Raw genomic sequence first — 111,291 nt, 5'->3', positions numbered from 1 at the left:
AACATCCGATGCTACAAACCATGGCTGACCATCAATGGACACCGCGCGGATGCTATTGCCTCGGAAATCAAACGGGATGACATTGGAGACCGCTGTGCTAATATTCGACATGACGATTTCTTCCTCGAAGTTGATCTCGTTTTCCGAAGCCTCAGTGTTCCCGCACTGGGGCTTCTTCATTTTCAAGCTACTGCTTGCTCTTTCTGCCTCTTCGCCGCCGTCAGCCAATAAACAATCTCGGCTGTCTGGGATCGGCAATTCTCCTTCGCGCTTTGCTCTACCCACTCCTTGACCTCCCTGGCAACCTCAGATTGAATTGCGGATCTTTCCTGCTCATCAGCTTTCTCCCTCTATAGCACTTTGCTTGGTTTTCATTAAAGCACTTTGCTTTATTGCCGTCTATAGCAAAGTGCTTCATCCTTTTACTCGTTTTACTTTCAGTGAAAGGCGCCAACCAAATGAGCCGTGTAGACCTTCAGGTCAATTTTCGTATGCCCGCATCCCTAAAGGATGAGCTTGAGGCGCTCGCCAAGCGAAACCGGCGCTCTCTGACTGCTGAAATCGTTGCGCGACTAGAACGCAGCGTTGGCGAGCCTGACGAAATGGGAATCAGTGACAGAGATCGGATGAACCCAGAGCACGCGTTCTTTCAACAAGACTCCGAGCCAATGCCGGTCACGCCCCGCATCTCTAGGGAGCGTTTGTTGGCATCGCTCGATCAAGACAGCCCCGTCACCAAGAAGGACCTTAACTCGGCGGTAATGGATGCCATGCTGAAGGTTCTTGATGCATGGCAGGAGGGAGCGGCATCGCCGAAAGGCCCCAAGCCTCGCAAGAAATTTCCGAAGGAGTAGGCCCAACTTTAAGCTAGGGCGTCACTCCTCATCCCCAGCCAGGCACACCGCATCCAGCGCAAAATTTTCGTCGGTTTGACGCAGCCCCCACCAGCTTCATCCATGGCAAACGGAGTATGCACATGACGCTACTGAAGAAGATGACCAGCGCTTTCCGTAATCGTAAAAAATACACCTATGCCGAACTGAGCGATTGGAAGCTCTCGCTAATCGGGATCCCCAGCTTCGCCGTAGGCGCCTACTACCTGTGGGTGTCGGGCAGTGTAACGGTGGAGCTACTCCACTGGTCACGAGACCATGCGCTGACGCTCGATGCAGTCCTAGCCCTTGGCTTTTTGGGGTTGCTCGGCCTGAGCGGTCTTTACTTCGCGACAGTTGCGCGCCGTTGCTACGATCTGATTCGCGAGCGGAATTTTAGGTAATCCAAATCCCTTCCCGCAGGGCCCTTGAAAAGGAATTAAAACGATGAGCGAAACAATGACTGCCGATGATCTCAATCTTCTCCTAGACAATATTCGTATAGAGATCGGCTACCAAGGCGACGTTACGACCGTCACTTTGAAGCCGCACGAAGCAGAGGAATTTGAAGCTATCAAGAACGGACTCGATGTTGAGGGGCGCACCGTTCATTTAGACCCGAAGACCAACAAGCTCACGATTGATTCCTCGAATTGCCCAACCTACGAGTAATGAGATTCAAGACCCGCCGAGAGCTGAGCCAATTTCCCATATCAGCACTCCCTCAAGGTGGCGAATCCCTAAAAGCCGACTGATCGTCAGTCTTGAGTCAACCTTATGGAGCTACCCCTATGAATCCTTTCGAGGAACCGTTACAGCCCAATGCGCTTGACCCGCAACAAGCGAACGAGTTTTTCATGAAGCTGCAGAGCTATATTGCTCTAGCAGAATCCGACCAAGACGTACAAAACCGCTTCCATCTTGCTCGGGCCTACTTAGTAGGGTGGATCCACGGCGGCGGCGATCTTGACTTGGCAAAGACCTTTGAGACGTTAATCCATTCGACTCAGCACGCTCGCTCTCATGAACTACGCGAGCATTGAAATTACAGTTGGATAGACACATAAAAGCCCGGCGCGCCCGGGCTTTCTTCCGCCTGTACGAATCCCCAGTAACGCCGATGCTGGCTCCGATAGTAGCCTCTCGCCTTCACGCAACGGATAACCCCAGTCCCTTGCCTGCAAGCCCAAGGACTGGGATAGCGCCAATCTCGGCGCGCTTGACCTGGAGGTCGCATGAAAGACGGCAAGATAGATCCGCTAGATGGGATGAGCTCCCCTATAACGCTAGGAACTTTATCCGCGCTTCTGGCAATGACACGTGTCATCCAAATCCTAGCGGGCAAAGAAAGCAAGATCATCGACAAGGTGATGGAGTCTATAGAGGCCCCTGCTGGCATAAGCGATCCGGACGCCAGAAGAGTTTTCGAAGGCCCTGCGAAACAGATTATCGAAGTTGCAAAAGAGACTAGAAAGGCGATGCAAGAATTGCGCTGATCACATAGCTCATTCTGGTTTCAAAAGTGTTCATTTGGCGCTCACGGTGCAGCTTTTTTCGCACATTATTGAGCGCCTTTTTTCTACGTCTTAGGCTCATAGATTGTTTCTCCTTTCCGCATCCAGGTCACGAATCATTCTTCACTACTCGCCAAACACACCGCATCAAGCGCAAATATCACGTCATCAATCTCATCGCGCGGTAGCGGTGATGGATGCGACTCCAGCCAGTCGGAGATCTCCCGCGCCGATAGCGGCAGCGGGAACGCACCGGCCATGCCGGCGATGTACCGGCGCCCGCGAGACACGTTCCGGTACAAGTTGAGCAGGTAGGCGGTCAGCGGGTCATTCTCTGGCTCGCCCGGGATGGCCATCTTCAGGTGCGAGTAGACCGCCCGGCGCTTCTCGCTTTCCCCGCCCCACTCTTGCTCCCACTCGAAGCGGGCAAGGGCTTTCCCACCGACTCAGCCCGCTCCTCGGCAGCATCGTTTGCGGCCAGCGCGCCTTCGCGCAGGACGAAGAGGAAGAACTCGATGTTGTTCTCCAGCAGTTCCGCAGCTACTGGCGGGCTGTACTTGATCGGATTGCCGTCGGCATCCAGCACGCCTTCCCAGTCCTTCACGATGAAGTGACTGAGCAGCATCGCGTGGTTCTGGTGCTCGGTCATTTCGCCGGCGACTACGCCCACCTGGCCCTCTTCGAAGCGCGCGTCGTTGCGCTGAATCCGGCGGCGCATGCGCTCAAGGGCGACTTGATATTCAGGGTTGTCGATGCTGGCCAGCAGGATCTTGGTGTCTTCGTCGAACTTCGCCCAGCGCTCACCGGCGATCGCCGGCTTCTTCTTGCCCAGTTGCAGAGCCATTTCAATTCCTCAACGCCACGCCAATAAAAGGGCTCCCCCGGCCGGCGTTTGAACCGAGGGAGCCAAAGGGTTTACGGGGTTGGATCAGCCGCTTCGCGGGTGATGGTCGGGCTGAGCTTGGCGACGGTGTAGTTCAGCGTGACCTCGATCAGGTCGCGCTTACCTCCGTTCGGAAGCTCACCGTCCACTTCCACGGCTGGGAAGTTGAAGGTGTACTTATTGCCCAGCGAGTCGGTGATCGGGAAGACAACTGCGATCGGCGCACGGGTGAAGGTGTTCTTCCAGATTTCCCACGCGCGCTTCGACCAGGCCAGCGTGATACTGCCGGTGACCGCCGCCTCGGTGGCGATGTGCGCGCCCGGGCCGAGACGATCGGAGCCAAGGCAGCGCTGAGTCTGCAGGCTGTTGTCGAGGTTCACGGTCATGGCCGAGACACAGGCCACGCCTTCCAGCGACTGGCCGTTCACCAGGATCGTGCCGACGTTGTTGTTCGACAGGAACGGCGTGGTAGTCGGTGCGTTCGGCGAGACGACGATCGAAGTCTCGCTGTCGGTGTAGTCCAGGCACGCCATGTTGAAGGTGGCGGTGATCTTGCCGTCGGACGGGATATCGAGCGCGAAGGTCGAGACGTGCGCACCTTTGAAAACCCCGTAAACGCCGACGTCGTCGTAGCCCTTGGCGATGCTGAATGTGTGGCGGGTGTCGCCTACGCTCAACACGTTGCCGGCCCAGTTGCCGTAAAACGCGGCCTCCAGCAACTGGTCAAACGAGCCGAACGAGAATTCCGCCGTCAGGTCGCCGCCGATATCGATGCTGGTGGCCACCGAGCCTTGGCTCAGCCGGGTGTCGGTGATCTCGTCGCTGACTTGGGTGTTGACCGTCGGGGTCAGCGCGTTGCCGGTCAGGCGCAGTGTGTCCCAGTTGCCGGTCGGGGTAACGCCCGGCGTCACCTCGGGGATGATGTGTGAAACGACTTTTGCGCCAGAGCTCATTGGAGCCTCCTATTCGCGGGCGTAAAAAACCCGCTCAAGGCGGGGTAGATAGAGCTGGTAATACTTTTCGTCGGCGACATAATCGACCGTTTTTTAAGAGGAGCTAAAAGCGCGATGGAATGGACTTTCGTTTTAAACGCGATCACTACGCACTTACCAAGCGCCAATACCGTCGCAGCATTTGCAGGCGCAGGATCGGCATTTGCAGCCGTATGGACAATTAAGAAATCCGCGAGCGCTAGAGAAAATGAGCGCCTATTGGGTAACGCGGTTACAACGCTTGAAAGGGCTTATCGCGCATTGTGTGGGCAGTCCGACAGCTCTTCACTTCCTCCGTCCGACCGGGTCGCTTGGCTTACAGCTGCCCGCCTGATCGAGGATTACAAAGACGCGAAGAAAAGGCTGAAAGATCCATTGATTATCCAAGAGTGTGAGGCACACGAAGAGCACTGGAGGCATCAGTTCTATCTGAAGCTCACCCCTCTCTCGATGGGACATCTCGATTACTACCAAGGTCTTTATGAGATTTCGGCAATTATCGTTCATGCATTTGCAAGCTGGCCCACTGGAAAGGCGGATCCAGTAGATAGGTACGCATCTATCAATGAGGCAAGAAGTGAGCTAAAGATCGATAAAACATGGACCAGTCTATTGGCTTTCCTTAAGCAACAAGGCTAACCCGCTCGAAACCGGATGCTGACGTTGATTTGGTAGAAGGCTTCAAACTCGCCAGCCACCACTTGGCTGGCCTCCATGCATTCAAGGTCACCGGACTGCCAATAGGCGAAGTGAGCTTCGAGCGCGTCGGCCAGTTCGTTGATGGCTTTGGTTCCGGTTCGCTCGCGGGCGAAGCACTGAATGCTGATCTGCCCGGGCTTGCGGGTGTGTGGTCGGTCGGCCATGCCAGCCATGAAGGCCGAGGCGTATTGGATATTCAGCCGGCACCAGAGGCCGGAGGCCGGCGGCGTGAACAGTGCCGGCTGGTTCGGGTAATCGATCCGCTCCTGGTCAATGCCGGTGAAGGCCACCATGCGCGCGGTGATGAGCGCTCTGATCTGCTCGAAGGTCATTTGTAGGCCTCGGATACGCCGATGAACGCGAGGTCATAGACCCCGCCGGGCGCCTGCGTGGAATGCCCCAGTTCCAGCATCTCGCCGTAGGGGCTGTTCGTTTGGATGTAGATGACGGGAAACTGGCCTGATGCCTTGATGAGCATGCTCCCCTTGCTGATCGTTTCGCGGCCGGACGGGTCGACGTTGTCGGTCACGGTCATGTCGGGCGCACCGATCGATACCAGGTGACTGCCTCGGAACGTGCCGCCGATGTACCCCTTCCCCGCCGCCTGCGCTTTGACGAAATAGTTCTCTTCGCGCTCGCGCTTGGTCAGCTTCTTGAAGGCCCGGCCACCGGTGCGCGCCGCGTTGCGGGCGTCGACGTTCGCGTCGTAGGCATCTGCCAGCGCCACGTTCTTCGTGCGTAGCGCCACGTTTGCCTGCCACAGATCAGGGTTGCCGACCGGCGAGCGGTTCACCACTTCCGTGAGCATGGCGGTCGCGATGACGCGCGCCATCTGGGTGATGTCCTCGCCAGCCTGATCGGCGAAGTCCGTGAGGCTATGGCTCCAGCCCGCCTTGTTCGTCATTACACCTTCCTCAGCTGGATCTCGTAATGGGCGCCAGCCGGATCCGTCTGGACGTTTACCACGTCGAAATCGTTGATCTTGTGGCCGATGTCCGGAACCCCTCCGATGGTTTCGTTGGTCAACGCGATCAGCAGTTGGTCGGTGGCGCGGATGTTCACACCGTCGACCTGAGCAATCTTGAAGGCGTCGAACACGCCCCGGCCGGTGTAAGCGATGACAACAGGGTCGCCCGCCACCTCGGTGACCGGATCCCACGTTCCCGGCAGTGTCACGCCGCCACTGAATGGCTTCACGGCGTCCGCCAGATCAGTGTCGAAGGCCTCAGCCAGATCCGCCCTGGATCTCTTCACGTAGGCCCATGGTTCACCTGTACACATTGAAGCTGAAGCCGCTGACACGCCATGGCGCGAGCAGTCCCAGCGCGAACTGGACGCCATCGGGCAGCGCAGTTGATTTGCTGGTGTCGATCGAGGCGAACGTCTTGCTGGTAGTCACCGAACCGGCCTTCACCGTCTTGGCTTCCAGCGAGCCCTCGGTCTGCTGCTGGTACAGCTTGCCCTCAGAAGCAACGACCGCCAGCTCGGCGCCGGCCTGCTTCACCTCTTCGGGAATGGCGTCCATATCGACACCGACCAGGTTGAGCGAGGTCAGATAGGCATTCGCCTGCAACACCGCCCGGGCTTTCTTGTCATCTGGAGCCCACGAAGCCCCGAGGATGGCGTCAACGTCCGCCACGGTGATGTAGGTAGCCATCAGGCCTCCGCTTGAATGAGTGGGGCCGAAGCCCCGGGTATTACTGGTTGGCCTTCAGCAGAGCGAGCAGCTCAGGCTTCGAGTCGTTGACCTTGTAGCCAACACCCTTGGCGTCGAGCTGTTCCTTGATCTGCACGACGGTCAGTTCATCGAGAGATGAGCCATTGTTCTGCGATGCAGGAGCCAGCCGAGCGACGTCTTCGCGGAGCGATTCAACTTCACCCAGCAATTCATCACGCTTGCTCTTCAGCGAGGCGATGCCTTCGTGAATGGAGGTCAAGGCATCAAACAGGCGAATCGGCAGTTCGCCGGCGCCGGGATGTTCCAGCGGAGCAAGACCTTCGGCCGCTTCGATCAGCAGCACGATGCCGTCGCGCTCGACATTCAACTTGTCGATCAGCTCCTGCAGCGCTGCGCCATCAACACCGCCTTGGCCGCCGATCACCAGTACCGGAGCTGCCTGTCGCAGTGTCACTTCAGGCACATCAACAGCTTCACCCTCGCGGTCTTCGGTGACGTTGGCATCAACGATTCGCAAGCCGCGCTCTTTCGCCAGCGCCTTTACGTTTTCCCGGTACTGGTGGAACGGGCCGGGCAGATACCAGATTTTGTTGTTCATGATCATGTCCTCGCGGAACCGGGCACGAAGCCCGGCTCAGCAGTCAGGGTTACTTGGAGGCATCACCGATCAGAGCAACACCGGCGGTGTGCTTGATGCTGGTGGCGGTCTTGTCCCAGTTGGTGCCGGTCGCCAGCTCGGCGTCGGTCGGCGACTTGCCGCCGGCGGTGGTATCCCGGTGTAACCCTTAAGGCCCAGGCCGAAGGTGTAGTCGGTCTGCAGAGTGGTCTCGATGCGCTCCTTTCCGTTGGTGGTCTGGACGTTGCTGATGATGTCCCGACCGTCGTGCACCATCGCCGCGCCCTGCACCAGGGACAGAACGATTTCCTTGTTCGGCGTACCGGTCTGCATCAGTGCCGGGGCGTCGGTGACAACCGAGATCTTGCCGAGGATATCCACCACGCGGACGTTGCCCGCCTGGAACAATTGTTCGCTGTTGGTGAGCGCTTGGCCGACCAGCTTGTGGTAAGTGGTGCCCTGCATGATCTGGGTGACCAGCGACTGACTCGCATCGCCGAACTTCGCGTGAGCGTTGTTCAGCGCGGCCTGGCTGATACCAGCGGTTGCAGATACGTCGTTCACCGCCGCCGCTTGGGCAGTGATAGCAGCCACCAGAGCAGCGATCGCGGTGTTCAGCTGATCCTTCAGCAGGATCTCGGCGAACGCGCGCGAAGCGACTTCGATGCCCTGAGCGGTTGGTCGCTCCAGCCAGGTCATCTGCGATGGCTCGTAGCGGATCGGGCCGAAGCCGCCGGCCACTTTCACCGAGGAGTTTTTCAGCTCGGTCAGGTCAGTGATCGGTGCGGCACCGTTGGCGGCGTAGCGATCGACGCGGCGCTGGGCGGCGGCCAGGGTCTGGAAGAACGACTCCTGAAGGAAGTCGCCAGTGAAACCGTCAGGCGACAGTAGGATGGCACCACGACTGGCAGCGTTGAACGCCACCAGCATCTGGTCCAGCGTCTCGATGGTCGCCGGCATTACGTATTCGTTGAAGACCTGCATTTGCGACAGGGACATGAGAGATTTTCCTTATTTCTGAGGGAGGTCTGGGAACCGGCTCGCGATTGCGGCCTGTCGTTCCTCTTTGGTGCCGCCGATGTTTCCTTTTGCGGCCCCGCCGCCTTTCCCAGCACCGCCGGCCCCGCCGCCCGATGCCTTGCTGCCAGCGATCAGCGGACCAAAGGCCGGATCGTTGGTAAATTCTGCTTTCAGCTCGTCCAGCGTTGCCGCCGAGAGCTTGCCGGCCGCGTCCAGCACGACGACGGTTGGTTTGCCGTCGCGCTGCTCAACGCTGAGCCGGCGTTCGATGTGGGGTAGCAATGCCTTGGAGCTGCCCGGAATGGCGAGAGTGGTCGCGATCTCGGTAGCAGTACGGCCCACGGTCAGATCCCGGATCTGGCCTTGCAGTGTGCTATTCGTGCTTTCGAGTTGGCCGGTCAGCTCAGCTTCGCGGCGCGCGTACTTCTCCGACCAAGACTTTTCGAGCTCTTCGACGTTGCCGGACTTGCGCAGCGCCTCTTCACGATCCAGGCGTGCCCGGTCTTCGGCGGCTTTACGTTTTTCGGCCTCTGCCTTCTTCTCGTCCAGGAGCTCTTGGACTTTGGATTTGAGACCGGAAACATCTTCCGGCTGTGGCAGCCCTTCAATGCCGAGGACGAACTTGCCGTCCTTCTCGACGTACAGGGCCTGAATGGATTCGTCGACGCCTTCGAGGCTGTCCAGTTGGAATTTCAAGGTCATTGCTGTCTCCCAGAGACGTAGTGCAGGCCCTGCCTGCGGGCATAAAAAAACCCGCCGAAAGGCGGGTTCTATTTGGTGGTGTTTTTTTACTCGGCGTACTTCAAGTAGAAGCTCACGCAGTCTTTATCAGCCCAAAGCTCATTGGATCTACTTTCCACGACAAAGAAATTGGACTGCGCCGAATCTTGTCCCCATTGAATCAAGACCCTTTCACCAACATCTGGCAGGAATGCTTCTGAGCGAGAAGCGTACTCGCGAGTCATGAGCGTCCTTGGAGTCAGGCCATTGTGCTGGATAGTCGGCCCTACGAAGTCAAAAGTAACAACTGTTTTCATGAGTGTTTTCAATCCATGATTGGAGTTCGGTCGGAGATAGTAACTCGGTCGCGAGCTCGCTCCAATCAATCCAAGCCAGCCTTCTCAAATGCTATCGCCTCACGGTCGCGCAACTGCTGAAGGGTCAGTGTTTTGCCGTTGTCATCCACGAACTTCTCCAGCGTCAGCTCGCCCTTGGTGAAGAGCGCGTAGCGGTTCGGCCCGAGAATGTCGCGCTGAAACGCCGCAGGTTGCCGAGCCAGCCATTCCTGATAACTGGTTTTGCTCGGCACCAGCGTCACTCCGTCAGGGCCGATTGAGGGCCGCGTCGAGCCTTTGATCTCGCGTGCAAACTCGTCCTTCAGCACCGGAATCAGCGTGGTGCGGCAGCCCCAGTGATACGGCGGCTTTGGCCCGTCCAGCGGGATCACCGTCTGGTCCACGCTCATGCAGAACAACGTGGTCTTCGAGTCCGGGGTCGCCACCCTGCGCATGCCTGCGAGGATGTCGTCGTTCGCCTTCAGCGTCTCCACCCTCGCAGTGCTGGCGATGTGGTTGGTCATGGTGCGAACCAGTGCGCCGGCCTGATCTTGCTGCAACTGATGAATGCCGGTCAGACGCCGGCTGATCTGCTGGCTGGTTTCGCCCAGGCTGGAACCGATCTGAATCTCGCCGATGATCTCGGCCGCCTTCTTCGTACCAAACTGGTCGAGCGCCCCGCTGATGCTGATGCGCTGAATGCCCTTGCGCGCTTCGAGCTGCAGCGGATCAGCCAGAGCTGCGGCGGAGATCATCTCGGCCGATGGCACATTGAGCTGAACCACCGCACGGACAACCTTGCCCAGCATCGTCGCGTTGAACTGGGCCTCGTAGGTGGCGAACTCGCCAAGATCCAGCTGAGCGCGCCCTTTGAGGTCGTCGTAGATGCCCCGCAAGTCACCCTGAAGGGTTTCGATCTGAGAGTTGTACCGACGCGTACCGTAAGCGCTCAAGCCGTCCGACACGCGCTGCTTGGCGGTCTTGATGGCTTTGCTGATGAACGACGCCACACGCTTCAGGTTTCCGCCGGCATACCGCTGGACGTAAATCTGGTGCCGCGTGGCGGCGTCCTCAAGAAAGCCTTCATTACTCATCGTTCCCGCCTACCGGTGGCGCACTGGCCAACTCTTCGTCAATCTTCTCGTCGGTGCGATCAGCTTCAAGCACACCGCCCTGACGCAGGTTTACCCGAACATCCGACTTCGCAATGAAGCCCTGCTGCCACAGTTGCACCTGGGCGAGGATGTCTTGCGCGGTCATGGTTTCGTCGAAGAACGACTGATTGAGCCAGAACACCGTGCCCTTCTCGTCCGGCGCATCCATCATGAAGCGCTCGGCGTCGAGAATGGCGCGCTTTAGGGCCTCTGAGACGTTGCCGGCGATCGTGCCCAGCACACTGTTGTCCGAGCTGTACCGGATTCGAACAGCCTCTGCCGTCTCGGCGCCGCTGCCCTTCTGGACGACACGGGCGCCGATCATCAGCATCTGCTCTTCCTTGTCCTTCATCAGGGTGCGGGCGAGTTGGGTTTCAGTGGCCTGCAACATGACCGCAGACCCGGACTTGCCAAGGTTGTGCCCGCGACGAGAGCCGATGTGCATCCCGTTCGGATTGAGTCTCGCGAACTCGTCGGCGTCGATACTTGTTGTGATGAACAGCGTCGGCTGACTACTGATAAAACCGCTCTCCTCCACCGTGGCGCTGTTGCCGTAGTGCAGGATGTTGACGTCGGCCAGGTCTTCCAGAGGCGACTTGTCGATACTGGCGTCGTTGTTCTGGGCGCCGTAGAAGCTGAACGGGATGTGATCGAATGGCTGACCAGATTTGTCGGTAGGCTGCGTCTCCTCGACGCTTTCTTGGCCTTCCTTGTAGACGCGCTGTATGTATTTCCCATCGACCAGCAGCAGGACTCGGTTCTGCGTATTCGTCTCGCGGGACAGATCGGTAGCGTTGAACTCAGACACGCATTCCCGCAGGTTCACGTACACCAGGCGCTTTACGCCGTCGATCACCTGCTCATCCCAGTCGATGATCGACAGAGCGTCGTAGTGATGGATCAGGGCGCGCTTGGTGGCAAGGTCAGCCATCGAGCTGACGCCGCTTTCAGTGGCCACGGTCGGGAAGTCGACCAGAAAGCCGCCTCGCCCGCTGTCCGAGGCACTCGCCAACCGACTCCTTCGACAACTGCTCAAGGCTGGTGCCGTCGCCGCTGGCGTTCTCCTTCAGATAATCAACCGCGGTCGGCAGGGATAGTTCGGCAGTCTTGCGAAACACCGCACCCATCAAGCCGGTGCGAGTGCGACCGGTGATGTTGAGGAACATCGCCCGCTTCTTGTACTGCTTGTACCGAGCCAGATTCTCCGGTGATTTGTTTTCCGGATCTGGCATCGGCAGGTATTCGTCGTGCTTGCGCACCTCTCGCGCACCGGCTACGCAGCGTTTCACCAACTGCCAGCCAGGCAGGGCTTGTGCGTACTCTGCCCGGGGAGTGCTGAAATTTGCCATGGAGGCCTCAGAAGCTGAATGTGACAGGGATGTGCGTGACTGCTACGCGCTTGCTCTTCGCGACAGCGAAGTAGCGCCATGCATCCGCCGGGTGAGACGCCCAGTCATGAAGCGGCCGGTCTTTCCAGCAACCCTTCTTGTCGTCCCACTCTTTGCGGTAGTTCTCCAGCGCGGTAATGCCCTCTTCGCACTTCGCCTCGTCAAAGGCGCAATGGGCGAGGATCTCCCGCGCTTGGTCGATGCCGTCATCCACGCCGATCTTCGGCACGACCTGGAACGTCATGCGGTAGTGCTGGCCGTCGATCTCGTAGCCTTCGCGCGCCATTTCACGGCGGGTCTTGGCATCGCTACCGAACTCACGGTTGTCGATGTCATGCGGCCCCCAGTGCTCGGAGTAGGTGTAGTCCTTGTCCTTGAGCACCTTCATGTAGTGCCGCAGGCCTTCCCCGCTGTTCTGGTAGAAGTCGATGACGTGATACTCGTTGCCGACCTGACGCACGAACCAGATGGCCGTGGAGTCGCCGACGCCGATGTCCCAGAAGGTCATCACCGGCAGGTGGCTGTTGTCTGGCAGCGTGCCGATGCGCTGAGCGGCGTAGAGCTTGGTGAACTGCTGGGCGTAGTAGGCGCCCTCGATCGACTGCTGGAAAGCTTCGGCAGGGATCGACGGGTATTCCCGCTTCATGTCGTCGCCGAGGGTCTTCTCCTTGGCCGCGTACCAGGCGCGCTGGCCCGGGTTCGTGTCGATGCCGTGTTTGGCGAACAGCTCGTTGAAGTAGTCGGTCAGGCGCTGCGGGATGATCGCTTCGGTAGGATCGAGCCAGTAGGCCTTGTTCTTCCACCAGCTGAAGAAGAAGAACTTCCAGTCCAGCTTGCCGAGCGGCGTGCCGGACAGCAGTTGCTTCTCTGCGCTCTGCGAGTAGTCGAAGAAGTAGCCCGCCCGCCCCTCCGCCGTCGATTCAATCGTGACGAAGCAGTCGGTGGCGACAGCCTCGAAGGCGCCGGTGACGATCTCTCTGGCCTTGTGGGGAAACTTGGCGCAGATCTTCCCGAACTCGGATACGTGCAGATACCGTAGAGTCCCGCCCCGGAAGGACGTGGACACGTAGAGCGATCCGCCTTTGCTGAACACAAGCTCACCAGCAGCATCGTTAGAAGCAGGATTGGCGGAGCGTATCTCTTTAGGCAGGTTGTCGTAGGCATATTTGACCTTCTCCCGGAACAGGCGCTTGGCGTCGTTCAGGGTGTGGGCGATCAGCGCGCACTTCGCCGACTCGAATAGAGCCGCGTCCAGCTGGATGATGCAGCACTCAGTGGTAAAGCCGAGCTGACGAGCCTTCAGTATGATGTTGCGGGTATGCATCCCATCGAAGTATTCAATCTGCTCATCCGTCATCCGGAAGCGGACTTTCTTGCCCTGCTTGTCGGTGATGAAGTAGAGATTGTTCAACCGCCAACGCTTATCCCGGAGCAGCTTCATGTGCTCGGGCTTCATGTCAGGCGTCCTTCGATAGTTCGTCCATCATCTTCGAGAGTTCGTCGGCTTCGTCCGTCTTCTCCTTCTCGTCCAGGCTGTATGCCTGACGCTCCAGAACCTGCAGGTTCTTCATTGCAGAGGAAAGCTGGAACAGTGTTTTGGAATTGCTGGGCAGCGAGACGGCGGCGAGCATTGATGCGCGGCGCATACCGTTGTTGTCTTCGGAGGTCTCGGCCTCGATATCTTCTTCGATCTCTTCGCGGCGCTGGATGGTCGACAGCAGATCGTCCATCAGCAGGTTCGCAAGATTCGTCGCTTTGCGAATGTCTCGCCGGTGGCTGCGAACCACCCGGGCGCCTTCCTCGGCGGCCTCTTCGATGATTTCGGCATCCAGTTCGCAGTTCGCGCCTTGATCGTTGCGAACCTCTCCGCGAACCAGCTTGCTGCGAACCTCTTTCCGCACCTGGTCAGAAAGGTCTCTCACCCATCCAAGGGCTTTGGCTCTCTTCCTGATTGCGGTGTCGCTTACGCCTTGGCGCTCAGCGATTGTTCGGATGGAAAGCGAACCGGCCCGGTAGGCTCGTTCGATCGCCTCCCAGTCGGGTTGCTTGGTTGTCATCGTAATTCTCGCGGGGGCTTGTAATAGTGGCTTGTTGCCGGTATTGGTGTGGATCCAAAACAACCGAAGGAGCACGACCATGGAAGAGCTTCAAGAAAGCATCAAAGTTGCTGGCGATGCCGACTACCCAGATCAGGTGCGCAGAACTGAAGCGGTAGCTGCGGCGCTGATTCTGATCGCTCATAAAGCTTCCGGAGCTGACGCTACAAACCTAAGCGTTGAAATGTCGCGACTGTCCACTTATGCCGACCAGATTCAAGCCGCACTAAACATACAGTGAGTCACCCGTGCCGCACTCACCTGCGGCACGCTTCCATTGTCGCGACACAATTTGCACTCTCGCGAAACGTGTCGCGACCTACTTGCTCTGACTGCGCTTGATCTGCGCGTCGACCTGATCTGCGCAGGTATCGAGCAAATTGATGGCTTGATTCTTCAGCTCCCACAGCTGGCCGTTGTCGGCGAGGTCTTCATCAGCTACCCGCTCACATGGCACCAGCTCAGGGGGCTCGACTCTTACCGCGGTTGTCTTTGTTACCACCGGCGGCTTTCCCGCGCAGGCCGTCAGGCAGAGGCTGAGCAGCCCAATCACGAACAGGCTTGCTGTTGCGCTTGAGTTCTTCAAAGTTCTTCTCCGCCTTTCTGGCTTTGGCTTGGCTGGCCTGTAAACGCTTGTTCAGGTCTTTCTGGTAGTCGGCGTTGCGCTGGGCTTCGGCGCGCAGCGTGGTGATCGTGGCCTGGCTTTCGAGGTTGGCGTCGACCGCCTTCTTCTTCTCGCTGGCTTCGAATGCCACCTCCCCGCGAAGGGCTACGACGCGCGACTGCTGAATCCCAATGAGGAGCAGGCCGACCAGGGCGATGATGATTGCAGCGGCGAAGGTCTTCATGCGGCATCCGCCTTGCGACCGAGGAATCGGGTCACCAGCTCTCGAATGGCTGTCACGCCGAGGAAGCCGATCGTACCACCGGCAGCGATCGATAGGCTTGAAGGCCAGGCCATCCACTCAATAACGCTGGACGCGACCAGGCTCAGCGATCCGCAAATCAGCGCCTCGAAAATGATCCGGCGCACGCTGGTTTCTTTTCCGTCGTAGATGACGCGAAGCAAGCAAACGGTGATGGCCATGATGACGCCCGCCATTAGCGGATTGCTCAACGCCAGCCAGAGCTTGGCCCATGTGTCTGGCTTGTCAGGCATGTTTGGCATCCGGGTTGCCTCCCCCTTGGGGAGATTGATAAATCCGGCGTCCGCTGCACTCCCAGCTCGGGGCTATGGGTGTGGGGAGCCGAAAATGAAAAAGCTCCCGCGATTGCAGAAGCCTCGAATAGATGCGCGGGCGAACCCGCGCGGTTTAGCAAATGAAGGATCTCTCGACGCCCTTTAGTTCCGGCGTCGTGCCAACATCAGAACGTCCAGATGAAATCCTTGAAGGTCGGCAGTGGCCCAGTCGTGTGATCTGGGTAGAACACATTTTTCGGTACCAGCGTAGGGGTGTAGCCGAAGCGTGCCCAGACCGGCTTTTCTTGCACGATGGACAAGTTACCATTCGCTTGAACGCGCAGAATTGCCCCTGGATTACCGCCAGTACCACTGTGCCAAAGCACTGAGTAATTTGCTCCGTAAATAACCAGGTTGCCATCGGTTTGCATAACCGCCCTTTCGGCACCCTTGTTCTGAGTCCAACTGGCCCACAACACACCCAGCGGACCATTAGAGATCACTAGATTCCCATCGGTTTGGAAGATGAAAGTCGTGCCACCGGACACATACTTTTTGTCGCGCTCCAGAGTAGTGCCAGGAGCAATGATGATCGAGTCTTCGGCGCCAGGTGACTGAGGAATCGCCGGATTACTGCTCCAGATCGAGATGGAGTCTGTAATGACGATATTGCCGTCATTTTGCACGCGCAGATAAGTGCGCTCGGAAGCAGCAGTTTCATCGCGATTCGGCGGAGTACTATTGAAGGTCGACCAAGTGCGAACGTGCTCGCGATCTTTCAAGATTGCGTAGTACAGAATATAGAAGGAGGTCGGGGTATTTTCGTAGACCTTGTTACCGTACGTGATGTAGGGCTGTCCGTCTTGCGCAGACCAAACTGCAGTCTGACCATCGTAGAGGACCAGGTTCGAGTCAGCCTGGAGAATCAATCGGAAGCGCTTGTTGGGCGAATCCAAATACTGATTCCAAGTCATCTCATGTTTCGGCAGCAAAGTAGAGGTACCGTTCTGTGCGAACGGAATGCGTGCTGGAATAGCCATATGAGTACCTATTGAGTCGAATGAATGTTCGCGGAGGATTCCGCTTTCATGTCGCTCAAAGGCGATCGCTCGAGGCTCGTGGCCTTCTCGTGATTCAACGTCCCGCATCGAGAACATTTGATCTGGAGCTCGGTAAACTCACCCACGCGGGCGAGAAGTCTGTTGCACTTTCCACATCTGCAATCTTTAAGCATCTGCAAAGCCTTGTCGTTTTCTGCTAGGCTCCGCCCCGCTCGCGCGAGCAGTGAGGGCCTTGGCTGGCTTGCAGGCTGGTTCTGCGATCTGGCGTCTCCCTTGGGTGTTACCGCACCCTCTGGGGTCGCCCTCTCTTTTTCCCGCGCTAGAACGAAAAGCCCCGAATCTGTCGGGGCTTTTTTGTTTCTGTCGGGTATAAAAAAGCCCCTGCGAATGCAGAGGCCCTGAATAGGTGCGCTCGTCTTTCCGAGCTGTCGGCCTAAGACTCTCCCAGCGTCGACGCCCCTTTGCATCGATCTCGCTGTTCCTGTCTCGCGCCACCCTGAAAGCATTGTGAGGTCAGCGTGCGCGGGCTGCCGGCGTTGATCCGTGCGTCGCACTATCCGGCTATCGACGTCCAGGCCTTCCCGAGGGCTGTCCTGGCTACAGGTAAATTGGGGCAAAAAAAAGCCCGCCTTGAGGCGAGCTCTTGTACTAGATTTGGATTTCAGCCATTCAAATGGCAACACCAGCGAGGGAAGAATGCCGAAGTTACGAACCTTTGAAATCAGCTACACCAAGAACGGCGAGAGAAACACGTTCAGCGTACAAACTGAGAATTTTTACGATCACGAAGAGTGGCGTCTCGTGGCTTCACGCTTCTACCTCTCTCATTCAAATGATCGGGCGGAGGATGAAACACCGCAGACGTGGAAGTCTCTTTGCCAAGATGCCGGGTATACCGACGTCACGTTTGTTGAGATTTCATAAAAAAACCCGGCGCGGTGGCCGGGTTTCGTTCGTCAGTCCTACACACGCAGGAATGACAGGATGGGTGAATAATGCGACATGGCGACATGACATTGCAAGCTCTTTTGAGGGACTATTTTATTTATGCCGCCTCTCCTTCCAGTACTCCGACTGCTTCAAGCATATGTTGCGCCTCGACCAGAGCCTCGTTCACAAGTGACTCCAAGCCGTCCTTGATGGCTTTGTTCCAGCGCTGGTAAGTGCGCTCTGTAAGTCCTTGGGAATCCCAGTTCGTCATGTCGTAGTTCGAGTCGGCCAGGACGATCATCTCGCCGGGCTTGTCCTCTGCTACCGCGCGCGCATGCTTGTTGGCCCGTGCAACATCAGCGTCTGCTGCCGCGTTGCGCCAATCCCACTGCCCCTCCTCCTTGTTCTCCCGGTGCTTCGGCGCCTTGATCTGGGTTACTGCTCGCTGAATGCCCTTCACCTGCTGCGGTACCGCCCAAACAAGAACGGCCTGCTGAGTGAAGCGCTGCGGCGCCGGGCTCTTCACCACGGCGACTAGCCGGCCGATGGAATCGATCTTGCGGCCACGGTGCGTGCTGTACTTCGCCACCAAAGCGTTCCAGTGCCTCGGGGAAAGCTGGGCGTGCAGGAGCTTGTGCACGATGCAGTCAGCCAACAGCGCGGCATCCTTCCCGGATATCTCGCCCTTGAGCTTGCTGGCCTGCACCCGGGGCTCGACGTTGCATCCGCCGGAACTGTTGATCGTCTCGGCTGCCAAGGCCCGGACCACGGCGGAAATCACGTTGTGGTAGTTCATGCTGCAGCCCTCTTCAGTTCTCGGGTCTTGGCCCGGTATTCGGCCTTGATGGTTTTGATTTCTTCGACGTTGTACTTGCGGGGCTCATGAGGCCCTTCAAGCCATGCCACGGTTTCGGCGCCGATGCGCTGCACCAACCGGATGCGGTACTCGACCGCGTTACCGGACAGGTTGCGGTTGCACTTCACGCACTGGCGGTGGATGTTCAGCGGCTCGAAACGCAGCTCCGGACAAGCGCCGACGGATCGGTAATGCCCAGCGTCCCAGCGACTGCCCGTCATCAGATCGTTGTCGTTCGGCATCGAGTCGCAGCTGATGCACGGCAGGTGAGCGTCACGCAGGCGGACATACTCGTTCACGGCGGCCTGGGCTTCACGCAAATGATCCGCTCTGCTCTTCAGCCTTTCCTTACGCACCTGGATCTCGCGGCGGTCGCGCTGAGCGATGGCCTTGCGAGCTTTTTCCATGTGGCGCGGCGCATCAATCGCCGCGCAGGCCGGGCTGCAAACCGCTTGCCCCATCCGCGATGGGACGAATGAGGCCCGGCAGGTAGCGACTCGGCATTTCTTCGGCTTGGGCTGCTTCCTTTCAATCGTCATGCAGCCTCCTGGCTCAACAGATCATCGAAGTACACGCCCTGCGGAGCGAAGCGCGCGACAATGCGATCGGTGTAGGCAATGCCCTGGGAACGATTGAACAGACTGGTGACCGGGAAGCCGTCCGGCCCGAACAGGTGGCACTCGCCCATCATGTCGAGCTTGGTTTCGTACGGCAGATGACGCATCACCCGGTACCACTCAGCCTGAAACCCGGCATCCTCGTTCAGCAGGATCTGCACGCCGATGTGCAGCTTGCAGTAGCGACGGGCTTCAGCCTCATCGCCGATCTGGGTCATTTCCGCGATGCGCTTGTACATCGCAAACCACAGCCGGTTTTGGTCGAGCGTGCGGTCTTTGCCCGGTCGCAGCGACACGACGACGAATCTCTTGTCGCGGAACATGGTGCTGAGCGCGGTAATGGCCTCGGAGAGTTTGGCCTGGCAGTTCACGGAGATTATGTCAGCCATGCGCGGCCACCTTGTTCGGCAGTGCGCTGATCAGCTCGCCGAGTTGCTGTGTCAGCCGTTCGTTCTCTGCCAGCAGCTCAAGCGCCACCTCCTCCACGGTCTTCTCCCCAAGAAATTCCTGCAGCGCCTCGGTGTTGCGCTGCCAGTCTGCGCAGTCGGCACGGTAGGACGCGGCTTCGGCCCACAGCAGCTTCTGGAGTTTTTGTTTGTCGATGGTCATGTCAAAACCCTTCCTTGCCGCGTTGAGATTCCCAATCGAACGGGACCACGATCATTCCGCCCTCGCGCAGACGGTCGACACAGCGATCGCCCATTGCGGCCGGCAACTGGCTGGCTTCGAGGTTGGAGATCACCACCGTCGGGCGCTCCTGCTCGTACCGGCCGTTGATGATTGCGAACAGGGTCGTCAGCTCGAAGTCGCTCGGCTGCTCCTTGCTCACGCCTACCTCATCCAGCACCAGCAGATCGGGATCGATCAGGCTCGACAGAATCTCGGCTTCGCTGCGTTCGCTGTGCTTGTCGTACGTGGAGCGGATTGCCTGAAGGATTGCGCCGACAGTGCGGTACACGGCCGTGCGTGACGAGTTGTGCAGCAGCTCGTTGGCCATGCCGGCGCCGAGGTGCGTTTTCCCGGTACCGGGCTTGCCGATCAGCACCATGCAGCGACCGGTTTTCAGGATCTCGTCGAAGATCTGCACGTAGTGCTGGCAGAACCGAAGGGCCTTGCGCTGGCCGTCGTTCTCGGCTTGGTAGTTGCCCAAGGTGCGAGTAGCGAACCGTTTCGGGATCAGCGCATCGCCCAGCTTGCGAGCGAGGGACATGCGCAGTTCCATCGCCTTGTTCGCTTGCTCAGCGGCTTCGGACTTCTCCCGGGCGATGCGGGTGCACTCAGGGCAGTTGCTTTTCAGCTCCCGACCCAGCACAGGGAAGACCCGCTGCTCGTAGGCACCGTGGGTTTCGCACTCGGCTGGCTGGATGCGCGTTCCCGGCGGCAGTTCCGGCGTGGCTTGGACTGGCTCAGAGCGCATAGCTGCCGTCCTCCCGCATTTTCAGGCCGGAGGTGTAATCGCGATCGGCGAAGCCGGTGTGACGGGATTGCGGAAACGGGTGCACATTGCTGGCGAGCTCAGGGATCTCGTCCTGCCAGCGCTTGCCGTTGAGCCACGTCGCAGGGTGCGGGATGAACTGGCCCCGCTCTTTGGTCCAGTCAGGTGTCAGAACCTGCTTGGCGAGAGCTGCGACCATCAGGTCGTACAGCGCCTGACTGACCTTGAGCTTCGCCCAAGCCTTCTCGGCTTTGTCCTTCCCGACCTTGCGCGGATAGAGCTTCCAGAACTTCGGGAACAGGTCCTCGGTCACTACCGGAGCAGGCGACGGAGAGAGGGAATCAGGAATCAGGAATCCGGAATCAAGAGAGAGGGAATCAGCCGGGAAAGAACTGTTCTTGTCTGGCGCTTGCACCGGGCTTGCACCATGCTCCCCCTCCGAAGCCTCTACGCCGGGCATTTCAGGGATGACGCTCTTCGCCTCTTTGACGTGAGGGTTCTGGTGCTTCGACCAGTTCACGATCTGGATGGCCTTGAATGATCCAACGGTGTACCGCGCGATGAACCCCAAATGATCCAAGTCGGCGAGCATCTTTTCGATGTCAACGTTGTCAGCCGGGAACAGAGCCATTTTCAGGCGGCGCGGGCGATCTTCCAAGCGCCCTTCCCGATCAGCCTCGGTCCACATACCAATGAAAAGAAGGCGCGTTGCAAAATCTACTTCAGCCAGGTGTTCGTTCGAGAAGAACCCCGGTTTGATATTTCTGGATCTGGCCATCATGGGCGTCCTTTGCCGATAAGCACGGCAAGCTCAAGGAAGCGATCGACGTACCAGTGAGGTTGCGTCTCGCGCGGGCATTGAGGGCTGGTGAGGTTCTTGCCGTACTTGAGGCCTTTTTCAGTCACGGACCAGAAGTCGACCATCTCGTGTTTGGAGTTCTTGCGCTGGAGTTGCTTGAGGAAGCCGTGGTCGGCCAGCGCACGATTGAAAGCGGCCGGCGCGCAGCGGATGCCGCTGTCCTTCAGCAGCGCTGTGGCAGACTTGGTAGGCATCGAGGAGCCGCCGGTGGCATCGGGCGCGGCGTCGATTGCGTATCCTGGGAGGAAGCTCGACTCCAAGCCGTTGTTCTTTGCGATCTGGGCAAGCATCAGCACCTGGCTGGACGGCGCGGGCTTCAGCAGGCGCGTGAAGCATTCGAGAATTGCCAGTTCCCCCACTACCTTCGTGCCGTTGGCGAGAACAGCTTGGCGGGCGCCATCCTGCTGCTCCAGTTCACGCCAGCGGCGAATCACCTTCATCCGCATTGGCGCGCTGTAGCCGGTAAGCAGGCAATCGGTGTGTTCGCGGTCCAGCAGATACTCGATTTGTTCGCGGTTTTGGCCGTCCAAGTAGATGTGCTCAAAACTGAGTGCATCTGCCTTGAGCTCTTTGAGCATTGCGAGAATGTCGCGCTTGACGTTCGCATGGCGCTTGCCGGTTACGTTGGCGATCTCGCGAGAAGACATAGTGTGTCGCGACACGTTTTCGGAATTACAAAAAGGTGTCGCGGGCTTTTTGAGGGCCTGTACATCATGGTTAGAGGTATGCATAATTCGCCTCACAGATGCTTTTGTTGTATGCAGTAGAAGAAACCACCGGGCCTGGTGGTTTTTTTTCGCCTGCGATTTGGGTTTTGTCATTCGGGGACTTCATCAGCCCCTCCTTTTTCAGTCCCTATTACGGGACCTTGTTGGGCTCGCCTTGCAGTGGGTAGATGCCGGAGTTTTCCGGCGCCTTTTGGCCTGGTCTTCTCGAAAAAGCGCTCCGTTCCAAGCTTTGCGGCATAGTCGTCAGGAGTCATTCCTGCGGCCTTTGCCAACCTTTCAAGCTTTTCGTAGAGGCGCCCATCGATCCCATGGCAGATCGTGGTTTCAGGCACATAGCCTCCTTCAGGGCCTTCAGGCCTGCATGTGTTTACCGTTAGCATCCATCTCGACGATGCTCTCCAGCTTTTCCTCAACGCACATGCGCACGAATACAGCGGGCTGCAACTTGTGAAGACGCGCTACGGCTCTTAATGCCTCATAGGTTTCATCGTCGTAGCGGGATTTGATTTCCCGATCCTTCAGGTGACGGCTGTCGTCGTAGGCCATAGGGGTCTTGCTCCTGGGTGAATGGAAAATGGTTATGCGGCTTTACTGGATTCGTTGGGATACAGGTCGGGGCGCAAGTCATGGCGGGATACGCCGGTTGCCTGCTCGACGGGAATTACACGCTCGGCCGGAACCCGGCCGGTGGCGCACCAGCGCTGTACGTTTTGTGGCGTACAGCCAAGGACGCGAGCGAGGGCCGACTGGCCGCCTGCTGCCTTAGCTGCACGCTCTGCTGCGTTCTGTTCCATAGCGTCCTCGTTAAACTGGTAATTACAACGCAAAGTTACAGCTTTTGAAACGTGACTACAAGTGAGAATTGCAATGCTAGCTACAAGTTCGAGTTGTATTCTCGCGGTCATGACTACTACCTCCTCCCGAATCGCTGCGGCCCGCGAGGCTGCTGGGCTAAATCAGTCCGAGCTGGCGCGAAAGCTCGATGTGAGCCCGCAATCCGTCCAAGCCTGGGAATCCGGGCGAACTGTCCCGAGAAACCCGAAGATCAAAATGCTGAGCGACGTGCTTGGAGTTTCGGTCGCCTATCTGATGGGCGAGGCTGGCCCGCTCGAAAGTCAGAGCCGCACTGCCGACACTTCATTGGGCTCAATCGAAACGTGGGATGACGAGACGCCACTTGGCGACGACGAGGTCTACGTCCCCTTCCTCAAGGAAGTCGAACTGGCGGCGGGCACTGGGCGATTCGCGATAGAAGAAAGCGACAGTGCAAGGCTTCGCTTCCTCAAGAAGGATTTACGCAACAACGGCGTTCAATTCAGCAATGCCAAGTGCGTGACGGTGAGCGGCAACAGCATGATGCCGGTGCTTCGGGATGGCGCCACCGTGGGCGTCAACATGGGCAAAAACTCGCTCGGCGATATCGTCGACGGCGAGATGTACGCGGTGAACCATAACGGTCAGCTGCGTGTGAAGCAGGTTTATCGGACTCCGACGGGCATCAAGCTTCGTAGCTTCAACCACGACGAACACCCGGACGAGAACTACACATTCGAGCAGATCCAGGAGCAGCAGATAGCGATTCTTGGACATGTTTTTTGGTGGGCGATGTACTCCCGCGCGAATTGAATTCAGAGGCTTCAACATGGACGAAGCGGTAAAAGCCTGCCCCTATTGCGCAGAAACGATCAAAGCCGAGGCCATCAAGTGTAAGCACTGCGGTGCTGACGTTTCTTCGCAGGCAGTGGAGTGTGGTGTTTGCCACTCGCGGCCCGACGTGAAACCTCTTCCGAAAATCTTAGGCACTCACTGGAAAGTGATTCTGGGTGCCTTCATGGTTTGCGTGACCCTTTGTGCGTTCGTCTACCGCGAGACCTCCGGTAGCTCAGCGGTTCCTGTTCAGCAAAAATCTGTCGCCTATAAGCTGAAGGCGAAAGATCTAATTCATCTCGACATACAGGCTTTCGGCTGCATCACTCCTGACGATTTTGATCGAGCGTATTCCAGCTACACACATGGCGATTATGCGTTGAGCGCTGTTATGGTCACGCGTGGATTATGCTTTGAGCAGATGGATATCAGCCAAAATACCTCATGGACGGTTGTACAAATGCGCGATGACCGAATGGAGATCGAACTGAAGAACGGGGCCGAGAATTCGAAAGCGCCCGGCCTAAGCCGATCTACTTACTGGACACATACCCGATGGGCCTCTCGCGCAAAATAATCAAGTGCCCTACAAAGCCCGCCAAGCGCGGGCTTTTTTACGCCTGCAGGAAACCCTTCCATGCATAACTGCAAAATTAATTACAACTCACGCTTGCACATTACAATTTTCAGTTGTAGATTTGCTTCAACGCCAAAGCAATCCGGCGCCAGGGTCGACAGACCCGCCGCTCTTTAACAACCAGCGCCATGAACGACTACCCGGCCAGTCCGGTTAGGTCACTCCCGGCTCCATCGGTGGGAGGTCAGTAAACCGATGAACAAAACCGCACTTGCCTCTACCGGCGACCGGCGATCCGACAGGCCCGAAAGCCTGCCCACGCGCAGCCCACTGCGACGGCGGACGAGGTGTTGACCGAACTGAGTGAATGACCTGGTAAGCGGGTGCGGAGAAACACGGAATTTTTCACTGATGCACCTGGTGACGGGTGCATTGGGAAAACAACCGACAGGTGAACGACCATGAAGTACGAAGACGCAATCGCGAAACTCGAACAGCACGCTCAACAGTGCGAGGACAACGCCGTAATTCAACGGCGTGAGGGCAATTGGAAAGAAGCTGATTACAACGACGGCGTGGCAGCAGGTTACCGCATTGCCGTTGCAGTTCTGAAGGCCGAGTGATCATCGCTGCCGCACCTTGGCGACAGGGTGCAGCGGGATGCCCAAGGCGATTAGTTTTCTTCGTTTTCCTGCAATACGCGGCGCTCTTCTGCGAGATCCCTTTTGGCCTGATTGAGCAGATCGATCAGCTCATCTACTTCGCCTTCATCAAAAATCAGGATCAACTCTTCTCGGATCCCCTGATCCTGCTTAATGCAAATGTTTCCAGCATCCGAAATGTAAACCTCTGCGCCGTAACGCGGATCGATCTTCCCAACCATGGAATGCACCTATGCAATTTACCTACGAAGTGAAGGGTGGAATGTACATCTACAAAGGGCCACGAGGCCATGGCGGAATCGCCTATTCGCTTCAGCAAATCAATGATCGCCTCACCAAAACATATGGCGTCGGCGGCTACGAGCTGACGCAAATCTAACAACCAGCGCCACGACAGCCTGTCGTTAACTGCCCGATCCTCTCTATGAGAGCGCATCGGGATGTGATCTGAGGCTAAGTCTCGGGCAGCGGATGTGCCAACCGGTCGCCTACAGGGCTACCCCTTCCGCCGAATGCCGGTTGAGCCCCGGCCAGATCACACCCCGATGCGGACACCCGAAGCTCAAAGGTTGCAGCTGTATTGATATTCGAATGGGAAAAAGACGGTATCGACCACCAGAGAAAACGGCGCGTCGATCAGCAAAAAGGGAATCAGCTTTCCTTTGGAGGTACCCACCAACCACCAGTCGAATCGCACGCCAATGTAGGGGCACCGGTGCTTGTCATAGTCCATGCGCATGGCGGTTGCCATACACCCACTCAGGCTGGCAATCAGCACCAGTAAAATCGCTTTTCGAACCACGTAACGTCCTTATTACTTCTTTGTGCGGAGCTGGATAGACGCTGGCGCGCAGAGTTAGTCACCCTCCCCCGACACCACCCGAATGCACTCCCCTCCGCGCCCAACGGCAACCAGCGGGGCGGACCAGTGCATCCGAGTTTTGTTGGATCAATACCCGCCACCACGGAGGCGACCATGGCAACCAGCTATGCAGACAGTGCGCAGGCCCGAGAGTGGGATCGGCGCTTTGATGGATGGGGCCGTCCCAAAGCGCCGCAGGTTGAAGACTTCCACGACTACGAAGCCGCAGCGCAAGAACTCACCCAGCGTCAGGCGCTGATGGCAGCTCAAGAGCTCGTCGACCGCAAGGCGCGGGCGAAGCGAGTTGCGGCAGCGGTGGTCGCTTACGGCGAATTCTGGGGCCTCCAATGAACATCCAGCAGCGTGACCATCAAACGGCGGTGACCTGGATCGAGGGCGAGATCAGCAACATGATCCGCGACCTCGGCAAGCCCAACGCCAGCGCCGCCGCGACATCCTGCATCACCCTGGCCTTCATGCTTCGTGCCATTGATGACAGCGAACACCGCCACTACCGCGCACGCATCGACCAGATTTACGCCTCCTACAACGCCTCCGTCTCGCAAGGAGCTGCAGCATGACAACGCCTCCGGTAAAAACTTTGGTCGATGAGCAGCTCGACGATATCGAGCGCCGCATCGCGATTCTCGGCTTCGGCCTGCCCTTCAACGAGGTCATCGGCCGCAAGCGCGAGGATCTGGTCGACAGCCTCCCGCAGCGCCTGTCGGTGACCATGAAAGGCGGACGCATCGCTGTGAGGGCTCGGCCATGAACCTCGTCTACTGGATTCTGGTTGTGCTTCTGGTTGCCGGTGCAGGCGCCTACGGCATCGTGAAAGACGGCTCGGGCACTTGCCCGGTGCCGCGCTCCACCACCTACAACGTGTTCCGATGACCAGCCTTCAGCGTGCACGCCGCATCCTGATTCGGCGTGGCTCGTTTCGAGTCCTTTCGATCTACACCTTCCTGATGCTGCTCAGCGCCCTCGCCGACCGCATCACTCAATAAACAAGCCCACCACAAGCTGCGCTCGGCGCGGCAAGGAACCGTCATGTCTGCAAAAGCCCAACAAGCCCCTTTGCAAGAGTCCATCGAAATGACCGCTGTAACGCCCAAAGTAGCTGTCACCGATATCGCCGAATATCGGCCGCATGAAGAACAAATCGTCCGATTGGAAACGACCTACGCGAACCTCGTTGTCGACTGCTCTACCAGTGAGGGCTTGGCGAATGCGAAGGAAGTTCGCGTGGATATTCGCGATGTCCGCTACGCCTTGGCCAATACCACGAAAACGGCGCTGGTTCCCTATCAGCAGGCGGTTAAAGACGCCCAGGCTCGCGTCAACCAAGTGAAGGAATTTGGTGAAGCACTGAAGGAGCGCGTGCTGGCGATCGAAGCGCCCGTAGACGAGGCAATCAAGGCCGAAGAAAAGCGCGCCGCTGACGCCAAGGCCGAACGCGAGCGTGTCGAGGCTGAGCGTGTCGAGGCCATCCGGAAAAAAATTACCCGATTCAGCTCTGTAGCAGCAGCGTACGCAAGCCGCAGTGCTGCCGATGTTGCAGCCGTGCTTCAAAGCGTCAAAGAGTCGGTAATCCTGCCAGACGAATACGCCGAGTTTGAAGCTGAAGCCACCATCGCCCGCGACAACGCTATTGATCAGCTTGAAGCGCTGCACCGGGCTGCTGTTGACCGCGAAGAGGCGGCAGCCAAGCTACTGGCCCAACAAAAAGAGCTGGACGAACTGCGTGAGAAGCAACGCATCGCCGATGCTGAAGCAGAGGAGTTGCGCAAGCAGCGCGCCGAGGAAGATCGCCTGCGCTTGAAGCAGCAGCAGGATGAACTCGACCAGCAGCGCCGCGATATGGAAGCGCAACAACGCCAGCAACGTGAGCAGCAAGAAGAACAGCAGCGCCAGCAGCGCGAACGCGATGCGCAGTATCAGCGCGACCAAGAAGAGTTGGCTCGCCTGCGCGCACTGGCTGCAGCACCCGCTGCGGTTGCAGGCGTCATCACGACACCAGCCGTTACCGACACAGCGCCAGCAGATGCAGTGGGAGTTGATCCGGTTCCAGTGGCTGACGAAGTCGCTGACTCGAACATGCCGAGCGCCAACGAAGTGGTCGAGGTCGTGGCCATGGCCTTCTGCGTCACCAATGACGAGGCATCGGCCTGGCTGCGCGCCCTGTCGTTCTAACAAACCCTGAAATCACCCCGGAGGCCGGCCAAAGTCGTCGGCTATGGAGTTAGGAATGAACGCTCAAACCCAGATTGCTACCGTACCAATGGACACAAGCCCGACGGGCCTGATCCTCAATCGCGACAGCATGCAGTCGATGACTGAACTCGCCGGCATCATGGCAGGCGGCAAAACCACCCTGCCAAAGCATTTCCACGGCAACACTGCCGACTGCATGGCAGTAATCATGCAGTCCATGCAATGGGGCATGAACCCCTTCCAGGTGGCGCAGAAGACTTTCATCGTCAACGGTGGACAACTGAGCTATGAAGCGCAGCTGGTCAATGCGGTTATCACTACGCGAGCGCCGACCCTTGATCGAATCCATTACGAGTGGTTCGGCGACTGGGACAAGATCATTGGCAACTTCCGTGAAATCGAAAGCAAAAAGCAAACGGATGATCACGGGCAGCCGAAAAAATACCGAGTCCCAAACTGGAACATCAACGACGAGAAGGGACTTGGCGTCCGCGTTTGGGCGACGTTCGTTGGCGAAGATGCTCCCCGCGAACTGACCACCTTGATGACTCAGGCCCGGACCCGAAACTCCACGCTATGGGCGGACGATCCGAAGCAGCAGATCGCATACCTGGCGCTCAAAAAATGGGCACGTCTGTATTGCCCCGACGTGATTCTGGGCGTGTACACCCGTGACGAGTTGGACGACGGCTACGCGCTTCCGGAAACGGATGTTACCCCACGATCTACCAACGAAAAGCCAGCAGATGTGGGCGCTGCTTCGGTTCCTCAGGGCGACGCCACCGACGCAACTGCGGACCTGTTCGAGCAGCTCAAAAAGATCGCTCAAGAACAAGGAATTGATGGCTACGAAAAAGCCTGGAAGGCACTGAAACCGCAGCAGCGTGGCGCAATTGGCGTGACACGTCACGGTGAGCTGAAGTCGATTGCACAGACAATTGAGGCAGAGTTCACAACCCTCAACGAAAGCTCAAACGGCAATGCGAACGACGATGTGCAAGGCGGCGAGCAATGAACGCCTCAGTAGACCTTCAACGCACCGAGCAGTGGCATCAGGACCGCAGCGGACGCCTAACGGCAAGCAGGTTCAAGGATGTGATTGCTTGGGGTGATCGCGACAAGCACGGGAAGCGCAAGCCGCTCGCGGCGCGCACCACTACATGCGCGAACTGGCTTTCGAACGTCTGGCGAACAGATCGAAACATTCGGTCAGCAGCAAGTCGATGGCGTGGGGTACGGAGGTCGAGCAGTCGAGCCACGACTTTTACGAAATTCTGACCGGGAACACCGTCATCAAGTCGGGCTTTGTGGTTCACCCAAAATACGACTGGCTGGGCTGCTCGCCGGACGGCTTGATTGGCGAGGACGGCGGCATTGAGTCGAAGTGTCCATTCAATGAAGCCGTCCACGTCCGCACCTGGCTCGAAGGAATGCCCGACGAACACAAGCCGCAGGTTCAGGGCTGCATGTTCGTCACGGGCCGGGAATGGTGGGATTTCCTGTCGTTCGATCCGCGCCAAGATGAAGACTGCCGCCTGTACATCGAGACCATCAAGCGCGATGACGAGTACATCGCGATGCTTCATCAAGAGCTGGTCCAGTTCAATTTGGAGCTTGGCCGGATGGTTGACGAAGTAGCGGACAGAGCGCGGGCGCAAGCCCATCGATTAGGAGCCTGAGCATGATCAGCAATCACCTCAACCTCGTCGAGCAGCACCGACCTGACGCCGAGTCGATCGCTGAGCGAATCGCGCAATACCTGGCTGCAGGCGGGCGGATTGACCAACTGAAAAGCCCGCCGCGCAATCCGCTGCCACCGCCCCGCTCGAAGAAAATAGACCCTGAAACGGTCCTCAAGCGGCGGCCGAAGCCGATATCGGCGGCCGAACGCAAGGCGCTGCGCAAAATGGCGGACTCGCTATGAAGTCGAAACGTAAACCCAACAACGGTTTCGCCCGGGCTGAACGCAGTTGCCGGGCGCTGCTGCGCACCAACCACGTTGCGGTCGTGAACATCGACCCCAGCGGCAGCCAGATGATGGCGAACTGGAAGAGCTGCAAGCAGATCCGCAGTCTGGCGATCGCCAACGCGATATTCGACTTCTCCTACCGCTGGACGATCTACATCGCCGCCATGTGTCGAGACGAGCGCGGTGCTGAGTACATCAAGTCGGTGGAGATCTCGCCCGAGGGCATCTACAAGGTCGAGCGTCTCACCGATGCGATCGAGCATTACTACCTTGAGCTGCGCAACAGCGCGAACCCGACCCATCTTGTCGCGTCAGGCTGGATCGCCATTCCGGACGAGATATCGATGGACGAAGCCCAAGCCGCGAAGCTGTTCTACGCGGCGGGCGCCTGGCATCAGGTGAAGGTAGCTGCGTGAGACGTTCCAAACCCCAACAACGCAAACGACAGACCTGGCTGGACTTGCCGGCCAGCGGAATTGAAGAGGTAGGCCATGGCCGAAGTACAGGAGCCGACGAAGGAAGCCATCAAGCAGAAGAAAAAGCGCGAGAAGGCTGCAGCAAAGGACGCTGCATTGGGCGTCGAGAAGTTTACGGTTGAGGTGGCCGGGGTGTTCAAGCCTGATCTGAAGCGGGTCATGGCAGCGCACGGCATCAACAACCAGCAGGAGGTTTACCAGCTGCTGCTGATGAACCTGATCGCCGCCGACTTCGATACCAGGCCAAGATGCTGCGCTGTGTCACGACACCTTTTGTTATTTCTGAAAAGGTGGCGCGACACTTGAGAGACACCGGGCTGCAACACTTGGCGAATAATCCAGGCGAGGAAGGCGACGAGATTTATCTTTCCTAACAGCCCAGACTCCGTCACTCCATTTTTTTACTTTTTCCCACTCATTCTTGAGAATAAGTTGCGCAGCCACTACTGCGCGGTTTCCACTATCCAAAATATCGCTGTATGCAACCGCCGCGCTGATATATTCGCTCATAATCTCAACTAATTCCTGCGATTCAGCTTCTGCAGGATTTAAAAACAATTCAATTTTTGCAAAATGGAAGCGTGAGCGCGCAACCTTATCAGAAAAATCCGAATATCTGAGTTGGTAGAGATCTCGACTTTTCGACCGAGTTTCAGGCGTCGATGAGTCCATCCAAGATGTGTCATTGATGAATTGAGCGAGTGTATGCACGTCATAACCTAGAGATAGAAAATGCGACAACTCATCTCGGAGTCCATTAATCCACTGCTGACGATTCATGGCAATTGCTTCCGATCGGCCCTGCGCTCTCAGGGCTTCGGCAGTTCCTTTCGCTACGCGCTCTTGGCTTTCAACAGACCGCTTAAAAGTGTGCGTATTGTAGAGCGCACCAACTATTACCGCGATGGCGGTTAGAACGAATCCAAAAAGCGTTACGAGGTCAGTCCCAGTATCAACTACAGCCTTAATCTCAGGTAGCCGATGCAGGGTCACCATCAAATTTTCAATCGCCACGCCAACTCCTTGATCCAAATCCATGCGGGACCGAACATAAATACCCACTTAAACAAATCATGCCAACCATCGGTTGTCATTTTGGTGTCGACTCGCCCTCTAAGTTAGCGACGACTGGAGAACCTGAAATAGCTGGGCCGATTGTTTGAACGCGTGAATAAATATCCTGAACTACTTTATCCGCTTGTTCTTGAGCTGCCTCATTTGCTCTCCTAACAATTGCTTGCGATGTCTCAAGGGTGCCGTCAATCGGTTTACCAACATCATCAACAGTACCGCTTGGCTCAGGTAATGGCTCTCTATGAAATACTACCGAGTAGTGACCTAAAATACCTTTTAGATAGTCAAGAGCGGGCAGAGACCGAGCATCCGCACTCACCTCCACTGCCTTATCCCCCTCTCCCACTTTCAATGTAAACGGATGTGCTTTTTGTAATGACTCGTTCTTATGCGAATTCCACCAAAAAACAAATCCAACAAATAAAAAACAAAACCCAATTCCCGCCGACAAAATGAAACTTTTCCCTTCAGATTCCAACCAAACGGAACCTGCAAGAAACAAAGCCGCAATAATAAAAATAAGAGTCACTGCAACCTGATTGCCTTTGGGAATCAGTTCTAGACTACCGCTCGCCTTGACTTCCATATCAAGCTCCGATACTTACAGTGCCGTCGGGATTTTTGGTGGGCTGATAAAATGGATGGACCGCCATAGGAGCATTCATATTCAAAAATTTAACGGCATTCATTAGAACACCTTGAATCTCTACGGAATTGGAACCGTCGATAAAGCAATTCTTTACTGTAAAATGTGGTGTTTCGATAATCAACCGGCAGTTGTCGAAGCGACAAGATTGAAAATTCCAACCATCCAGCTTAATTACTTTGTTGTTATACCAAAGTCCATCTACCGAGGGGTATTTAAGAAATGGAGGTGGAGGTGGAGGTGGAGCTTCGTTTTTACTTCCGTGCCCCACGTAGGCGTTCAATCCTTGTAAAAGACCGTGATTGTTATCTTCCTTCGACATTAGATTCTCCTAACAAATTGACAAAACCTTGTAACCCGAATCCTTATGATATACGGAGTGATGCCATTTTGCCCGAGAGAATCTGGAAGCTAATTTCTAATGCGCTCGCGCGCCCGGCCATCGCCGACTGGCTAATCGTCCGCGCCAAGCTAACCCGGTACCAGCACATCATGTCCGCCGACGGCACCCAGATGTACATGGGCCGGTGGTGGCTGTTCAACCCGTACAGCCGGCAGACGCACAAGCCGGCGCTGTGGTGGTGCCCGCGGTCGTTCCGCATCCACCACATCATGCGGCCGGACGAAGATCGGGATCTGCATGACCACCCATGGAACGCCCGCACGATCATCCTGCGCGGCTGGTACACGGAGCAGCGGCCCGCCGGCGCTGAATGGAAGAAAGCTGTACTGGCCGGAATGGTCTCGAAGCCTGCGCAGAAATGGGTTGATTGGGTGATGAACGATGCCTGCGAGTGGATCAAACGAGACCAGGGCGACACCGCCAGCCTCAACCACGGCGAATACCACCGCATCGCCCAGGTATCACCCGGCGGCGTCATCACCCTCTTCATCACCAGCAAGTGGCGCGGTGACTGGGGATTCCTCGTAAACGGCGTGAAGGTGCCTTGGCGCACCTACACCGGTACCGACAATTGAAAGGGGCATTCGAAGTGAGCGAACTCAAAGTGATCTACCTCGGCCCGGCCTGCCAAGAGCAGGGAGACGGCCGCGAGTGGTGCCAGGATGACGTTTGGCAGCCATGCGAATGCGGTCACACGTCAGTGAAATTCGTCGCCAGCACTGAGCTCGACCGGGTCACCGCCGAGCGTGACGCCCTGCAACAGCGCCTGAACGCAGCGGATCAGCGGATTGATGACTTCGCCGGCGGCGAATGCGAATGGAGTCGCGAAGACGACAGCGGCATCTGGAACAGTGGCTGCGGTGAGACTTGGTCATTCCACGAGGACGGGCCGGAGGAAAACGGCATGCACTTCTGCCATTCATGCGGCAAGCACCTGGTGGTGGAGGTGGTTGAACAGGAACAGGATGACGACTGGCATATGAACCCGTGCAAGCAAGGTCACCGCGATGTCGGCGCGGCCGGCGGTGTGGCGGCGTGCAACCAGTGCGACGAGAAGATTGAAGCTGCCACCACGCAAGAAGCCTTCGAGCGCTGGAACGCGAGCCACCCGGCACCGCAGGAATGAAGCGCTTCATCCGCCGCAAGTTCGAAGCCTGGCTGATCCTGCTGGCAGCGAAGATCCTGATGGACCGCAACGTTCAGCGCTCCCCGGTCGTCTCCCGCCGCGACAACAGCGACATGTGGGCCATGGCGGAAAAGCTCGAAGCCATCGTCACGCGCATCAGAAAGAAATACCAGTAACTCCCTCCCCTTCAAAGTCAGCCGCTATTTCGAGGACGCTGACTTAGGACTCGCACTTCCAGCAGCAGCCAACTGACGAGCTCGGCTTACGCCCCAAGCCATAGCTCTGGTCATTGATTCACCCGGACTTGGGTCAACGGTTTCTTCATGCAACGCCATGCCACCGGAAGCATAAACACCGATGAACATTTGAGTTTCGCCGGTACGAGATAGCCTGACCTGCACGTCGATGTGAGTTCCATTACTGAGAGTTTCATCATGTGTTCGGTTGTGGATCTCGGGATCTGCCCAAGCCCAGAAAATGTCGCCGCGAAGCCTCATACCGCCCTCCTGCCTGTTCCTTGATAGGGGCTTAAAACCCCTCCAAAGATAGACCTGATCGAACGAAGCGCAACGGCGCCGAAGCGGTTACGGACGGCTGGTTTCAATACCTCTACAGCTCCAATTCCCTTGTACATATTTTAGCCGCTATAGCGGCAAGGAACCGGCATGCCCAGGAAAAACCACCTCATAGTCGACTCCGGCTGCACGCAGGACAACGAGTACTGGTCGGCATCGGCCTGTGGCCTGAATGAAGAATCCGAAGTCGAGTGGGACGGTACCCACAACCGCGAATTTGTCAGCTGCAAGCGGTGCCAGGCGAAAATGGCCAAGCCGCGTCCGGCGCCGGAGCCATTCCATAAAGAGCGGCCCATTCTTTTCAACGGTGCAATGGTCCGCGCCATTCTGTCCGGCCAAAAGACGGTCACTCGCCGCCCGATCAAAGGGAATCAGATCCCGAGCCGCAGCAAATCTGACTCACCGGAACATCAGTGGATTGCCGTTGTTCAAGACCATCCGCGGTGGGGATTCGCCGCGTTTGGCGCGACTGAGCAGGAATGCGCGGCCGAACTCGCCATGTACGGCGGATGCCCATATGGCCGGCGCGGTGATCGGCTGTGGGTGCGCGAGACCTGGGTGGCGGACGCACAGGTTGATGCGGTAGCGCCGCGAGACCTGAGCCAAGGCGAGCCGATCCAGTACCCGGCAAATGGGGCGGTCCGGCAGACCGGATGCTCGATGATCACGCCGGGGAAAAGCCGCCCCTCTATACACATGCCGCGCTGGGCCTGCCGCATCCTGCTGGAGATCACCGACGTGCGCGTCGAACGCTTGCAGGACATCACGTACGAACAGGCCGCAGCCGAGGGGGTGCATCGCGGGCCGCTCCGCGAATGGTGCGCGAGCGACGAAGGCGGAGCCTGCCATAAATACCCAATACCAGCATTCCGCGACCTTTGGCTATCCACCGGCGGCGACTGGGACGCCAACCCCAGGTCTGGGTCGTCGAGTTCAAACGGGTGACGCCATGATCACCAAGTGCTTACTCGGCTGCACCCTCTTCTTCTGGCTTCCATTGGTACTGACCATAAAGGCGGTGATCTCGTGAGCGATCCAAAACCGAAACCTTGTCCTGAATGCGGCGACGATGATCTGGAGATCGACAGCGCCGCTAATGCCGCGAGCTGGGTTGAATGCCGCGGCTGTGAATTCAAGCTCCAGCACGCCTGCTCCGAAGAAGCGGTGGTCCGCCGCTGGAACAAGCTTGAACGCAAAGCCAAGCAGGTGACGGCATGATCGCCCTCGCCTGGTTCGCCTACGTGTACTGCTACAAGGGGCCGCGGTGATGACCGAACAAAACACCAAAGAATTTTACTCGGCCGATCAGGCTGCTCAGCATGCCGCCGACTGGTGCAAGCGCAACCCAGCATGGCGCCGGATCTGTGATATCCCGGATACCTCCGTGTTCGAAAAAACCTACGATGAGATTCCAAAACGCGAGCGCGCCTACTGGGACAAGAACGGCGGCGAAGAATGCTGGCGAGAATTCGGCACCGGAGGAACCAAGGTGCCAACTGGTTTCATCTCCGGAAAGGGTGAGTTTTTCGACCATGTGCTCAAGGTGCCGCTCCATCACAACCTGATGACGGTTTATCGCGTTGGCAGGCGCTGGAAGCCATGAGCTTGCCCCCGCTGATCAGTAGCCAGCGATATCTGAATCCCGATGTCATCAACAGAAAGGCGGCCAAGTTCAAGGTCTTCGTAGTCAGGACGGCGAACATGGAGATTCGCGGCAAGCACTATCGCGTTCTACTGGATGGTCACCATAACCTAGCGGCCGCCCGCCTCGTCGGCGCAGAGCCAACCTGGAAGGGGCCGGCGCCGAAGTTTGAACGGATCATGAGGAGCATGTCGGCTGACCGTTTCGCCGCTTTCATGATCAACAACCTGACCGACAGCGACTGGTATTTCCACGATACCGGCGAAGTGGTCGCCGACCTGCTCGCGCCACAACTCTAAACCCTCCCCCAACTCAACAGCCTGCCGGTGTACGGCGGGCGAGGAATTCGTATGCCTGAACTCAAGTGTGAATATGGCCACACCATGCGGGTCGGCACCGATGAATGGATCGACCAGCTTTCGCTGGATCAGCTTCGTTACGCCCGCCAGCAGATGGCCGACAAGATCGACAAGGCAGAGCACGGTCCGCGCCGGACGGTCTGGCTGGTCGATGACGGCATCACGATTGATGGCTTCTACCGCGAGGAGGCGTTCGCCGATGCCGCCGACCACCTGCTGCGGATCTACAAAGATGTGTTCGTGAGAGAGGCAAAGGATTTCGGCGGTGGTGCTGGATCAGTCCACGAATTCAAGCAATCCATCCCGCACATCGAACCGCGGCGAGTAACTCAGTTCGAGTACGACACCGAGTGGTTCCCAGCCAACCCCGAATAACCACCTTCTGCCGCCACGCGCGGCATGGAGCATCAAATGACCATCCAGTTTTTATCTCACGAGGAGGTTTGCGAGCTCACCGGCGCGCGGACCAAGGCAGGTCAGATCCTCAACCTGAAAAAGAATGGTGTTCGCCATACGATTAAAGTGAACGGCTGGCCGAGTGTCACCGCGATGGCGGTCACGGCCGTCGGCGCATTTGAATCGGAAAAGCCCGTATGGAAATCACGTAAGGCCAGCTGACATGGGAAGACGACCAAGTAAACCCGGCTCGATCGCCAGGCTGCGGGAGCGCAAGAAAGCCAGCGGACGGGTGTTCTACTACTACGACACGGGCGGCAAAGACCGAAAGGAAATTCCACTGGGCAGCGACTACGGCTTGGCGATCATGGAGTACGCGAAGCTTGAGCGTGATCGCACCGCAACCGATCTGGTCGCCAAGGTCATCACGTTCCGCTACGTCGCCGAAAAATACATGGTCGACGTCGTCCCTACCAAAGGCACGGCGACCCAGGCTGACAACAAGCGCGAGCTGAAGAATCTGATCGCTTTCTTCGACGACCCGCCAGCGCCGCTGGAAACGATCGAGCCGTTGCACGTACGCCAGTACCTGACATGGCGCAAGGCCGCGCCGGTGCGCGCGAACCGCGAGAAGGCACTGCTCAGCGCCATCTGGAATTACGCCAGGGATAAAGGCTACACCTCCCTAGCCAACCCATGCGCCGGCATCAAGGGAAACAAGGAAACCGGGCGGGACACGTATGTCGAGGATGCGCTGTTCAAACGCGTGCACGACAAGGCAGATGTGGGCCTGCAAGACGCAATGGACCTCGCCTATCTGACCGGGCAACGGGTTACCGATACCCGGCTGATGGACGAGCGCGACGTGCGCGACGGGCAGATTTGGATTCTGCAGGGCAAAACAAAAGCGAAGCGTCGGATCGAGATAACTGGGGAGCTGAAGGTTTTGATTGATCGAATCATGTCCCGGAAGTCAGAACACAAGGTCCGCTCGACGCGGCTGATCGTTACGGAGGACGGCACACCGATGACGGTGGCGATGTTGCGCAGGAGATTCGACTTGGCGAGGAGGCGGCCGGCGTGCCGAAAGCGGAGTTTCAGATGCGCGACTTGCGCGCCAAGGCGGGTACCGATAAGGCTGAATCCAGTGGCGATATCTTGCAAGCCCGAGATCAACTTGGGCATACGACGGTGGTTATGACCGAGCAGTACATCCGCAATCGAAAGGGCAAAAAGGTCATGCCTACCAAGTGAATTGCGGACCAACTCCAAAATAGCGGACCAGAAACAAACAAGGGCTTGCATCAGCTTTCGCCCGCAAACCCTTGATTTAAGATGGTGCCCGAAGCCGGAATCGAACCGGCACGCCCTTACGAGCGGGGGATTTTAAGTCCCATGCGTCTACCAGTTTCGCCATTCGGGCGGTAGCGCGGTATTGCTCTGCTCAGCCTTGCGGTTGGATCCTGACAGGATGACCGCTTGAAAAGCCGAGCGGGGAATATATACATCACGTCCCGGTGAAGCAAGTTTGGAGTGCGCGATTTGAGAACTAAATATCGCTGACCGCAGAAAATCAAAAATCCTCAGAAATCAGGGAGCTACGGAGTTTGCTTGAAGTAGAGGCCGAGGTAACTGGCAAATCGCAGCAACCAGACTGGAAATTGTGGCGATAAACTCAAAAGATTCAGATGCTCACCATCACCTTGGCTGCACGGGTGACAGATGTTTCATCGATTGAGATTATGAGCAGGCAACCCAAGTCTGGACGGGATGTCTACGCTAAAGGTTGGCGCCGAAATCAATAATCAAAGGGTATCAGCACGCCCCCCTTCAACCACGATCACGCCTCACAGAACGTCACCAGAGCAGAGCTCAGGGATGTACAAGCAATCAGGAGATTTGATTCCATGCAAATGAGTGACACCGTTCTAAAAGCGTCTTTAAGCCAAGAGGAGCGCTCGGCGATCGCCGAGATCGAAGCGACCACCAATATCCTGCAACTTGTCACCCGCCTGACCGGTACACGCTTTGCCGGAATCGCAAAATTCACGGAAACGGAATGGATCGTCTGTTCGGCATACGATCCGATTGAACTGGGAATAAACGTAGGCGATACGCTGGATCTGGAAACTACGCTCTGCAGTGAGTTTCGACGAAATCCTCAAGCCCTCTTCCTTCCACAAATCAGCAAGGATGGACGACTGTCGTCACGTCCTGTGGTGAAGCAGTATTCAATTGAAAGCTACGCAGGCGCGCCTGTTTTCCTGCCGGACGGAAGACTCTGGGGTGCCCTATGTGCTTTGGATTCAAGGGCCGTTCTGTTTGATAACCCGGATCTTGCGGACACACTGACGTTATTCGCACGCCTTATTGGCTGCATCTTTTCTCGAATCTGACGGTGGAAGGTGCCAGCCATATCAAGACCGGGGCGTGTCTGACTGAGTGACCCTACTCAAACGATGCGGAACACCACACTTTTCCCACAAGCAACAAAAAACCCCGTAGATCATTGATCTACGGGGTTTTTTGATAGTGGAGGCCGAGGTCGGAATCGAACCGGCGTAGGTGGATTTGCAATCCACTGCATAACCATTTTGCTACTCGGCCTCAAAGTATTTGCTGTCAGTAGCGCAACAACAAACACTGTACAAATTGGAGCGGGAAACGAGACTCGAACTCGCGACCCCGACCTTGGCAAGGTCGTGCTCTACCAACTGAGCTATTCCCGCTTGGTGTGGCGCATTCTATAGAATTAAGAAGCCCCGTCAACCCCTTGATTCAAAAAACTTTTATTTCTTTTCTACATCAGTCTTCAGGTGCGGCCAGGCGGCGCGAAGGTATTGAACCATCGACCACAGGGTCAGCCCTGCCGAGACGATCAGCAGCGTATAACCGAGCACGACCCAGAAGCTCAATGCCTTTGGATGAGCCAGCAGAATCACCAACGCGAGCATTTGCGCCGCTGTTTTCCATTTGCCGAGATTGGAAACGGCCACCTGTGCCCGGGCGCCGAGTTCGGCCATCCATTCGCGCAGCGCCGAAATCACGATCTCGCGACCGATGATGACTGCTGCGGGCAGCGTAAGCCAGAGATTGCCGTGCTCCTGCACCAGCAAGACCAGGGCAACAGCGACCATCAGCTTGTCGGCGACCGGATCGAGGAAGGCCCCGAACGGTGTGCTTTGCTCCAGTCGGCGCGCCAGATAACCATCGAGCCAGTCCGTTGCGGCCGCGAAGGCGAACACCGAAGCGGAGGCCATGTAACTCCATTCGTAGGGCAGATAGAACAGCAAAATAAAGATCGGGATGAGCAGGACGCGTAGAACGGTAATCAGATTAGGGATATTCATCGGCACAACTGGCTACGAGGTGAAGGGGCATTCTACTCACTATGCAGGTTCGCATAAATCGACTCAGCGAGCTTTTTACTGATCCCCGGGGCTTTGGCGATCTCTTCGATGCTTGCACGAGACAGCTCCTGCAATCCACCAAAATGTTTCAACAGGTCACGGCGGCGCGTCGGCCCTACCCCTGCGACACCCTCAAGCGTCGAGGTTCGGCGGGTCTTGCCGCGACGGGCGCGATGCCCGTAATTGCAAAGCGGTGTGCCTCATCGCGGATCTGCTGAATCAGGTGCAACGCGGGCGAATCGCCGCGCAAGGTGAACTCGTGCGCTGCATCATTCAGATACAACGTTTCGAAACCGGCCTTGCGCGTGGCGCCTTTGGCGACACCCAGCAGGATCAGATCCGGTACGGCCAGTTCGTTGAGCACATCGCGGGCCATCGACAATTGGCCCTTGCCACCGTCGACCAGCAGGATGTCCGGCAACTTGCCCTCTCCGTCCTTGAGTTTGCTGAACCGGCGGGTCAGCGCACTGGTGCATGGCCGCATAATCGTCGCCGGCAGTGACGCCTTCGATGTTGTAGCGGCGATAATCCGACTTGATCGCGCCTTCCGGCCCGAACACCACGCAGGAGGCAACCGTCGCTTCGCCGCTGGAATGACTGATGTCGTAGCATTCCAAACGTTGCGGCGGCTCATCCAGATTCAGCACTTCGGCCAGCGCGTCGAATCGCGCGGCGGTGTGCTGACGGTTGGCCAGACGCGCGCCCAAGGCTTGCTCAGCGTTGGTCACTGCCAGTTGCTGCCAGCGCGCACGGGTACCGCGCACCCGGTGACTGATGGCCAATTCGCGGCCGCGCAAGGTATGAATCCCTTCGATCAGCGCTGGAAAATCTTCGTGAACCACATTCACGATCAACTCGCTCGGCAAATCGCGCTCGGGGCTGCTGATGTAGTACTGGCCGAGAAACGCCGCCATGACTTCGGAAACGTCTTCCTCGATGCCGACCTGCGGAAAAAAATTCTTGCTGCCCAGCACTCGGCCGCCGCGCACGCTGATCAGGTGAACACAGGCGCCGCCGGGGTTGACGAATGCGGCAATAACGTCGATATCGCCGGTTCCGCCTTCCATGCTCTGCTGGTCCTGTACCCGGCGCAGCAACCCGATCTGGTCGCGCAATTCGGCCGCGCGCTCGAACTCGAGATTTATCGCTGCCTCTTCCATCGCGGTGGACAGCTCGTTGGTCAGCGCATGGCTGCGACCTTCGAGGAACATCACCGAGTGGCGCACGTCTTCGGCGTAGACGTCAGGCTCGACCAACCCCACGCACGGCGCCTTGCAGCGTTTGATCTGGTATTGCAGGCACGGACGGGTGCGGTTCCTGTAATAGCTGTCTTCGCACTGGCGAACGAAAAAGGTTTTTTGCAGGATGCTCAGGCTTTCGCGTATGGCACCGGCACTCGGATATGGGCCGAAATACTTGCCCTTGGCCTTTTTTGCTCCGCGATGAATGCTCAAACGCGGAAACTGCCCGTCGGAGAGAAACACGTACGGATAGGATTTATCGTCGCGCAGCAGGATGTTGTACGGCGGGCGCCACTCCTTGATCAGCGTCTGTTCCAGCAGCAGCGCTTCGGTTTCGTTGGCGGTGATGGTCGTCTCGACCTGAGCGATACGGCCGACCAGTGCGGCCGTCTTCGGCGCCAGCCCGGTCTTGCGAAAGTAGCTCGCCAGACGTTTCTTCAGGTTTTTCGCTTTGCCGACATAGAGCAGGCGCGCTTCGCTGTCGAACATGCGATAGACGCCGGGCCGACCGCTGACGGTCGACAGGAAAGCACTGGAATCAAATTTCTCGGTCATGGTCAGGCGCTGGCATCCACCATGCCGTGACGCACCGCGAGCAGTGTCAACTCGACGTCGCTGCTGATCGAAAGCTTCTCGAAAATGCGATAGCGGTAGGTATTCACGGTTTTCGGCGACAGGCACAACTTGTCGGAAATGATCTGGACCTTCTGGCAACCGACAATCATCAACGCAATCTGGATTTCCCGCTCGGACAACGCATCGAACGGCGAATCATTGGTGGGCTGGAATGATTTGATTGCCAACTGCTGAGCGATCTGCGGACTGATGTAACGCTGCCCGGCGAAGACCAGACGAATGGCCTGAACCATTTCCGGCAGACCCGCGCCCTTGGTCAGGTAACCAGCCGCCCCGGCCTGCAGCAAACGCGTCGGGAAAGGGTCTTCCTCGCACACCGTAACGGCAACCACCTTGATGTCCGGGTGGCTGCGCAGCAGCTTCCGCGTGGCTTCGAGGCCGCCAATGCCGGGCATCTTGACGTCCATGAGCACTACGTCAGGCTTCAATTCACGGGCCTTGATCAGGGACTCTTCACCTGACTCGGCCTGACCCACCACCTGCAGGCCATCGATATCGGCCAGCATTCGTGTAATGCCTGTGCGAACGAGATCATGGTCGTCGACCACTAGCACCCTAATCAAGCAGACACCTCGCGATATGGTCTTATTGGGATGCCGGACACCTTAGCAAAAAGTGCCAGACAGACCTAGCGGAAAGCCGCATTTAAAAAGTTTCAATTCATCATTCAGGGCTTGCCGGCTGTGGGTTTCAGAGCACAGCTGTACTCAAATCGAGCTGCATCCTGAGGAAACACTCATCCCTGCCCACGATGCGCAGTCCTTTGCGTGCATACAGTTCTTGCGCCCGGTTATTGTCAAACACTGTCAGTCGCAGTGCCGGTCGTCTTGCCTGACGAGCCATTTCGGTAACTTGACCAATGGCCCAGGAACCGGCGCCCTGCCCTTGCCAGAGATGATCAATCTGCAATTCGCGTATGTACAGCGCCCGCGCATCCTGGCTCAGACTGAAAAAACCGATCGCCAGTTCATCCTGGAGGATCATCCAGTTGTCACGATACTGCCAGCCTGCGTCGAACGCCTCGTCCTGCCACAACAGGTCGTGGTCAATGTAATAGCGCAGCATGTTGCGACAGGTCAGATCCCGCGCAAGAGCAAGATCATCACGGGTGGCATGCCGGATTCGATAACTCATTCAGCTTTCTCCATGACTGCAAAGTTGCCCTTCACCCGCATGGTTTGCCAGTGATAGGCGTTTCGAGCGGCGGGCAATAGCATTTTCTGATTGCTGATGCGTATCAGCGTCGAGTAAGCTCGGCGCATTCAACGGAGACAGCACATGTTCAACACCCTTCCACAGTCTTGCACCACCAGCGCCCTGCGCTCGGTTGCGGCTGCCCGGGTGAATCACACTTGCGCTCCTGACAATTTTTATTTTGGGTATTGGTTTAGCCACTGGCGCGCCTGATACCCAAACGGCGCCCATGATAACGGGTCGCCTACCAGAGATTTCTCAACCCCCGGTCGGCCTCCCGACCGGGGGTTTTGTTTTTTCAGGCCCATCACTTTCAGCGACACACCACATTTCGAGGATTACACCATGAACTACGCCACTTATTACCGTTACGACAGCTTTAGCGCCTGGCGATTTACCAGCCTCCGCTCGAGACAGCCTGCCGCCTCCGATCGGTCACCCACAGGTGGCAAACACACATGCCTAGCCAGTACGGCCATTTGTCGAACACCCCAGTAGGGCCGATTACGCGGGAAAGACCCGCCATCCGCCCAGGAAGACCGAACATGAACTCTTCAGTTTCCGCTTTGCCGCTGTCCACAATCGATTCTGCCAACGAAGCGCTGACCCTGCGTCTGCCCAGCTCGTTGCAGCTCAAACAGCAATTGCCGCTCAGCCATTCCCTGCATCAACAGGTCAACACTCATCGCCTGGCGGTGCGCGCCATCCTTAACGGTGAAGACCCACGCCTGCTGGTCATCGTTGGCCCCTGCTCTCTCCATGACCCGCAATCAGCGATTGAGTACGCCAGCAAACTCGCTCGTCTGGCCGAAGATGTCAGCAGTGAAATGCTGCTGGTCATGCGCGCCTACGTTGAAAAGCCGCGGACGACGGTCGGCTGGAAAGGTCTGGCCTACGATCCGCATCTGGACGGCACTGACGACATGGCTACCGGCCTGACGCTGTCGCGCGAACTGATGCTGGAAATGATCCAGCTCGGACTACCGGTCGCTACCGAACTCCTGCAACCCATGGCCGCCGGCTACTTTGATGACCTGCTGAGCTGGGTGGCCATTGGAGCCCGCACCACCGAGTCGCAGATCCACCGCGAAATGGCCAGTGGCTTGAACATGCCCGTGGGCTTCAAGAACGGCACCGACGGCGGCGCCGCCATTGCTGTCGACGCCATGCGCTCGGCAGCCCATGCGCATCGGCACTTCGGCGTGGACAGCCAAGGGCATCCAGCGATCGTGCAGACAGCCGGCAACGCTGACACCCACATTGTGCTGCGCGGTGGCCATCAAGGGCCGAACTACGATGCAAGCAGCGTAGCCAACATCAGCGCCGAGCTCAGCCGACTGAAGATCCCCAACCGGATCATGGTCGATTGCAGCCATGCCAACAGCGGCAAGGATCCCCTGCGCCAGCCAGCCGTCTTCAACGAGGTGCTTGAACAACGCCTGCGTGGCAACCACTCGCTGATCGGCGCGATGCTGGAATCTCATCTGTTCGAAGGCTGCCAGCCGCTGAGCACCTCTCTACGCTACGGCGTATCGATAACTGATGGCTGCCTCGGCTTTGACGCAACGGAACAGTTGCTGACCGACGCCGCACGGCGCCTCGCTAACGCCAGGGCCTGATCGCAGATCGCCCTCCCGTTCCATACGAAGCGCGGAGGGCTGACCTTCCCCAGGTTATGCCACTATGCTGATCCGCCTCACGGCAGATTGCTGACTGGTATCGTCCAGACGTTCGATGGTGTAGGCAATCTCCACCGTCGTGCCGTGGTGCTCGCGCCAGAACCGATGGGGAACAATGAAACTCACCGGTTGCCCGGCCGCCTCCCGAGTGATTTCAAGATCATCGCGATGACTGAAAAAATCACCATCGCACTTGAGATAGACCAACTCGTCTTCCTGCACCAGCGGGTCTTCAATCAGAATGGAAACCCCCTCTATCGAGTCCTTCACCGACAGCACATCATCGATCGCCCCAACAATATCCGGCGCGGCCAGTTCAGCACGCACTGCCGGCCCAATGAAAACCGTCGCAGGCTCCGAGGTTCGAATGGCTCCACAGCATTGTTCAACACGGTAGGCGACCACCACCTCGCCACCACGATGCGCTTCGACGTAGCTGCCCGGCACCCAGAACGACAGGCTTTGCGCGACGGCGCAGGCCTCGACCTTCAACGAGTCGGTGAATATTTCGGGCGAAGCATCTCCATGCCACGACAGCATGATCCTGTCGCCCGCTGACATCCGAGCGTAAGGCTGCAGGGTCACCAGGGTGCCTTCGACCACTCGCGACGGCTCCAGCGCTCCGTTTACCGAGCCTTCTATTTGCGGCGCCAACAGATGCGGTCCAACGTCCCCGACAGACAGTTGCAGGCGAGCAGATTCCACTGCCTTGGGCGCGGACGCACTTTGCAGTGTCCAGTAAACCTCCAGCGAGCCCCCGTCCAGCGCAGCGACATGCATCGCCTTGATGACGAAGATGACGTCTTTGCCAACCTGGACCTGGCTGATGAATCGAACACTCTCGTATTGATAGGCAAAGCCTTCGATATCCAGCCCCTCCCAAGACAGCACGATCTGATCGCCGCAGCTCATGTTGGCATAAGGGGAAATGCGAACGATGGCCTTGGCCAGCGAAGGATCCAACACGCTCCCTTGGAGCCCGTCAATCGTTGGCGCGACCAGAGGTTCCATAGACACTTCGGCATCCATCGGCTGGCGCATCCGCCAGCAAAACTCGATTTCATGGCTATTCATTTTCGCTTCCACTCCCTGGAAAACGTGCCGCCCCGAATGACGACACTGACATCTACATTGAGGACCTCTTTGAACATTCCGGATGTCAGCCGAATCCACCGCGACAACGGCGTAACCGCTACTCGCAAAGTAGGCAACAGCAGAGGTCACGCGGTTATGCCGACAAACGACCCACTGAACTTCCGATTCGGATTTCACAGCTCTCCGAAATTTCGTACGCCTCGTAGTCCATTTTCAAACGCAATGTGAAGCCTCTTCGTACTTCTTCAACGGGATGAGTGTTTTAGAGTGGCCCGGTGATTTCCCGATGAACTTCTACGAAAAAGGTAAGAACATGCAACGGAATGCTACAACTCGTTATCCCATCCTGTTGGTCCACGGTCTGTTCGGGTTCGAGCATATCGGTCATTTCGAGCTGTTCCATGACGTCAAGTCCGCGCTGAAAACAGCCGGATGTCGATTGTTTGTTCCACACCTTTCGGCCACCCACGACAATGAAATGAGGGGCGAGCAACTGCTGTCACAGATTGCTTGCGTGCTGCGAGGCACAGGCGCGAAGAAAGTCAACCTCATAGGACACAGTCAGGGCGCACTCGCTGCGCGCTATGCCGCGGCGCTTGCACCAGACGTCGTCGCTTCGGTCACCTCCGTCAGTGGCCCGAACCACGGCTCGGAGCTCGCCGACTTCCTGCGCAGGGCACTGATTCCGGGCAAGCTTCCCGAAGCCGTCGCACAGAACGTGGCGACACAATTTGCCGACTTGCTGTCACTCCTGAGCGGCAGCGTGACATTGCCGCAGAATGCGTTAGCCGCACTCAACGCATTGACCACGGTCGGCGTCGGTCAATTCAATGACAAATTTCCCCAGGGACTGCCGCAAACCTGGGGCGGGCATGGTCCTGAGCAAGTCAACGGCGTGCGCTACTACTCGTGGAGCGGGGTTGTTGCGCAATCCACGTTGCCAGTGCTGGATCCGGTTCAAGCAACCTGCCGGGTCCTGTCGCAATATTTCACCACCGAACCCCAGCAGAATGATGGTTTCGTCGGACGCTTCAGTAGCCATCTCGGCCAAGTGATCCGTTCCGATTACCCAATGGATCATTTGGCCAGCCTGCGGCGGAGCGCGGGCACAAAAGCGCCCTCGCCGGATCCGATCGACCTGTACGTCGAACATGCCCAGCGTCTGCAAGCGGCGGATCTATGAATCGGGCAAGGAACGCAGAATGGAACTTTGCCGAGAATTCGCCGACTGATTCCGGTACGCTCCACCTTTTATTGAAACAGTTCGGAGAATTCCCCCATGGCCAAAGCCACTGCCCGCCACATCCTGGTTTCCAGCGAAGACAAGTGCAACGAACTCAAGGCTCAGATCGAAGCCGGCGCCGATTTCGCTGAAGTCGCCAAAGCCAACTCCACCTGCCCGTCCAGCCGTCAGGGCGGCGATCTGGGCTCGTTCGGTCCAGGCCAGATGGTCAAGGAATTCGACACCGTGGTATTCAGCGCGCCAATCAACGCCGTGCAAGGCCCGGTGAAGACCCAGTTCGGTTATCACCTGTTGGAAGTCACCAGCCGTCAGGACTGATTCGTCGTCCGATTGCTGACAACGGCCCGCCTTCTGGTGGGCCGTTGTGTTTCAGTTACATATACGGCTGGCGAGTGGCGCGCGGGTCGCGTACAACTTGCGCTTATCGATTTTGCGTTCCAAGGCTGACGATGCGACTGGTTTTCCCACACTGATGCTCACCGCCCTCGCCTTTCTCATTGGCGCCGCTGGCGTGAACGCTGCCCCGCAACACGCACTGACCGTTTACGGCGAACCGGCCAAATACCCCGCCGGTTTCAGCCATTTCGACTACACCAATCCGCAAGCGCCGAAGGGCGGGACGATGCGGCGCTCGGCCATCGAGATCGGCCACTTCGACCATTTGCTGCCTTATATAGACAAAGGCATCGGCGTGACGCAGATCGACGGCCTGCTGTACTCGCCGCTGGCCCAACGCTCGCTGGACGAGCCTTACACCGTCTATGGTCTGGTTGCGCAGAAGATGGAACGTTCGGACGACGGTCTTTCGCTACGTTTCTTCATCAACCCGAAGGCGCGCTTTGCCGATGGCAAACCGATCACTGCCGAAGACGTTCGCTACACCTACAACCTGCTGATGACCCAAGGCAGCCTGCGTTATCGCACCCAATTCGCCGACGTCAAAGGCGTCGAAATCGAGGCACCGCTGACCGTGCGCTTCGACTTCAAAAGCAACGAAAACCGAACTTTGCCGCTGGACATCGCGACCTTGCCGGTATTCCCCGAACACTGGTGGAAGAGCCGTGATTTCGCCAGCGGCGGTGGTTATGAACCGCCGCTGGGCAGTGGGCCGTACCGGGTTGGCAAGGTCGACTCCGGGCGCAGTATCACGTTCGAACGCAATGGCGACTGGTGGGGCAAGGACCTGCCGGTCAGCCGCGGCCTGTACAACTTCGACCATTTCAGCATCGAGTACTTCGGCGACACCGATGTCGCCCGCCAGGTGCTGCGTGGTGGCGCCTATGACTACAACCGCGAGTTTTCCGCGACCGGCTACTCGATCGGCTACGACAGCCCTGCCCTCAGCGATGGCCGTTTGCAGAAGGCCCACCTCGCCACTGAAGCGCCGCAATCGGCCCAGGGTTTCGTGTTCAACCTGCAAAAGCCGATGTTCCAGGACCGCCGCGTGCGCCAGGCACTGGCGATGCTCTGGGATTTCGAATGGAGCAACCGGCAGATGATGCGTAACGTCTATATCCGCCAGCAGAGTTACTTCTCCAACACCCATCTCGCCGCCCGGCAGTTGCCCGATGCGCAGGAGTTGAAAATCCTTGAACCGCTGCGCGGTCAGGTGCCTGAGGAAGTGTTCAGCACAGTCTTCGAAGCACCGAAGACCGATGGCAGCGGCATCATCCGTGACAAGCAGTTGCAAGCCCTGGAACTGCTCGAGCAGGCCGGCTGGAAACCGGATGGCGACCAGTTGGTCAACAGCGCCGGCGAACCGCTGAGCTTCACTTTTCTGGTCAGCCAGAATGGAATGGACCGCCTGCTGTTGCCTTACAAGCGCACGCTGAAACAGATCGGCATCGAGCTCAATATTCGCCGCATCGACGCCTCGCAATACGTCAATCGCCTGATGAGTCGCGACTACGACATGATCGTCACCGGCTACCCCGTTACTACTTCTCCGGGCGGCGAGTTGCTCAACTACTTCGGCTCGGCAGCGGCCAACGATCCGGGCGCGAACAATTACATGGTGCTGAAAAATCCGGCAGTCGACACTTTGATCAACGGCCTGATCCGCGCCTCGACCCAATCAGACATGCTGCATTACGCCCATGCGCTGGACCGGGTGCTGCAATGGAACTACTACTGGATTCCCAATTACTACCCGCCAGGCACCTCGACCGTCTGGTGGAACCGCTTCGGCATTCCCACGGTGCAGGCGAGCAATGACGAAGCCATCGAGAGCTGGTGGGAAATCAGCCGCACGCCACTGACCAATCAACAGATGACCGCTGAGAAAATCAGTCGCGGCAGACCCGGAGGACCGCACTGATGTGGGGTTACATACTGCGGCGCCTGCTGCTGATCATTCCGACGCTGGTGATCATCCTGCTGGTCAATTTCGTGATCATTCAGGCCGCGCCCGGCGGACCGGTGGAACAAGCCATCGCCCACCTGCAAGGCATTGGCGGTGCCAGTGTCGGCGGCGGTGCCAGCGAGACCTCGAGCTCTGCCTCGCGCGCCAGCCGTGGCCTTGATCCGCAGCTGATCAAGGACATCGAAAAGCAGTACGGCTTCGACAAACCGGCCCACGAGCGTCTGTGGCTGATGCTGAAGAATTACGCGCAACTGGACTTCGGCAAGAGCTTCTTCCGTGGCGCGACAGTCACCGACCTGATTCTGGAAAAGATTCCGGTGACCATTTCGCTCGGGCTGTGGGCGACGCTGATCACCTATCTCGTGTCGATCCCGCTGGGCATCCGCAAGGCTGTGCACCACGGCAGCCATTTCGATATCTGGAGCAGCACGGCGATCATCATCGGTTACGCCATGCCGGCGTTTCTGTTCGCGATGTTCCTGATCGTCGTATTCGCCGGCGGCACTTCGCTGAACTGGTTTCCGGTGCGCGGGCTGGTGTCGGACAACTTCGAATCGCTGTCGACACTGGGCAAGATTGCCGATTACTTCTGGCATCTGGTGCTGCCGGTCACGGCGCTGGTGATCGGTGGATTCGCGACGCTGACGATCCTTACAAAAAACTCGTTCCTCAATGAAATCACCCGACAGTACGTAGTGACGGCCCGCGCCAAAGGCTTGAGCGAACGCCGCGTGCTGTACGGACACGTGTTTCGCAACGCCATGCTGTTGGTGGTCTCGGGGATACCTCAGGCGTTCATCAGTGTGTTCTTCGCCGGCTCGCTGCTGATCGAAGTGATCTTCTCCCTCGATGGCCTTGGGCGCATGAGTTACGAAGCAGCGGTATCGCGGGATTATCCAGTGGTGTTCGGTTCACTGTTCATCTTCACCCTGTTCGGCCTGCTGATAAAACTGATCGGCGACCTGTGCTACACCCTGGTCGACCCGCGTATCGACTTCGCCGCGAGGAATGCCTGATGTTCAAGCTCTCGCCTTTGGGTCGTCGCCGTTTCGAACGTTTCAAGAAAAACCGTCGTGGCTGGTGGTCGCTGTGGCTGTTCATCGGCCTGTTCATCCTGACGCTGGGTGGCGAGTTGATCGCCAACGACAAACCGTTGATGGTCAGTTATCAGGGCCAGTGGTACTTCCCGGTGTTCAAGCGCCATACCGAACAGGAGTTCGGCGGGCAACTGCCGTTTCAGGCCGATTATCGCAGCGAGTACGTGCAGAATCTGATACGCAAGGACGGTGGCTGGTTGCTGTTCCCGCCGATTCCGTTCAGCGACGACACCCCCAACTATGACCTGAACAAACCGGCGCCAAGTCCCCCGACTTCGGTGAACTGGCTGGGCACCGACGATCAGGCACGCGATGTGCTGGCGCGGGTCATCTTTGGCGCTCGGGTGTCGATTCTGTTTGCCTTGATGCTGACATTTGTCAGTGCGCTGATCGGTATCGCCGCCGGCGCGTTGCAGGGGTATTACGGTGGCTGGGTCGACCTGCTTGGACAACGCGTGCTGGAAGTCTGGTCGGGGCTGCCGGTGTTGTATCTGCTGATCATCCTCTCCGGTTTCGTCGAGCCGAATTTCTGGTGGCTGCTGGGGATCATGGCGCTGTTTTCCTGGTTGGCGCTGGTGGACGTGGTGCGCGCCGAGTTCCTGCGCGGACGCAATCTGGAATACGTCAAAGCCGCACGTGCCCTGGGCCTGACTGACCGCAAGGTGATCTTCCGGCACATTCTGCCCAACGCAATGAACGCGACGCTGAGCTACCTGCCGTTCATTCTGACTGGTGCCATTTCAACGCTGACCGCGCTGGATTTCCTCGGCTTTGGCATGCCGGCCGGCAGTGCCTCGCTGGGCGAACTGATCGGTCAGGGCAAGCAGAACCTGCAAGCGCCATGGCTCGGATTGACCGCGTTCTTTACCCTGGCGCTGATCCTCTCCTTGCTGGTATTCATCGGCGAAGCGTTACGTGACGCTTTTGACCCTCGATCCTGAAGCGCGACCATGACTGAAAACCTGATTGAAATCCGCAACCTCAATGTCGCCTTCCATGGCCAGAAGGCGGTGCGCGACCTGTGCCTGGATATCCGCCCCGGTGAGTGCCTGGCTCTGGTCGGCGAATCGGGCTCGGGGAAATCGGTGACCGCGCATTCGATCCTGCAACTGCTGCCTGAGAGCGAGGCGCAAACCCGTGGCAGCATCCGCTATCGCGGGCAGGAACTGCTCGGTGCTGATCCGAAGGTCTTGCGAGAACTGCGCGGCAATCGCATCGCGATGATCTTTCAGGAGCCGATGACTTCGCTCAATCCGTTGCACACCATCGAAAAGCAGATCGGCGAAACTCTGTTGCTGCACCGCGGCCTCGGCGGCAAGCAAGCGCAGCAGCGCATTCTCGAATTGCTCGGACTGGTCGGCATTCAAAAGCCCAAGGAACGCCTGAAAGCCTATCCGCATCAACTCTCTGGCGGGCAACGGCAACGGGTGATGATCGCCATGGCCCTGGCCTGCGAACCGGAGTTGTTGATTGCCGACGAGCCGACAACGGCACTGGATGTCACCGTGCAACGCAAGATTCTCTTGCTGCTCAAGTCCCTGCAACAGCGCCTGGGCATGTCGCTGCTGCTGATCAGTCACGATCTCAATCTGGTGCGCAGCATCGCGCAGCGGGTGTGTGTGATGAAGGCTGGCGAGATCGTCGAGCAGGCACCCTGCGAAACCCTGTTCACCGAACCCAAACACCCTTACAGCTGCGTGCTGTTGAACGCTGAGCCGGAAGGTGAAGCCCTGCCCCGTGACGAACGTGAAAATGTGCTGGAAGTCGCTGACCTGCGCGTCGATTTCCAGGTCGGCGGCGGGCTGTTCAGGCGCAAGCAGTATCTGCGCGCAGTCGATGGCATCAGTCTGAATATTCAGCGCGGCAAGACCTTGGGCATTGTTGGCGAATCCGGTTCGGGCAAGTCGACGCTGGGTCAGGCGATCCTGCGCTTGCTGGATTCCGAGGGCAGCATTCGCTTTCAGGGCGAAGCGCTGGACGGCCTCAATCAAAAGCAGCTGCGGCCGTGGCGGCGGCAGATGCAGGTGGTGTTTCAGGACCCGTTTGGCAGCCTGAGCCCGCGCATGTCGGTGGCACAGATCATCAGCGAAGGTCTGGAAGTGCATTGCGAGTCGACCGCTAATGAATGTGATGAGCAAGTGATTCGCGTGCTCAAGGAAGTCGGCCTCGACCCGGAAAGCCGCCATCGCTACCCGCATGAATTTTCCGGCGGCCAACGCCAGCGCATCGCCATCGCCCGGGCCTTGGTGCTGAAACCGGCGCTGATCCTGCTCGATGAACCGACCTCGGCCCTCGACCGCACTGTGCAGAAACAAGTGGTCGCCCTGCTCCGTGATTTGCAGGAAAAATACGGTTTGACCTACCTGTTTATCAGCCATGATCTGGCGGTGGTGCGCGCGTTGGCACACGACATGATCGTGATCAAGGACGGCCAGGTGGTAGAGCGTGGTGCCAGTCACGACGTGTTTGACAACCCGCAACATCCCTACACCAAAGAGCTGTTGGCGGCGGCGCATCCGGGGTAGGTTTTTTTCTGTAAATCCGCGGCGCGGCATTCGCGAGCAGGCTCGCTCCCACATTGGAATGCAGTCCCCTGTGAGAGCGAGCCTGCTCGCGAAGGGACCGGTACCAGCAACAAACAATCAGGATCAGCCTCAATGAACACCACCGAAAGCCTCAAGGACTACCAACGGGTACGCACCCTGGCGATCCGTTCGCTGTTCGAGATCATCGAGCAATCCAGCGAAGGCACGGTGATTGTCGATCGCGATGCGAACATCGTCTGGATGAACGAACGCTATGCCCGGCGCTTTGGTCTCGAATCGGCGGCAGGCGCTATCGGCAAGCCCTGCGAAAGCGTGATCCCCGGCAGCCTGCTGCGCGAGGTGGTGCGCACCGGTCGGCCGATTCTGCTGGACATGCAGGACACGCCAAAGGAGCCGCTGGTGGTGATGCGCCTGCCGATCCACGACGATGCCGGCAGCGTGATCGGCGCCATCGGTTTTGCCCTGTTCGACGAGTTGCGCACGCTGTCGCCGATGCTCAAGCGTTACCTGAGCATGCAGGAGGAACTGGCCTCGACCCGCTCACTGCTGCGTGCGCGGCAGACCAAATACAACTTCGCCCACTTCATCGGTACCAGCGCTGCCAGCCTCGAAGTCAAACGACGTGCGCGACGAAGCGCCAGCGCTGATTCGCCCGTGTTGCTGCTGGGAGAAACCGGCACTGGCAAAGAGTTACTCGCACAAGCCATTCACAGCGCTTCGCCGCGCGCGCACAAAGCCTTCGTCAGTATCAACAGCGCGGCAATTCCAGAGGCGCTGCTGGAAGCCGAATTTTTCGGCACGGCACCCGGCGCCTTCACCGGCGCTGACCGCAAGGGCCGCATCGGTAAATTACAAATCGCTCAGGGTGGCACACTGTTTCTCGACGAGATCGGCGATATGCCGCTACCGCTGCAAAGCAAACTGTTGCGCGTGTTGCAGGAAAAGGAGTTCGAGCCGGTCGGCTCCAATGAAGTGATTCAGAGCGATGTGCGGGTAATCGCCGCGACGTCGACGGATTTGCAGGCAGCGATCAAGCGCGGCGAATTTCGCGCCGATTTGTACTACCGCCTCAATGTGCTGCCGATCCAGGTGCCGCCGCTGCGCGAACGTCTCGATGATCTGCCGGCGCTGAGCGAGGCGATTCTCGAAGAACTGCGCAGCCAGCATGAACTGCACCGCGATGCGCTGGCGCTGTTGGGCCAGCATGCCTGGCCGGGCAACATCCGTGAGTTGCGCAATGTGTTGGAGCGGGCGGCGTTGCTCAGTGATGACCTCATGCTGACCGAGCAGGATATTCGCGGGGCGATTGGCACGTTTACTCCCGTTGCGCGGACGTCCGAGCCGAGCACGCACGCATCGGCTCGGGAGACATTCGCGCAGGCGCGGGCGCGCTTTGATCGGCAGTTGATCGAATCGACCCTGGCGCAATGCGCGGGGAAGGTACCGGAGGCTGCGGTTCGGCTGGGTCTGGGGCGGTCGACGCTGTACAAGAAAATGGCTGCGCTGGGGATTGTCGAGTCTACATAAAGAGATATCGAATCTCTGTATGAAGACAAAACAAAAGCTTCGCGAGCAGGCTCGCTCCCACAGGGGAATGCATGTCATATGTGGGAGCGAGCCTGCTCGCGAAGGCTCCGGCCCATTCAAAGAAAATCTCAACTAAGAGACAAAAACAGCTTCGAGAACTCGACCGAGATCTAATTTCCTTATATTTCAAACAGTTAGAAGATTGGCACAAATCTCGCTAACACCTCTCCACACCCGTTTCACCCACAAAAATAACAATCTGGAGAGACACACCATGAGTGTGATCATTGCCTTGGCAGCCCTGACGCTGCTGATGCTCGCCGCTTACCGTGGCTACAGCGTCATCCTCTTCGCCCCGATCGCCGCCCTCGGTGCGGTGCTGCTCACCGATCCGTCCGCCGTTGCCCCCGCGTTCACCGGGGTGTTCATGGACAAGATGGTCGGTTTCATCAAGCTCTACTTCCCGGTATTCCTGCTCGGCGCGGTGTTCGGCAAGCTCATCGAACTGTCCGGTTTCTCGCGCTCGATCGTCGCCGCTGCGATTCGCCTGCTTGGCACCAAACAAGCGATGCTGGTGATCGTGCTCGTGTGCGCCCTGCTCACTTATGGCGGCGTGTCGTTGTTCGTCGTTGTCTTCGCCGTTTATCCGTTTGCAGCGGAGATGTTCCGCCAGAGCAATATCCCCAAGCGTTTGATTCCGGCGACCATTGCCCTCGGTGCATTCTCGTTCACCATGGACGCCCTGCCCGGCACGCCGCAAATCCAGAACATCATCCCCAGCACCTTCTTCAACACCACCGCATGGGCGGCGCCGTGGCTGGGGGTGATCGGCACGATCTTCGTGTTTTGCGCCGGCATGCTGTTTCTGCAACGCCAACGCAACAAGGCGCAACGTGCCGGCGAAGGTTACGGCACTGAACTGCGCAACGAACCGGAAACCGCCGAAGACCTGAAGCTGCCCAACCCGTGGATTGCCCTGTCGCCATTGCTGGCCGTGGGCATCATGAACCTGCTGTTCACCCAGTGGATTCCGCAGTGGTATGGCAAGACCCACAGCCTCGCACTGCCGGGCATGGCCGCGCCGGTCACTACCGAAATCGCCAAGCTCACGGCGATCTGGGCGGTGCAGGCGGCGTTGCTGGTCGGCATCCTCATGGTGCTGGCGTTCGGCTTTAAGGCGATTAAAAGCAAGCTCGCCGAAGGCAGCAAAAGCGCGGTCAGCGGTGCGTTGCTCGCGGCCATGAATACGGCGTCGGAATACGGCTTTGGTGCGGTAATCGCTTCGCTGCCGGGCTTTCTGGTGCTGGCCGACTGGCTCAAGCAGATTCCCAATCCGTTGGTCAACGAAGCGATCACCGTGACGCTGCTCGCCGGCATCACCGGTTCGGCCTCGGGCGGCATGAGCATTGCGCTGGCGGCGATGTCCGAGCAGTTCATCAGCGCGGCGCACGCGGCGAATATCCCGCTGGAAGTGCTGCACCGCGTGGCCGCGATGGCCAGTGGCGGCATGGACACCCTGCCGCACAACGGCGCGGTGATCACCCTGCTGGCGGTGACCGGATTGACCCACCGCGAAGCCTACAAAGACATTTTCTGTATTACGCTGATCAAGACCCTCGCGGTTTTCGTGGTGATCGGCACTTTCTACGCCACTGGTATTGTGTGAGGTATTCATGACCACTCTTTCCGGCAAGACAGCTTTGGTGACCGGCTCCACCAGCGGTATCGGCCTGGGCATCGCGCTGACCCTCGCAAAGGCTGGCGCCAACCTGATTCTCAATGGCTTCGGCGATGCTTCGAAGGTGATCGCCGAAGTCGCTCAGTTCGGCGGCAAGGTCGGCCATCATCCCGCCGATGTCAGCGACCCGGCGCAGATTGCCGACATGGTCGCCTACGCCGAGCGCGAGTTTGGCGGCGTCGACATTCTGGTCAACAACGCTGGCATTCAACACGTTGCGGCGGTAGAAGAGTTTCCGGTTGAGCGCTGGGATTCGATCATTGCGATCAACCTGTCATCGGTGTTCCACAGCACCCGTTTGAGTCTGCCGGGCATGCGCCGCAAGAACTGGGGGCGCATTATCAATATCGCCTCGGTGCATGGCCAGGTCGGCTCCACCGGCAAAGCCGCATACGTTGCCGCCAAGCATGGCGTGATCGGCCTGACCAAAGTGGTCGGGCTGGAAACCGCGACCAGCAATGTCACCTGCAATGCGATCTGTCCGGGCTGGGTGTTGACGCCGCTGGTGCAGAAGCAGATCGACGATCGCGCGGCCAAGGGGGTCGATCCGCAGCAGGCGCAGCATGATCTGCTGGCGGAAAAACAACCCTCGCTGGAGTTCGTCACACCGCAGCATCTGGGTGAGTTGGTGCTGTTCTTGTGCAGCGAAGCCGGCAGCCAGGTGCGCGGCGCGGCGTGGAATATTGATGGTGGGTGGTTGGCGCAATAAACACCTGGCCATTGTGGGAGCGAGCCTGCTCGCGAATGCGGTTTATCAGACACAGTTCGGGATACTGAGACAACGCTTTCGCGAGCAGGCTCGCTCCCACAGGGAATGATCTCCCTGGCCTGTACGAATCCGATAAGAAGAGGCAAGCCCATGTCCGACATTCTCTGGCAACCCGACACCCAGCGTATCGCCGGTTCGCGTATGGATGCCTTCCGGCGCGATATCAATCAGCGGCATTCGCTCAAGCTCGACGGCTACCCTGCCCTGCACCAATGGAGCATCGATCAGCGCCCGGCGTTCTGGCAGGCGATCGTCGATTTCTTCGACATCCGCTTCCACACTCAGCCCGACGCCGTCTTGCGTGAAGGTGCAGAAATGCCCAGCGCCGAGTGGTTCCCCGGCGCGACCCTGAACTTCGCTGAACACCTGTTGCGCCGACGCGACGATGCCGTGGCCGTGATCGCAGTTGCAGAGAATGGTCAGCGCGAACAACTGACCTGGGCCGAGTTGGCCGAACAGGTCGCCGGGTTTCAGGCGAGCCTGCGCGCGGCGGGCGTTGGCCGGGGTGATCGCGTGGCGGCGTGCATGCCCAACACCTGGCAAACCCTGGTGGCGATGCTGGCCACTACCAGCCTCGGCGCGATCTGGTCCTGCTCGTCGCCCGACTTCGGCACCCACGGCGTGATCGATCGCTTTGGCCAGATCGAACCGAAAGTGCTGCTCACCTGTGCCGGTTATCAATACGCCGGAAAAACCCTGGATCAGACCGCCAAGCTCAACGAAATCCTTGCACAACTGCCGTCACTGCAGCAGTTGATCATCGTCCCGTACGCCCGTCCGCAAGCGCGCATCGAGGATTATCAAACCCACGCTGATGTCTGCTTGTGGGAAGACTTCTATCAACCCGGCGGCGAACCGGTTTTCACCCCGGTGCCGTTCAATCATCCGCTCTACGTGCTGTACTCCAGCGGCACCACTGGCGTGCCGAAATGCATCGTCCACAGCACCGGCGGCGTGCTGCTGCAACACGTCAAGGAACATGGTTTGCACTGCGACCTCGGTCCCGGTGATCGCTTGTTCTACTACACGACCTGCGGCTGGATGATGTGGAACTGGCTGGTCTCGGCACTCGCAGTGGGCAGCGCCGTGGTGCTCTACGACGGCTCGCCGTTCCACCCGGATCACCAGCGCCTGCTCGACCTGATCGACGATGAACGCATCAGCGTGTTTGGCACCAGTCCGAAATTCCTCGCGACGCTGGAAAGCAGCGGCGCCAGGCCACGGGAAAGCCATGATTTGAGCAGTTTGAAAACGCTGCTGTGCACAGGCTCGGCTTTGTCACCGCAAAGCTACGATTTCGTTTATCGCGACTTCAAAACCGAGGTGTGTCTGGCCTCGATGTCCGGTGGCACCGACATCGTTTCGTGCTTCGTCAATGGCAACCCGCTGTCAGCGGTACGTCGCGGAGAAATCATGGGCAAGAGCCTGGGCATGGCCGTCGAGGTGTGGAACGACGCTGGCCAGCCGGTGATCGGTGAGAAAGGTGAACTGGTCTGCACACGGCATTTCCCGGCGATGCCGATCGGCTTGTGGAATGACCCCGACGGCACAAAACTGCACCAGTCTTATTTCAGCCAGTTTCCCGGCGTCTGGGCACAGGGTGATTACGCCGAGCAAATGCGCGATGGAGCGATGATGATCCATGGCCGTTCGGATGCGGTGTTGAATCCGGGCGGCGTGCGCATCGGCACGGCGGAGATTTATCGGCAGGTCGAGAAAATCAGTGAAGTGCTGGACAGCGTCGCCATCGGTCAGCAATGGCAGGAGGATGTGCGCGTCGTGTTGTTCGTGCGTTTGCGCGACGGCGTCGAGCTGGATGAAGGGCTTGAACACCGAATCCGCGAAGTGATCCGCGCCAATACCACACCCAGGCATGTTCCCGCACGCATCGTCGCAGTAACCGATATACCGCGCACCATCAGCGGAAAAGTCGTAGAGCTGGCGGTGCGCGATGTCGTGCATGGGAGGCCAGTGAAAAATACCGATGCACTGGCCAATCCCGAAGCGCTGGAGCAGTTTCGGGATCGGCGCGAACTGGCCATGAACGAAGTTATTCAACACTGAATTTCGTCTGGCGCAGCCTCAATTCAGCTGTATTACAACTTCACCGGTGAGGGGCTGATCTCCACTGGCTTCGATCGCTGCGCGCATGATGCTGAGATTCAGCGAAAACAACGCTTCGTTTGTTTTCAACAAACTGAGCAAGGCAATAACGAGCATCAGCGAGTCTGCATTGAGGAGCGCTTGAGCACTTTCGTGAAAACTGCCAGTGATAGGCTCAGACCGGGGCAAGCGTCCCTTTGCCAAGTTTAGTAAAGGCGCCACATCCAAACCGACCTTACCATCTCGGGTCGCCCCCTCGGCAGTGATCAGACTGGTCTTGGCGGGGTTGACCCGAATCATTTCGTGGATGAGGTCATCAGCGATTTCGCCGTAACCTGTCAGGCTGAATCGCTGGTTGAAGTTACGTGTATTGACCGTCATGTACTGAACACGCTTTTTATCTGTAGCTCCTGCGCTCTTCCATTTGCTGTAATCGAATGGATTTACCTCAATGACGCCATCATCTAGTTTCAGGCTATCCAACAGGAAATTACTGGCGGACGTTCCGCCGAAATCCAGCCTGATGGCGCTTAGCAGATTGGACAATTCGTCACGCGCCGCCGAGGTACTGCCAAAAAACAATCCAATCGCGGGGTCGGTTTTGAAATTCAGCGCCGGCGAGCCCAGCATTTCAATTGCGCTGTCTATTTTGAAACGGGCCAGTGGCAGACTGCGCTCGAGAATGTGAGCTGTAAAAACACCCGGAACCGGTTTCTGCAGTAATGGCAGACTAAACTTCTCTTGCAGGTCGAAATTGACGAGTCGTTTTCCCCACGGCTTACCTAGCCGATTGGCCGCGTACCACTCACTGCTTTTCTTGATGGCACAGACATTGAAAGAAGACGCGGTGCTTCCAAGCGGGCGCCACCTCCCGAAACCAACATCGGTAGCATTCGCCAGCTTGTGAAATTCCCGCGCCGTACCGGTGAGTCTGCTCATCTGGACAACGGCAGATTCCACGACTTTTGCGCCCGACGCGCCCAAATGCATGACGCTTTTGAACAATGCTTTCGACGCTTGGTATCCAGCAGTTGGCAATCCATCAATCGGATTGAAAGTCGAGACTGTCAGAGAAATGCCAAACCTGACGAGGCTGCCGATTTTTGCCGTCAACGAAACTGTTTTGGCTGCGATATGCAGAATTTTAGCCGGGGCACCCAGTACAGTGAAGAAGATACCGATAGCATCCATCGTGCACGCGTAAATTCCGTCAACCACCTGATTTCTATTTCCGGAAGCCAAGTCTTCGATACATTTCTTGAACGGGACACACAGGTCAATAATATACGTCAGCACCTCGTTATAAGTGTTCTCCGCACGCTCTTTATCAGTGTATTCGGTGAAGACTTCCCTGAAATCCTGGAGGCTGCCCAATGGTCTATTCTTCACAACAAATTGGGCAATATTTTCGATATGCTCATTTACGAAAAACTGATAATGATTACGAACGACCCGCGACGCAGAAGTCGGAGCCATAACAGTGCCAAGTTTCTCTATAACCATAATCCCAGAGGCATTCGGCGACGGCTTTTTTCCGACAATGTAGCTATCGAAATCAGTTGGAACGTTATGCGTGGGGGGCAAAGGGAAAAATGCATCATTGGGCTCCCCTGTATATTCAACCCTTCCAGGCATGTTCATTTTTTGGGTATAAATAATCAATTTGCCTAGCTCATCGTTTCTTCTGCACTCCCCCAGCAAGGTAAACATTTCATAGCATAAAGTCTGATTATTCCCGAAGGAAGCTATCATAATTACGCCGAACCGCCCCACCGCCTGGTCTTTCTTCAGCTGAACTTCTATGTTTTTTGGTGGCTGATTACCCGCGCCGACCAAGTTATAATTAGCCGATGACGGATAGTAAACCTCTGCAACCGAAGGACGTACAGTAAAAAACGTGATCTTGCTTGAGGCAAAGACATCTCGATCGGCTCGAGGCATTCCTGCTATCGCCAGCTTTATGTTTGAAGCCATCGCCTTATGAATATTGCGGTGATAGCTAACGAGCTCAGCTTCGAATGCTGGTTTGATGGCAGGCAAGGCCAAAAGCTGCGGATACTTATCGAAAATGCCGGGCTCTTTATTCCAATCCCATGTTCCGGACGTCAGCACCCCTTCGATATGAAGATCAAGCATCGACACTCTCATTGCAGAATAAGTCTCAGGACGCAAAAGAGGTTGTTCAATAACATCAAAATCAGCAACCGCCTGCTTCAATGCAGTCATCGCCAATCGTTTCCGATTGGGCGGAGCCGCCCCAAATGCCTTGATTCCCAAAACAATATCATCCACGTGCGTTTTATACGCATTCAAAGCGTCTTGAGCTGCTGTAAGAGCAGACATGTTCAGCTGCTCATGAGTGATGACTTCATTCACCAATGCCCAGTCAATGATAGGGTCGATCGCAGTAATACCTTGCAGCTCCCCCAGTACCGGGCTGACCGTTTCCATGCTTGCAAACTTCATGACTTGTTCATATGTCATGAAGCGAGAGACGCCTCGACAATTGATCTCGATAAAGCTCACCGCCTGGCAAAACGTCACCCAGCCGATCGAGCCAGCGTAAAGCTCTTGGGGCAGATTTTTAACCAGGAGACAAGGCGCTACATGAGCCAGGAGCAGGTGGGAAGCGAGAGGAATAATCGAGTGCGAATGGCCCTTTGCTACAAGGTAAGCCTCAAAATTTTCACGTATGGCATATAACGGCCTATCAGCCATGGTGCTCGAATCGTATATATCAAAGGTTCCGATGCAGTTGCGCTTGCCAGTAACGCCTATGGATGAATCCAACTGCAAAATTATTGCGGTGAGCAATACCTGAGCTAGATCGTCACTACTGATTTCCTCGGAATCCTTCGCCCCCCACCAGTCCAGTGCAATGACGTATTCCTTGGCAATTTTCTGCGACGCTGGATGACGAACCAGCATTGCAACGACCTCGTTAGCGCTGTCCCAATTAACGGTAGTAACGTTATACGGTCTGACGCTTCTGAAGATTGTGTTAAGTAGATTCTCATTCGCAGGGAAAAGTTTACTCGTCACCGCGCGAATCTCTGCACACTGCTGTGGTGTCAAGGTGATCGACGTATCATTTAGCCCAGTTATCTGCCCCCAGTAATTACCAAAATTATCTCCTTCAGGCCACTTCCACTCCAAAAAGCCAATCAAGCTTTCTAGTTTTTCTCTGTCATCCGGCACGTTGAACCCGTGAAAACGCAACCACTGCGACAACAGCACTGCGTTATCAAGGTGAACGAATCCACCAAGACCTGCTGCAATAGCAACTAACTTCTCGAACTTCTCATTCGCGTCGGGATTACTCTTGACGTTATCCGATACATCCATCCACCCTTCATGAGTAACGTATATGTGAATTTCACCCGAAGACGTAACCCTACTGTAGGTGCCGGAGCCGAGTAAGCTCATCAGATCCTGAAGCATCTCGCTGGCCGGTTTCTGTAAACGTCCAAAAGAGGATTCAGGCGAGAGCCAGATGATCTTTTGGTCGTCGTTTGAAATATCCCGTGCAACGTCTTCCGGAGCTTCAACAAGAAATCTTTTCAACTGGCCTAGAAGTGCCATTCGTTCTAATTCATCTGCGGCAGAACAACGCACATTATCGGCAGCGCTCAATTTGGAAAGAGCACCTGCACCACATCGATTTTTCATTTTATTGACCTGTTTATTTACATGGACTTGCTATCGAGATCGCAAATCTAATAAAAACAGGCCAAACCACAACTAACCAAGTATTAGTCTAGATTTCAAACATCTATCACCTGACCGCTCAGCAGCCTACAGACACGACAACTTACTCCACCAACCCCCAATCCCCTGTTGATGCTTTTTCGTTGATTGGAGAATCAAGTTTAAGCTTGATGCCTAACCGTAAGTTGTTTGTCGAATCCGCGTTTTTCAAAGCTTCTTCTACTGTAATAACACGCGCAAGGACTAACTGTAACAGTGCAGCATCGAATGTCTGCATGCCTGAGTCTTCGGATTTCTCCATGATACTTTTCAACTCAGCCAACTCATTGCGACGGAGCGCATCAGCGACAGTCGGCGTACCTAATAACACTTCCACGGCCGCCCTGCGCTGGCCGTCGACAGTGCGTACCAAGCGCTGCGAGATAAAGGCTTTCAGGTTGTTGCCCAATGTCTGCAACAGCTGCTCGCGCTTCTCCTCGGGAAACATATTGATGATGCGATCCAGCGCCTGATTGGCATTGGTCGCATGTAATGTCGACAACACCAGATGCCCTGTATCGGCAAACGAGAGCGCGTGCTCCATGGTTTCGCGGTCACGGATCTCACCAATCAGGACGACGTCCGGTGCCTGGCGTAAAGTGTTCTTCAGTGCAGCATGAAAGCTGCGCGTATCGACGCCAACCTCACGCTGATTGATGATCGAGCGCTTGTGCCGATGGATATATTCGATCGGGTCTTCGATGGTCACGATGTGTCCGGCACTGTGGCGGTTGCGATGATCGATCAGCGCCGCCAGGGAGGTCGACTTGCCCGAACTGGTAGCGCCGACAAAAAGAATCAGGCCACGTTTGAGCATCACCGTTTCCAGCAACACCGGCGGCAGTTTCAAGTCTTCGAACCGCGGGATGTCGAGCTTGACGTTGCGGATAACGATCGAAACGTCGTTGCGCTGCTTGAAAATGTTCACCCGGAACCGGCCGACGCCCGTTCGGGAGATTGCCAGGTTCATTTCAAGATCCCGGTCGAACTCCCGGCGCTGCTCGGCGTCCATCAGGGAGGTGGCGATGGCCGCGGTTTCGCCAGGTTTGAATGGCTGATCGCTGAGCGCCGTTAGCACACCATCAATGCGAGCGCTCGGTGGTGCGCCGGTGGAAAGGAAGAGATCCGAACCGTTTTTTTGCGACAATGTTGACAACAGTGCATCGATTTCCATGGCTGAAAGCACCCGCGAAGCATTGAATGAGCAGATTTGGCCTACGCTTGGCGCGGCTCCTGCAACAATGATAGACCCCGTCTCACCGAACCACGCTCAGGATTGAAACATGAATGCTGTACCCACCACCGATGACGCCCAGGCCCTGATCGCCCGCACCGACTGGAGCCGCAGTCCGCTGGGCGCCGCCGGTACCTGGCCGCAGAGTCTGCGCACAGCGGTGGACATCGTGATTCATTCGCCGATGCCGATGCTGCTGTTGTGGGGGCCGCAACTCACGCAGATCTACAACAATGGCTTTGCCCTGCTCGCCGGCAGCAAGCATCCCGAAGCCTTCGGCCAGCCAACGCATGAGATCTGGCCGGAAGTACGGGATTTTGCCGAGCCGATATACCAAGCGGTGCTGCAGGGCCAGGTGCGCAGCTTCAGCGAGCAACGTTTCAGCGTGCAGCGCGACGGCAAAAAAACCGATTTCTGGCTGGATCTGACCTACAGTCCGATTCGCGATGAAACCGCACAGGTCGCTGGAATTCTGATCACTGCCATTGAGACCAACGAACGCCGCCGCATTGCCCTGGAATTGCAGCGCCGTTCCGAGGAAAGCCTCAAGGCTCAGCGCCAGTCCGAAGAGCGTCTGCAACTGGCCCTCGCCGCCGCCGACGCCGTCGGTACGTGGGACTGGGACATTGGCGAAGACCGATTCATTGCCGATGCGCATTTTGCCGAACTGCATGGCGTTGATCCGAGCAAGGCCGGGCAGTTGCCGATCAGCGAATATATGCACGGGGTGCACCCCGAAGACCGCGCAATGGTTGCGCGCGGCATCAAGCACTGCATCACCCACGGCACCGAGTACGCTGAGGAATATCGCTTGTTGCAGGCCGATGGCACGCTGCGCTGGGTGTTCGCGCGGGGGCGTTGCTACAAGGATCATCATGGTCGGCCGATGCGCTTTCTCGGCGCGGCGCTGGACCTGACCGAACGCAAACACACCGAACAAGCGCTGCGTCAGAGCCAGACCGAATTGCAGTTGATCATCAACGCCATGCCGATCCTGATCAGCTATGTCGACGCCGAAGAACGTTTTCGCTTGAACAACGCAGCGTATCTCGACTGGTACGGCCTTACACCGCAAGAGTTGTACGGGCGCAAGATTCGCGAAGTCATCGGCGAAGAGGCGTATTTCCTGCGTGCGCCGTACATCGCCGAAGCGCTGGCCGGGCGCGCCTGTTCCTTCAGTTTCTACACACCGCACCGCGATGGCAGCACCCGTCATGCCCTCATGAATTATCTGCCGCGACATGGTGCGGACGGTGCAGTGAACGGCTTCTACATCTTTGTCATCGACGAGACCGAGCGCAAGAAAACCGAAGAAGCCCTGCGTAATCTCAACGAGACCCTCGAAGAGCGGGTCAGCGCGCGCACCGAGCAACTGGCTCAGGCCAACGAGCGTTTGCAGAACGAGATGTTCGAACGCGAGCGCGCCGAAGATGCCTTGCGCCACGCGCAGAAGATGGAAGCCGTCGGCCAGCTCACGGGTGGCATCGCCCACGACTTCAACAACATGCTCACCGGCATTATCGGCAGTCTGGACTTGATGCAGCGCTACATCGCCAATGGTCGTGCCGACGAGATCGGCCGTTTTACCGAAGCGGCCGTGTCATCGGCCAATCGCGCGGCGGCGCTCACGCATCGCTTGCTGGCGTTCTCGCGGCGCCAGTCGCTGGACCGCAAGCAACTGAACGTCAATGAGCTGGTGCACTCGCTGGAAGATCTGATCCGCCGCACCAAAGGCGATCCGATCGATCTGCAACTGCGCCTGCCCGAAGACGTTTGGCCGGTGAGCACCGACGTCAGCCAGCTGGAAAATGCCTTGCTCAATCTGGTGATCAACGCCCGCGACGCGATGCCCGAAGGCGGCACGTTGCTGATCCAGACTGCCAACGTTTACCTCGACAGCAGCGACATCACCATTCTCGAACCGGTCAAGGCCGGGGAATACGTCATGCTCGCGGTCAGCGATAACGGCACCGGCATGACTCCGTCAATTCGCTCCAAAGCGTTCGATCCGTTCTTCACCACCAAGCCGATCGGCCAGGGCACCGGGCTCGGGCTGTCGATGATCTACGGTTTCGCCCAGCAATCCGGTGGTCACGTCAGCCTCGACAGCGTGCCGGGGCAAGGTACTTGCGTGCGCCTGTACTTGCCGCGCTTGCTTGAGCCGACGCCGGAAACCTCATCTGTGAAGAAAGCCGAACCGATTGCTGCTTCATCTTCTGGCGAAATCGCAATCGTGGTCGAGGATGACGCGGCGGTGCGCATGCTGGTGCTCGATCTGCTGAGGGAGCTGGGCTATAAAACCTTCGAAGCGGCAAACGCCAAAATCGCCCTGCCCTTGTTCGAGTCCGCGCAACGTGTCGATCTGCTGGTCACCGATGTCGGGCTGCCCGGCATGAACGGTCGCCAGTTGGCGGAAATTGCGCGCCAGCATCGTCCCGGCCTTAAAGTGCTGTTCATGACCGGTTACGCGCAGATTGCTGCTGAGCGCCAGGGCTTTCTTGAAGAGGGCATGGACATGGTCGCCAAGCCTTTTGTCCTGGAAGTGTTGGCGAGCAAGATTCGCAAGTTGAGCAACCCGACCCCGTGACTTGAGGCATAATCGCGCGCCCCGCTGTCACCCCGTTATCAGGTATTGCACGATGAAAGCCCAAGCCCGCCACATTCTGGTGAAAACCGCCGAAGAGGCCGAACAACTCAAACAGCGCATCGCCAAGGGCGAAGCATTCGATGTGCTGGCGAAGAAGTTTTCCACCTGCCCGTCCGGCAAACGCGGCGGTGATCTGGGCGAAGTACGTCCAGGACAGATGGTCGGCGTGATTGATGCGGTGATTTTCAAGAAACCAGTGCGCACCGTGCATGGACCGATCAAGAGCAAGTTTGGTTATCACCTGGTGCAGGTGTTTTATCGGGATTGATCGGCTGGCTGTCGAGCTTCTTCGCGAGCAGGCTCGCTCCCACATTTCGACCGGATTTTCATTGTGGGAGCGAGCCTGCTCGCGAACCGATTGCGCAGCAAGCGGCCATTCTCTGACTACCTGGGGATCAGCGCCCCTGGCACCTGTATCACCTGACTGGCCAATTCATGTCCCGCTTGGGCCGCATCTGCCGGGCTGCCGCCGAGCAAGCGCCGGGCCAGATATGCCGCACTGAACGAATCCCCCGCCGCCGTGGTGTCGACAACCTTGTCGACCTTTTGCGCCGGCACCTCAAACGCCTCCCCCTGACAACGAATCAGGCACGCCTCGGCGCCACGCTTGAGCACCACTTCTGGCGTGCCAATCTGCGCATACGTCGCAAACACCTCAGCGCAATCGGCAAACCCGAACAACGCCTGTTCGTCATCCACGGTGAGCAACGCCAGATCGACATAAGGCAAGACGCTGCGATACGCCGCCCGCGCCTCTTCCACAGAAGCCCACAAGCGTGGGCGGTAGTTGTTGTCAAACACGATGCGCGCATCGCGCTGCCGGGCTTCGCTCAACGTCTTGATCAGGCGGGCACGGCCTTGCATGCCAAGTACGGCGAGGGTGATCCCGCTGAAATACAGCACGTCGTAGTCCGGCAAGGCCGCGAGAATCGGCTCGGCCGCAGGGGTAGTGAAGCAATCGCGTACCGCCGCTTCGTTGCGCCAGTACAGAAAGCGCCGCTCGCCGTTGGCGTCGGTCTGTATGCAATACAAACCGGGAAGCCGACCGGGCAAGCGCTGCACCAGATCGAGGCCGATGCCTTCGCTGCGCCAGATCTGGCACATTGCGTCACTGAAACTGTCATCGCCCAGCGCGGTGACGTAGTCGACTTGCGCCTTGTCGCCCAGCGCGCGGGACAGGTACACGGCCGTATTGAGGGTATCGCCACCGAAGCTTTGCTGCAGACTGCCGTCGGCACGTTGTTGCAGTTCGATCATGCATTCGCCGATCAGGGCGATGCGTGGGGTGTTGCGGAGGATTTTCATCGGGTGGGATCTCGGGTGGTTCAGTGGTGGCTAAGCGGGCGTCTTCGCGAGCAGGCTCGCTCCCACATTCAAATGCGTCCTCTGTGGGAGCGAGCCTGCTCGCGAAATAGCCGCCGCAACGCAATCTCAAGCCTTAGAAACAAGTCGCCATGGTCTCGATAACCGCCAACTGCTCATCCACCAGCAACCCAACACGCCATTTGTCAAACGTCAGGCACGGATGCGAAGTACCAAAGGAAATGATGTCGCCGACCCGCAGTTCTACACCCGGCGCCACAGTCATGAACGCATGCTGATCCATCACCGCCGTGACCTTGCACGCACCGATATCATCACCTGTCGCCGGCACCACACCGGCCTTGTAGCGCAACAACGGCACCGGCAAACCGGCGTCGAATGCGACGTCGCGCTTGCCTAGGGCGATCACCGCGAAACCCGGTTCCGGCAGCGACTGCACATGAGCCCAGACTTCCAGCGCCGGGCGCAGGCCTTCGTGCAGATCGCTGCGACGGTCGAGCACGCAGCACTGCGCCTCTTTGTAGATGCCGTGGTCGTGCGCGACATAACTGCCCGGGCGCAACACACTGAGGAAGCGGCCAGCGGCGTTCTGGGTTTCGAAGGATTCGGCGATCAGGTCATACCAGGCTGAACCCGATGCGGTGATGATCGGTTTGGCAATGGCGAAAGCGCCGCTGTCCTGCAACTGCACCGCCAGGCGCACCAGCGACGCAGCGAACTGGCGAATGCCACTGACCGCATGATCGCCATGAATCACGCCTTCGTAACCTTCAATGCCGGTCAGTGCCAGCGCCGGTTGCGCATCGATGGCCTTGGCCAGCTCGATGACTTCCTGCTCGCTGCGGCACCCGCAGCGCCCGCCGACCACGCCATATTCGATCATCACGTTGAGCTTGACCCCACGTGAAGCGAAGTAAGCCCCGAGGTCGGCGACGTTGTCCGGGTGATCGACCATGCAATAGAAATCGAACGTCGGATCGGCGAGCAGATCGGCAATCAACGCCATGTTCGGCGTGCCGACCAATTGATTGGCCATCAACACCCGACGTACGCCGTGAGCATAAGCGGCGCGGGTCTGGGTAGCGCTGGCGAGGGTGATGCCCCAGGCGCCGGCGTCGAGCTGACGCTTGAACAATGCCGGAGTCATGCTGGTTTTGCCGTGAGGCGCGAGTTCGGCGCCGCTGTCGCTGACAAATTTCTGCATCCAGCGAATGTTGTGCTCCAGCGCCTCGCGGTGCAGCACCAGCGCTGGCAGGCTGACGTCGCGGGTCAATTGCGCGCCGAGGGTGGCGTCACCTTTTTCTACGGCAGAGTTGATGGCAGTGGTCATGGTCCAGTCCTCACAGTCGCGGCCGCAGGCAACCGCGGTTATTCGTTGATCCGCCGGGCGAGGCTGTTGGCGCTCTCGATCAGCACCCGGCGATAGTCGTTGTAATTGTTTTTTGCATCGGCCCGTGGCGCGACGATGCACAACGTGCAAATGGCCACGCCTTGCGGGTCTTTCACCGGCGCGGCGAAGCAATGGGTAAAGGTGTCGGCGACGCTGTCGAAGGAGAAGAAGCCATCAATGCCGGCCTGGCGAATCTCCGCCAGAAAGCGTTCCAGCGGCAGGCGTTCGCCGTCGGGCAGGATGTAGTCGTCCTCGTCGATCAGGTCGATGATCTGCTGATCGCTCAAGTGCGCGAGCAGCAAGCGCCCGGAGGCGGTCCACGGGATCGGAGCGTTTTCGCCGATATCCGATGAGATGCGGAAATGCCGCTCGCCCTCCTTCATCAACGCCACCGTGTATTTGCGCCCGTTGAGCAGGCACATCTGCGCAGTTTCGCGGGTCTGGCTGACGATCTCCTGCAAGGCGTGATCGGCCTCGCGGCTGAGGTCGAAATGACGCAGATGCGCTTGGCCGAGGAAGTACAACTGGCGGCCGAGATAGACGTGGCCGTCCTTGCCCACCGGTTCCAGAATCCGCCGTTCCAGCAAGGATGCGACCAGCTCGTAGACCGTGGATTTCGGGCCGCCGATGCCGTTGGCGATGTCATTGGGGCGCAGGGGCTGGCCGATTTCCTTGAGAAAATCGAGGATATCGAACGCCCGGTCCAGACCACGTGCCCGGCGCTTGATGGTGTCTTCGGTCATGTCAGTGGTTTCCATTCAAAGTCGCCGGGAGTTTACCGAGAGTCCAGTGTCGCCTGTTACATCGCTTTCGCGAGCAGGCTCGCTCCCACAGGAAAACGCATTCCAAATGTGGGAGCGAGCCTGCTCGCGAAGAGGGCTGCACTTGTTTCAGGCCTTCTTCTTGTAGGCAATGCAGTCGATCTCAACCTTGCAATCAACCATCATGCTCGCCTGCACGCAGGCCCGCGCCGGGGCGTGTTCGGGTTTGAAATACTCGGCGAAGACTTTGTTGAAGCTGCTGAAATCCCGTGGATCGTCCAGCCATACGCCGGCGCGAACCACGTCCTCAAGGCCATAACCAGCCTCTTCGAGAATGGCGATCAGGTTCTTCATGGTCTGGTGGGTCTGTTCGACGATGCCGCCGACGATGATCTCGCCATCCACCGCCGGTACCTGGCCGGACACATGCAGCCAACCATCCGCTTCAACAGCGCGGGCGAATGGACGAGGCTGGCCGCCGGCGGCGGTGCTGCCGGTGCCGTAACGCGTAATGCTCATGGGTGTTTCTCCTGATTGCAAAAGTGCAGATTCAAAACCGCGTGCTTTTGAGAAATTCCGCCAGACGCGGCGATTGCGGGCGTTCGAACAGTTCCTTGGGAGGCCCCTGCTCTTCGATTCGCCCTTGATTCATGAAAACGATCTTGTCCGAGACCTCGAAAGCGAAACGCATTTCGTGGGTCACCAACAACATGGTCATGCCGTCCTCGGCCAGCCCCTTGATCACGTTGAGCACCTCGCCAACCAGTTCCGGGTCGAGGGCTGAGGTGACTTCGTCAAAGAGCATCAGGCTCGGGTTCATCGCAATCGCTCGGGCAATCGCTACGCGCTGTTGCTGACCGCCGGACACCTGACCGGGAAAGTGATTGCGCCGCTCCAGCAGGCCAACGCGCTCCAGCCATTTTTCGGCAAGCACCACGGCTTCGTCCTTGTGCATTTTCTTCACCTTGAGCAGGCCCAAGGTGACGTTCTGCAACGCGGTCAGGTGCGGGAAGAGGTTGAATTGCTGGAAGGCCATGCCGGTCATCGCACGATGGCGGGCAATGACCTTTTCCGCATGGCGCACACGTTTACCGTTGACCTCGTCGTAGCCAATGGACTCGCCGTCGAGCAGGATCTGCCCGCCCTGGAATTCTTCGAGCATGTTCACGCAACGCAGCAGCGTGGTTTTGCCCGAACCGCTGGAGCCGATCAGCGTGACGACGTTGCCGCGCTGCATGCTCAGGTCGACACCCTTGAGCACTTCCACCGTGCCGTACTGTTTGTGCAGGCCGCGAATGTCCAGCAATGCCTGATCCTGTGAAGCAACTTGAGCTTGAGTCATGGCAGGGCCACCCGCTTTTCAATGTGCCGGCCGAGTAATTCGATGCCGTAGTTGATGACGAAGAACAGAAAACCGGCGAACAGGTAGAACTCCAGGGTCATGAAGTTCCGGGCGATGATCTGTTGCGTACTGAGCAGCAATTCAGCAACGCCGATCACCGAGAGCAAGGTCGACGCCTTGACGATTTCGGTGGACGAGTTGACCCAGGTCGGCAAAATCTGCCGCAGCGCCTGAGGCAACAGCACGTAGCCGAGGGATTGGTAGAACGTCAGGCCGATGGCTTTCCCCGCCTCCATCTGCCCGCGCGGCAAGGCTTGCAGGGCGCCACGCACGATTTCGGCGACGTGCGAGCCGCAGAACAGCGTCAGGCCCAGGGCTCCGGCCTGAAACGCGCTGATCTGCCAACCGAGCGCCGGCGCCATATAAAAGCAGGCCAGCACCAATACAAACACCGGCGTGCCGCGAATCAGATCGACGTAAAGCCGAAACGGCGCGCGCATCCAGAATCTGCCGTAAGTCAGGACCAGGCCGGCAACCACGCCGAGCATGGTGCCCAACACAATGGCCAGCGCCGAGACCTGCACACTGGTCAGAAAGCCCTGCCACAACGGCTCGCGCGCGACCCACAATTCATGCAACCAACTGGGAGATTCGTACATCGCAGCCTCCTATCGGCGGATCGCCAGACGCTGCTCGAGGTAACGCAGCAGCATGGCAATGAGGTAACAGGCAGCGACATACAACGCCGTGGTCACCAGCCAGGTTTCGATCACCCGGTAGCTCTCGACGTTGATCTTGCGCGCGTAATAGGTCAGCTCCGGCACCGCAATCGCAGCCGCCAGCGAGGTGTCCTTGAACAGCGAAATGAAGTTGTTCGACAGCGCCGGCAGCACATTGCGCAGCATCACCGGCACGGTGACGTAAGCCTTGACCTGCCATTCACCGAGACCGATTGCCAGCCCGGCTTCGCGCTGGCCTTTGGGAATGCTCAACAAGCCGCCACGGAAGACTTCGGTCAGGTACGCGCCGGCATACAGCGACAGCGTGATGATGAACGAAGGAATCTTGTCCAGACGAATGCCAAGGCTGGGCAGCGCAAAGTAGATCAACAGAATCAACACCAGGATTGGCGTGTTGCGCACCACCGTGACGTACACCGAGGCCAGCACCCGCAAGGCGCGATGTTTGGAGAGCAAGGCAAACGCCATCAGCAGGCCGATCACGCAGCCGATGGCGATCGACACCAGCGCCAGCTGCAAGCTCAGCCCGAGCCCTGCCAGCAAGGTGTCGAAATCGCGCCACACGGCGGCAAAGTTCAACTGATAATTCATGGTCAGCAGTACCTTGAGCGGGGCGACTGAAATCGCCCCACTCTCACGGGATCATTTGAATTCGACTGGAAAACCGATCGCGGGCGACGGCAGATCGACACCGAACCATTGCTTGAAGGAGGCGGCGTAGGTCGGGAACTCAACCCCGGTCATGGCCTCATGCAGCGCGGTGTTGACGAAGTTCAGCCAGTCCTGATCGCCACGTTTGACTGCGCAGGCGTAAGTCTGCGGGCTCCAGGCATAGCTCGGGCTGCGGTAGCGGCCCGGGTTCTGCACCATCAGGTATTTGACCGAGGACTGGTCGGTTGCGGCGGCATCGGCACGGCCAGAGTTCACTGCCTGATACATCAGGTCAACGCTGTCGTACTGATCGACCTTGGCCTTGGGCAATGCCTGATGCACCAATTCTTCGGCGTACACGTTCTGCAGCACCGCAACGGTAACGTCATCGCCCGCCGCCTGCAGGTCTTCGATTTCCTTGTACTTGCTGTTATTCGGCAACAGCAGGCCGACGCCTTCACGGTAGTACGGCAGGGTGAATGCCACTTGCTGGGCGCGGCTCGCGGTGACGGTGATGAACTGGCAGCTCATGTCGACCTTGTCGGTCAGCAGGTTGGGGATACGCGCATCGGACGACTGCACCACGAACTCGACTTTACTCGGGTCGTTGAACAGTCCCTTGGCCACCATCCTGGCGATGTCGATATCGAAACCCTGCAACTTGCCGTCCGCGCCCTGAAAGTGCCACGGCGCATTGGTGCTGCCGGTGCCCACGATCAACTTGCCACGGGCGAGAACACTGTCGAGCTTGCTGTCGGCCGCCTGGGCCAGACCCATGACCGAGGAAGAAGCCGCAAGGACAAAAACACACGCTTTGAACAACGAAGGATGGCGACGCATGGCAAGCACTCCAGAATTGTGTTTATTCCGCTATACCGGAACACGGTTTGTTACTACGGAATAGACAGCAGAAAGTGTGCCACAGGAATCTCGCGAAATCTGTAACTGCGTTGAACGCTTTTGGAATCAACAAGATATGTTTCGTGGACCAAAGGGTTTGGCCCGACCAGGAGCGAAGGAAACACCTGACAAAGCCAGGAAAGGGGTAATGCGTTCCCAACTTGGGTCAGATCGCGCCGTTGTGGTGCGAATCAGGGTGACAGTTGAGCAAAACCCGGTATCAGCGCTTTAGCGCCTGCCTGTAGACATCACCACCCTGCCGTTTCGCGACGGCTATCACCGTGACGACAGCACTTCTCGTGGTTACGCAGTCCACCTGTAATTTCTGACAGTAGACCCCGACATGCCTACTCCTTTAACGTCAAGCAACCTATCCGCTCGTTGAAAAGGACCCTTCGATGAACGTCACCAACACAACTTCCGCGCTGGCCCCGGTTTACCGCAAAGCCCTGAAAACCTGGCGTCCGGTCATTCTTTATTTCGCCAATGAACACTGCCCCGCCTGCGAATGGGCCGGGCCGATCTTTCGGCAGATTGCCGAGCCTTACCGACTGCGCGCCAACATCTATATGCTCAACACCAGCCAATCGCCCAAGCACCCGAATGTCACGGGCACGCCAACAGTGCTGTTCTATAAAAACGGCAGGCTGCTGAAAAAGCTCAAAGGTATCGGCACTGAAGAAACCCTCGCACGGGATTTCGCCGTGCACATCGGCAAGACCAAAGCCCCCTTTGCCGCGCGTAAACGGAAGCATGATCTGCCTTGGCTGCGTCAGACACTTCGTACTTTGCGTACCGTCCCACATGGGCGCCTACGGAGGATGTACTGAACGAGCCTCCTCAGAGGTATGGAGTGCCTGCCAAATTGCCTTCGCGAGCAGGCTCGCTCCCACATTGACCGCGTTGCAATGTGGCAGCGAGCTTGCTCGCAAAGAGGCCGGCACAGCTTTTAGAAAACGCAAGTATTACGCGGCAGCGCGCTCCAGCAACACCCGCGTCACCCGCCGCTCTTCCACCGCTTTGACAGTCAATTGCCAGCCCTCGTATTCCAGTTGATCGCCGGTCATCGGCAAGCGATCCAGCAGACTCATCACCAACCCGGCCATGGTCTGATAGTCCTCCGTCGGCTCGGCATCGAAGCCGGTACGCTGGCGAACGCGAGCCAAGGGCAGCGCGCCGCTGACCAGAAACCCGCCGCGCTCTTCGACCACGTCCGGGCCTTCGATTTCGCTGGCATCGGGTAGTTCGCCAGCGATCGATTCGAGGATGTCGGTCATGGTCAATACGCCGACGAAATCGCCAAACTCGTTGACCACGAAAGCGATGTGGGTCGAGGCCGCGCGCATCTGCTCCAGGGCATTGAGGATGGAATAACTGTCGAGCAGATTGATCGTCTTGCGCGCCAGATGCTCAAGGTTCGGCTCATTGCCGGTCAGATACTCCTTGAGCAATTCCTTCTTGTGTACGAAGCCGAGCGGCTCGTCCACCGCGCCATCGCGAATCAACGGCAAGCGCGAGTAGGACGAATGCATCAAATTCGTGCGAATGGTTTCGGCGTCATCCGCAAGATCAATCAGGTCAACGTCGGCGCGCACCGTCATCAGGTTGCGAATCGGCCGCTCCGCCAATTGCAGCACACCGCTGATCATCACCCGCTCACGACGGTCGAACAGCTCGGCCACCGGCGCTTCACCGTTGTCCAGCAGGTCGGAGATTTCCTCGCCAACCTCCTCCGCCGCCAGTTTGCGCCCGCCGAGCAGACGCATCACCGCATGGGCCGTGCGCTCACGCATCGGCCGCACGCCCTGCATCGAACGTTTGCGCCGCGCCCGGGCGATCTGGTTGAAGACTTCGATCAGGATCGAAAAACCGATGGCCGCGTACAGATAACCTTTCGGGATATGGAAGCCCAGACCTTCGGCGGTCAGGGCAAAACCGATCATCATCAGGAAGCCCAGGCACAGCATGATCACGGTCGGGTGCGCGTTGACAAACCGGGTCAGCGGCTTGCTGGCGACGATCATCAGGCCGATGGAAATGATCACGGCGATCATCATCACCGCCAGTTCATCGACCATGCCCACGGCGGTAATCACCGCGTCGAGCGAGAACACGGCGTCGAGCACCACGATCTGCGCCACGATCGGCCAGAACAGCGCGTAGGTCGTGTTGGTCGAGCGCTCGCCGACGTGGCCTTCGAGGCGTTCATGCAACTCCATCGTCGCTTTGAACAACAGGAACACGCCACCGAACAGCATGATCAGGTCGCGGCCGGAGAAGCTCTTGTCGAACACCTCGAACAACGGCTGCGTGAGCGTAACCAGCCAGGAAATGCTCGCCAACAGGCCCAGACGCATGATCAACGCCAGCGACAAGCCGATGATGCGCGCACGATCACGCTGATGCGGCGGCAGTTTGTCGGCAAGAATTGCGATGAACACCAGGTTGTCGATACCCAGTACCAGTTCCAGCACGATCAGAGTCAACAGGCCTAACCAGGCCGTGGGATCCGCTAACCATTCCATAAAACGTCTCGATCTCTCTACAGTGAATTCAGGCGGCCGGACACGGCGAAGTGCAACGCGAAGGCTCAAGGGCCGCGTTATCAACCATAGTCGGGAGTCGGAAGACGGGATGCTGCGAATGGATCAAGACCGCGCAATATTGCGCTGGAGAATGCTGACTGGGAGGCTCCGAGAGGGTGTTCATGTAGATCCTGAATGAAAAATGGCCTTCGAGCGTACAGGGTCGACTGGTCCGCTCCACAGCGGTAAATCATTTCAAGATCTGTATGAATCAATGTAACCGAAGATTTTCAGCGTTGCCGAAAAAGCCTTCGCGAGCAGGCTCGCTCCCACAGGGTGCGAGCGGTGCGGCGGATTTCAGCGTGGACCCAGCTCATCGATATGCTGATACTGCGCTTGCAGCGCGGTCGCCAGATCCTTCGCCCGGCCCAGTCGAATCGGCCCGCGCTCGATGTCGATCAGCAATCCCGGACACGCCAGCACTGGCAACGCCGACAGTTCTTTCACGCGACCATCGGTCACGATCAGACAGCGTTGCTGTTCGGCGGGAAAGCGCTTGCGTCTAACCGTCAGCCATTGCTGCGCCTGCTCCAGCGCCGCGAGCAACGGCGTGCCGCCACCAGCGCCCAGGCCGGCGAGCCAGGTGCTCAGGCCGCTTGAGGCCTTCAAGCCTTGCACCTGCCATTTCGGCGCAGAACCACTGGCGGTCAGCAACGCCAGCCGCGCCCGCTGGCGGTAAGCATCGTCGAACAACTGCGCGAGCAGGCCCTTGGCATCGCTCAAGGCCTGATGGCGACGGGTCGAAGCCGACGCGTCGACGATCACCAGCCAGACTTCATGGGGCGAACGGGTACGCTGTTGAAACAGCAAATCAGCGCGACGCTGAGGGAGGCCATTGAGCAGCGTGCCCGGCCAGTTCACCGAACCGCTGCTGGCGCTCTGGCGTTGGCCCTGACGACCGTTATCGAGTTGTCCGGCACGGGGTCTGGCATTCGCCCCCGCGTCGGATCGGGGGCGAATGCCTAGGGCTTTTTTGCCTGTGGCGGCCAGCTCGGAACTTCGCGGCGGGCACCGGTGGCTTGCGCCGTTGCCGGCATCTCGCCCCACTGGCCCTGGCCTTCGCCGGATTTGCTGTCTGTGCCTGACGGAGATTGCGCTTGTGATTGGGCGCTGGATGAAGGTTGTTCGCGACGGCGATGGCGCAGGGCAAATTCGGCCACCGCGTCGATATCCTCTTCAGCAATCGCATCGGCCCCACGCCATGCCGCATGGGCGCGAGCCGCGCGCAACCAGACCAGATCAGCGCGCAAGCCATCGACGCCGGCGGCGAAACAACGCTCGGTAATCAACGCCAATGCCGCATCATGCAGCGGGATGGCTGCCAAGCGCTCGCGGGCGCTTTCACAGCGCGAACGCAGGATGTGTTGCTCGCTCGCCCACTGCGCGCAGAACCCTTGTGGATCGCTGTCGAAATCCAGCCGCCGGCGAATGATCTGTCCACGTTCGGCGGGCGCGGTGTGGCCGCTGAGGGCAACGTTCAAGCCGAAGCGGTCAAGCAGTTGCGGCCGCAGCTCGCCCTCTTCCGGGTTCATGGTGCCGATCAGAACGAATTTCGCCGAATGCCGATGGGAGATGCCGTCACGTTCGATCAGGTTGGTACCGCTGGCGGCGACATCGAGCAGCAGGTCGACCAGATGATCGGGCAGCAGATTGACTTCATCGACGTACAGCACGCCACCGTCAGCCTTGGCCAGGACCCCGGGCGAAAACTGCGCGCGACCGCCGCTCAGGGCAGCGTCGAGATCGAGGGTGCCGACCAGGCGCTCTTCAGTTGCGCCCAATGGCAACGTGACGAATTGGCCGCTGGCGAGCAGATCCGCCAAGCCCCGGGCCGAGGGTCGACTTGGCCATGCCGCGCGGACCTTCGATGAGTACGCCGCCGATTTTCGGGTCGATGGCGGTCAGGCACAGGGCGAGCTTCAAGTCATCGGCGCCGACCACGGCGGAGAGCGGGAAATGCGGGGTGTCGGTCATGGGTTTCTCTTTCGTGGTCGTGGATGGTCGTGACGTTGTGGTGTGTCAGTTGTTGCCCTCACCCTAGCCTCTCCCAGAGGGAGAGGGAACAGACCGTGATGGCCTCTCGAGTTCTGTCGACGTGATGCATCGGGTCGACGCAAATTTCGACAGCGCTAAAAATCGGCCACTTCTCCCCTCCGGGAGAGGGCTGGGGTGAGGGTAGCTTTTTAGCGGCTACATATCTTCCTCGATATCCAACAGCAAATTCTCCAGCGCTTCTTTATAAGCCCCCGGCTCCTGCCACATCCCGCGCTGCTGCGCTTCGAGCATGCGTTCGGTCATGTCGCGCAGCGCATGGGGATTATGCTCACGAACAAAATCCCGGGTCGCCGGATCGAGCAAATATGCCTCCGCCAGCAACGCGTACTGATGGTCGTCGATCAACTGCGTCGTCGCATCGAAGGCGAACAGATTATCAACCGTCGCCGCCAGTTCGAACGCGCCTTTGTAGCCGTGACGCTTGATTCCGTCGATCCACTTCGGATTCGCCGCGCGCGAGCGCACCACGCGGTTCAATTCTTCCTTTAAGGTACGAATCTTCGGCAGATCCGGCTGGCTGTGATCGCCGTGATAACTGGCCGCCGCTTCGCCACGCAGCGTTTCCACCGCAGCGAGCATGCCGCCCTGGAACTGGTAGTAATCGTTGGAATCGAGCAGGTCATGCTCGCGGTTGTCCTGGTTTTGCAGCACCGCTTGCACCTGGCTCAGGCGCTGGCTGAATTGCGCACGGGCGGCCGTGCCCTCGTCGGCACCGCCGTAAGCATAGGCGCCCCAGTTCAGGTAGACCTCGGCGAGGTCTTCGCGCGACTGCCACAGACGTCCGTCGATAGCGCCTTGCACACCGGCGCCATACGCCCCCGGTTTCGCGCCGAAGATGCGCCAACCGGCCTGACGCCGCGCGGTATCCTCATCGACGCCCGATTGCACTAACGCCTCGCGTTCGGCACGCACCTTGGCGGCGAGTGGGTTCAAGTCATCCGGCTCGTCCAGTGCGGCCACCGCTTGCACGGCGGCGTCGAACAGGCGGATGAGATTGGCAAACGCATCACGGAAAAACCCCGAAACCCGCAGCGTCACATCGACTCGCGGACGATCGAGCAGGCTCAGCGGCAGAATCTCGAAATCATCCACGCGCTGACTGCCCGTGGCCCAGACCGGACGCACGCCCATCAACGCCATGGCCTGAGCGATGTCGTCGCCGCCGGTGCGCATGGTTGCGGTGCCCCAGACGGACAAGCCGAGGTGGCGCAAGTGATCGCCGTGATCCTGCAGGTGTCGTTCGAGAATCAGCGTTGCCGACTGGAATCCGATGCGCCACGCGGTGGTGGTCGGCAGATTGCGCACGTCCACCGAATAGAAGTTGCGCCCGGTCGGCAGCACGTCGAGGCGGCCACGGCTGGGCGCACCGCTGGGGCCGGCCGGGACGAAACGACCGCTGAGGGCGTCGAGCAGACCGCGCATTTCGGCGGGGCCGCAAGCGTCGAGGCGCGGGGCGACGACTTCGCGCAGATGGTCGAGTATCGAATCAACCTCAGCCCAACCCGCCCCTTGTGGGAGCGAGCCTGCTCGCGAACTCGGTGTGTGATTCAACAATGATTTACCTGACGCACCGCTTTCGCGAGCAGGCTCGCTCCACAGGGGACATTCAGTGCTTGGAAGATCAGGTCTGCGGCGAAGAGTTCGAGGCGTTCGCGGGTGTCGCCGGCGGTGCGCCAGACTTCTTCGCTGATGGCCTGCAACTCGATCGGACACGGGCCATTCCAAGGATCGGCCAATGCACAATCCAAGGGGTCGAAGCCCAACTCAAACGCCTTGGCCAACGCTCGCAACAAGCTCGACTGCGCGCCTTTACCGTCACCGCGCGGGATGCGCAGCAACGCCAGCAAGGTGTCGATACGCAAGCGCCCGCTCGGCGATTCACCAAAAATGTGCAACCCATCGCGAATCTGCGATTCCTTCAGATCGCACAGATAAGTGTCGAGACGCGGCAACCAGATCGCCGCATCGGCATCGCTGTCCAGCGCTGCATCCAGTTGCAGCTCGCGGTCGATCTGCGTGTCCCGCACCAATTGCAGAATGTCGCGCTGCAACTCGCGGGCACGGCGCGGATCGAGCAGTTGCGCCTCGTAATATTCGTCGGCCAGCAACTCCAGATTGCGCAGCGGCCCATAGGTTTCGGCGCGGGTCAGCGGTGGCATCAAGTGGTCGATGATCACCGCTTGCGTGCGCCGTTTGGCCTGGGCACCCTCGCCCGGATCGTTGACGATAAACGGATAGATATTCGGCAACGGCCCGAGCAACGCATCCGGCCAGCAGTTTTCCGACAGCCCAACCCCTTTGCCCGGCAACCATTCGAGATTGCCGTGCTTGCCGACGTGGATCACGCCGTGGGCGCCGTAGGTGTTGCGCAACCAGAAATAGAAGGCCAGATAGCCGTGCGGCGGGACCAGATCCGGGTCGTGATACACCGCGCTCGGATCGACCTGATAACCGCGGGCCGGCTGGATGCCGACAAAGGTCAGACCGAAACGCAGACCGGCAATCATCAGCCGACCGTCGCGACACATCGGATCGTTGTGTGGCGATCCCCAGCGCTCGAGTACCGCGGCGCGATTCGCCTCCGGCAACGCATTGAACATTGCCAGGTAATCGTCCATCGCCAGGCTCTGCTGGCACGGGCGCAGATCGAGACTGTCGAGGTCGTTGCTGACACCACCGAGCAGTTGCTGGATCAGTTCGGTGCCGCTGTCGGGCAACTCGGCCGTGACCGGATAACCCTCTTCGCGCAACGCGCGCAGGATGTTCAGCGCCGCCGCTGGCGTATCGAGGCCGACACCGTTGCCAATGCGGCCGTCGCGGGTCGGGTAGTTGGCGAGGATCAGCGCGATACGTTTTTCGCCGTTCGGCACGCGTGCCAAAGCGACCCAGCGCCGCGCCAGTTCGGCGACGAAATCCATACGTTCGGGCTGAGCGCGATAGCAGACCACATCGGACTGGCTGCGCTCGCTGCGCCAGGCCAGATCCTTGAAGCTGATCGGTCGGCTGATGATGCGTCCATCGAGTTCCGGCAACGCAATGTGCATCGCCAGATCACGTGGTCCGAGGCCCTGCTCGCTGTCGCGCCAGCCGGGCTCGTTGTCCTGGGCGCAGATCGCTTGAATCACCGGGATGTTGCGGCGAAACGGGCGCAGATGCGGCGCCTCGGGACTCGATTGGGCAAAACCGGTGGTGTTGAGAATCACCCCCGCCTCGACTTCATCCAGCCAGTCCTCGACCACCGACAAGCAACCGGGTTCTTTCAGACTGGCCACCGCGATCGGCAGCGGATTGAGCCCGGCTGCCTGCAAACGCTGACAGAACACATCGATGAACGCCGTGTTCGCCGCCTGCAAATGCGAGCGATAAAACAACAGCGCCGCCACCGGTTGACCGGGCAGCCATTCGGCTTGCCAGTCACTCAGGGCAGCGCTGTTTTTCTGTGGGTGATAAATCGCCGTGCGCGGCAGGGTTTGCGGCTCGTTCCACGGGTAATCGCGGGCGAACCATTGGTCGCCCAGACAACGGAAGAAATCCAGCGCATTGCCCATGCCGCCCTGACGCAGGAATTGCCAGAGTCGATCGCGCACGTCGGCGCTGACCGTGCTCAAGTCACTGAGCTCGGGGTCCGGGCGGTCATCGCCGGGCACCAGAATCAGTTGCACGCCGCGTTCGGACAACTCGACCAGCCGCTCGACACCGTAGCGCCAATAGGCAATGCCGCCATGCAGGGAGATCAGAATGACCTTGGCGTGGCGCAGCACTTCGTCGACATACAGATCGACCGAGGCATGATTCTGCACCTGCATCGGGTTGGCCAGACGCAGGCTCGGATAGTCATCGGGCAGTTGCTGCGCAGCCTCCGCGAGCAGCGCCAGGCTGGAATCGCCGCTGCACAGGATCACCAGCTCGGCGGGGGTTTGTCCGAGGTCGGCAATGTTGTCATCCGAGACGAATCCGCCGGGCTGGGTCCTGAGCAGGTGCATGGCTTAAACGCTGAGCGCAGCGCGCAATTGCGCTTCGAGTTGTGCCGCATCAAGCTCCTGACCGATCAGCACCAGACGCGTGACGCGCGCTTCTTCGGCGCCCCACTGACGGTCGAAATGCTTATCGAAACGCGTGCCCACGCCCTGGATCAACAGGCGCATCGGCTTGTTCGGAATCGCCGCGAAGCCTTTGACCCGCAGGATGCCGTGCTGCACCACCAGTTGCGTCAGCGCGTCGAGCAGCAAGCTTTCGTCGGCTTGCGGCAATTCGATGGAGATCGAATCGAAGGCGTCGTGATCGTGGTCGTCGTCATCACCGTCGTGATGGTGATCGTGGTGACTGTGGCGGCTGTCGATATGCTCCTCAGAGCCGGCGCCGAGGCCGATCAGCACGTCCAGCGGCAGGCGGCCATTGCTGGCTTCGATGATTTTTACCGCTGGCGGCAGCTCTTCGGCGACTTCAGCACGCACCCGTGCGAGATCTTCCGCGCTGGTCTGGTGAGCTTTGTTGAGGATCACCAGGTCAGCGCTGGCCAGTTGATCGGCGAACAGTTCATGCAGCGGCGACTCGTGATCAAGGTTCGGATCGAGTTTGCGCTGGGCATCGACCTGATCCGGGAACGCGGCGAAGGTGCCAGCAGCGACGGCCGGGCTGTCGACCACGGTGATGACTGCATCGACGGTGCAGGCACTGCGAATTTCCGGCCACTGGAAGGCTTGCACCAGCGGTTTTGGCAGGGCTAGGCCCGAGGTTTCAATAAGGATGTGGTCGAGATCGCCGCGACGGGCGACCAGCTCGCGCATCACCGGGAAGAATTCTTCCTGCACGGTGCAGCACAGGCAGCCGTTGGCCAGCTCATAAACGCGGCCGCTGGCCTCTTCTTCGGTGCAGCCGATGGTGCATTGCTTGAGGATTTCACCGTCGATGCCCAGCTCGCCAAACTCGTTGACGATCACCGCGATGCGCCGGCCCTGAGCGTTGTCGAGCATGTGCCGCAGCAGCGTGGTTTTGCCCGAACCGAGGAAACCGGTGACGATGGTGACGGGGAGTTTGGCCAGTGTTTTCATCGGTATGCCCTTTGGCAAGCGGCGGGCATACGGGACGAGAACCGGCAGCGCGCGTGCACGCCGGAAGCATTCGCCACCGGATCACCCCGCCCGGTTGTAGTGAGAATCTGTGACGAGGCAGGTCTCCTGGCTGACGGCGTTCAGGCGTTGGGCCTGGCGTCCATTGCGCCTTCCCGCTGGCTCATCGGTTGAGCTGGCAGTGGCGTGGCAACGAACATCACCGTTCACAGTTGCGGGGGCAGCCGCGGCTTTGACCGCGTTCCCTTCTTAGCTTCGGCAAGTGCCGAAGAACCTCGAAAGCGCAAGGCTACGCATGGGTCCGTCGTGGGTCAATGGTCGGTGAGTCTGAAACTGGGGGTATATCCGTTGCTGCGGTAACGGCTTCTTATGGTTTCGCTCTTACAGCGAGTCCCTTTTTCAAACGCCAAAAAGGAACCAAAGGCTTTGCCCCGGCGTACGGCCCGCTCGCTGGGGCTCGGGGTACCTTCGTTACGGGACCGATCCGGGCGCAGCGGCTACGGTTTGCTTCGCTGCACCTCCTTCCGCTGTGTACGACTGCGTCGTACGGTCGCTGCGCTCCCACCCCCGGATCGATCCCGTAACGAAGCCTGCCGAAGGGGCAAAAGATCAAAAGCCAGAGCAAAAGCAAAGGCAAAGGCAAAAGCAAAAGATCGCAGCCTTCGGCAGCTCCTACAGTTGGATCGCGTACCACCTCAAGAACAGGTCGGCTGTCAGGCCGCCTTCGCGAGCAGGCTCGCCTACAAAGCAAACGCAAAGCAGCGCAGCTGCCCGCGGCGAAGCCGCCCCACTCAACAATGAGCGCAAGCTCGAGTGCTCTTGATCTTGATCCACCGGCGACGTCGGAAGGCTGAGTGGAGGGATTGATCCGGGCGTGGGAGCGCAGCGACCGTACGACGCAGTCGTACACAGCGAGTGTAGGTGCAGCGAAGCAAACCGGAGCCGCTGCGCCCGGATCAGTCCCGGAGCGAAGGAACCCGAGCCTGCGAGGGCCGAACGTAGGAGCAAGCCTTTTTGGGTACTTTTTCGGCGTTTGGAAAAAGTGCCTCGCCGTAAGGGCGAAACCGTAATCAGCAACACCCGCAGCAACGGATATACACACAAAAACACCCGAAAAAAAGCCCCCCCCCCGCAGCAACGGATCCGCCCCCGGAAATTGACTAAAAACCCAAACCCATGTTCTCCTGCACACCTTGTTACGGGTGCCCTTCACAGGGTGAAACGGGAAACCGGTGAATCATGTGCTTTACTCAAAGCCATGTCAGTCCGGTGCTGCCCCCGCAACGGTAAGCGAGCGAAGCGTCAGATCCACTGTGCCCCGGCATGGGAAGGTGATGCTTGCAGGTCGGCGACCAGCCAACCCCTCGCGAGCCCGGAGACCGGCCCGCAACACCCAGCGCGCGCAAGCGCCGCTGAACACAAACAAACCCGCGGTGGGCGGGCGCTGTTCGAAATCCCTGCGTGCCCGGCCCGCAGGGATTTTCATGCGCTCTGTTTACCCGCTGACATTTCAGAGGGAAGCGCTATGTCGATCATCAGTAACACCGTCAGCCACACTGACCACATCTCCAGCAGCACCACACTCGGCCAACGCGTCGCCGCCGCCCTCTTCGCCTCGATCCTCGGTGCCAGCCTGGTCTGGTTCGCCGGTTTCTCGCACATCGAAGCGGTGCACAACGCCGCCCACGATACCCGCCACAGCGCCGCGTTCCCGTGCCACTGAGGCCTGCCGAAATGATCAAGCGTATCGCGCAAACCGCAGGCTTCACCGGCTTGCTGGCCGCCCTGCTGCTGACCCTGCTGCAGAGTTTCTGGGTATCACCGTTGATTCAGCAGGCCGAAACTTTCGAGAAATCCGAACCGGTCGCGCAAGTCCACGAACACGCCGCCGGCACCGCCGCCCACAGCCATGATGGCGAAGCCTGGGAGCCGGAAGACGGCTGGCAGCGTGTGGTCTCGACCACTGGCGGTAATCTGGTGGTAGCGGTGGGTTTCGCCCTGATGCTCGCCGGTCTTTATACCCTGCGCGCGCCGACCAAGACCTCGCAAGGGCTGCTCTGGGGTCTGGCCGGTTATGCCACGTTCGTTCTCGCGCCGACCCTGGGCCTGCCACCTGAGTTGCCGGGCACAGCCGCCGCCGATCTGGCCTCGCGGCAGATCTGGTGGATCGGCACTGCCGCTTCGACCGCCGTCGGTCTGGCACTGATTGCCTTCAGTCGTCACTGGCTGATGAAGCTTCTCGGTGTGGCGATTCTCGCCGTGCCGCATGTGATCGGCGCGCCGCAACCGCAGGTGCATTCGATGCTCGCTCCAGAGGCACTGGAAACCCAGTTCAAAATCGCTTCGCAGCTGACCAACGTCGCGTTCTGGCTGGCCTTGGGCCTGATCAGTGCATGGTTGTTCCGCCGCAAAAGCGCAGGCCCATATCAGGCATGACCGATGACCGCGCAGCGCCGACCCTCGTGGTCGGCCTCGGCTGCCAGCGGGGCTGCCCGGCCAGTACGTTGCGTGCGTTACTCGATCAAGCGTTGCAGGCGCACCGCATCGAGCTGCGAGCGGTCAAGGCTTTGGCGAGTATCGACCTCAAGCGCGACGAACCGGGGTTGCTGGAACTGGCCACACAATTGAACCTGCCGCTGCAGTATTTCAACAGTGCCGAACTGGCGCCCTATCAGCAGCGCCTCAGCCATCAATCGCAGATCGCCTTTGAGCGCACCGGCTGCTACGGCGTGGCGGAAAGCGCCGCGCTGGCGCTCGCCGAGCAACTGATTCAGGCGCCGGCGAAACTGCTGATCCACCGGCAGAAATATGCGCAGGCCACGCTGGCATTGGCCGGCGCTGCATAAAATCCCGATAATCCCCGCCATCGATCATGAGCACGCTTCATCTGCAGTGTGCCTGCGCCTCTTCACAAGGATTCAACGATGACCGTCTACTTCATCGGCGCCGGCCCCGGCGACCCGGAACTCATCACCGTCAAAGGCCAACGGCTGATTCGCAGCTGCCCGGTGATCATTTATGCCGGCTCGCTGGTACCCGCAGCGGTGCTGGAAGGTCATCAGGCCGAAATCGTGGCCAATAGCGCTGAACTGCATCTGGAACAGATCATCGATCTGATCAGGACTGCCCATGCCCAAGGCCAGGATGTGGCCCGTGTGCATTCCGGAGACCCAAGTCTGTACGGCGCGATTGGTGAGCAGATCCGCTACTTGCGTGAGCTGAACATTCCTTTCGAGATCATTCCGGGCGTAACCGCGACGGCGGCATGCGCAGCGCTGCTGGGCGCCGAGTTGACCCTGCCGGACATTTCGCAAAGCGTGATCCTGACCCGTTACGCCGACAAGACCGCGATGCCCGCCGGCGAAGAACTGGCGAGCCTGGCGCAGCACGGCGCGACCATGGCCATTCATCTGGGGGTCAATCATCTGGAAAAGATACTGGTTGAACTGCTGCCGCATTACGGCGCGGACTGCCCGATTGCCATTATTCACCGCGCGACATGGCCGGATCAGGACTGGGTGGTAGGTACATTGGCGGACATTGCCGCAAAGGTCGAGGCCAAAAGCTTTCGGCGTACGGCGCTGATTCTGGTCGGGCGGGTGCTGGGCAGCGAGGTGTTCAGCGAGTCTTCGCTGTATCGCGCCGGGCATGCGCATCTTTATCGGCCTTGAAGACGCCTTCGCGAGCAGGCCCGCTCCCACAGGTCATTGCATTTCAATGTGGCAGCGAGCCCGCTCGCGAATGGGGCGGCAAAAGTTGCCCATAAAAAAACGGCGCTCACGGGGCGCCGTTTTTCATGATCGCAGCGAACACCTTAGTAGTAGGCGTTTTCTTTCTGCGTGTGGTCGGTCACGTCGCGAACGCCCTTGAGCTCCGGAATGCGCTCGAGCAAGGTGCGCTCAATGCCTTCTTTCAAGGTTACGTCAGCCTGGCCGCAGCCCTGGCAACCGCCGCCGAACTGCAACACGGCAATGCCGTCCTCGACAACATCGATCAGGCTGACCTGACCGCCGTGACTGGCCAGCCCCGGGTTGATCTCGGTTTGCAGGTAATAGTTGATGCGCTCGTTGACCGGGCTGTCGGCGTTGACCATCGGCACCTTGGCGTTTGGCGCCTTGATGGTCAGCTGGCCGCCCATGCGGTCGGTGGCGTAATCAACGACCGCGTCATCAAGAAACGCTTCGCTGAAGGAATCGATGTAGGCGGTGAAGCTTTTCAGCCCCAGCGCGGTGTCTTCAGGCTTCTCTTCGCCCGGCTTGCAGTAGGCAATGCAGGTTTCGGCGTACTGGGTACCAGGCTGGGTAATGAAAACGCGGATGCCGATGCCCGGGGTGTTCTGCTTGGAGAGCAGATCAGCCAGGTAATCATGGGCGGCGTCGGTAATGGTAATAGCGGTCATAAAAACTCCTCGCAGGCGTGGGCGCAGTTTACGCCAATCGGCGCGGCTGACAAAGTCCTAGTATTTTTGTCGGGAAAGAATCCCGGGCACACGCCTGCGAATACTCAAAGATTCTCGTACCGGTTCATATCCAGCACGCCCTCTTCCACCGGGTCGGTTTCATGGATGTACTGGCTCAGATCGTGGAAATACAGCCAGAACTGCGGATGACTGCGCCGAATGCCCCAGCGCTCGACGATCTTTTCGAACCGATTGGCATCCCTGGCATTCTCCATCGCATCGACAAACGCCGGCACCTGCTCGGCCGGGACGTTGAACATGAAATTCGGGTAACTGGTGAGTACGCCCGGATAGACAGTCAACGTGTCGAGCCCCGGCTGATAGCGCAGCGACTCACCGAGCAAAAACGCCACGTTGCTGTGGGCGCGGTTGCGCAGCACGCTGTAGACCTCGCGCTTGCCACTGGCGGTTTCAACGCGCAGCAAGGTCGCTTCGGGCAACTGGTCGATGACTTTCAACCCTGCGGCCGGGCGCGAGGCCAGACGGCTCAGGGCCTGCTCGGCATCCTGCAACGCCGGATCGATATTCGGTCGCGAGCAATAAGCGCCGTCGCAGCGATTGATCGGGTCTGGCCGCGCGTTCAGATCACCGTAGCGCGCCAGCAACTGCATGGCGAAATCATGTTTCGGGTCTTTTTCGTCGAGTTTCAGCGCGGTCGGTTTGTCGTCATCGATGGCCTCGTAATCGAGCCACATCTTGAACTGGCCGCCGTCCTGGTACCAATCGTTGAGGTAGTCCTCGCGCGAGTCGGCGGGCATCAGGCGCAGGAAGTTCTGCTCCGCGCCGTTACGGATCAGATCGAAATACAGACGGGTCTGCGCCTGATGGGAAACGTTGCCGAACACGTCGAAATTGACCGCGAGCTGGTAATAAGTGCGCTCCAGCAGCGGATAGTCGAACAGCCACATGGTTTGCGGCACCTCACCGATAAGCCCCTTGGTCACCGAAGCGCTGTCGAAATGGCGGAAAATGCTCAGCAAGGCGTTGTCGTTGCCGGCCCACAGCGTCGACCAGCTCGGCGCCGGCAGATCGGCATAGCTGTCACGGCGCAGTGCCTCGTATTCGTTGCGCTTGTCGCGATAGTTGCGCCACAGACTCAGCACGCTGCCGACATCGTCGTTCTGCCCCGGCATCGCCAGCAGCGGCGTGGCCTGGCCGCGGTAGTTCGGGTCGGTGATATAGAGATCATGTTCCGGCGCCTGGAACAGCGCCCAGAAGTTGTCGCGGATCACGTCGGTCGCGATCTGCCCACGGCACACCGGGCCGCGAATGAAGGTGCGGACGAAGTATTCGGCGTTATCGAGCATGAACTGATAGCGCGCCTGCGCCGGAATCGCTTCGAAAGTGGCAAACGGATTGGCACGGCTTTGCGGGCCGTAACCCGGCAGCGCGTTGACCTGCCAGTTGCCGCTGTAGAACAGGCTTTTGATCCGGGCCATTTTCGCCGCGCTCAGCGGATAAGTGATGTGCGTCTTGTGCACGATCACCCCTTGCACCGGCCACATGCGGTAATACACCTGCGTGCCCGGGTCGTCGTTGGGGCGGCGAGTGGCGATCAGATCAATCGGCTGGCCGCTCGGCGTGCGCGAACGCACCCACTGGAAATAATGCCCCGGCTCACCGTCCTTGAAATAGATGTGCGCCAGATACCAGTGCTCGAACAGCCAGCGCCCGACCAGACTTTGCCGAGCACCGGGAGCATTGAGCAGGTTCTCCCACTTGCAGGATCTGCATGGCCTCTTTGGCAGTCGGCGCCAGGCTCTGCTCATCAATCGGCGCGCCAGACGCCAGCCAGCGCTGCAAGGTCTGGTATTGCTGGTCGGTCAGACCGGTGACGGCCAGCGGCATACCCTCTTTCGGGTGCGCGCCGGCATATCCGTCGAACTCCGCAGGCATTGCGCATAGATTGTTGCGATTGAGCCCAAGAACGATCTCTTCTGGCAGTTTGGCGTTCGGCGTCAGCGGCGTCTTGTGGCCGAGTTCAAGCATCCGCGCCATCAGCGCGGCCTGACTGCCCTGGGCATCGAGTACCGAATAGAAGTCTTTCTGCTGCCAGGCGCGCTTGCCGAAGGCGTCGTAAAACAAGCGCGTGGTCGGTGCAGCCTGGGTGCGTTCGCCGTCATATACCGGCATCTTGCTCGCGCCACGGGCGGCGCCTTCGCCACTGCCGAGATTGAGCTGACAGGCCGAGTCATAGCACGCATGGCAGGCTACGCACTTCTCGGTGAAGATCGGTTGGATGTCCCGGCTGTAGGAGATGGAAGAAGAAATGGCGGGATCTTGCGCCGCAACGCTCCCGCTCAGGACCAGCAACCATAAACTGATGAAGCGGTGCGGCATGCTGCTGATCTCGATGATAAAAAAAGGCTGCGATTCTACCGTTATGACGCTCGTACCAACATGAGCGATATTCATGCAAAAGCTGCACATGCTCCAAAAGCGCACAGGTTTGCTATGATCGCGCTCCTTCGTAATGGTCTTTCCGAGTAGTCCTCATGTCCGATCGCAGCGTCCGCCTTCAAGCTCTCAAGCAAGCCCTCAAAGAGCGCATCCTGATTCTCGACGGCGGGATGGGCACGATGATCCAGAGCTACAAGCTCGAAGAACAGGATTATCGCGGCAAGCGCTTCGCGGACTGGCCGAGCGACGTCAAGGGCAACAACGACCTGCTGGTGATCACCCGTCCGGACGTGATCGGCGGTATCGAAAAAGCCTATCTGGACGCCGGCGCCGACATTCTCGAAACCAATACCTTCAACGCCACGCGCATTTCCATGGCCGATTACGGTATGGAAGAGCTGGCGTACGAGTTAAACGTAGAAGGCGCACGTCTGGCGCGCAAGATTGCCGACGCCAAGACCGCCGAAAACCCGGCCAAGCCGCGCTTCGTGGCCGGCGTGCTTGGCCCGACCAGCCGCACCTGCTCACTGTCGCCCGACGTCAACAACCCCGGCTACCGCAACGTCACCTTCGATGAGCTGGTGGAAAACTACACCGAAGCCACCAAAGGCCTGATCGAGGGCGGCGCCGACCTGATCCTGATCGAAACCATTTTCGACACCCTCAACGCCAAAGCGGCGATCTTTGCCGTGCAAGGTGTGTTCGAAGAGCTGCACGTCGAATTGCCGATCATGATTTCCGGGACCATCACCGACGCCTCCGGCCGAACCCTGTCGGGGCAGACTACCGAAGCGTTCTGGAACTCGGTAGCGCACGCCAAGCCGATTTCCGTAGGCCTGAACTGTGCCCTCGGCGCCAGCGAACTGCGCCCGTACCTGGAAGAGCTGTCGAACAAGGCCAGCACCCACGTTTCGGCGCACCCGAACGCCGGCCTGCCGAATGAATTCGGCGAGTACGACGAACTGCCCTCGCAAACCGCGAAAGTCATCGAAGAGTTCGCCCAGAGCGGTTTCCTCAACATCGTCGGCGGCTGCTGCGGCACCACCCCGGGGCACATCGAAGCGATTGCCAAAGCTGTGGCCGGTTATGCGCCGCGGCAGATTCCGGACATCCCCAAGGCCTGCCGCCTTTCGGGTCTGGAGCCGTTCACCATTGATCGCAGCTCGCTGTTCGTCAACGTCGGCGAGCGCACCAACATCACCGGCTCGGCAAAATTCGCCCGCCTGATCCGTGAAGACAACTACACCGAAGCCCTCGAAGTCGCGCTGCAGCAGGTCGAGGCCGGCGCGCAGATCATCGACATCAACATGGACGAGGGCATGCTCGATTCGAAGAAGGCCATGGTCACCTTCCTCAATCTGATCGCCGGCGAACCGGATATCTCGCGCGTGCCGATCATGATCGACTCGTCGAAATGGGAAGTCATCGAAGCCGGCCTCAAGTGCATTCAGGGCAAGGGCATCGTCAACTCGATCAGCATGAAAGAAGGCGTCGAGCAGTTCATCCATCACGCCAAGCTGTGCAAGCGCTACGGCGCTGCGGTGGTGGTGATGGCCTTCGACGAAGCCGGCCAGGCCGACACCGAAGCGCGCAAGAAAGAGATCTGCAAACGCTCCTACGACGTTCTGGTCAACGAAGTCGGCTTCCCGCCGGAAGACATCATCTTCGACCCGAACATCTTCGCCGTCGCCACCGGCATCGAAGAGCACAACAACTACGCCGTCGACTTCATCAATGCCTGCGCCTACATCCGCGACGTGCTGCCGTATGCGCTGAGCTCCGGCGGCGTGTCCAACGTGTCGTTCTCGTTCCGTGGCAACAACCCGGTGCGTGAGGCGATTCACTCGGTGTTCCTGCTCTACGCGATCCGCGCCGGGCTGACCATGGGCATCGTCAACGCCGGTCAACTGGAGATCTACGATCAGATCCCGGTGGAGCTGCGCGACGCGGTCGAAGACGTGATCCTCAATCGCACCCCGGACGGCACCGACGCCCTCCTCGCCATCGCTGACAAGTACAAGGGCGACGGCAGCGCCAAGGAAGCCGAGACCGAAGAATGGCGCAACTGGGACGTCAACAAACGTCTGGAGCACGCGCTGGTCAAGGGCATCACCACGCACATCGTTGAAGACACCGAAGAATCCCGCCAGTCGTTTGCGCGGCCGATCGAAGTGATCGAAGGCCCGTTAATGTCCGGCATGAACATCGTCGGCGACCTGTTCGGCGCCGGCAAAATGTTCCTCCCGCAAGTGGTGAAATCCGCGCGCGTGATGAAGCAGGCCGTGGCGCACTTGATCCCGTTCATCGAACTGGAGAAAGGCGACAAGCCGGAAGCCAAGGGCAAGATCCTCATGGCCACAGTCAAGGGCGACGTGCACGACATCGGCAAGAACATCGTCGGCGTGGTGCTCGGTTGCAACGGCTATGACATCGTCGACCTCGGCGTGATGGTCCCGGCCGAGAAGATCCTGCAGGTCGCCAAAGAAGAAAAGTGCGACATCATCGGCCTCTCCGGCCTGATCACCCCGTCGCTGGACGAGATGGTCCACGTTGCCCGCGAAATGCAGCGTCAGGACTTCCATCTGCCACTGATGATCGGTGGCGCGACCACCTCCAAGGCGCACACTGCGGTGAAGATCGAGCCGAAGTACAGCAACGATGCCGTGGTCTACGTGACCGACGCCTCGCGCGCCGTCGGCGTGGCGACACAGTTGTTGTCCAAGGAACTCAAGGCCGGTTTCGTCGAAAAAACCCGCCCTGGAATACATCGACGTGCGCGAGCGCACTTCCAATCGCAGCGCCCGCACCGAACGCCTGAGCTATGCCGCCGCCATCGCCAAGAAGCCGCAATTCGACTGGGCCAATTATCAGCCAGTGAAACCGACCTTCACCGGCAGCAAGGTGCTCGACAATATCGATTTGAACGTGCTTGCCGAGTACATCGACTGGACGCCTTTCTTCATTTCCTGGGACCTGGCCGGCAAGTTCCCGCGCATCCTTGAAGATGAAGTGGTCGGTGAGGCCGCCACTGCGCTGTACAAGGACGCCCGGGAAATGCTCACCAAGCTGATCGACGAAAAGCTGATCAGCGCCCGTGCGGTGTTCGGTTTCTGGCCGGCCAATCAGGTCAACGAAGACGACATCGAGCTGTACGACGATAACGGCAAGCCGTTGGCCAAGCTGCATCACTTGCGCCAGCAGATCATCAAGACCGACGGCAAGCCGAACTTCTGCCTCGCCGACTTCGTTGCGCCCAAAGACAGCGAAGTCACCGACTACGTCGGCGGCTTCATTACCACCGCCGGCATCGGCGCCGAAGAAGTGGCCAAGGCTTATCAGGACGCTGGCGACGACTACAACTCGATCATGGTCAAGGCCCTCGCCGACCGCTTGGCCGAGGCCTGCGCCGAATGGCTGCACCAGCAAGTGCGTAAAGAACACTGGGGTTACGCCAAGGATGAAACCCTCGACAACGATGCACTGATCAAAGAGCAATACCGTGGCATCCGCCCCGCTCCCGGCTACCCGGCCTGCCCGGATCACACCGAGAAAGCGGCACTGTTCACCCTGCTCGATCCAGAGGCTGCGGAAATGCGCGCCGGGCGCAGTGGCGTGTTCCTCACCGAACACTACGCAATGTTCCCCGCCGCAGCGGTCAGCGGCTGGTACTTCGCCCATCCGCAAGCGCAATACTTTGCGGTGGGCAAGATCGACAAGGATCAGGTGCAAAGCTACACCGCACGCAAGGGACAGGATCTGAGCGTGACCGAGCGTTGGCTGGCGCCGAATCTGGGTTACGACAGCTGATCGGGCCGCGGACCTGGGAGCGCCCTGCTCCCAGGTCTGCTCGATCACTCAGTCGCGGCGCCACGAAGGCCCGGGTTTCGGTGAAGACGGGGCCGATGGCGACGCTCCCGCATCCTGCGACGCCAGGCTCTCCAGTTCTGTGCGAGTCAAAGCCTTGAGCTTCTCGATACGCGCCTCCGCCCTTTCGATTTCAAGCACTCTCATCGCGTCCAGATAATTGCTGTTTTCTTTATCGGGGTAGGCATCCTCGACCGCTTCGTGCCGCTGGGTGGCGTCGCGCTCGAGTGCCTCGAACGCCGCGACGTGGCGATCCTGCAGATAGCGGATCCAGTAGTCCCGCGCAATCAGATCTTCCAGAAACAGCGGTGATGCCTCGTCCGCGAGAACCGAGGCTCGCGCGTCGAGCAATCGCTGCCCGCGAATCGGTGAGGCGTACAACATGTGTTCGGGTTGCGCCGGCAACTCAAGGTCGTCCGGCCAGCCGCGTGTCAGGCCGATGCGGTATTGCAGGCGGACTTCCGCGCGATCCTTGTTCCTGGCGGCGGCTTCGGCCAATCGATCCACCCTTTCCAGGCGGAACAGCCGTCGAGTCAGGTCTAGCAACGCTCTGCCGCGTTGCAGCGGACGATGCCGCGGAATGTCGCGCAGGGCGTTGAACTCATAGACGCGGGTTTCCAGTTCGCTGAAAGACAGGATCCGGCCATCGGGGCACGTGCCGTGGGTTTCGGCGTTGAGGAACAACAGCTCGCGCAGTTCAGCGTTTTGCGTGGCAGCCTGGATCACCTGCCAGACCCGATGGGTCAGTTCGGCGCCGGCAAACCTGAATTCCAGGGTGTCGGGCAGAGTCGAGAGCAAATGAAAGAACGCCTCATGGTTGGCCTGTCGAGCCAATTGCAGCCATAGCGCTTGCCGCGCTGCACGCGCATCTGCATGGGTATAGGTCATCCAGGTTTCCATCGCCGGCGCCGCCACATCCTGCGCCGGATTGGCAATCACCTCCGCTGCTTCCACAGCGGCATGCGCATCCACGGACCTGCTAGCCCCACCACCTCCGCCACGCGGATCATCGCCGTCGTCGCTATCGGACCCTGAGCCCGAGCTTGAGCCCGAGTCCGAATCCGAATCCGATTCGGAACTGGTATCGCTTTCCGAGTCGCTCATACGCTCGGCGATCAAACGCTGCAATGACTCGGGCGTGTAGCCGAGCACATCACCTGCGCCATGCGCGAAGCTGTAGTCCCTGATCTGCTCAAATGCGTTAAGTGACAGCGAGTTTTCCGACAGATCGGTGCCCGCCACAAGCGCCTCGTGATTGCCGCCCAACAGCCGGTCCGGGAAGACCATGATGTTGTTGCCCGACAGGTCCAGCCTTTGCAGAGGGGCCAATTCAAGTACACCTTCAGGCCAGAAATCCAGACCGTTCTGGGCGAGGTTGAGGGTTTCCAGACGGCTGAAGGTTCTGGCGCTGAACTCTTCCAGCTGATTGTGGCTGAGGTCGAGCCAGCGCAGCCGCGCCCCGCTCGCGTGCTGATACACGCTTTGCGCCACGGCCAGGCGGTTACCACTCAATTCCAGCCGCTCGAGCCGGTTCAGACTGCCGACAGCTTCCGGCAGATGTACCAGTCCATTGCCATTGAGCATCAGAGTGGTCAACTCCGGAAACGCCGGGCAGAAGAGGTTGAAACTCTCGACGGAAAATTTTGCCCCGGTCAGGTCCAGCGTTCGCACATGGGAAAACACGTTTGACAACACGGGTAAATCACCCATGCCGCTCGCAGAAAGGCTCAGCGTCCGCCCGGCGGATTCGGTATGGCCAGTAAGCCCGTCCCGCCAGCAAGCGCGGATCCTGGTCGCGTCGAAGAACCTTGCAGATGGCGATGCCCTTTCACCAGACCCTTGCGCCGGATTGAAGATCCAGCCGTTCAACTCACGCGTCAACGTCTCGTTACTCGCTCGCCACTGGGTCAGTCTGCCCACCATCTGCTCATTGGACAGACCCTCATTGCGTAAACGCTCAACGCTGGCCTGGGCATTTTCAAGTGAAAGTGACGGAAAGATTTCCACCACGGTACGGCTCATGTCGGCGCCTTGCGTAATGGCCGTGGCAGATGGCAGCGGCAATAGATGAGCGGCGCGATTCAGTGCCGTGTCAGGCGTCGCACTGCTGGAACTGGCGAGTAACGATGCCGATTGCGATTCGAACCGTTGCAAAGCGCTGTCGGGCAAACCCAGGGCCTTTTCAATACGTTTCTGCGCCGCCCTTAAGCTCGCTTCGCCGTTGCCACTGAAGAGGTTGTTCAACAGGCGGGTCTTGAGCAGCACCGCGTCGTTGGCCAGCACGTGTTCGGGGAGCGAACCGATGGTGTTATGACGCAAATCCAGGGCCTGCAAATGCGCCAGGTTCTCCGCCCCCTTGGGCCATTCATTGAGCCCGCTTGAGCTAAGATTCAGTGTCTTCAGCCCGGTCAGGCGAGAAACGTCCAGTGTGTCGAGCCGATTGAGCCGGGCATTGAGATGTTCCAGACTGCTCAGCGCGTCGAATTGGTCTTGAACCTCAGGGGTCACGACAATACGGTTGAAAGACAGGTCCAGCTGTGCGAGCTGCGGCAAATCGGCTGGCCGGACCGGCACTTCGCTCAATCCGCAGGAGGTGATTTCCAGGCTTGTGACGCCACTGAATGCCTGGAGAAAACCGCGAATCTGTTCGATCGGCACAGTCAACCGGTCCAGCCGAACGTTTTGCACATGAGCAAACGTACCGGCCGGCAATTGCGGCAGCTCACTGACCGACTCCGCGCCCTGCGCCCAAGCGGTGTCGACCAGCTCAAACACACTTGCGTCGTCGAGATCGCTGCCGGATGTCCAGTCCATCGCATTGAACGGACGAACATCGTCATTCAAGCGATAACGCCTGCGTATGGCGGCGCGCCAGTTTTTTTCCAGGGCACGAACCACCCGGGCATTGGGTGGCGTCTGCCAGCGTGCTGCCGGCGTCGCATTACGCAATCCTCCGGATGCGGTGGCCTCGTAGAACTGGCGGAAAATTGCGCTGTGCTCCACTCGCAGAATCTCCACGGCCTTGAGCCGGGTTTCCGGGGTGTTCCACAGGCTCATGATGCGCTGAGGTAATGGATTGAGACGGCCGGCCTCGCCTGTGAGGAACTGCAGTTCCCCGGCGCAGTAGCGGCGGACCATCGAGTCCAGATCAACCAGATGCCCCCACTCCCCCATGTAGCTTTTCACGTAGTCGTAAGCTGGTTTGAACGCTTCATGGGAAAACTTCGACCAATCCAGGGACAAACCGGCCCAGAGTTTCTCGTGCCCGACATAGAGGGTCTGTGGAAGGGACGCGATGGCGGTCTGCGTCAGATCCAGACGTTCCAGCTCAGGCAGTCGTTCCACATAAGCCGGCCACTGCGTCAGGCCCGGCGCTTCAATCTTGAGTTTCTTCAGTCGTTCAAGGGGAGCCAGATCCAGGTCAAGCGGGCTGCCTGCGCCGCCGGGAAAATCAAGATGAAGCTCCTCAACGGCGGTCAAGCTGCGCAATCTTGTCGCCAGATCGGCAGCCATCACCCTGGCTGGGGTTCGTAACTTGAGCTTCTTCAACCCAGACATGCGCGTCACGCTCAGGGGCAAGGTCGTCAATGACTGCTCCTGCTCCATGTACGCGCCAAACAGACTGCCTCGCTCTCCCAGCGATAACTTTTCGACGTTGGCAAATCGCGCCAGGAAGGCGTCAGCATTGGCGTCGGTCAGGCCCCCACCACCAATCGAAAGTTCACGCACATGAGCAAAGTCGGCGGTCAGCTCTGGCAGAGGATCGTAGGTGAGAATCGACAGCTGATCGGCACCCGCGAGCCCAGTGGACAAAGCGTTGCGCCAGCAGGCTTTCAGCGCTTGCGCGGCGAGAAACCTGTAATTTGTTCCGGAGCGTTCCCAGGGCGCCGCAGCCGCTGCGCCTGCCCATTCATCCAGCGTCGCCTTCAGTTGTTCCCACTCACGCCGACGTGATTGCAACAGCTCGAAAATGGCGCGGTTGTCTTTTTCCTGCCCGGTATTGGTCAAGTAGGAAGCCGTGCGCCAGTTCGTCGCTCAGTTGCGGGTAGAGATCCTGCACATGAGCCAGCAGGTTCGGTGCCGATCCCGCGCCGCGTCCACTGGCGGGATAACCGATCAAGGTAGCGTTCACCCGCACCGGCGGCTTTATCCACTTGACCTGCGGCGCCAGCAGCGCGGGTGCGTCCGCCTGGTGCTGGTCGGCGTAATCGATGATCTTTGCTTGCAACCCGGCAGACTGCCCGACCTCAGGCACACCGAGGCTGCGGCGCGCGTGATCAGGCAGGGCATGCATGATCGACGAGTAAAAGTTGTCGCCGTTGCGAGGCAGGCTGTTGAGTGCCTCGCCGCGTTCGTTAAATGCTTGGAACTGAACGCCTTTTTTGATCAGGTATTTTTTCTCGCCGGCTGTTTCACTGCCGATGCTGTCAAGCAGCATGCCGGCGCCATGGCCTTCGCGAACCTCAATGCGAATATTGTCGGGCCACCCCGCCAATTGCTCGAGCGTGTGCAACGCCAGACGCCGACTGTCCGCAGAAGCGACGTTTTCGCTACGCAGACCGGCATAGGCCGCTACCTGTCGACTCTGATGCGCGTACCAGCGGGCTTCCTCCAGCAGGCGCAACGGTACTCGTTGCCCTGAGCCGAGCCGCTCAAGATCATCGGGGCGACCATGGGCCAGCACCGTTTGCGCCGCCGGCTCACTGAGTCCGGGGCAGGCCTTCTGCAAACGCACAACCTGCGGATCAACGGGGTCGGTCCCCAGATAAATGCTGTCGTAAATCGCCGGCTGGCGGGTGTCTGCGTATTCGGCGATCTGCTTGCCAAACTCTGCAGGTCGGGCATCGCCCACGCGTGCTCCCTGCTCGCCGAGAAGCCGAGTGATTTCTGCCTCGTCCAGCGCTGCGAGAATACGTGCTGGCAGTTCACCGCTGAAGATATCGGCCCGCGATATCTGAATGGGTGGCTTGACGCCGACGTCGCGAAACCGCCGCGCGGAGCCATACCTGACGGACTTGCCGGACAATTGCTCGCCGTCGAAGACTTCCAGCACCCGGTTCTCCGGCCATCGCGGCATTTCGGTGATCAGCGGCAATGCATAGAGGTACAGTTCATCGATCGGTTTTGTCCCGCGCAACTGCTCGACAACCAGTGCCGCGTTGCCGCCTGCTTGCATCATGCGCATGGCCTGGGTCAGTTCCGGTGGCGGTAGCGCAGAATCGATGTGCATCTTGCGCAGGGCGGCGTCACTGACACCGCTGATATCGGCAGCCTTGATCAGCTGTTCATCGGAGAAGGCATCGGTTGCATGGCCGATACGTCGCAGCAGGGTCAGACGATCCCAAACCTGCGGACGCTCCAGCGAATGACGCCAGGCACCGCGTCCATTGCTGTCGAGCACCGGCTGCCAGGCGTTGATGTCGGTCGGATGCCTGAGCCGCCATTTGCCGATCAATTCATCGAAAAACTGCTCGTAGACCTTGCCGCTCTGGCGAATATAGGTTTTGCCGTCAAGCACATGCTGGCCGGCACTGTTCGGACCGGGACTGACTGGCAGCGCGACAGCGGACTCGTAAGCCTTCAGGTCGGGTTTCCACAGTCGGGTTTCGCCGTTGGCCAACTTCACCGGATGCAGCCTTTCAATGACCGGCACGGCTTGGGCGCTGGCGATTTTCCGCACTCCCGCGCCTACACCTGCCATCAGCGCAATCTGCGCGAGGTTTTCTGCCACATCGATCAAATGATCCTTGGCCGCACGACGGTCGCCCTCGGCCCATTCAATTGCGCCCTCGAGCGTTTCAGAGAGCAATTGCCCGGCCATCACCACCATCATCACTTCACCCAATACAGGCACGAACATCGAAACCATGTTCAGACCAAGCATGCCGAGCTGCATCAGATGGGCCAGTTTGACGTCTCGTGCTTTCGCATCGACATCGGCAGTGGGTACCGCGTGACTTTTCGCGTCGGCCAACACCTTGGCGCGATTCTGCGCATAAAGGTATTGCCACAAGTCCTCGTTGGCCGCCCAAAGCCCTCGCCCCTTGCGTCCAACGGTTGACGGCGCGATGTAAGGATCCGCCACTGGCTCCCATTTGACCTGGCGTTCGGGTGGTACCTGCTGAATCCGGGTAAAGGCTGAACCGCCGGCCAAGCCCTGAAGCACCGACAGCCATGGCGAGCGCAGCAGATCCCAAGCATCGCCCGCTGAGTCGGCTGCCTTTTGCCTGAACTGGCTGAAATAGTACGGGCGCTGATCATAGGGCAGGAACTGACTGAAAAAACGCTGGTAGGCGGTGGGCTCTGCGCTGGTCTGTTGCGACGCATCACGTGCGGTGAGCAAGCGCTCGAGCTCTTCGCGCATTTGCTCGAACGTGTAGCGCTTGAGCGGATGTTCCGGGTCGTTGGGGATGTAAAGGATCAGTTCATCGGTGTAACGGTATTTTTCGCAGATGACGAAAGCCACGCACCCGGTCAGCCTTTTTTCATCAGCCCGAGGTCCTGGAACCAGACTTGCTTGCGCCCCATCCACGGGTGCATTTCGCCGTCGATGACCGAGAGGATCATCGCGTGATCTGCCGCCTCGATGTCATTGCGCAATAGCGCCTGTTCGGCTGCGGCGCGCATCGCTGCCTTCTGGCTGGCGATGAAGCGTTCGCTGAGCACCGCCTCTGCCACCGCGTCCCCCGGATGAAAAAAACCCTGCAGGTAAGTCTGGTATTGCTGACCTATATCCAGATTGCGGCAAAGGTGCAAAAACTGGCTGACCGAGAGGCCTGTGTCGACGTGCTTGAATGTGTCCGCAGCAGGCGTCGCCACAACAAAACCGGAGCTTGAATGATAGGTCCCCTCGCATTCGTCAGCTTCGAAGTTGTGCAGCGAGGCTTCCAGCAGCGTGATCTTGAGAACCTCGAACGAGGCCAAAACGGTTCTCTGAATACCCATTTCGACCGGGCGCCGCAGACATAACAGGGTGTTGTCTACGTCGATTTCCAGCGCGTATTTATCCTTCAAGGCTTTGATCAATAACGGCCTGGCGAATGATTCGACATCGACGAATTTCGCCATGCTCTTGTCGAGACTGTTCTGGGCAATGACACTGGCCTTGAAAGTCTCGTCGAGGGTTTTGCGCTGGGCCGGCGTCGCATTCTGATACCAGGCCGGTAACGCGGTCGGAACCGCCTTGAGCGCTTCGCGCCGATGCGGCAAAGCGCTGGTCAACCATTGCGGGATCGATGTCTCGAGAAACTCGCCGTGCAGACTTTGCGTTGCAATGAGCTTTACTGACCGACCGGGGTCTGCCGGCTGAGCGGTCGACGCAGGCAGCGCCGACACTGGTTCGGGGGGGATAACGTTCATGGTCACTCCTTTTTCATGGAGCGGTCAGCAAACCATGTCGCGTTATCGCTTCTGCGTTATTCGGGTATCGCTCAAACTTGTCCGGGCTGCTTCGATGGCATCCCGGACCCAGCGGATTGGCTATGCTTCAGAAGGATGACTTTTCGCAGAGGGATTTATGGACGATCCAGTCGACAACAAACCGCCGAGTTTCTGGCAGATGCTGCACAGCGTCATGGCGGCGGCGTTCGGGGTGCAGAGCGGCAAGAACCGGGAAAGGGATTTTACCCACGGCAAACCCAGTCACTTTGTGATTCTGGGAGTTTTGTTCACGGCGGTGTTCGGCCTGACGCTGTTTGCCATCGTCAAGCTGGTGCTGTATCTGGCCGGGGTGTGATGGCACTGAACAGGCATCTGCCACAGGTTATCCGGGCCTTGGGAGAACGGCCCGGAAGCGCGGATGTTACTGGTGACTGACCCAGAAGACCGCTGTTCCTACTACGAGAATGATCAGAAACAAAATGGCCCACGCGTCGACACTGCTGTCGCTTTTTCTGGCTTTGGTCGGGTTGCTCATTGCATCGCCTCTTGTCGGTTTTATCGGTGATTGCACAAAGACTCGATCACAGTTAAGACGATGATTGTCCGCACGACAAATGTGGATTAGATGACCGGCATTCGCGTTAGGCGATTTGGTTCTTTACATATACTCAAACATCACTTTTGCGCATAACTGCAAACGGGTATATTGCCCCGGCTCCGTGACGGAGTGCGCGGCCGTGCGCGCAGAATTGCAGAGGCAACATCGGACTCCAGCAAGCGAAAACGCAGCGTTTTCCGAGAAGCCCAAGCCTGAGAACAGGACTTATATGTACGTATACGACGAGTACGATCAGCGGATCATCGAGGACCGCGTCAAGCAGTTCCGTGATCAGACCCGACGCTATCTGGCAGGTGAGCTGAGCGAAGAAGAATTCCGCCCCCTGCGCCTGCAAAATGGCCTGTATATCCAGCGTTTCGCGCCGATGTTGCGCGTGGCCGTGCCTTACGGCCAGCTGACTTCGCGTCAGGTGCGCATGATGGCGAAGATCGCCCGCGACTACGACAAGGGCTATGCCCACATCAGTACGCGGCAGAACGTGCAGTTCAACTGGCCGGCGGTTGAAGACATCCCGGACATCCTCGCTGAACTCGCGACCGTGCAGATGCACGCCATTCAGACCAGCGGCAACTGCCTGCGCAACGTCACCACCGACCAGTTTGCCGGCGTCGCCGCCGATGAAGTGATCGACCCGCGTCCATGGTGCGAAATCGTCCGTCAGTGGACCACGTTCCACCCGGAGTTCGCCTACCTGCCGCGCAAATTCAAGATCGCCGTCAACGGTTCGACCAGTGACCGCGCTGCCATTGAAGTCCACGATATCGGTCTGGAACCTGTCTATAACGCTGCTGGCGAGCTGGGCTTCCGAGTGTTGGTCGGCGGTGGCCTCGGTCGTACGCCGGTGGTTGGCGCATTCATCAATGAATTCCTGCCGTGGCAAGACCTGCTGAGCTATCTCGACGCCATCCTGCGGGTGTACAACCGCTACGGCCGTCGCGACAACAAATACAAGGCGCGGATCAAGATCCTCGTCAAGGCGCTCACGCCTGAGGTGTTCGCGCAGAAAGTCGACGCGGAAATGGAGCACCTGCGCGGTGGCCAGACCACGCTGACCGAGGCCGAACTGCATCGCGTCGCCAAGCACTTCGTCGATCCGGACTACAAGACCCTCGACAACCAGACCGCGCAACTGGCCGATCTGGACAAAGAGCATCCGGGTTTCGCCCGCTGGCGCAGCCGCAACACCCTGGCGCACAAAAAACCGGGCTATGTCGCTGTGACGCTGTCGTTGAAGCCGACCGGCGTTGCCCCGGGCGACATTACCGACAAGCAGCTCGACGCCGTCGCCGATCTGGCCGAGCGCTACAGCTTCGGTCAACTGCGCACCTCCCACGAGCAGAACATCATTCTCGCCGATGTCGAGCAGAGCCAGTTGTTCACCCTGTGGGGTGAGTTGCGTGAAAGCGGTTTCGCCACGCCGAACATCGGCCTGCTGACTGACATCATCTGCTGCCCCGGTGGTGACTTCTGCTCGCTGGCCAACGCCAAATCGATCCCGATTGCCGAATCGATCCAGCGCCGTTTCGATGACCTGGATTACCTGTTCGACATTGGCGAACTGGACCTGAACATCTCCGGCTGCATGAACGCCTGCGGTCACCACCACGTCGGCCACATCGGCATCCTCGGTGTGGACAAGAAAGGCGAAGAGTTCTACCAGGTTTCCCTCGGCGGCAGCGCCAGCCGTGATGCGAGCCTGGGCAAGATCCTCGGCCCGTCCTTCGCACAGGAAGCCATGCCTGACGTGATCTCGAAGCTGATCGACGTGTACGTTGAACAACGTACCGAAGACGAGCGCTTCATCGACACTTATCAGCGTATTGGCATCGACCTCTTCAAGGAACGCGTCTATGCAGCGAATCATTAAGAACAACGAAGTCGTCGACGAAACCTGGCACCTGTTGCCGAAGGATTTCAACATCGATGAGATCAGCAACTGCGACGATCTGATCGTTCCTCTGCAGTTGTGGCGCGAGCACAGCCGCATGCTCAAGGCCCGCGACGGCGGTCTGGGCGTGTGGCTGGATGCTGACGAGGAAGCCGAAGAAATCGGTGAAGACGTCGGTGAGTTCCAGGTAATCGCGCTGAATTTCCCGGCGTTCACCGATGGCCGCAGTTATTCCAATGCCCGTCTGCTGCGTGACCGTTATGGTTTCAAAGGCGAGCTGCGCGCGATTGGCGACGTGCTGCGGGACCAGCTGTTCTACATGCACCGCTGTGGCTTCGACGCTTTTGCCATTCGCGCGGATAAAGACCCGTACGAAGCACTGGAAGGTCTCAAGGACTTCTCGGTGACCTACCAGGCCGCCAGTGACGAACCGCTGCCGCTGTTCCGTCGGCGCTAAGCCAGCGGGTTTATTGCGGACACAAAAACGCCGGTCATTGACCGGCGTTTTTTTATGCCTGGTGTTTACCAGAAACGTTGCTGAGTGAGGCGACTCCACCAGCTCAACAGCACGCGGTCTACCGAACCGCTGGCGGCCATGCCGATGCGTTCCTGCAGGCTTTTGCGCTCGGCGTAGTGCAGGTGATAAACCTCAGCCTGTTTGGCTTTCTGCGCCAGGTATTCATCGCTGGTCTTGAGCTCGTCCACCAGTTGGTTTTCCAGCGCAGCGATACCGAGCCACACCTCACCGGTAGCCACTTCATCGATCGCCAGTTGCGGGCGGTACCGCGCCACGAAGTTTTTGAACAAGCGATGAGTGATGTCGAGGTCTTCCTGGAACTTCTCGCGGCCCTTTTCGGTGTTTTCGCCAAACACGGTCAGGGTACGCTTGTACTCACCAGCGGTCAGCACTTCGAAATCGATATCGTGCTTTTTCAGCAGGCGATTGACGTTAGGCAATTGCGCGACCACGCCGATAGAACCGAGGATGGCGAACGGTGCACTGATGATCTTGTCGCCGATGCAGGCCATCATGTAACCGCCACTGGCCGCGACCTTGTCGATACAAACTGTCAGTGGCACGCCCGCATCACGGATTCGCGCAAGTTGAGACGACGCCAGACCGTAGCTGTGCACCATGCCGCCGCCACTTTCCAGACGCAGGACTACTTCGTCCTTCGGCGTGGCCAGGGTCAGCAGTGCGGTGATCTCGTGGCGCAGGCTCTCGGTGGCGGAAGCCTTGATATCGCCGTCGAAGTCGAGCACGAACACCCGGGATTTGGTCTCAGGCTTGTTCTTCTGTTTCTTCGCGCTTTTTTCCGTTTTCGCTTCGCCCTTGCGCAATGCCTTGAGCTGATCCTTGTCGAGCAAGGTCTGCTCCAGGCGTTCACGCAGCCCCTTGTAGAAATCGTTGAGCTTGCTGACCTGCAACTGCCCTGCCGATTTGCGCCGGCCTTTGCTGCGCAACGCGGCGAAACTGGCGAGCACCACCAGAATCGCGATCACCAGTGTGACGGTCTTGGCCAGAAAGCTGGCGTATTCGGTGAAAAAATCCACAGAGACTCCTCAAAGCAATGCGTGACGGTGTATCACACGCGGAATGGCTCCAGCATACCCATGCGTCGGCTCGTCGGCCAGCCGTGAAACCTCTGGCAACACGCCTGTAACGGGCATTTCAAACAAGCGTATGTTTTTTCATTGACAGCTTTACGCCATCCTCATAACCTCGCCTGACCTTCAACGTACCGGGACGACGCGGACGTGGGCAGCATCTACTTGATACGACATGGCCAGGCCTCCTTTGGTGCAGACGATTACGATGTCCTGTCGCCGACCGGTGTGCGTCAGGCAGAAATTCTCGGCCAGCACCTTGCCGACCTTGGTATCAGCTTCGATCGTTGCCTTGCCGGTGACCTGCGTCGCCAACAGCACACGGCCACCAGTGCACTGGAGCAATTCAGCGCCAGAGGCCTGCCGGTTCCAGTCCTCGAAACCGATTCCGCTTTCAACGAATTCGATGCCGACGCGGTGATCCGCGCCCTGCTCCCGGCCATGCTGCCGGAAGAGCCGGAAGCCCTCGACATCCTGAGCAACGCCGCGCAGAACCGCGGTGAATTCCAGCGCATCTTCGCCCTGATCGTCGAGCGCTGGCTTGCTGGCACTTATGACACTCCTGGCCTGGAAAGCTGGCTGGGCTTCGTCGAGAGGGTTCAGGCCGGTTTGCACCGCATCCTCGACCTGGCGGAAAAGAACCAGAAAATTGCCGTGTTCACCTCCGGCGGCACCATCACTGCCCTGCTCCACCTGATTACGCAAATGCCTGCCAGACAGGCCTTTGAATTGAACTGGCAAATCGTCAACACCTCGCTCAACCAATTGAAGTTTCGTGGTCGCGAGGTGGCCCTGGCTTCCTTCAACAGTCACGCACACCTGCAACTGCTGAAGGCCCCGGAACTCATCACTTTTCGCTGAGTCCGGCTTACTGTGACCCTGGCTGTAACCACCCAGCTCCCATGACCAAGAAAGGATCGAACCATGACCTCCGTAGCTGATGCCGTAAAAGCAATGCAAGCCAAGTTCAACCCAGCCGCCGCTGCCGGTCTGGACCTGGTCTTCGGTTTCAACATCACCGACGAAGACAAGCAATACGCACTGATCGTCAAAGACGGCACCTGCAACATTCAGGAAGGCGAAAACCCGAACGCCAACTGCACGCTGGTGCTGGATAGCGAAACCCTGAAAGGTATCGTCAGTGGCGAGACAGACGGCATGCAGGCCTTCATGAGCGGCAAGCTGCGCGTTGAAGGCGACATGATGCTGTCGATGAAACTGTCCGAGCTGTTCCCTGCGTAAGAAGCAGCCTGGTTCAAACAAATCCCGCCCTTTTGGCGGGATTTGTCGTTCATGCAAGGGGATCAGCGCAGGCCTCGGCTTCGCTCTCCGTTCGCGTAGGTACGATCAACCCTCCTGCAACAACCGCGTATCCAGCCCAAACCGCTCTTGCGAAACCATCCTGAACTGACCTTCCGCCAGATCGCAACTCACCAGCAAATTCCACGAGTGTCGGGTGGCCACCGAAGGCACCAGAACAAATGGATGTTCAGCCAGCAGTGCGTCGGCAAACTTTCGCTGGTTGGGCGAGGTTTTGATCGGCGTGAGCCAATGCGGATTGGGCACATCTTCCGGTTGCACGATTCTGACGCTGGCGTCGTGGGTGATTTCAAAACAGGTCAATACATAGGGCTCCTGATCAAGTGCATCGAAGCTGCCGTGGGCGGCTACCTCCAGAATTGCCGTGGATGGGTCGACCGACGCATAAACGACTCTGCGGCCGGGCGTATTCCAGCGACCGCCGTCCCGTTTCGACCCCAGGCCACTGTCCCAGGTCTCGCTGTACACCTCGCGATCCAGCCGCCACGCGTACCAGCGATCATCCCAGGGCAAGGGATTCATTGATAAACCCCGTATTTGATCTGGTTCAGATACTCCTCCACCATCCTGAAGCCCAACGCATTTCCAACCAGATCGAGCGGCACATAACCGTAGAAGTAAGTGGCGCGTTGCTCCAGCCATGATTCGGCCTTGGCCTGTCGCCCGAACACCTCGATGGCCAGCTCCAGCGCTGCCGCATATTGGTAGGCGATGATGCTCTGCGGCGTGTCCAGGCGCACCGACGCGCCTTCCTTGAGCAGACGTCGCACGGTTCTCACAGATTTGCCGGTGATACGTTTGACCATCTCTCCCTGTTGGTACAGTTCGGAGGTTGCGATCATGTTGACCACATCGAGCAGCGCAAATCCTTCGGCTGTGCAGCGCAGAATGAGCATCGGATCGTCGCCGGTGTCCTGCCCTCGCAACAGCAATTCCAGAGGTTTGCCCTCAAGCTTCTTCAAGCCCGTGAGCCGGGGCACTTTGGCGCTCGGCATGGCAACGTCCTCCGAGGGGCATCTCGCGCGGTCGTCGCGCCAGTAATGGCGAGGCGAGTAAGCAGGCGTATGGCTTTCAATCAGTGGGATTCGCATAGTCCATCCTTTGTCCAGGTCCAGAGCGATCTGTGCGCTCGATGACTTCAATGTCAGGACTGATCCTATAGATCCGGCGTCCGACGACCAACCTGAAAAAGTCGTCAGAAATATCCCCTCATCTGATCAAAACGCTCCTGTTTCCGTAGGACTTAAACGGAATTTTCAGCGGTTTAATCCGTTGTGGCTTTCAAGTTGGGGAGAGGGACTTTTGACTTACAATGCGCTCCACCTCCAGACACCGGCCCTGCCCCATGGACATCGACCTCGCCCGCACTTTCCTCGAAATCGTCCGCCACGGCAGTCTTGCCGCCGCCGCGCAGAAGCTGTTCGTCACACAAACGGCGATCACCGCACGGGTGCAGAAACTCGAAGGCCAGCTGGGCAGTACGCTGTTCGTGCGCAATCGCGCCGGGGCGAAGTTGACGGCCAATGGCGAAGCGTTCGTGGTCTACGCCAATCAACTGGTGCAGACCTGGGAAGCCGCGCGCCGCGACTTGCCGCTGCCCGAGGGTTATCACAACGTTCTGCACATTGGCGGTGAGGTCAGCCTGTGCAACCCGCTGATGCTCAGTTGGGCGGCGGAACTTCGGGAGAAAATCCCCGGCCACGCACTGCGCATGGAAATTCGCGACGGCGAAAATCTTTTGCGTCAGCTCGAACTCGGTGTGCTCGATGCGGCGCTGGTTTATCAACCGGAATACTGGCCGGGATTGCAGGTCGAGCAAGTGCTGGAGGAAAAACTGATTCTGGTGCGCGCGCCCGAGCGTCCTGAGCCTTACGTCTACATCGACTGGGGCCCGGATTTCCGCCGTCAGCACGACGCCGCCCTGCCGGAAAAAGCCAAAGCCGCGCTGAGCTTCAACCTTGGCCCGCTGGCCCTGCAATACATCCTCGAACATGGCGGCAGCGGCTATTTCCGCACCCGGGTCGTGCGCACTTATCTGGAGACCGGCGCACTGGAAGCCGTCACCAAAGCCCCGGAATTCGGTTATCCGACCTATCTGGTGTATTCCCGCGATCGCGACTCGGCAGTGCTGCAACAGGCCTTCGATCTGTTGCGCGAGGTGATCCGCACCGATGATGACTGGTCGCAACGCTGGAATCCGTTGAGCTGACGGGCAGCTTCAGTCCAGAGCATGGCGCTTGTGGCCTCAAGGTTCGCCCTGCACAAGTCAGCGGATCGGCTAATCTGCCGGGTATAACAACAATACCCGCAGGTGAAAGCGTTGAGGCAGACCACCGAGGCATTCCGCAGCCGCTACCGTGCGGCCATTCATCCTTTATACAACCCGTGGTTGCATGGCGCGTTCGTGTTGCTGTTCGGCATTTTCGCCGTCGCTGCGTTCTGGCGCACGGTGCATTCAGTGAGCTGGCTGGAATGGCTGACAGTGCCGCTGAGCCTGTTGTTGTTCAACTTCGGCGTGTACATGGTCCATCGTCATCTGGGCCATCGCAAAAAAGCTTTCGCAAAGATGTTCTACGCACGACATGCCGGCGACCATCACAGCTTTTTCACCCCCGGCCATATGACCTACGACAGCGCGCGGGACTGGCGAGTGATTCTGTTTCCAGCCTGGCTGATCGTCATTCATACGCTATTGATCACCCTGCCCCTCTGGTGGCTGCTCGCGCAGGTCAACGCCAATGTCGCCGGGCTGTTTGCCGGGTGCATGGTGCTCGGTTATCTGCTCTATGAGGTGTTCCATGCCTGTGAACATCTGCCACCGCAAAATCCGTTGACTCGTTTGCCGTGGATTCGCCAGATGCGCCGTCTGCACGAACTGCATCACCGCCGCGAGCGCATGCAGGAGCGCAATTTCAACATCGTTCTGCCCTTGATGGACTACCTGTTCGGCACGCTGTACCGCGAGCCGGAACCCGCCCCTTTGAGTGATTCGCAAATGCCCACGACGCGCATGCAGCACCAGATCGATATCGCCGGCGAACCGGTCGCCGTGCTGGCTTATGCCGCCAGCGTCAGTCACTGGCCGGACTGGCATCCCTCCTCATTGAAGATTGACGGTGCGCAAGGTCCACTGCATGCCGGTGCACGTTTCGAAGAGGACATCCATGCCGGCGGACGTGCCGGTCACTTGCGTTGGGAGGTTACTGAATATCTGCCGGGCCGGCGCTGGTGCGCACGCGCGCAAAGTGATCAGGGCTTGTCCCTGCGGTTGACTTACGAGTGCTCAGCGGAGGCTGGCGGCACGCGTTTCGTGCGCACGCTGGAATATCGCTTTGACGGTTTGCTCATGCGTCTTGCCAATCGCCTGCTGCTCAAGCGGCGCATCGAGCGCGAATCTGCCGCATCCATGCTCGCCCTGCGCGACATGGCTGCGCAGTTTATCGGCGCGGCGAGGGCCAGCGCGTGAAATTACGTTATGTGCTGTGCCTGCTGATCGTTCTCGTCATCGCCTTCTTGTTGTTGCTGCCGACCAAGGTCGAACCGGTCGCCTGGACGCCGCCACCGGCGCCCTCGCTGAAAGACGGGATCTACGCGGACAACCAGCGCCTCAAAGCTGTGGCGAAGGTCGGGCCGAGCGACATCGAAGGGCCTGAGGCGTTGCTACTGGAAGACGAATTCCTCATCACCGGATTGCATGACGGCAGGCTCATCCGTAGCAGCCTCGACGGCACGCAGCGCAAGGTCCTGGCCGACACCGGTGGCCGTCCACTGGGCCTGGCCCGTCATCCGAACGGCATGCTGGTAGTTGCCGATGCGGTCAAAGGCTTGCTGTCGCTGGATGCGCAGGGCCGCGTGATTCCGTTGACCACCGAGGCCAACGGGGTGCCATTTGGATTTACCGATGATGTAGCGGTCGACAAGTCAGGCCACTACGCCTACTTCAGCGATGCCTCGAGCCGCTGGGGCTATGGTCATGATGGCGAGGCGATCATTGAACACGGCGCCGACGGACGTCTGCTGCGCTACGACTTTCAAACCGGCAAGACCAGCGTCTTGCTCGACAAGTTGCAGTTTGCCAATGGCGTCACTCTTGGTCCGGACGAGGCCTATGTGCTGGTCAACGAGACCGGTGCTTACCGCATCAGTCGCTACTGGCTGAGCGGGCCGAAGGCCGGTACCCATGATGTGTTCATCGACAACTTGCCGGGGCTTCCGGACAACCTCTCGTTCAATGGCACCAATCGCTTTTGGGTAGCGCTGTATGCGCCGCGCAATGCCTTGCTCGATGGCACCGCTGAACACCCGTTCGTGCGTAAGATGATCGTGCGGGCTTTGACGGTTTTACCCAAGCCTGTCGAAAAGCGTGGGTTTGTGCTGGGACTGGATCTGGACGGCAAGGTGATTGCCA

Annotated in this window: 116 protein-coding genes, 3 tRNA genes, 8 pseudogenes and 2 riboswitches (2 of these 129 only partly in view); of the genes and pseudogenes, 61 read left to right on the top strand and 66 right to left on the bottom strand. The window is 58.7% G+C overall.

The genetic code is table 11. The annotated features are described in order from the left end of the window. Positions 1-285 carry the start of a BRO-N domain-containing protein gene (locus AB4O12_RS07215; RefSeq protein ID WP_460061091.1) on the bottom strand. The gene continues 756 nt to the left of window position 1, outside the view, so the window shows 285 of its 1,041 coding nt (coding positions 1-285); the start codon lies at positions 283-285; its stop codon lies beyond the left edge, outside the window. Between the two features lie 173 nt (positions 286-458). Here AB4O12_RS07215 and AB4O12_RS07210 point away from each other — a divergent pair, with 173 nt between their 5' ends. The 5 genes from AB4O12_RS07210 (at position 459) to AB4O12_RS07190 (ending at position 2,368) form a co-directional block, all read left to right on the top strand. After that, positions 459-854: an Arc family DNA-binding protein gene (locus AB4O12_RS07210; RefSeq protein WP_336352968.1), complete on the top strand. Its 396-nt coding sequence runs from the start codon at positions 459-461 to the stop codon at positions 852-854. A gap of 122 nt (positions 855-976) precedes the next feature. After that, entirely contained in the window at positions 977-1,276 is a 300-nt protein-coding gene (locus AB4O12_RS07205; protein WP_460061088.1) for a hypothetical protein, read from the top strand. Between the two features lie 43 nt (positions 1,277-1,319). Continuing rightward, positions 1,320-1,544 carry a hypothetical protein gene (locus AB4O12_RS07200; RefSeq protein ID WP_460061086.1) on the top strand — a complete coding sequence of 75 codons (225 nt, stop codon included), beginning with the start codon at positions 1,320-1,322 and terminating at the stop codon, positions 1,542-1,544. A gap of 119 nt (positions 1,545-1,663) precedes the next feature. Next, complete coding sequence (locus AB4O12_RS07195; protein ID WP_460061084.1) at positions 1,664-1,915, top strand: hypothetical protein; 252 nt, start codon at positions 1,664-1,666, stop codon at positions 1,913-1,915. A 192-nt stretch (positions 1,916-2,107) separates the two neighbouring features. Further along, positions 2,108-2,368, top strand: coding sequence for a hypothetical protein (locus AB4O12_RS07190; RefSeq protein WP_460061082.1), 261 nt, complete (start codon positions 2,108-2,110; stop codon positions 2,366-2,368). 134 nt (positions 2,369-2,502) lie between these two features. Here AB4O12_RS07190 and AB4O12_RS07185 read toward each other — a convergent pair whose 3' ends face one another. The 3 genes from AB4O12_RS07185 to AB4O12_RS07175 form a co-directional block, all read right to left on the bottom strand. Continuing rightward, positions 2,503-2,742: a hypothetical protein gene (locus tag AB4O12_RS07185; RefSeq protein WP_460061080.1), complete on the bottom strand. Its 240-nt coding sequence runs from the start codon at positions 2,740-2,742 to the stop codon at positions 2,503-2,505. A 2-nt stretch (positions 2,743-2,744) separates the two neighbouring features. Continuing rightward, positions 2,745-3,230, bottom strand: a complete 486-nt coding sequence (locus AB4O12_RS07180; RefSeq protein ID WP_460061078.1) for a hypothetical protein — start codon at positions 3,228-3,230, stop codon at positions 2,745-2,747. Between the two features lie 71 nt (positions 3,231-3,301). After that, positions 3,302-4,222, bottom strand: a complete 921-nt coding sequence (locus AB4O12_RS07175) for a phage tail tube protein (RefSeq protein ID WP_460061076.1) — start codon at positions 4,220-4,222, stop codon at positions 3,302-3,304. Positions 4,223-4,336: 114 nt separating this feature from the next. Between AB4O12_RS07175 and AB4O12_RS07170 the strand changes: the two genes are divergently transcribed. Then, complete coding sequence (locus AB4O12_RS07170; protein WP_348971417.1) at positions 4,337-4,900, top strand: hypothetical protein; 564 nt, start codon at positions 4,337-4,339, stop codon at positions 4,898-4,900. Here the strand turns inward: AB4O12_RS07170 and AB4O12_RS07165 are convergent. The 11 genes and pseudogenes from AB4O12_RS07165 to AB4O12_RS07115 form a co-directional block, all read right to left on the bottom strand. Then, positions 4,897-5,292: a hypothetical protein gene (locus AB4O12_RS07165; RefSeq protein ID WP_460061074.1), complete on the bottom strand. Its 396-nt coding sequence runs from the start codon at positions 5,290-5,292 to the stop codon at positions 4,897-4,899. The genes AB4O12_RS07170 and AB4O12_RS07165 overlap by 4 nt on opposite strands. Next, on the bottom strand, positions 5,289-5,864 hold the full coding sequence (locus tag AB4O12_RS07160; protein ID WP_457263660.1) for an HK97 gp10 family phage protein: 576 nt from the start codon (positions 5,862-5,864) through the stop codon (positions 5,289-5,291). Before AB4O12_RS07160 ends, AB4O12_RS07165 begins: the two co-directional genes overlap by 4 nt. Then, positions 5,864-6,224: pseudogene (locus AB4O12_RS07155) on the bottom strand (hypothetical protein). Before AB4O12_RS07155 ends, AB4O12_RS07160 begins: the two are co-directional and overlap by 1 nt. A 3-nt stretch (positions 6,225-6,227) precedes the next feature. Then, complete coding sequence (locus AB4O12_RS07150; protein WP_310407452.1) at positions 6,228-6,617, bottom strand: DnaT-like ssDNA-binding protein; 390 nt, start codon at positions 6,615-6,617, stop codon at positions 6,228-6,230. Between the two features lie 40 nt (positions 6,618-6,657). Then, on the bottom strand, positions 6,658-7,236 hold the full coding sequence (locus AB4O12_RS07145; protein WP_460061071.1) for a hypothetical protein: 579 nt from the start codon (positions 7,234-7,236) through the stop codon (positions 6,658-6,660). A 49-nt stretch (positions 7,237-7,285) separates the two neighbouring features. After that, a pseudogene (locus tag AB4O12_RS07140) lies at positions 7,286-8,253 on the bottom strand (major capsid protein). Between the two features lie 12 nt (positions 8,254-8,265). Continuing rightward, complete coding sequence (locus AB4O12_RS07135; protein ID WP_460061068.1) at positions 8,266-8,976, bottom strand: hypothetical protein; 711 nt, start codon at positions 8,974-8,976, stop codon at positions 8,266-8,268. Between the two features lie 400 nt (positions 8,977-9,376). After that, positions 9,377-10,423 (bottom strand): phage head morphogenesis protein, encoded by a 1,047-nt coding sequence (locus AB4O12_RS07130; RefSeq protein ID WP_460061066.1) that lies wholly within the window; start codon positions 10,421-10,423, stop codon positions 9,377-9,379. After that, positions 10,416-11,832, bottom strand: a pseudogene (locus AB4O12_RS07125) (DUF4055 domain-containing protein). The gene AB4O12_RS07130 and the pseudogene AB4O12_RS07125 overlap by 8 nt, the downstream one beginning before the upstream one ends. Positions 11,833-11,839: 7 nt before the next feature. Further along, positions 11,840-13,327 carry a terminase gene (locus AB4O12_RS07120; protein ID WP_460061063.1) on the bottom strand — a complete coding sequence of 496 codons (1,488 nt, stop codon included), beginning with the start codon at positions 13,325-13,327 and terminating at the stop codon, positions 11,840-11,842. Position 13,328: 1 nt separating this feature from the next. Next, on the bottom strand, positions 13,329-13,928 hold the full coding sequence (locus AB4O12_RS07115; RefSeq protein ID WP_460061061.1) for a hypothetical protein: 600 nt from the start codon (positions 13,926-13,928) through the stop codon (positions 13,329-13,331). A 79-nt stretch (positions 13,929-14,007) separates the two neighbouring features. Between AB4O12_RS07115 and AB4O12_RS07110 the strand changes: the two genes are divergently transcribed. Then, on the top strand, positions 14,008-14,208 hold the full coding sequence (locus AB4O12_RS07110) for a hypothetical protein (RefSeq protein WP_460061059.1): 201 nt from the start codon (positions 14,008-14,010) through the stop codon (positions 14,206-14,208). A 78-nt stretch (positions 14,209-14,286) separates the two neighbouring features. Here AB4O12_RS07110 and AB4O12_RS07105 read toward each other — a convergent pair whose 3' ends face one another. The 5 genes from AB4O12_RS07105 to AB4O12_RS07085 form a co-directional block, all read right to left on the bottom strand. Beyond that, on the bottom strand, positions 14,287-14,469 hold the full coding sequence (locus AB4O12_RS07105) for a hypothetical protein (protein WP_252877551.1): 183 nt from the start codon (positions 14,467-14,469) through the stop codon (positions 14,287-14,289). Beyond that, positions 14,429-14,815 carry a hypothetical protein gene (locus AB4O12_RS07100; protein WP_460061056.1) on the bottom strand — a complete coding sequence of 129 codons (387 nt, stop codon included), beginning with the start codon at positions 14,813-14,815 and terminating at the stop codon, positions 14,429-14,431. Before AB4O12_RS07100 ends, AB4O12_RS07105 begins: the two co-directional genes overlap by 41 nt. Continuing rightward, complete coding sequence (locus tag AB4O12_RS07095) at positions 14,812-15,135, bottom strand: phage holin, lambda family (protein ID WP_038861473.1); 324 nt, start codon at positions 15,133-15,135, stop codon at positions 14,812-14,814. Before AB4O12_RS07095 ends, AB4O12_RS07100 begins: the two co-directional genes overlap by 4 nt. A gap of 197 nt (positions 15,136-15,332) precedes the next feature. Beyond that, positions 15,333-16,187 carry a putidacin L1 family lectin-like bacteriocin gene (locus AB4O12_RS07090; protein WP_038861471.1) on the bottom strand — a complete coding sequence of 285 codons (855 nt, stop codon included), beginning with the start codon at positions 16,185-16,187 and terminating at the stop codon, positions 15,333-15,335. 8 nt (positions 16,188-16,195) lie between these two features. Further along, the gene (locus AB4O12_RS07085; protein WP_038861995.1) at positions 16,196-16,381 is read right to left on the bottom strand and encodes a Com family DNA-binding transcriptional regulator; all 186 of its coding nucleotides are present in this window, start codon (positions 16,379-16,381) and stop codon (positions 16,196-16,198) included. A gap of 523 nt (positions 16,382-16,904) precedes the next feature. Between AB4O12_RS07085 and AB4O12_RS07080 the strand changes: the two genes are divergently transcribed. Further along, positions 16,905-17,132: a hypothetical protein gene (locus tag AB4O12_RS07080; protein ID WP_460061053.1), complete on the top strand. Its 228-nt coding sequence runs from the start codon at positions 16,905-16,907 to the stop codon at positions 17,130-17,132. Between the two features lie 121 nt (positions 17,133-17,253). Here the strand turns inward: AB4O12_RS07080 and AB4O12_RS07075 are convergent, their stop codons facing one another. The 9 genes from AB4O12_RS07075 to AB4O12_RS07035 form a co-directional block, all read right to left on the bottom strand. After that, positions 17,254-17,934 (bottom strand): hypothetical protein, encoded by a 681-nt coding sequence (locus tag AB4O12_RS07075; protein WP_460061051.1) that lies wholly within the window; start codon positions 17,932-17,934, stop codon positions 17,254-17,256. Next, complete coding sequence (locus AB4O12_RS07070; RefSeq protein ID WP_460061049.1) at positions 17,931-18,533, bottom strand: recombination protein NinG; 603 nt, start codon at positions 18,531-18,533, stop codon at positions 17,931-17,933. Before AB4O12_RS07070 ends, AB4O12_RS07075 begins: the two co-directional genes overlap by 4 nt. Beyond that, positions 18,530-19,000 carry a hypothetical protein gene (locus AB4O12_RS07065; protein WP_460061046.1) on the bottom strand — a complete coding sequence of 157 codons (471 nt, stop codon included), beginning with the start codon at positions 18,998-19,000 and terminating at the stop codon, positions 18,530-18,532. Before AB4O12_RS07065 ends, AB4O12_RS07070 begins: the two co-directional genes overlap by 4 nt. Further along, positions 18,993-19,220 carry a hypothetical protein gene (locus AB4O12_RS07060; protein WP_460061044.1) on the bottom strand — a complete coding sequence of 76 codons (228 nt, stop codon included), beginning with the start codon at positions 19,218-19,220 and terminating at the stop codon, positions 18,993-18,995. Before AB4O12_RS07060 ends, AB4O12_RS07065 begins: the two co-directional genes overlap by 8 nt. Before the next feature lies 1 nt (position 19,221). Continuing rightward, the gene (locus AB4O12_RS07055; protein WP_460061042.1) at positions 19,222-20,028 is read right to left on the bottom strand and encodes an ATP-binding protein; all 807 of its coding nucleotides are present in this window, start codon (positions 20,026-20,028) and stop codon (positions 19,222-19,224) included. After that, positions 20,018-20,824: a hypothetical protein gene (locus tag AB4O12_RS07050; RefSeq protein WP_353187461.1), complete on the bottom strand. Its 807-nt coding sequence runs from the start codon at positions 20,822-20,824 to the stop codon at positions 20,018-20,020. Before AB4O12_RS07050 ends, AB4O12_RS07055 begins: the two co-directional genes overlap by 11 nt. Next, a complete protein-coding gene (locus AB4O12_RS07045) occupies positions 20,824-21,552 on the bottom strand; it encodes a Rha family transcriptional regulator (RefSeq protein ID WP_460062413.1) in 729 nt (242 codons plus the stop codon). Before AB4O12_RS07045 ends, AB4O12_RS07050 begins: the two co-directional genes overlap by 1 nt. A 432-nt stretch (positions 21,553-21,984) precedes the next feature. Continuing rightward, positions 21,985-22,179 carry a hypothetical protein gene (locus tag AB4O12_RS07040; protein ID WP_353187460.1) on the bottom strand — a complete coding sequence of 65 codons (195 nt, stop codon included), beginning with the start codon at positions 22,177-22,179 and terminating at the stop codon, positions 21,985-21,987. Positions 22,180-22,211: 32 nt separating this feature from the next. After that, positions 22,212-22,427 carry a transcriptional regulator gene (locus AB4O12_RS07035; protein ID WP_150052258.1) on the bottom strand — a complete coding sequence of 72 codons (216 nt, stop codon included), beginning with the start codon at positions 22,425-22,427 and terminating at the stop codon, positions 22,212-22,214. Positions 22,428-22,536: 109 nt separating this feature from the next. On the opposite strand from AB4O12_RS07035, the gene AB4O12_RS07030 reads away from it, so the two are divergent. From AB4O12_RS07030 to AB4O12_RS07020, 3 genes are all read left to right on the top strand, one after another. Then, positions 22,537-23,259 (top strand): XRE family transcriptional regulator, encoded by a 723-nt coding sequence (locus AB4O12_RS07030; RefSeq protein ID WP_353187459.1) that lies wholly within the window; start codon positions 22,537-22,539, stop codon positions 23,257-23,259. 16 nt (positions 23,260-23,275) lie between these two features. Then, positions 23,276-23,857: a hypothetical protein gene (locus AB4O12_RS07025; protein WP_460061039.1), complete on the top strand. Its 582-nt coding sequence runs from the start codon at positions 23,276-23,278 to the stop codon at positions 23,855-23,857. A 461-nt stretch (positions 23,858-24,318) separates the two neighbouring features. Further along, positions 24,319-24,480, top strand: a complete 162-nt coding sequence (locus tag AB4O12_RS07020; protein WP_460061037.1) for a hypothetical protein — start codon at positions 24,319-24,321, stop codon at positions 24,478-24,480. A gap of 50 nt (positions 24,481-24,530) precedes the next feature. On the opposite strand, the gene AB4O12_RS07015 is transcribed toward AB4O12_RS07020, so the two are convergent. Then, positions 24,531-24,740 carry a hypothetical protein gene (locus tag AB4O12_RS07015; RefSeq protein WP_460061035.1) on the bottom strand — a complete coding sequence of 70 codons (210 nt, stop codon included), beginning with the start codon at positions 24,738-24,740 and terminating at the stop codon, positions 24,531-24,533. An 11-nt stretch (positions 24,741-24,751) separates the two neighbouring features. Between AB4O12_RS07015 and AB4O12_RS07010 the strand changes: the two genes are divergently transcribed. After that, a complete protein-coding gene (locus AB4O12_RS07010) occupies positions 24,752-24,898 on the top strand; it encodes a hypothetical protein (RefSeq protein WP_460061033.1) in 147 nt (48 codons plus the stop codon). Between the two features lie 183 nt (positions 24,899-25,081). Here AB4O12_RS07010 and AB4O12_RS07005 read toward each other — a convergent pair whose 3' ends face one another. Continuing rightward, the gene (locus tag AB4O12_RS07005; RefSeq protein ID WP_038861465.1) at positions 25,082-25,321 is read right to left on the bottom strand and encodes a YceK/YidQ family lipoprotein; all 240 of its coding nucleotides are present in this window, start codon (positions 25,319-25,321) and stop codon (positions 25,082-25,084) included. Positions 25,322-25,495: 174 nt separating this feature from the next. Here AB4O12_RS07005 and AB4O12_RS07000 point away from each other — a divergent pair, with 174 nt between their 5' ends. From AB4O12_RS07000 to AB4O12_RS06955, 10 genes are all read left to right on the top strand, one after another. Beyond that, positions 25,496-25,732, top strand: a complete 237-nt coding sequence (locus AB4O12_RS07000) for a hypothetical protein (protein ID WP_460061031.1) — start codon at positions 25,496-25,498, stop codon at positions 25,730-25,732. Beyond that, positions 25,729-25,962 (top strand): hypothetical protein, encoded by a 234-nt coding sequence (locus AB4O12_RS06995; RefSeq protein WP_460061028.1) that lies wholly within the window; start codon positions 25,729-25,731, stop codon positions 25,960-25,962. Before AB4O12_RS07000 ends, AB4O12_RS06995 begins: the two co-directional genes overlap by 4 nt. Next, positions 25,959-26,153 (top strand): hypothetical protein, encoded by a 195-nt coding sequence (locus tag AB4O12_RS06990; protein ID WP_077571970.1) that lies wholly within the window; start codon positions 25,959-25,961, stop codon positions 26,151-26,153. The genes AB4O12_RS06995 and AB4O12_RS06990 overlap by 4 nt, the downstream gene beginning before the upstream one ends. Continuing rightward, a complete protein-coding gene (locus AB4O12_RS06985; protein WP_460061026.1) occupies positions 26,150-26,275 on the top strand; it encodes a hypothetical protein in 126 nt (41 codons plus the stop codon). The genes AB4O12_RS06990 and AB4O12_RS06985 overlap by 4 nt, the downstream gene beginning before the upstream one ends. 156 nt (positions 26,276-26,431) lie before the next feature. Then, complete coding sequence (locus AB4O12_RS06980) at positions 26,432-27,574, top strand: coiled-coil domain-containing protein (protein WP_073474135.1); 1,143 nt, start codon at positions 26,432-26,434, stop codon at positions 27,572-27,574. A gap of 55 nt (positions 27,575-27,629) precedes the next feature. Next, positions 27,630-28,610, top strand: a complete 981-nt coding sequence (locus tag AB4O12_RS06975) for a RecT family recombinase (RefSeq protein WP_460061023.1) — start codon at positions 27,630-27,632, stop codon at positions 28,608-28,610. A gap of 145 nt (positions 28,611-28,755) precedes the next feature. After that, positions 28,756-29,274, top strand: a complete 519-nt coding sequence (locus tag AB4O12_RS06970; RefSeq protein WP_460061021.1) for a lambda exonuclease family protein — start codon at positions 28,756-28,758, stop codon at positions 29,272-29,274. A gap of 2 nt (positions 29,275-29,276) precedes the next feature. Further along, complete coding sequence (locus AB4O12_RS06965) at positions 29,277-29,519, top strand: hypothetical protein (RefSeq protein WP_090283103.1); 243 nt, start codon at positions 29,277-29,279, stop codon at positions 29,517-29,519. Next, the gene (locus AB4O12_RS06960; protein WP_460061018.1) at positions 29,516-29,980 is read left to right on the top strand and encodes a hypothetical protein; all 465 of its coding nucleotides are present in this window, start codon (positions 29,516-29,518) and stop codon (positions 29,978-29,980) included. Before AB4O12_RS06965 ends, AB4O12_RS06960 begins: the two co-directional genes overlap by 4 nt. Positions 29,981-30,055: 75 nt before the next feature. Beyond that, positions 30,056-30,346: a hypothetical protein gene (locus tag AB4O12_RS06955; RefSeq protein ID WP_460061015.1), complete on the top strand. Its 291-nt coding sequence runs from the start codon at positions 30,056-30,058 to the stop codon at positions 30,344-30,346. Here the strand turns inward: AB4O12_RS06955 and AB4O12_RS06950 are convergent. From AB4O12_RS06950 to AB4O12_RS06940, 3 genes are all read right to left on the bottom strand, one after another. After that, a complete protein-coding gene (locus AB4O12_RS06950; RefSeq protein WP_460061013.1) occupies positions 30,317-31,054 on the bottom strand; it encodes a hypothetical protein in 738 nt (245 codons plus the stop codon). The two genes, AB4O12_RS06955 and AB4O12_RS06950, sit on opposite strands and share 30 nt — an antisense overlap. Positions 31,055-31,130: 76 nt before the next feature. Further along, a complete protein-coding gene (locus AB4O12_RS06945) occupies positions 31,131-31,700 on the bottom strand; it encodes a hypothetical protein (protein ID WP_460061011.1) in 570 nt (189 codons plus the stop codon). 1 nt (position 31,701) lies between these two features. After that, positions 31,702-32,082 (bottom strand): hypothetical protein, encoded by a 381-nt coding sequence (locus AB4O12_RS06940; protein WP_460061008.1) that lies wholly within the window; start codon positions 32,080-32,082, stop codon positions 31,702-31,704. 68 nt (positions 32,083-32,150) lie between these two features. Between AB4O12_RS06940 and AB4O12_RS06935 the strand changes: the two genes are divergently transcribed. From AB4O12_RS06935 to AB4O12_RS06925, 3 genes are read left to right on the top strand one after another with little or no spacing between them, the layout of a single operon-like run. Further along, a complete protein-coding gene (locus AB4O12_RS06935) occupies positions 32,151-32,738 on the top strand; it encodes a hypothetical protein (RefSeq protein ID WP_460061006.1) in 588 nt (195 codons plus the stop codon). A 14-nt stretch (positions 32,739-32,752) separates the two neighbouring features. Then, the gene (locus AB4O12_RS06930) at positions 32,753-33,289 is read left to right on the top strand and encodes a hypothetical protein (protein ID WP_460061004.1); all 537 of its coding nucleotides are present in this window, start codon (positions 32,753-32,755) and stop codon (positions 33,287-33,289) included. After that, entirely contained in the window at positions 33,286-33,465 is a 180-nt protein-coding gene (locus AB4O12_RS06925) for a hypothetical protein (RefSeq protein ID WP_150635505.1), read from the top strand. The genes AB4O12_RS06930 and AB4O12_RS06925 overlap by 4 nt, the downstream gene beginning before the upstream one ends. Before the next feature lie 24 nt (positions 33,466-33,489). On the opposite strand, the gene AB4O12_RS06920 is transcribed toward AB4O12_RS06925, so the two are convergent. Continuing rightward, on the bottom strand, positions 33,490-33,786 hold the full coding sequence (locus AB4O12_RS06920) for a hypothetical protein (protein ID WP_460061001.1): 297 nt from the start codon (positions 33,784-33,786) through the stop codon (positions 33,490-33,492). 168 nt (positions 33,787-33,954) lie between these two features. Here AB4O12_RS06920 and AB4O12_RS06915 point away from each other — a divergent pair, with 168 nt between their 5' ends. The 7 genes and pseudogenes from AB4O12_RS06915 (at position 33,955) to AB4O12_RS06885 (ending at position 37,515) form a co-directional block, all read left to right on the top strand. After that, a complete protein-coding gene (locus AB4O12_RS06915) occupies positions 33,955-34,809 on the top strand; it encodes a hypothetical protein (RefSeq protein ID WP_460060999.1) in 855 nt (284 codons plus the stop codon). Positions 34,810-34,890: 81 nt separating this feature from the next. Further along, the gene (locus AB4O12_RS06910; RefSeq protein ID WP_460060997.1) at positions 34,891-35,082 is read left to right on the top strand and encodes a hypothetical protein; all 192 of its coding nucleotides are present in this window, start codon (positions 34,891-34,893) and stop codon (positions 35,080-35,082) included. A 49-nt stretch (positions 35,083-35,131) separates the two neighbouring features. Then, complete coding sequence (locus AB4O12_RS06905) at positions 35,132-35,467, top strand: hypothetical protein (RefSeq protein ID WP_460060995.1); 336 nt, start codon at positions 35,132-35,134, stop codon at positions 35,465-35,467. After that, complete coding sequence (locus AB4O12_RS06900) at positions 35,464-35,805, top strand: hypothetical protein (RefSeq protein ID WP_460060993.1); 342 nt, start codon at positions 35,464-35,466, stop codon at positions 35,803-35,805. The genes AB4O12_RS06905 and AB4O12_RS06900 overlap by 4 nt, the downstream gene beginning before the upstream one ends. A 51-nt stretch (positions 35,806-35,856) precedes the next feature. Then, a complete protein-coding gene (locus AB4O12_RS06895; RefSeq protein ID WP_460060990.1) occupies positions 35,857-36,240 on the top strand; it encodes a hypothetical protein in 384 nt (127 codons plus the stop codon). A gap of 36 nt (positions 36,241-36,276) precedes the next feature. Continuing rightward, the gene (locus AB4O12_RS06890) at positions 36,277-36,483 is read left to right on the top strand and encodes a DUF4224 domain-containing protein (protein WP_056785291.1); all 207 of its coding nucleotides are present in this window, start codon (positions 36,277-36,279) and stop codon (positions 36,481-36,483) included. Between the two features lies 1 nt (position 36,484). Next, positions 36,485-37,515, top strand: a pseudogene (locus AB4O12_RS06885) (site-specific integrase). A gap of 82 nt (positions 37,516-37,597) precedes the next feature. Here AB4O12_RS06885 and AB4O12_RS06880 read toward each other — a convergent pair. Continuing rightward, positions 37,598-37,684: transfer RNA gene (locus tag AB4O12_RS06880), tRNA-Leu, on the bottom strand. A gap of 490 nt (positions 37,685-38,174) precedes the next feature. Between AB4O12_RS06880 and AB4O12_RS06875 the strand changes: the two genes are divergently transcribed. Continuing rightward, complete coding sequence (locus tag AB4O12_RS06875; RefSeq protein ID WP_460062411.1) at positions 38,175-38,657, top strand: GAF domain-containing protein; 483 nt, start codon at positions 38,175-38,177, stop codon at positions 38,655-38,657. 137 nt (positions 38,658-38,794) lie between these two features. Here the strand turns inward: AB4O12_RS06875 and AB4O12_RS06870 are convergent. The 6 genes and pseudogenes from AB4O12_RS06870 to AB4O12_RS06845 all read right to left on the bottom strand — a co-directional run bounded on the left by AB4O12_RS06870 (position 38,795) and on the right by AB4O12_RS06845 (position 42,682). Beyond that, a tRNA-Cys gene (locus AB4O12_RS06870) sits at positions 38,795-38,868 on the bottom strand. Between the two features lie 46 nt (positions 38,869-38,914). After that, positions 38,915-38,990, bottom strand: a tRNA-Gly gene (locus tag AB4O12_RS06865). A 60-nt stretch (positions 38,991-39,050) separates the two neighbouring features. Next, on the bottom strand, positions 39,051-39,611 hold the full coding sequence (gene pgsA / locus AB4O12_RS06860; protein ID WP_056785283.1) for a CDP-diacylglycerol--glycerol-3-phosphate 3-phosphatidyltransferase: 561 nt from the start codon (positions 39,609-39,611) through the stop codon (positions 39,051-39,053). Between the two features lie 32 nt (positions 39,612-39,643). Beyond that, positions 39,644-41,467 (bottom strand): annotated as a pseudogene (gene uvrC / locus AB4O12_RS06855) (excinuclease ABC subunit UvrC). 2 nt (positions 41,468-41,469) lie between these two features. Then, a complete protein-coding gene (gene gacA, locus AB4O12_RS06850; protein ID WP_024012761.1) occupies positions 41,470-42,111 on the bottom strand; it encodes a response regulator transcription factor GacA in 642 nt (213 codons plus the stop codon). Between the two features lie 127 nt (positions 42,112-42,238). Beyond that, positions 42,239-42,682 (bottom strand): GNAT family N-acetyltransferase, encoded by a 444-nt coding sequence (locus tag AB4O12_RS06845; protein ID WP_056785278.1) that lies wholly within the window; start codon positions 42,680-42,682, stop codon positions 42,239-42,241. Positions 42,683-43,287: 605 nt separating this feature from the next. Here AB4O12_RS06845 and AB4O12_RS06840 point away from each other — a divergent pair. Next, positions 43,288-44,361, top strand: a complete 1,074-nt coding sequence (locus AB4O12_RS06840) for a 3-deoxy-7-phosphoheptulonate synthase (protein ID WP_460060986.1) — start codon at positions 43,288-43,290, stop codon at positions 44,359-44,361. 54 nt (positions 44,362-44,415) lie between these two features. Here AB4O12_RS06840 and AB4O12_RS06835 read toward each other — a convergent pair whose 3' ends face one another. Further along, positions 44,416-45,495 (bottom strand): hypothetical protein, encoded by a 1,080-nt coding sequence (locus AB4O12_RS06835; protein ID WP_460060984.1) that lies wholly within the window; start codon positions 45,493-45,495, stop codon positions 44,416-44,418. A 334-nt stretch (positions 45,496-45,829) separates the two neighbouring features. Between AB4O12_RS06835 and AB4O12_RS06830 the strand changes: the two genes are divergently transcribed. From AB4O12_RS06830 to AB4O12_RS06785, 10 genes are all read left to right on the top strand, one after another. Continuing rightward, positions 45,830-46,699: an esterase/lipase family protein gene (locus tag AB4O12_RS06830; protein ID WP_460062407.1), complete on the top strand. Its 870-nt coding sequence runs from the start codon at positions 45,830-45,832 to the stop codon at positions 46,697-46,699. Between the two features lie 96 nt (positions 46,700-46,795). Next, positions 46,796-47,077, top strand: a complete 282-nt coding sequence (locus AB4O12_RS06825) for a peptidylprolyl isomerase (RefSeq protein WP_236168984.1) — start codon at positions 46,796-46,798, stop codon at positions 47,075-47,077. Between the two features lie 154 nt (positions 47,078-47,231). Continuing rightward, complete coding sequence (locus AB4O12_RS06820) at positions 47,232-49,076, top strand: extracellular solute-binding protein (protein WP_460060982.1); 1,845 nt, start codon at positions 47,232-47,234, stop codon at positions 49,074-49,076. Continuing rightward, positions 49,076-50,137, top strand: coding sequence for a microcin C ABC transporter permease YejB (locus AB4O12_RS06815; RefSeq protein WP_150635513.1), 1,062 nt, complete (start codon positions 49,076-49,078; stop codon positions 50,135-50,137). The genes AB4O12_RS06820 and AB4O12_RS06815 overlap by 1 nt, the downstream gene beginning before the upstream one ends. Further along, a complete protein-coding gene (locus AB4O12_RS06810) occupies positions 50,137-51,159 on the top strand; it encodes an ABC transporter permease (RefSeq protein ID WP_041478730.1) in 1,023 nt (340 codons plus the stop codon). The genes AB4O12_RS06815 and AB4O12_RS06810 overlap by 1 nt, the downstream gene beginning before the upstream one ends. Positions 51,160-51,168: 9 nt before the next feature. Then, on the top strand, positions 51,169-52,743 hold the full coding sequence (locus AB4O12_RS06805) for an ABC transporter ATP-binding protein (protein ID WP_460060979.1): 1,575 nt from the start codon (positions 51,169-51,171) through the stop codon (positions 52,741-52,743). Positions 52,744-52,875: 132 nt separating this feature from the next. Next, the gene (locus AB4O12_RS06800; protein ID WP_460060976.1) at positions 52,876-54,291 is read left to right on the top strand and encodes a sigma-54 interaction domain-containing protein; all 1,416 of its coding nucleotides are present in this window, start codon (positions 52,876-52,878) and stop codon (positions 54,289-54,291) included. A 274-nt stretch (positions 54,292-54,565) separates the two neighbouring features. Next, the gene (locus AB4O12_RS06795) at positions 54,566-55,957 is read left to right on the top strand and encodes a GntP family permease (protein WP_016774505.1); all 1,392 of its coding nucleotides are present in this window, start codon (positions 54,566-54,568) and stop codon (positions 55,955-55,957) included. 7 nt (positions 55,958-55,964) lie between these two features. Next, a complete protein-coding gene (gene hbdH / locus AB4O12_RS06790) occupies positions 55,965-56,738 on the top strand; it encodes a 3-hydroxybutyrate dehydrogenase (RefSeq protein WP_071172267.1) in 774 nt (257 codons plus the stop codon). Positions 56,739-56,888: 150 nt separating this feature from the next. Then, a complete protein-coding gene (locus AB4O12_RS06785) occupies positions 56,889-58,862 on the top strand; it encodes an acetoacetate--CoA ligase (protein ID WP_305382864.1) in 1,974 nt (657 codons plus the stop codon). A gap of 18 nt (positions 58,863-58,880) precedes the next feature. Here AB4O12_RS06785 and AB4O12_RS06780 read toward each other — a convergent pair whose 3' ends face one another. Together AB4O12_RS06780 and AB4O12_RS06775 are read right to left on the bottom strand one after the other, a co-directional pair. Beyond that, positions 58,881-62,570: a hypothetical protein gene (locus AB4O12_RS06780; RefSeq protein WP_460060972.1), complete on the bottom strand. Its 3,690-nt coding sequence runs from the start codon at positions 62,568-62,570 to the stop codon at positions 58,881-58,883. A gap of 142 nt (positions 62,571-62,712) precedes the next feature. Then, a complete protein-coding gene (locus AB4O12_RS06775) occupies positions 62,713-63,822 on the bottom strand; it encodes a PilT/PilU family type 4a pilus ATPase (protein ID WP_095179759.1) in 1,110 nt (369 codons plus the stop codon). Positions 63,823-63,931: 109 nt separating this feature from the next. On the opposite strand from AB4O12_RS06775, the gene AB4O12_RS06770 reads away from it, so the two are divergent. Then, positions 63,932-66,469: a hybrid sensor histidine kinase/response regulator gene (locus AB4O12_RS06770; RefSeq protein WP_460060968.1), complete on the top strand. Its 2,538-nt coding sequence runs from the start codon at positions 63,932-63,934 to the stop codon at positions 66,467-66,469. Positions 66,470-66,521: 52 nt separating this feature from the next. After that, on the top strand, positions 66,522-66,797 hold the full coding sequence (locus AB4O12_RS06765) for a peptidylprolyl isomerase (RefSeq protein ID WP_460060966.1): 276 nt from the start codon (positions 66,522-66,524) through the stop codon (positions 66,795-66,797). A 116-nt stretch (positions 66,798-66,913) separates the two neighbouring features. Here AB4O12_RS06765 and kdgK read toward each other — a convergent pair whose 3' ends face one another. From kdgK to AB4O12_RS06725, 8 genes are all read right to left on the bottom strand, one after another. Beyond that, positions 66,914-67,834 (bottom strand): 2-dehydro-3-deoxygluconokinase, encoded by a 921-nt coding sequence (gene kdgK, locus AB4O12_RS06760; protein WP_460060964.1) that lies wholly within the window; start codon positions 67,832-67,834, stop codon positions 66,914-66,916. 133 nt (positions 67,835-67,967) lie between these two features. Next, positions 67,968-69,182 carry an amino acid deaminase gene (locus AB4O12_RS06755; RefSeq protein WP_095179754.1) on the bottom strand — a complete coding sequence of 405 codons (1,215 nt, stop codon included), beginning with the start codon at positions 69,180-69,182 and terminating at the stop codon, positions 67,968-67,970. A 38-nt stretch (positions 69,183-69,220) separates the two neighbouring features. Next, positions 69,221-69,985 carry an IclR family transcriptional regulator gene (locus AB4O12_RS06750; RefSeq protein ID WP_041478714.1) on the bottom strand — a complete coding sequence of 255 codons (765 nt, stop codon included), beginning with the start codon at positions 69,983-69,985 and terminating at the stop codon, positions 69,221-69,223. Positions 69,986-70,132: 147 nt separating this feature from the next. Further along, on the bottom strand, positions 70,133-70,522 hold the full coding sequence (locus AB4O12_RS06745; protein WP_016774497.1) for a RidA family protein: 390 nt from the start codon (positions 70,520-70,522) through the stop codon (positions 70,133-70,135). A gap of 31 nt (positions 70,523-70,553) precedes the next feature. Beyond that, positions 70,554-71,345, bottom strand: a complete 792-nt coding sequence (locus AB4O12_RS06740) for an amino acid ABC transporter ATP-binding protein (protein ID WP_460060961.1) — start codon at positions 71,343-71,345, stop codon at positions 70,554-70,556. Beyond that, the gene (locus tag AB4O12_RS06735; protein ID WP_016774495.1) at positions 71,342-72,004 is read right to left on the bottom strand and encodes an amino acid ABC transporter permease; all 663 of its coding nucleotides are present in this window, start codon (positions 72,002-72,004) and stop codon (positions 71,342-71,344) included. Before AB4O12_RS06735 ends, AB4O12_RS06740 begins: the two co-directional genes overlap by 4 nt. A 9-nt stretch (positions 72,005-72,013) precedes the next feature. Further along, complete coding sequence (locus tag AB4O12_RS06730) at positions 72,014-72,676, bottom strand: amino acid ABC transporter permease (RefSeq protein WP_460060958.1); 663 nt, start codon at positions 72,674-72,676, stop codon at positions 72,014-72,016. Positions 72,677-72,727: 51 nt separating this feature from the next. Further along, positions 72,728-73,576, bottom strand: a complete 849-nt coding sequence (locus tag AB4O12_RS06725; RefSeq protein WP_041478710.1) for a transporter substrate-binding domain-containing protein — start codon at positions 73,574-73,576, stop codon at positions 72,728-72,730. 458 nt (positions 73,577-74,034) lie between these two features. On the opposite strand from AB4O12_RS06725, the gene AB4O12_RS06720 reads away from it, so the two are divergent. Continuing rightward, positions 74,035-74,466: a thioredoxin family protein gene (locus tag AB4O12_RS06720; RefSeq protein ID WP_460060955.1), complete on the top strand. Its 432-nt coding sequence runs from the start codon at positions 74,035-74,037 to the stop codon at positions 74,464-74,466. Positions 74,467-74,601: 135 nt separating this feature from the next. Here the strand turns inward: AB4O12_RS06720 and AB4O12_RS06715 are convergent, their stop codons facing one another. The 5 genes and pseudogenes from AB4O12_RS06715 to cobW all read right to left on the bottom strand — a co-directional run bounded on the left by AB4O12_RS06715 (position 74,602) and on the right by cobW (position 83,327). Further along, complete coding sequence (locus AB4O12_RS06715; protein ID WP_460060953.1) at positions 74,602-76,161, bottom strand: TerC family protein; 1,560 nt, start codon at positions 76,159-76,161, stop codon at positions 74,602-74,604. Positions 76,162-76,518: 357 nt separating this feature from the next. Next, positions 76,519-77,211 (bottom strand): vWA domain-containing protein, encoded by a 693-nt coding sequence (locus tag AB4O12_RS06710; protein ID WP_460062405.1) that lies wholly within the window; start codon positions 77,209-77,211, stop codon positions 76,519-76,521. After that, positions 77,184-78,195 (bottom strand): annotated as a pseudogene (locus AB4O12_RS06705) (ATP-binding protein). The gene AB4O12_RS06710 and the pseudogene AB4O12_RS06705 overlap by 28 nt, the downstream one beginning before the upstream one ends. A 216-nt stretch (positions 78,196-78,411) precedes the next feature. Then, positions 78,412-82,259 (bottom strand): annotated as a pseudogene (cobN, locus tag AB4O12_RS06700) (cobaltochelatase subunit CobN). Between the two features lie 3 nt (positions 82,260-82,262). Further along, positions 82,263-83,327 carry a cobalamin biosynthesis protein CobW gene (gene cobW, locus AB4O12_RS06695; RefSeq protein ID WP_460060950.1) on the bottom strand — a complete coding sequence of 355 codons (1,065 nt, stop codon included), beginning with the start codon at positions 83,325-83,327 and terminating at the stop codon, positions 82,263-82,265. 99 nt (positions 83,328-83,426) lie between these two features. Continuing rightward, a riboswitch (cobalamin riboswitch) is annotated at positions 83,427-83,638 on the bottom strand. 890 nt (positions 83,639-84,528) lie between these two features. Then, a riboswitch (cobalamin riboswitch) is annotated at positions 84,529-84,747 on the top strand. Positions 84,748-84,870: 123 nt separating this feature from the next. Here cobW and AB4O12_RS06690 point away from each other — a divergent pair. The 4 genes from AB4O12_RS06690 (at position 84,871) to cobM (ending at position 87,016) form a co-directional block, all read left to right on the top strand. Then, positions 84,871-85,068: a CbtB domain-containing protein gene (locus AB4O12_RS06690; protein ID WP_016774486.1), complete on the top strand. Its 198-nt coding sequence runs from the start codon at positions 84,871-84,873 to the stop codon at positions 85,066-85,068. A gap of 11 nt (positions 85,069-85,079) precedes the next feature. Then, a complete protein-coding gene (locus tag AB4O12_RS06685) occupies positions 85,080-85,781 on the top strand; it encodes a CbtA family protein (protein ID WP_460060946.1) in 702 nt (233 codons plus the stop codon). After that, positions 85,778-86,191, top strand: a complete 414-nt coding sequence (locus tag AB4O12_RS06680; RefSeq protein WP_122507089.1) for a cobalamin biosynthesis protein — start codon at positions 85,778-85,780, stop codon at positions 86,189-86,191. The genes AB4O12_RS06685 and AB4O12_RS06680 overlap by 4 nt, the downstream gene beginning before the upstream one ends. Positions 86,192-86,269: 78 nt before the next feature. Continuing rightward, a complete protein-coding gene (cobM, locus tag AB4O12_RS06675; protein WP_460060942.1) occupies positions 86,270-87,016 on the top strand; it encodes a precorrin-4 C(11)-methyltransferase in 747 nt (248 codons plus the stop codon). Positions 87,017-87,159: 143 nt separating this feature from the next. Here the strand turns inward: cobM and nfuA are convergent, their stop codons facing one another. Both nfuA and AB4O12_RS06665 read right to left on the bottom strand, forming a co-directional pair. Beyond that, complete coding sequence (gene nfuA, locus AB4O12_RS06670; RefSeq protein ID WP_003225494.1) at positions 87,160-87,744, bottom strand: Fe-S biogenesis protein NfuA; 585 nt, start codon at positions 87,742-87,744, stop codon at positions 87,160-87,162. 104 nt (positions 87,745-87,848) lie between these two features. Continuing rightward, positions 87,849-90,144 (bottom strand): annotated as a pseudogene (locus AB4O12_RS06665) (fatty acid cis/trans isomerase). A gap of 155 nt (positions 90,145-90,299) precedes the next feature. Here AB4O12_RS06665 and metH point away from each other — a divergent pair. Both metH and AB4O12_RS06655 read left to right on the top strand, forming a co-directional pair. Further along, complete coding sequence (metH, locus tag AB4O12_RS06660) at positions 90,300-93,206, top strand: methionine synthase (RefSeq protein WP_460060940.1); 2,907 nt, start codon at positions 90,300-90,302, stop codon at positions 93,204-93,206. Then, entirely contained in the window at positions 93,130-94,011 is an 882-nt protein-coding gene (locus AB4O12_RS06655) for a vitamin B12 dependent-methionine synthase activation domain-containing protein (protein WP_460060938.1), read from the top strand. The genes metH and AB4O12_RS06655 overlap by 77 nt, the downstream gene beginning before the upstream one ends. A 48-nt stretch (positions 94,012-94,059) precedes the next feature. Here the strand turns inward: AB4O12_RS06655 and AB4O12_RS06650 are convergent, their stop codons facing one another. From AB4O12_RS06650 to AB4O12_RS06640, 3 genes are read right to left on the bottom strand one after another with little or no spacing between them, the layout of a single operon-like run. Further along, the gene (locus tag AB4O12_RS06650; RefSeq protein ID WP_460060935.1) at positions 94,060-98,076 is read right to left on the bottom strand and encodes an NEL-type E3 ubiquitin ligase domain-containing protein; all 4,017 of its coding nucleotides are present in this window, start codon (positions 98,074-98,076) and stop codon (positions 94,060-94,062) included. Further along, positions 98,009-100,534, bottom strand: coding sequence for a hypothetical protein (locus AB4O12_RS06645; protein WP_460060933.1), 2,526 nt, complete (start codon positions 100,532-100,534; stop codon positions 98,009-98,011). Before AB4O12_RS06645 ends, AB4O12_RS06650 begins: the two co-directional genes overlap by 68 nt. A gap of 8 nt (positions 100,535-100,542) precedes the next feature. Beyond that, a complete protein-coding gene (locus AB4O12_RS06640) occupies positions 100,543-101,427 on the bottom strand; it encodes a dermonecrotic toxin domain-containing protein (RefSeq protein WP_460060931.1) in 885 nt (294 codons plus the stop codon). Positions 101,428-101,584: 157 nt separating this feature from the next. On the opposite strand from AB4O12_RS06640, the gene AB4O12_RS06635 reads away from it, so the two are divergent. The 3 genes from AB4O12_RS06635 (at position 101,585) to AB4O12_RS06625 (ending at position 104,412) form a co-directional block, all read left to right on the top strand. Beyond that, the gene (locus AB4O12_RS06635) at positions 101,585-101,803 is read left to right on the top strand and encodes a DUF2970 domain-containing protein (protein ID WP_016774481.1); all 219 of its coding nucleotides are present in this window, start codon (positions 101,585-101,587) and stop codon (positions 101,801-101,803) included. A gap of 472 nt (positions 101,804-102,275) precedes the next feature. Continuing rightward, complete coding sequence (locus AB4O12_RS06630) at positions 102,276-103,934, top strand: nitrite/sulfite reductase (RefSeq protein ID WP_056785207.1); 1,659 nt, start codon at positions 102,276-102,278, stop codon at positions 103,932-103,934. Beyond that, positions 103,918-104,412 (top strand): DUF934 domain-containing protein, encoded by a 495-nt coding sequence (locus AB4O12_RS06625; RefSeq protein ID WP_041478697.1) that lies wholly within the window; start codon positions 103,918-103,920, stop codon positions 104,410-104,412. Before AB4O12_RS06630 ends, AB4O12_RS06625 begins: the two co-directional genes overlap by 17 nt. Positions 104,413-104,477: 65 nt before the next feature. On the opposite strand, the gene sohB is transcribed toward AB4O12_RS06625, so the two are convergent. Next, positions 104,478-105,509 (bottom strand): protease SohB, encoded by a 1,032-nt coding sequence (gene sohB, locus AB4O12_RS06620; RefSeq protein WP_016774479.1) that lies wholly within the window; start codon positions 105,507-105,509, stop codon positions 104,478-104,480. A gap of 204 nt (positions 105,510-105,713) precedes the next feature. Here sohB and AB4O12_RS06615 point away from each other — a divergent pair, with 204 nt between their 5' ends. After that, on the top strand, positions 105,714-106,424 hold the full coding sequence (locus AB4O12_RS06615) for a histidine phosphatase family protein (RefSeq protein ID WP_460060927.1): 711 nt from the start codon (positions 105,714-105,716) through the stop codon (positions 106,422-106,424). Between the two features lie 63 nt (positions 106,425-106,487). Next, on the top strand, positions 106,488-106,805 hold the full coding sequence (locus AB4O12_RS06610; RefSeq protein ID WP_353187393.1) for an SCP2 sterol-binding domain-containing protein: 318 nt from the start codon (positions 106,488-106,490) through the stop codon (positions 106,803-106,805). 105 nt (positions 106,806-106,910) lie between these two features. On the opposite strand, the gene AB4O12_RS06605 is transcribed toward AB4O12_RS06610, so the two are convergent. Both AB4O12_RS06605 and AB4O12_RS06600 read right to left on the bottom strand, forming a co-directional pair. Then, positions 106,911-107,405, bottom strand: a complete 495-nt coding sequence (locus AB4O12_RS06605; protein ID WP_016774476.1) for an RES family NAD+ phosphorylase — start codon at positions 107,403-107,405, stop codon at positions 106,911-106,913. Further along, positions 107,402-107,878: an MbcA/ParS/Xre antitoxin family protein gene (locus tag AB4O12_RS06600; RefSeq protein ID WP_252869548.1), complete on the bottom strand. Its 477-nt coding sequence runs from the start codon at positions 107,876-107,878 to the stop codon at positions 107,402-107,404. Before AB4O12_RS06600 ends, AB4O12_RS06605 begins: the two co-directional genes overlap by 4 nt. Positions 107,879-108,228: 350 nt before the next feature. Here AB4O12_RS06600 and AB4O12_RS06595 point away from each other — a divergent pair, with 350 nt between their 5' ends. The 3 genes from AB4O12_RS06595 to AB4O12_RS06585 all read left to right on the top strand — a co-directional run. Further along, positions 108,229-109,092, top strand: a complete 864-nt coding sequence (locus AB4O12_RS06595) for a LysR family transcriptional regulator (RefSeq protein ID WP_056785192.1) — start codon at positions 108,229-108,231, stop codon at positions 109,090-109,092. Positions 109,093-109,203: 111 nt separating this feature from the next. After that, positions 109,204-110,349 (top strand): sterol desaturase/SRPBCC family protein, encoded by a 1,146-nt coding sequence (locus AB4O12_RS06590; RefSeq protein ID WP_460060923.1) that lies wholly within the window; start codon positions 109,204-109,206, stop codon positions 110,347-110,349. Beyond that, positions 110,346-111,291, top strand: the 5' portion of a protein-coding gene (locus tag AB4O12_RS06585; RefSeq protein ID WP_315435838.1) for an SMP-30/gluconolactonase/LRE family protein. 131 nt of this gene lie beyond the right edge of the window; the window shows 946 of its 1,077 coding nt (coding positions 1-946); it begins with the start codon at positions 110,346-110,348; its stop codon lies off the right edge, out of view. Before AB4O12_RS06590 ends, AB4O12_RS06585 begins: the two co-directional genes overlap by 4 nt.

The sequence above is a fragment of the Pseudomonas sp. S2_A05 genome (genome assembly GCF_054668485.1).
Note: the sequence above shows the minus strand (reverse complement) of the source record. Positions and strands in the feature narration are given on the sequence as shown.

Bases quoted from the DNA above. Each gene is read 5' to 3' on its own strand.
- AB4O12_RS06755 (WP_095179754.1), bottom strand. From the start codon at position 69,182: ATGACCACTGCCATCAACTCTGCCGTAGAAAAAGGTGACGCCACCCTC.
- AB4O12_RS06925 (WP_150635505.1), top strand. From the start codon at position 33,286: ATGAAGCGCTTCATCCGCCGCAAGTTCGAAGCCTGGCTGATCCTGCTG.
- cobW (WP_460060950.1), bottom strand. From the start codon at position 83,327: ATGAAAACACTGGCCAAACTCCCCGTCACCATCGTCACCGGTTTCCTC.
- AB4O12_RS06690 (WP_016774486.1), top strand. From the start codon at position 84,871: ATGTCGATCATCAGTAACACCGTCAGCCACACTGACCACATCTCCAGC.
- nfuA (WP_003225494.1), bottom strand. From the start codon at position 87,744: ATGACCGCTATTACCATTACCGACGCCGCCCATGATTACCTGGCTGAT.
- AB4O12_RS06785 (WP_305382864.1), top strand. From the start codon at position 56,889: ATGTCCGACATTCTCTGGCAACCCGACACCCAGCGTATCGCCGGTTCG.
- AB4O12_RS07055 (WP_460061042.1), bottom strand. From the start codon at position 20,028: ATGCGCTCTGAGCCAGTCCAAGCCACGCCGGAACTGCCGCCGGGAACG.
- AB4O12_RS06970 (WP_460061021.1), top strand. From the start codon at position 28,756: ATGCGCGAACTGGCTTTCGAACGTCTGGCGAACAGATCGAAACATTCG.
- AB4O12_RS07065 (WP_460061046.1), bottom strand. From the start codon at position 19,000: ATGGCTGACATAATCTCCGTGAACTGCCAGGCCAAACTCTCCGAGGCC.
- AB4O12_RS06965 (WP_090283103.1), top strand. From the start codon at position 29,277: ATGATCAGCAATCACCTCAACCTCGTCGAGCAGCACCGACCTGACGCC.
- AB4O12_RS07195 (WP_460061084.1), top strand. From the start codon at position 1,664: ATGAATCCTTTCGAGGAACCGTTACAGCCCAATGCGCTTGACCCGCAA.
- AB4O12_RS06750 (WP_041478714.1), bottom strand. From the start codon at position 69,985: ATGACCGAAGACACCATCAAGCGCCGGGCACGTGGTCTGGACCGGGCG.
- AB4O12_RS06795 (WP_016774505.1), top strand. From the start codon at position 54,566: ATGAGTGTGATCATTGCCTTGGCAGCCCTGACGCTGCTGATGCTCGCC.
- AB4O12_RS06845 (WP_056785278.1), bottom strand. From the start codon at position 42,682: ATGAGTTATCGAATCCGGCATGCCACCCGTGATGATCTTGCTCTTGCG.
- AB4O12_RS07205 (WP_460061088.1), top strand. From the start codon at position 977: ATGACGCTACTGAAGAAGATGACCAGCGCTTTCCGTAATCGTAAAAAA.
- AB4O12_RS06745 (WP_016774497.1), bottom strand. From the start codon at position 70,522: ATGAGCATTACGCGTTACGGCACCGGCAGCACCGCCGCCGGCGGCCAG.
- AB4O12_RS07075 (WP_460061051.1), bottom strand. From the start codon at position 17,934: ATGAACTACCACAACGTGATTTCCGCCGTGGTCCGGGCCTTGGCAGCC.
- AB4O12_RS06945 (WP_460061011.1), bottom strand. From the start codon at position 31,700: ATGGAAGTCAAGGCGAGCGGTAGTCTAGAACTGATTCCCAAAGGCAAT.
- AB4O12_RS07000 (WP_460061031.1), top strand. From the start codon at position 25,496: ATGGCAACCAGCTATGCAGACAGTGCGCAGGCCCGAGAGTGGGATCGG.
- AB4O12_RS06630 (WP_056785207.1), top strand. From the start codon at position 102,276: ATGTACGTATACGACGAGTACGATCAGCGGATCATCGAGGACCGCGTC.
- AB4O12_RS07015 (WP_460061035.1), bottom strand. From the start codon at position 24,740: ATGGTTGGGAAGATCGATCCGCGTTACGGCGCAGAGGTTTACATTTCG.
- AB4O12_RS07185 (WP_460061080.1), bottom strand. From the start codon at position 2,742: ATGGCCATCCCGGGCGAGCCAGAGAATGACCCGCTGACCGCCTACCTG.
- AB4O12_RS06825 (WP_236168984.1), top strand. From the start codon at position 46,796: ATGGCCAAAGCCACTGCCCGCCACATCCTGGTTTCCAGCGAAGACAAG.
- cobM (WP_460060942.1), top strand. From the start codon at position 86,270: ATGACCGTCTACTTCATCGGCGCCGGCCCCGGCGACCCGGAACTCATC.
- AB4O12_RS06915 (WP_460060999.1), top strand. From the start codon at position 33,955: ATGCCCAGGAAAAACCACCTCATAGTCGACTCCGGCTGCACGCAGGAC.
- AB4O12_RS06890 (WP_056785291.1), top strand. From the start codon at position 36,277: ATGACCATCCAGTTTTTATCTCACGAGGAGGTTTGCGAGCTCACCGGC.
- AB4O12_RS06920 (WP_460061001.1), bottom strand. From the start codon at position 33,786: ATGAGGCTTCGCGGCGACATTTTCTGGGCTTGGGCAGATCCCGAGATC.
- AB4O12_RS06595 (WP_056785192.1), top strand. From the start codon at position 108,229: ATGGACATCGACCTCGCCCGCACTTTCCTCGAAATCGTCCGCCACGGC.
- AB4O12_RS06725 (WP_041478710.1), bottom strand. From the start codon at position 73,576: ATGCGTCGCCATCCTTCGTTGTTCAAAGCGTGTGTTTTTGTCCTTGCG.
- AB4O12_RS06740 (WP_460060961.1), bottom strand. From the start codon at position 71,345: ATGACTCAAGCTCAAGTTGCTTCACAGGATCAGGCATTGCTGGACATT.
- AB4O12_RS07025 (WP_460061039.1), top strand. From the start codon at position 23,276: ATGGACGAAGCGGTAAAAGCCTGCCCCTATTGCGCAGAAACGATCAAA.
- hbdH (WP_071172267.1), top strand. From the start codon at position 55,965: ATGACCACTCTTTCCGGCAAGACAGCTTTGGTGACCGGCTCCACCAGC.
- AB4O12_RS07115 (WP_460061061.1), bottom strand. From the start codon at position 13,928: ATGACAACCAAGCAACCCGACTGGGAGGCGATCGAACGAGCCTACCGG.
- AB4O12_RS06805 (WP_460060979.1), top strand. From the start codon at position 51,169: ATGACTGAAAACCTGATTGAAATCCGCAACCTCAATGTCGCCTTCCAT.
- AB4O12_RS07175 (WP_460061076.1), bottom strand. From the start codon at position 4,222: ATGAGCTCTGGCGCAAAAGTCGTTTCACACATCATCCCCGAGGTGACG.
- AB4O12_RS07045 (WP_460062413.1), bottom strand. From the start codon at position 21,552: ATGTCTTCTCGCGAGATCGCCAACGTAACCGGCAAGCGCCATGCGAAC.
- AB4O12_RS06985 (WP_460061026.1), top strand. From the start codon at position 26,150: ATGAACCTCGTCTACTGGATTCTGGTTGTGCTTCTGGTTGCCGGTGCA.
- AB4O12_RS07150 (WP_310407452.1), bottom strand. From the start codon at position 6,617: ATGGCTACCTACATCACCGTGGCGGACGTTGACGCCATCCTCGGGGCT.
- AB4O12_RS07110 (WP_460061059.1), top strand. From the start codon at position 14,008: ATGGAAGAGCTTCAAGAAAGCATCAAAGTTGCTGGCGATGCCGACTAC.
- AB4O12_RS07120 (WP_460061063.1), bottom strand. From the start codon at position 13,327: ATGAAGCCCGAGCACATGAAGCTGCTCCGGGATAAGCGTTGGCGGTTG.
- AB4O12_RS06640 (WP_460060931.1), bottom strand. From the start codon at position 101,427: ATGAACGTTATCCCCCCCGAACCAGTGTCGGCGCTGCCTGCGTCGACC.
- kdgK (WP_460060964.1), bottom strand. From the start codon at position 67,834: ATGAAAATCCTCCGCAACACCCCACGCATCGCCCTGATCGGCGAATGC.
- AB4O12_RS07170 (WP_348971417.1), top strand. From the start codon at position 4,337: ATGGAATGGACTTTCGTTTTAAACGCGATCACTACGCACTTACCAAGC.
- AB4O12_RS06600 (WP_252869548.1), bottom strand. From the start codon at position 107,878: ATGCCGAGCGCCAAAGTGCCCCGGCTCACGGGCTTGAAGAAGCTTGAG.
- AB4O12_RS06765 (WP_460060966.1), top strand. From the start codon at position 66,522: ATGAAAGCCCAAGCCCGCCACATTCTGGTGAAAACCGCCGAAGAGGCC.
- AB4O12_RS06605 (WP_016774476.1), bottom strand. From the start codon at position 107,405: ATGAATCCCTTGCCCTGGGATGATCGCTGGTACGCGTGGCGGCTGGAT.
- metH (WP_460060940.1), top strand. From the start codon at position 90,300: ATGTCCGATCGCAGCGTCCGCCTTCAAGCTCTCAAGCAAGCCCTCAAA.
- AB4O12_RS07180 (WP_460061078.1), bottom strand. From the start codon at position 3,230: ATGGCTCTGCAACTGGGCAAGAAGAAGCCGGCGATCGCCGGTGAGCGC.
- AB4O12_RS07190 (WP_460061082.1), top strand. From the start codon at position 2,108: ATGAAAGACGGCAAGATAGATCCGCTAGATGGGATGAGCTCCCCTATA.
- AB4O12_RS07135 (WP_460061068.1), bottom strand. From the start codon at position 8,976: ATGACCTTGAAATTCCAACTGGACAGCCTCGAAGGCGTCGACGAATCC.
- AB4O12_RS06980 (WP_073474135.1), top strand. From the start codon at position 26,432: ATGTCTGCAAAAGCCCAACAAGCCCCTTTGCAAGAGTCCATCGAAATG.
- AB4O12_RS06770 (WP_460060968.1), top strand. From the start codon at position 63,932: ATGAATGCTGTACCCACCACCGATGACGCCCAGGCCCTGATCGCCCGC.
- AB4O12_RS06715 (WP_460060953.1), bottom strand. From the start codon at position 76,161: ATGGAATGGTTAGCGGATCCCACGGCCTGGTTAGGCCTGTTGACTCTG.
- AB4O12_RS06840 (WP_460060986.1), top strand. From the start codon at position 43,288: ATGAACTCTTCAGTTTCCGCTTTGCCGCTGTCCACAATCGATTCTGCC.
- AB4O12_RS06780 (WP_460060972.1), bottom strand. From the start codon at position 62,570: ATGAAAAATCGATGTGGTGCAGGTGCTCTTTCCAAATTGAGCGCTGCC.
- AB4O12_RS07030 (WP_353187459.1), top strand. From the start codon at position 22,537: ATGACTACTACCTCCTCCCGAATCGCTGCGGCCCGCGAGGCTGCTGGG.
- AB4O12_RS06905 (WP_460060995.1), top strand. From the start codon at position 35,132: ATGACCGAACAAAACACCAAAGAATTTTACTCGGCCGATCAGGCTGCT.
- AB4O12_RS06680 (WP_122507089.1), top strand. From the start codon at position 85,778: ATGACCGATGACCGCGCAGCGCCGACCCTCGTGGTCGGCCTCGGCTGC.
- AB4O12_RS07100 (WP_460061056.1), bottom strand. From the start codon at position 14,815: ATGAAGACCTTCGCCGCTGCAATCATCATCGCCCTGGTCGGCCTGCTC.
- AB4O12_RS06990 (WP_077571970.1), top strand. From the start codon at position 25,959: ATGACAACGCCTCCGGTAAAAACTTTGGTCGATGAGCAGCTCGACGAT.
- AB4O12_RS06895 (WP_460060990.1), top strand. From the start codon at position 35,857: ATGCCTGAACTCAAGTGTGAATATGGCCACACCATGCGGGTCGGCACC.
- AB4O12_RS06940 (WP_460061008.1), bottom strand. From the start codon at position 32,082: ATGTCGAAGGAAGATAACAATCACGGTCTTTTACAAGGATTGAACGCC.
- AB4O12_RS06730 (WP_460060958.1), bottom strand. From the start codon at position 72,676: ATGAATTATCAGTTGAACTTTGCCGCCGTGTGGCGCGATTTCGACACC.
- pgsA (WP_056785283.1), bottom strand. From the start codon at position 39,611: ATGAATATCCCTAATCTGATTACCGTTCTACGCGTCCTGCTCATCCCG.
- AB4O12_RS06625 (WP_041478697.1), top strand. From the start codon at position 103,918: ATGCAGCGAATCATTAAGAACAACGAAGTCGTCGACGAAACCTGGCAC.
- AB4O12_RS06815 (WP_150635513.1), top strand. From the start codon at position 49,076: ATGTGGGGTTACATACTGCGGCGCCTGCTGCTGATCATTCCGACGCTG.
- AB4O12_RS07080 (WP_460061053.1), top strand. From the start codon at position 16,905: ATGCCGAAGTTACGAACCTTTGAAATCAGCTACACCAAGAACGGCGAG.
- AB4O12_RS07070 (WP_460061049.1), bottom strand. From the start codon at position 18,533: ATGACGATTGAAAGGAAGCAGCCCAAGCCGAAGAAATGCCGAGTCGCT.
- AB4O12_RS07060 (WP_460061044.1), bottom strand. From the start codon at position 19,220: ATGACCATCGACAAACAAAAACTCCAGAAGCTGCTGTGGGCCGAAGCC.
- AB4O12_RS06685 (WP_460060946.1), top strand. From the start codon at position 85,080: ATGATCAAGCGTATCGCGCAAACCGCAGGCTTCACCGGCTTGCTGGCC.
- AB4O12_RS07090 (WP_038861471.1), bottom strand. From the start codon at position 16,187: ATGGCTATTCCAGCACGCATTCCGTTCGCACAGAACGGTACCTCTACT.
- AB4O12_RS06995 (WP_460061028.1), top strand. From the start codon at position 25,729: ATGAACATCCAGCAGCGTGACCATCAAACGGCGGTGACCTGGATCGAG.
- AB4O12_RS06735 (WP_016774495.1), bottom strand. From the start codon at position 72,004: ATGTACGAATCTCCCAGTTGGTTGCATGAATTGTGGGTCGCGCGCGAG.
- AB4O12_RS06875 (WP_460062411.1), top strand. From the start codon at position 38,175: ATGAGTGACACCGTTCTAAAAGCGTCTTTAAGCCAAGAGGAGCGCTCG.
- AB4O12_RS07200 (WP_460061086.1), top strand. From the start codon at position 1,320: ATGAGCGAAACAATGACTGCCGATGATCTCAATCTTCTCCTAGACAAT.
- AB4O12_RS07145 (WP_460061071.1), bottom strand. From the start codon at position 7,236: ATGAACAACAAAATCTGGTATCTGCCCGGCCCGTTCCACCAGTACCGG.
- AB4O12_RS06800 (WP_460060976.1), top strand. From the start codon at position 52,876: ATGAACACCACCGAAAGCCTCAAGGACTACCAACGGGTACGCACCCTG.
- AB4O12_RS07095 (WP_038861473.1), bottom strand. From the start codon at position 15,135: ATGCCAAACATGCCTGACAAGCCAGACACATGGGCCAAGCTCTGGCTG.
- AB4O12_RS07050 (WP_353187461.1), bottom strand. From the start codon at position 20,824: ATGGCCAGATCCAGAAATATCAAACCGGGGTTCTTCTCGAACGAACAC.
- AB4O12_RS06635 (WP_016774481.1), top strand. From the start codon at position 101,585: ATGGACGATCCAGTCGACAACAAACCGCCGAGTTTCTGGCAGATGCTG.
- AB4O12_RS07165 (WP_460061074.1), bottom strand. From the start codon at position 5,292: ATGACCTTCGAGCAGATCAGAGCGCTCATCACCGCGCGCATGGTGGCC.
- AB4O12_RS07020 (WP_460061037.1), top strand. From the start codon at position 24,319: ATGAAGTACGAAGACGCAATCGCGAAACTCGAACAGCACGCTCAACAG.
- AB4O12_RS06775 (WP_095179759.1), bottom strand. From the start codon at position 63,822: ATGGAAATCGATGCACTGTTGTCAACATTGTCGCAAAAAAACGGTTCG.
- AB4O12_RS06900 (WP_460060993.1), top strand. From the start codon at position 35,464: ATGAGCTTGCCCCCGCTGATCAGTAGCCAGCGATATCTGAATCCCGAT.
- AB4O12_RS07160 (WP_457263660.1), bottom strand. From the start codon at position 5,864: ATGACGAACAAGGCGGGCTGGAGCCATAGCCTCACGGACTTCGCCGAT.
- AB4O12_RS06610 (WP_353187393.1), top strand. From the start codon at position 106,488: ATGACCTCCGTAGCTGATGCCGTAAAAGCAATGCAAGCCAAGTTCAAC.
- AB4O12_RS07035 (WP_150052258.1), bottom strand. From the start codon at position 22,427: ATGGAACAGAACGCAGCAGAGCGTGCAGCTAAGGCAGCAGGCGGCCAG.
- AB4O12_RS07085 (WP_038861995.1), bottom strand. From the start codon at position 16,381: ATGCTTAAAGATTGCAGATGTGGAAAGTGCAACAGACTTCTCGCCCGC.
- AB4O12_RS07040 (WP_353187460.1), bottom strand. From the start codon at position 22,179: ATGGCCTACGACGACAGCCGTCACCTGAAGGATCGGGAAATCAAATCC.
- AB4O12_RS06820 (WP_460060982.1), top strand. From the start codon at position 47,232: ATGCTCACCGCCCTCGCCTTTCTCATTGGCGCCGCTGGCGTGAACGCT.
- AB4O12_RS07210 (WP_336352968.1), top strand. From the start codon at position 459: ATGAGCCGTGTAGACCTTCAGGTCAATTTTCGTATGCCCGCATCCCTA.
- AB4O12_RS07130 (WP_460061066.1), bottom strand. From the start codon at position 10,423: ATGAGTAATGAAGGCTTTCTTGAGGACGCCGCCACGCGGCACCAGATT.
- AB4O12_RS06975 (WP_460061023.1), top strand. From the start codon at position 27,630: ATGAACGCTCAAACCCAGATTGCTACCGTACCAATGGACACAAGCCCG.
- AB4O12_RS06955 (WP_460061015.1), top strand. From the start codon at position 30,056: ATGGCCGAAGTACAGGAGCCGACGAAGGAAGCCATCAAGCAGAAGAAA.
- AB4O12_RS06720 (WP_460060955.1), top strand. From the start codon at position 74,035: ATGAACGTCACCAACACAACTTCCGCGCTGGCCCCGGTTTACCGCAAA.
- AB4O12_RS06830 (WP_460062407.1), top strand. From the start codon at position 45,830: ATGCAACGGAATGCTACAACTCGTTATCCCATCCTGTTGGTCCACGGT.
- AB4O12_RS06810 (WP_041478730.1), top strand. From the start codon at position 50,137: ATGTTCAAGCTCTCGCCTTTGGGTCGTCGCCGTTTCGAACGTTTCAAG.
- AB4O12_RS07010 (WP_460061033.1), top strand. From the start codon at position 24,752: ATGCAATTTACCTACGAAGTGAAGGGTGGAATGTACATCTACAAAGGG.
- AB4O12_RS06835 (WP_460060984.1), bottom strand. From the start codon at position 45,495: ATGAATAGCCATGAAATCGAGTTTTGCTGGCGGATGCGCCAGCCGATG.
- AB4O12_RS06960 (WP_460061018.1), top strand. From the start codon at position 29,516: ATGAAGTCGAAACGTAAACCCAACAACGGTTTCGCCCGGGCTGAACGC.